The sequence below is a fragment of the Nocardioides sp. T2.26MG-1 genome (assembly GCF_950101795.1).
Classification (GTDB): Bacteria; Actinomycetota; Actinomycetes; order Propionibacteriales; family Nocardioidaceae; genus Nocardioides.
Genome location: NZ_CATNLZ010000009.1, coordinates 1 through 113,578 on the forward strand (window position 1 = coordinate 1; position 113,578 = coordinate 113,578).

General features: G+C 72.3%; 100 protein-coding genes, 2 tRNA genes and 3 rRNA genes. 36 read left to right on the forward strand and 69 right to left on the reverse strand.

Going from position 1 to position 113,578, the window contains the following annotated elements:
* Positions 1-2: 2 nt before the first annotated feature.
* From rrf to tyrS, 5 genes are all read right to left on the reverse strand, one after another.
* Positions 3-119, reverse strand: a 5S ribosomal RNA gene (gene rrf, locus QQZ14_RS08620).
* Between the two features lie 178 nt (positions 120-297).
* A 23S ribosomal RNA gene (locus tag QQZ14_RS08625) occupies positions 298-3,409 on the reverse strand.
* A gap of 466 nt (positions 3,410-3,875) precedes the next feature.
* Positions 3,876-5,408: ribosomal RNA gene (locus QQZ14_RS08630) — 16S ribosomal RNA — on the reverse strand.
* The 16S, 23S and 5S rRNA genes sit together here, the layout of an rRNA operon.
* 544 nt (positions 5,409-5,952) lie before the next feature.
* A complete protein-coding gene (locus QQZ14_RS08635) occupies positions 5,953-7,011 on the reverse strand; it encodes an alpha-hydroxy acid oxidase (protein WP_284533847.1) in 1,059 nt (352 codons plus the stop codon).
* 2 nt (positions 7,012-7,013) lie between these two features.
* Positions 7,014-8,285 carry a tyrosine--tRNA ligase gene (gene tyrS / locus QQZ14_RS08640; RefSeq protein WP_284533848.1) on the reverse strand — a complete coding sequence of 424 codons (1,272 nt, stop codon included), beginning with the start codon at positions 8,283-8,285 and terminating at the stop codon, positions 7,014-7,016.
* Between the two features lie 146 nt (positions 8,286-8,431).
* Between tyrS and QQZ14_RS08645 the strand changes: the two genes are divergently transcribed.
* The 3 genes from QQZ14_RS08645 to QQZ14_RS08655 all read left to right on the forward strand — a co-directional run bounded on the left by QQZ14_RS08645 (position 8,432) and on the right by QQZ14_RS08655 (position 13,415).
* Positions 8,432-9,862, forward strand: coding sequence for a serine/threonine-protein kinase (locus QQZ14_RS08645; RefSeq protein ID WP_284533849.1), 1,431 nt, complete (start codon positions 8,432-8,434; stop codon positions 9,860-9,862).
* A gap of 45 nt (positions 9,863-9,907) precedes the next feature.
* A complete protein-coding gene (locus tag QQZ14_RS08650) occupies positions 9,908-13,120 on the forward strand; it encodes a response regulator (RefSeq protein ID WP_284533850.1) in 3,213 nt (1,070 codons plus the stop codon).
* A gap of 85 nt (positions 13,121-13,205) precedes the next feature.
* A complete protein-coding gene (locus tag QQZ14_RS08655) occupies positions 13,206-13,415 on the forward strand; it encodes a hypothetical protein (RefSeq protein WP_284533851.1) in 210 nt (69 codons plus the stop codon).
* 10 nt (positions 13,416-13,425) lie between these two features.
* Here QQZ14_RS08655 and QQZ14_RS08660 read toward each other — a convergent pair whose 3' ends face one another.
* The 11 genes from QQZ14_RS08660 to QQZ14_RS08710 all read right to left on the reverse strand — a co-directional run bounded on the left by QQZ14_RS08660 (position 13,426) and on the right by QQZ14_RS08710 (position 28,724).
* On the reverse strand, positions 13,426-13,644 hold the full coding sequence (locus tag QQZ14_RS08660) for a DUF3099 domain-containing protein (RefSeq protein ID WP_284533852.1): 219 nt from the start codon (positions 13,642-13,644) through the stop codon (positions 13,426-13,428).
* 37 nt (positions 13,645-13,681) lie between these two features.
* Complete coding sequence (locus QQZ14_RS08665) at positions 13,682-15,355, reverse strand: helix-turn-helix domain-containing protein (RefSeq protein ID WP_284533853.1); 1,674 nt, start codon at positions 15,353-15,355, stop codon at positions 13,682-13,684.
* Positions 15,356-15,568: 213 nt separating this feature from the next.
* Positions 15,569-16,675 carry an o-succinylbenzoate synthase gene (gene menC, locus QQZ14_RS08670; RefSeq protein WP_284533854.1) on the reverse strand — a complete coding sequence of 369 codons (1,107 nt, stop codon included), beginning with the start codon at positions 16,673-16,675 and terminating at the stop codon, positions 15,569-15,571.
* Complete coding sequence (locus tag QQZ14_RS08675; RefSeq protein ID WP_284533855.1) at positions 16,672-17,559, reverse strand: GNAT family N-acetyltransferase; 888 nt, start codon at positions 17,557-17,559, stop codon at positions 16,672-16,674. The genes menC and QQZ14_RS08675 overlap by 4 nt, the downstream gene beginning before the upstream one ends.
* 23 nt (positions 17,560-17,582) lie before the next feature.
* Positions 17,583-18,713: a M20/M25/M40 family metallo-hydrolase gene (locus tag QQZ14_RS08680; RefSeq protein WP_284533856.1), complete on the reverse strand. Its 1,131-nt coding sequence runs from the start codon at positions 18,711-18,713 to the stop codon at positions 17,583-17,585.
* Positions 18,713-22,048 (reverse strand): serine hydrolase, encoded by a 3,336-nt coding sequence (locus QQZ14_RS08685; RefSeq protein WP_284533857.1) that lies wholly within the window; start codon positions 22,046-22,048, stop codon positions 18,713-18,715. Before QQZ14_RS08685 ends, QQZ14_RS08680 begins: the two co-directional genes overlap by 1 nt.
* Positions 22,045-22,800, reverse strand: a complete 756-nt coding sequence (locus QQZ14_RS08690; RefSeq protein WP_284533858.1) for an ABC transporter ATP-binding protein — start codon at positions 22,798-22,800, stop codon at positions 22,045-22,047. Before QQZ14_RS08690 ends, QQZ14_RS08685 begins: the two co-directional genes overlap by 4 nt.
* Complete coding sequence (locus QQZ14_RS08695) at positions 22,797-24,716, reverse strand: dipeptide/oligopeptide/nickel ABC transporter permease/ATP-binding protein (RefSeq protein WP_284533859.1); 1,920 nt, start codon at positions 24,714-24,716, stop codon at positions 22,797-22,799. The genes QQZ14_RS08690 and QQZ14_RS08695 overlap by 4 nt, the downstream gene beginning before the upstream one ends.
* The gene (locus QQZ14_RS08700; RefSeq protein WP_284533860.1) at positions 24,716-25,711 is read right to left on the reverse strand and encodes an ABC transporter permease; all 996 of its coding nucleotides are present in this window, start codon (positions 25,709-25,711) and stop codon (positions 24,716-24,718) included. The genes QQZ14_RS08695 and QQZ14_RS08700 overlap by 1 nt, the downstream gene beginning before the upstream one ends.
* 8 nt (positions 25,712-25,719) lie before the next feature.
* Positions 25,720-27,279: an ABC transporter substrate-binding protein gene (locus QQZ14_RS08705; protein WP_284533862.1), complete on the reverse strand. Its 1,560-nt coding sequence runs from the start codon at positions 27,277-27,279 to the stop codon at positions 25,720-25,722.
* A gap of 56 nt (positions 27,280-27,335) precedes the next feature.
* Complete coding sequence (locus tag QQZ14_RS08710; protein WP_284533863.1) at positions 27,336-28,724, reverse strand: serine hydrolase domain-containing protein; 1,389 nt, start codon at positions 28,722-28,724, stop codon at positions 27,336-27,338.
* 184 nt (positions 28,725-28,908) lie between these two features.
* Between QQZ14_RS08710 and QQZ14_RS08715 the strand changes: the two genes are divergently transcribed.
* Positions 28,909-30,483, forward strand: a complete 1,575-nt coding sequence (locus tag QQZ14_RS08715; RefSeq protein ID WP_284533864.1) for a methyl-accepting chemotaxis protein — start codon at positions 28,909-28,911, stop codon at positions 30,481-30,483.
* Positions 30,484-30,541: 58 nt separating this feature from the next.
* Here the strand turns inward: QQZ14_RS08715 and QQZ14_RS08720 are convergent, their stop codons facing one another.
* Positions 30,542-31,018, reverse strand: a complete 477-nt coding sequence (locus QQZ14_RS08720; protein WP_284533865.1) for a nitroreductase/quinone reductase family protein — start codon at positions 31,016-31,018, stop codon at positions 30,542-30,544.
* Between the two features lie 98 nt (positions 31,019-31,116).
* Here QQZ14_RS08720 and QQZ14_RS08725 point away from each other — a divergent pair, with 98 nt between their 5' ends.
* On the forward strand, positions 31,117-31,320 hold the full coding sequence (locus QQZ14_RS08725) for a CopG family transcriptional regulator (RefSeq protein WP_284533866.1): 204 nt from the start codon (positions 31,117-31,119) through the stop codon (positions 31,318-31,320).
* On the forward strand, positions 31,317-31,679 hold the full coding sequence (locus QQZ14_RS08730) for a type II toxin-antitoxin system death-on-curing family toxin (RefSeq protein ID WP_284533867.1): 363 nt from the start codon (positions 31,317-31,319) through the stop codon (positions 31,677-31,679). Before QQZ14_RS08725 ends, QQZ14_RS08730 begins: the two co-directional genes overlap by 4 nt.
* Before the next feature lie 41 nt (positions 31,680-31,720).
* On the opposite strand, the gene QQZ14_RS08735 is transcribed toward QQZ14_RS08730, so the two are convergent.
* Positions 31,721-31,794 (reverse strand) — tRNA-Ile (locus QQZ14_RS08735).
* Between the two features lie 151 nt (positions 31,795-31,945).
* Between QQZ14_RS08735 and QQZ14_RS08740 the strand changes: the two genes are divergently transcribed.
* Together QQZ14_RS08740 and QQZ14_RS08745 are read left to right on the forward strand one after the other, a co-directional pair.
* Positions 31,946-33,340 (forward strand): pyridoxal phosphate-dependent decarboxylase family protein, encoded by a 1,395-nt coding sequence (locus tag QQZ14_RS08740; RefSeq protein WP_284533868.1) that lies wholly within the window; start codon positions 31,946-31,948, stop codon positions 33,338-33,340.
* Entirely contained in the window at positions 33,337-34,896 is a 1,560-nt protein-coding gene (locus QQZ14_RS08745; RefSeq protein WP_284533869.1) for a xylulokinase, read from the forward strand. Before QQZ14_RS08740 ends, QQZ14_RS08745 begins: the two co-directional genes overlap by 4 nt.
* Here the strand turns inward: QQZ14_RS08745 and QQZ14_RS08750 are convergent.
* From QQZ14_RS08750 to QQZ14_RS08765, 4 genes are read right to left on the reverse strand one after another with little or no spacing between them, the layout of a single operon-like run.
* A complete protein-coding gene (locus tag QQZ14_RS08750; protein WP_284533870.1) occupies positions 34,886-35,719 on the reverse strand; it encodes a DUF72 domain-containing protein in 834 nt (277 codons plus the stop codon). The two genes, QQZ14_RS08745 and QQZ14_RS08750, sit on opposite strands and share 11 nt — an antisense overlap.
* Positions 35,720-35,743: 24 nt before the next feature.
* Positions 35,744-36,088 carry a hypothetical protein gene (locus tag QQZ14_RS08755; RefSeq protein ID WP_284533871.1) on the reverse strand — a complete coding sequence of 115 codons (345 nt, stop codon included), beginning with the start codon at positions 36,086-36,088 and terminating at the stop codon, positions 35,744-35,746.
* 55 nt (positions 36,089-36,143) lie between these two features.
* Positions 36,144-36,950: an ArsR/SmtB family transcription factor gene (locus tag QQZ14_RS08760; RefSeq protein ID WP_284533872.1), complete on the reverse strand. Its 807-nt coding sequence runs from the start codon at positions 36,948-36,950 to the stop codon at positions 36,144-36,146.
* A gap of 32 nt (positions 36,951-36,982) precedes the next feature.
* Positions 36,983-38,014 (reverse strand): aminoglycoside phosphotransferase family protein, encoded by a 1,032-nt coding sequence (locus QQZ14_RS08765; protein WP_284533873.1) that lies wholly within the window; start codon positions 38,012-38,014, stop codon positions 36,983-36,985.
* Between the two features lie 43 nt (positions 38,015-38,057).
* Between QQZ14_RS08765 and QQZ14_RS08770 the strand changes: the two genes are divergently transcribed.
* Positions 38,058-38,813 carry a PIG-L deacetylase family protein gene (locus tag QQZ14_RS08770; protein ID WP_284533874.1) on the forward strand — a complete coding sequence of 252 codons (756 nt, stop codon included), beginning with the start codon at positions 38,058-38,060 and terminating at the stop codon, positions 38,811-38,813.
* A 48-nt stretch (positions 38,814-38,861) separates the two neighbouring features.
* Here the strand turns inward: QQZ14_RS08770 and QQZ14_RS08775 are convergent, their stop codons facing one another.
* The 4 genes from QQZ14_RS08775 to dnaG form a co-directional block, all read right to left on the reverse strand.
* Positions 38,862-39,593 carry a haloacid dehalogenase type II gene (locus QQZ14_RS08775; protein ID WP_284533875.1) on the reverse strand — a complete coding sequence of 244 codons (732 nt, stop codon included), beginning with the start codon at positions 39,591-39,593 and terminating at the stop codon, positions 38,862-38,864.
* A 311-nt stretch (positions 39,594-39,904) separates the two neighbouring features.
* Positions 39,905-39,977: transfer RNA gene (locus QQZ14_RS08780), tRNA-Asn, on the reverse strand.
* Positions 39,978-40,227: 250 nt separating this feature from the next.
* Positions 40,228-40,749 carry a hypothetical protein gene (locus QQZ14_RS08785; protein WP_284533876.1) on the reverse strand — a complete coding sequence of 174 codons (522 nt, stop codon included), beginning with the start codon at positions 40,747-40,749 and terminating at the stop codon, positions 40,228-40,230.
* On the reverse strand, positions 40,746-42,620 hold the full coding sequence (dnaG, locus tag QQZ14_RS08790) for a DNA primase (protein ID WP_284533877.1): 1,875 nt from the start codon (positions 42,618-42,620) through the stop codon (positions 40,746-40,748). The genes QQZ14_RS08785 and dnaG overlap by 4 nt, the downstream gene beginning before the upstream one ends.
* 84 nt (positions 42,621-42,704) lie before the next feature.
* Here dnaG and QQZ14_RS08795 point away from each other — a divergent pair, with 84 nt between their 5' ends.
* Complete coding sequence (locus tag QQZ14_RS08795) at positions 42,705-43,046, forward strand: hypothetical protein (RefSeq protein ID WP_284533878.1); 342 nt, start codon at positions 42,705-42,707, stop codon at positions 43,044-43,046.
* On the opposite strand, the gene QQZ14_RS08800 is transcribed toward QQZ14_RS08795, so the two are convergent.
* Positions 43,040-43,954 (reverse strand): 2-hydroxyacid dehydrogenase, encoded by a 915-nt coding sequence (locus QQZ14_RS08800; protein WP_284533879.1) that lies wholly within the window; start codon positions 43,952-43,954, stop codon positions 43,040-43,042. The two genes, QQZ14_RS08795 and QQZ14_RS08800, sit on opposite strands and share 7 nt — an antisense overlap.
* Positions 43,955-44,000: 46 nt before the next feature.
* Here QQZ14_RS08800 and QQZ14_RS08805 point away from each other — a divergent pair, with 46 nt between their 5' ends.
* The 3 genes from QQZ14_RS08805 (at position 44,001) to QQZ14_RS08815 (ending at position 47,428) form a co-directional block, all read left to right on the forward strand.
* Complete coding sequence (locus QQZ14_RS08805; RefSeq protein WP_284533880.1) at positions 44,001-44,552, forward strand: AAA family ATPase; 552 nt, start codon at positions 44,001-44,003, stop codon at positions 44,550-44,552.
* A gap of 518 nt (positions 44,553-45,070) precedes the next feature.
* Positions 45,071-46,315: an HNH endonuclease signature motif containing protein gene (locus QQZ14_RS08810; RefSeq protein ID WP_284533881.1), complete on the forward strand. Its 1,245-nt coding sequence runs from the start codon at positions 45,071-45,073 to the stop codon at positions 46,313-46,315.
* Positions 46,316-46,552: 237 nt separating this feature from the next.
* On the forward strand, positions 46,553-47,428 hold the full coding sequence (locus QQZ14_RS08815) for a GNAT family N-acetyltransferase (protein ID WP_284533882.1): 876 nt from the start codon (positions 46,553-46,555) through the stop codon (positions 47,426-47,428).
* Positions 47,429-47,443: 15 nt separating this feature from the next.
* Here the strand turns inward: QQZ14_RS08815 and QQZ14_RS08820 are convergent, their stop codons facing one another.
* Positions 47,444-47,995 (reverse strand): chloramphenicol phosphotransferase CPT family protein, encoded by a 552-nt coding sequence (locus QQZ14_RS08820; RefSeq protein ID WP_284533883.1) that lies wholly within the window; start codon positions 47,993-47,995, stop codon positions 47,444-47,446.
* Positions 47,992-49,263 (reverse strand): deoxyguanosinetriphosphate triphosphohydrolase, encoded by a 1,272-nt coding sequence (locus QQZ14_RS08825; RefSeq protein WP_284533884.1) that lies wholly within the window; start codon positions 49,261-49,263, stop codon positions 47,992-47,994. Before QQZ14_RS08825 ends, QQZ14_RS08820 begins: the two co-directional genes overlap by 4 nt.
* A gap of 106 nt (positions 49,264-49,369) precedes the next feature.
* On the opposite strand from QQZ14_RS08825, the gene QQZ14_RS08830 reads away from it, so the two are divergent.
* Entirely contained in the window at positions 49,370-49,999 is a 630-nt protein-coding gene (locus QQZ14_RS08830; RefSeq protein WP_284533885.1) for a RibD family protein, read from the forward strand.
* On the forward strand, positions 49,996-50,682 hold the full coding sequence (locus QQZ14_RS08835) for a HEAT repeat domain-containing protein (protein WP_284533886.1): 687 nt from the start codon (positions 49,996-49,998) through the stop codon (positions 50,680-50,682). The genes QQZ14_RS08830 and QQZ14_RS08835 overlap by 4 nt, the downstream gene beginning before the upstream one ends.
* A gap of 14 nt (positions 50,683-50,696) precedes the next feature.
* Here the strand turns inward: QQZ14_RS08835 and QQZ14_RS08840 are convergent, their stop codons facing one another.
* The 5 genes from QQZ14_RS08840 to QQZ14_RS08860 all read right to left on the reverse strand — a co-directional run bounded on the left by QQZ14_RS08840 (position 50,697) and on the right by QQZ14_RS08860 (position 55,561).
* Positions 50,697-51,572: a mucin-2 protein gene (locus QQZ14_RS08840; RefSeq protein WP_284533887.1), complete on the reverse strand. Its 876-nt coding sequence runs from the start codon at positions 51,570-51,572 to the stop codon at positions 50,697-50,699.
* 157 nt (positions 51,573-51,729) lie between these two features.
* On the reverse strand, positions 51,730-52,878 hold the full coding sequence (dusB, locus tag QQZ14_RS08845; protein WP_284533888.1) for a tRNA dihydrouridine synthase DusB: 1,149 nt from the start codon (positions 52,876-52,878) through the stop codon (positions 51,730-51,732).
* 52 nt (positions 52,879-52,930) lie between these two features.
* Positions 52,931-53,680, reverse strand: a complete 750-nt coding sequence (locus QQZ14_RS08850) for a hypothetical protein (protein WP_284533889.1) — start codon at positions 53,678-53,680, stop codon at positions 52,931-52,933.
* A gap of 25 nt (positions 53,681-53,705) precedes the next feature.
* Entirely contained in the window at positions 53,706-55,118 is a 1,413-nt protein-coding gene (locus QQZ14_RS08855; RefSeq protein ID WP_284533890.1) for a glycine--tRNA ligase, read from the reverse strand.
* A gap of 125 nt (positions 55,119-55,243) precedes the next feature.
* Positions 55,244-55,561, reverse strand: coding sequence for an antibiotic biosynthesis monooxygenase family protein (locus QQZ14_RS08860; protein WP_284533891.1), 318 nt, complete (start codon positions 55,559-55,561; stop codon positions 55,244-55,246).
* 61 nt (positions 55,562-55,622) lie between these two features.
* On the opposite strand from QQZ14_RS08860, the gene QQZ14_RS08865 reads away from it, so the two are divergent.
* Genes QQZ14_RS08865 through QQZ14_RS08880 form a run of 4 tightly spaced genes read left to right on the forward strand, consistent with a single transcriptional unit; the run spans position 55,623 to position 58,807 of the window.
* Entirely contained in the window at positions 55,623-56,537 is a 915-nt protein-coding gene (locus QQZ14_RS08865) for a metal ABC transporter substrate-binding protein (protein WP_284533892.1), read from the forward strand.
* A complete protein-coding gene (locus QQZ14_RS08870; RefSeq protein WP_284533893.1) occupies positions 56,534-57,406 on the forward strand; it encodes a metal ABC transporter ATP-binding protein in 873 nt (290 codons plus the stop codon). The genes QQZ14_RS08865 and QQZ14_RS08870 overlap by 4 nt, the downstream gene beginning before the upstream one ends.
* On the forward strand, positions 57,403-58,410 hold the full coding sequence (locus QQZ14_RS08875) for a metal ABC transporter permease (protein ID WP_284533894.1): 1,008 nt from the start codon (positions 57,403-57,405) through the stop codon (positions 58,408-58,410). Before QQZ14_RS08870 ends, QQZ14_RS08875 begins: the two co-directional genes overlap by 4 nt.
* Entirely contained in the window at positions 58,397-58,807 is a 411-nt protein-coding gene (locus tag QQZ14_RS08880; protein ID WP_284533895.1) for a Fur family transcriptional regulator, read from the forward strand. Before QQZ14_RS08875 ends, QQZ14_RS08880 begins: the two co-directional genes overlap by 14 nt.
* On the opposite strand, the gene QQZ14_RS08885 is transcribed toward QQZ14_RS08880, so the two are convergent.
* Genes QQZ14_RS08885 through QQZ14_RS08900 form a run of 4 tightly spaced genes read right to left on the reverse strand, consistent with a single transcriptional unit; the run spans position 58,804 to position 62,909 of the window.
* Complete coding sequence (locus QQZ14_RS08885) at positions 58,804-60,432, reverse strand: sensor histidine kinase (RefSeq protein WP_284533896.1); 1,629 nt, start codon at positions 60,430-60,432, stop codon at positions 58,804-58,806. The two genes, QQZ14_RS08880 and QQZ14_RS08885, sit on opposite strands and share 4 nt — an antisense overlap.
* Before the next feature lie 10 nt (positions 60,433-60,442).
* Positions 60,443-61,234, reverse strand: coding sequence for an isoprenyl transferase (locus tag QQZ14_RS08890; RefSeq protein ID WP_284533897.1), 792 nt, complete (start codon positions 61,232-61,234; stop codon positions 60,443-60,445).
* Between the two features lie 50 nt (positions 61,235-61,284).
* Positions 61,285-62,022, reverse strand: coding sequence for a DNA repair protein RecO (recO, locus tag QQZ14_RS08895; protein ID WP_284533898.1), 738 nt, complete (start codon positions 62,020-62,022; stop codon positions 61,285-61,287).
* A gap of 29 nt (positions 62,023-62,051) precedes the next feature.
* Complete coding sequence (locus QQZ14_RS08900; RefSeq protein ID WP_284533899.1) at positions 62,052-62,909, reverse strand: alpha/beta fold hydrolase; 858 nt, start codon at positions 62,907-62,909, stop codon at positions 62,052-62,054.
* Positions 62,910-62,996: 87 nt separating this feature from the next.
* On the opposite strand from QQZ14_RS08900, the gene QQZ14_RS08905 reads away from it, so the two are divergent.
* Positions 62,997-65,756, forward strand: a complete 2,760-nt coding sequence (locus QQZ14_RS08905; RefSeq protein ID WP_284533900.1) for an ATP-binding protein — start codon at positions 62,997-62,999, stop codon at positions 65,754-65,756.
* Between the two features lie 5 nt (positions 65,757-65,761).
* Here the strand turns inward: QQZ14_RS08905 and leuA are convergent, their stop codons facing one another.
* Positions 65,762-67,471 (reverse strand): 2-isopropylmalate synthase, encoded by a 1,710-nt coding sequence (gene leuA / locus QQZ14_RS08910; RefSeq protein WP_284533901.1) that lies wholly within the window; start codon positions 67,469-67,471, stop codon positions 65,762-65,764.
* A gap of 195 nt (positions 67,472-67,666) precedes the next feature.
* The gene (locus QQZ14_RS08915) at positions 67,667-68,848 is read right to left on the reverse strand and encodes a zinc-dependent alcohol dehydrogenase (protein ID WP_284533902.1); all 1,182 of its coding nucleotides are present in this window, start codon (positions 68,846-68,848) and stop codon (positions 67,667-67,669) included.
* Between the two features lie 180 nt (positions 68,849-69,028).
* On the opposite strand from QQZ14_RS08915, the gene QQZ14_RS08920 reads away from it, so the two are divergent.
* Positions 69,029-69,856 carry a sigma-70 family RNA polymerase sigma factor gene (locus QQZ14_RS08920; protein ID WP_284533903.1) on the forward strand — a complete coding sequence of 276 codons (828 nt, stop codon included), beginning with the start codon at positions 69,029-69,031 and terminating at the stop codon, positions 69,854-69,856.
* A 3-nt stretch (positions 69,857-69,859) separates the two neighbouring features.
* Here the strand turns inward: QQZ14_RS08920 and QQZ14_RS08925 are convergent, their stop codons facing one another.
* Positions 69,860-71,086 (reverse strand): glucose-1-phosphate adenylyltransferase family protein, encoded by a 1,227-nt coding sequence (locus tag QQZ14_RS08925; RefSeq protein WP_284533904.1) that lies wholly within the window; start codon positions 71,084-71,086, stop codon positions 69,860-69,862.
* A gap of 110 nt (positions 71,087-71,196) precedes the next feature.
* On the opposite strand from QQZ14_RS08925, the gene QQZ14_RS08930 reads away from it, so the two are divergent.
* A complete protein-coding gene (locus QQZ14_RS08930) occupies positions 71,197-72,036 on the forward strand; it encodes a septum formation family protein (protein ID WP_284533905.1) in 840 nt (279 codons plus the stop codon).
* Positions 72,033-72,875, forward strand: coding sequence for a septum formation family protein (locus tag QQZ14_RS08935; protein WP_284533906.1), 843 nt, complete (start codon positions 72,033-72,035; stop codon positions 72,873-72,875). The genes QQZ14_RS08930 and QQZ14_RS08935 overlap by 4 nt, the downstream gene beginning before the upstream one ends.
* Here the strand turns inward: QQZ14_RS08935 and QQZ14_RS08940 are convergent.
* From QQZ14_RS08940 to QQZ14_RS08980, 9 genes are read right to left on the reverse strand one after another with little or no spacing between them, the layout of a single operon-like run.
* Positions 72,848-73,255: a nuclear transport factor 2 family protein gene (locus QQZ14_RS08940; RefSeq protein WP_284533907.1), complete on the reverse strand. Its 408-nt coding sequence runs from the start codon at positions 73,253-73,255 to the stop codon at positions 72,848-72,850. The two genes, QQZ14_RS08935 and QQZ14_RS08940, sit on opposite strands and share 28 nt — an antisense overlap.
* On the reverse strand, positions 73,255-74,172 hold the full coding sequence (gene era, locus QQZ14_RS08945; RefSeq protein ID WP_284533908.1) for a GTPase Era: 918 nt from the start codon (positions 74,170-74,172) through the stop codon (positions 73,255-73,257). Before era ends, QQZ14_RS08940 begins: the two co-directional genes overlap by 1 nt.
* Positions 74,169-74,990, reverse strand: a complete 822-nt coding sequence (locus QQZ14_RS08950; protein WP_284533909.1) for a siderophore-interacting protein — start codon at positions 74,988-74,990, stop codon at positions 74,169-74,171. Before QQZ14_RS08950 ends, era begins: the two co-directional genes overlap by 4 nt.
* Before the next feature lie 48 nt (positions 74,991-75,038).
* On the reverse strand, positions 75,039-76,310 hold the full coding sequence (locus tag QQZ14_RS08955) for an SAM-dependent methyltransferase (protein ID WP_284533910.1): 1,272 nt from the start codon (positions 76,308-76,310) through the stop codon (positions 75,039-75,041).
* Complete coding sequence (locus QQZ14_RS08960; RefSeq protein WP_284533911.1) at positions 76,307-77,692, reverse strand: FAD-binding oxidoreductase; 1,386 nt, start codon at positions 77,690-77,692, stop codon at positions 76,307-76,309. Before QQZ14_RS08960 ends, QQZ14_RS08955 begins: the two co-directional genes overlap by 4 nt.
* Before the next feature lie 60 nt (positions 77,693-77,752).
* The gene (locus tag QQZ14_RS08965; protein ID WP_284533912.1) at positions 77,753-78,103 is read right to left on the reverse strand and encodes a cytidine deaminase; all 351 of its coding nucleotides are present in this window, start codon (positions 78,101-78,103) and stop codon (positions 77,753-77,755) included.
* Positions 78,096-79,397 (reverse strand): hemolysin family protein, encoded by a 1,302-nt coding sequence (locus tag QQZ14_RS08970; protein WP_284533913.1) that lies wholly within the window; start codon positions 79,395-79,397, stop codon positions 78,096-78,098. The genes QQZ14_RS08965 and QQZ14_RS08970 overlap by 8 nt, the downstream gene beginning before the upstream one ends.
* Positions 79,398-79,426: 29 nt before the next feature.
* On the reverse strand, positions 79,427-79,876 hold the full coding sequence (gene ybeY, locus QQZ14_RS08975; protein WP_284533914.1) for an rRNA maturation RNase YbeY: 450 nt from the start codon (positions 79,874-79,876) through the stop codon (positions 79,427-79,429).
* Between the two features lie 7 nt (positions 79,877-79,883).
* Complete coding sequence (locus QQZ14_RS08980; protein WP_284533915.1) at positions 79,884-80,909, reverse strand: PhoH family protein; 1,026 nt, start codon at positions 80,907-80,909, stop codon at positions 79,884-79,886.
* 101 nt (positions 80,910-81,010) lie between these two features.
* Between QQZ14_RS08980 and QQZ14_RS08985 the strand changes: the two genes are divergently transcribed.
* A complete protein-coding gene (locus tag QQZ14_RS08985) occupies positions 81,011-81,307 on the forward strand; it encodes a hypothetical protein (RefSeq protein ID WP_284533916.1) in 297 nt (98 codons plus the stop codon).
* A gap of 14 nt (positions 81,308-81,321) precedes the next feature.
* Positions 81,322-82,005, forward strand: a complete 684-nt coding sequence (locus tag QQZ14_RS08990; RefSeq protein WP_284533917.1) for a class II aldolase/adducin family protein — start codon at positions 81,322-81,324, stop codon at positions 82,003-82,005.
* A gap of 9 nt (positions 82,006-82,014) precedes the next feature.
* Here QQZ14_RS08990 and QQZ14_RS08995 read toward each other — a convergent pair whose 3' ends face one another.
* Positions 82,015-83,208, reverse strand: a complete 1,194-nt coding sequence (locus QQZ14_RS08995) for a hypothetical protein (RefSeq protein ID WP_284533918.1) — start codon at positions 83,206-83,208, stop codon at positions 82,015-82,017.
* Entirely contained in the window at positions 83,205-83,543 is a 339-nt protein-coding gene (locus QQZ14_RS09000) for an HIT domain-containing protein (protein ID WP_284533919.1), read from the reverse strand. Before QQZ14_RS09000 ends, QQZ14_RS08995 begins: the two co-directional genes overlap by 4 nt.
* 71 nt (positions 83,544-83,614) lie before the next feature.
* Here QQZ14_RS09000 and QQZ14_RS09005 point away from each other — a divergent pair, with 71 nt between their 5' ends.
* The 4 genes from QQZ14_RS09005 to QQZ14_RS09020 are packed head-to-tail and all read left to right on the forward strand — an operon-like array spanning position 83,615 to position 86,953.
* On the forward strand, positions 83,615-84,142 hold the full coding sequence (locus tag QQZ14_RS09005; RefSeq protein ID WP_446740484.1) for a SigE family RNA polymerase sigma factor: 528 nt from the start codon (positions 83,615-83,617) through the stop codon (positions 84,140-84,142).
* A complete protein-coding gene (locus QQZ14_RS09010) occupies positions 84,139-85,128 on the forward strand; it encodes a Gmad2 immunoglobulin-like domain-containing protein (RefSeq protein WP_284533921.1) in 990 nt (329 codons plus the stop codon). Before QQZ14_RS09005 ends, QQZ14_RS09010 begins: the two co-directional genes overlap by 4 nt.
* Positions 85,129-85,154: 26 nt before the next feature.
* Positions 85,155-86,051 (forward strand): Gmad2 immunoglobulin-like domain-containing protein, encoded by an 897-nt coding sequence (locus tag QQZ14_RS09015; RefSeq protein ID WP_284533922.1) that lies wholly within the window; start codon positions 85,155-85,157, stop codon positions 86,049-86,051.
* Complete coding sequence (locus QQZ14_RS09020; RefSeq protein ID WP_284533923.1) at positions 86,048-86,953, forward strand: winged helix DNA-binding domain-containing protein; 906 nt, start codon at positions 86,048-86,050, stop codon at positions 86,951-86,953. Before QQZ14_RS09015 ends, QQZ14_RS09020 begins: the two co-directional genes overlap by 4 nt.
* A gap of 43 nt (positions 86,954-86,996) precedes the next feature.
* Here QQZ14_RS09020 and QQZ14_RS09025 read toward each other — a convergent pair whose 3' ends face one another.
* From QQZ14_RS09025 to hrcA, 3 genes are read right to left on the reverse strand one after another with little or no spacing between them, the layout of a single operon-like run.
* Positions 86,997-87,737 carry a 16S rRNA (uracil(1498)-N(3))-methyltransferase gene (locus QQZ14_RS09025; RefSeq protein WP_284533924.1) on the reverse strand — a complete coding sequence of 247 codons (741 nt, stop codon included), beginning with the start codon at positions 87,735-87,737 and terminating at the stop codon, positions 86,997-86,999.
* Positions 87,737-88,918 (reverse strand): molecular chaperone DnaJ, encoded by a 1,182-nt coding sequence (gene dnaJ, locus QQZ14_RS09030; protein WP_284533925.1) that lies wholly within the window; start codon positions 88,916-88,918, stop codon positions 87,737-87,739. Before dnaJ ends, QQZ14_RS09025 begins: the two co-directional genes overlap by 1 nt.
* A gap of 36 nt (positions 88,919-88,954) precedes the next feature.
* Entirely contained in the window at positions 88,955-89,971 is a 1,017-nt protein-coding gene (gene hrcA / locus QQZ14_RS09035) for a heat-inducible transcriptional repressor HrcA (protein ID WP_284533926.1), read from the reverse strand.
* 132 nt (positions 89,972-90,103) lie between these two features.
* Here hrcA and QQZ14_RS09040 point away from each other — a divergent pair, with 132 nt between their 5' ends.
* The 3 genes from QQZ14_RS09040 to QQZ14_RS09050 are packed head-to-tail and all read left to right on the forward strand — an operon-like array spanning position 90,104 to position 92,107.
* Positions 90,104-90,964, forward strand: a complete 861-nt coding sequence (locus QQZ14_RS09040; RefSeq protein WP_284533927.1) for an MBL fold metallo-hydrolase — start codon at positions 90,104-90,106, stop codon at positions 90,962-90,964.
* A gap of 17 nt (positions 90,965-90,981) precedes the next feature.
* Positions 90,982-91,215, forward strand: a complete 234-nt coding sequence (locus QQZ14_RS09045; protein ID WP_284533928.1) for a hypothetical protein — start codon at positions 90,982-90,984, stop codon at positions 91,213-91,215.
* A 49-nt stretch (positions 91,216-91,264) separates the two neighbouring features.
* The gene (locus QQZ14_RS09050) at positions 91,265-92,107 is read left to right on the forward strand and encodes a DUF3097 domain-containing protein (protein ID WP_284533929.1); all 843 of its coding nucleotides are present in this window, start codon (positions 91,265-91,267) and stop codon (positions 92,105-92,107) included.
* Positions 92,108-92,111: 4 nt separating this feature from the next.
* Here the strand turns inward: QQZ14_RS09050 and QQZ14_RS09055 are convergent, their stop codons facing one another.
* From QQZ14_RS09055 to QQZ14_RS09090, 8 genes are all read right to left on the reverse strand, one after another.
* On the reverse strand, positions 92,112-92,591 hold the full coding sequence (locus QQZ14_RS09055) for a TM2 domain-containing protein (protein WP_284533930.1): 480 nt from the start codon (positions 92,589-92,591) through the stop codon (positions 92,112-92,114).
* Positions 92,592-92,632: 41 nt separating this feature from the next.
* Positions 92,633-93,862 carry a radical SAM family heme chaperone HemW gene (gene hemW, locus QQZ14_RS09060; RefSeq protein WP_284533931.1) on the reverse strand — a complete coding sequence of 410 codons (1,230 nt, stop codon included), beginning with the start codon at positions 93,860-93,862 and terminating at the stop codon, positions 92,633-92,635.
* A 165-nt stretch (positions 93,863-94,027) separates the two neighbouring features.
* Entirely contained in the window at positions 94,028-97,435 is a 3,408-nt protein-coding gene (locus QQZ14_RS09065; protein WP_284533933.1) for an error-prone DNA polymerase, read from the reverse strand.
* Positions 97,436-97,456: 21 nt separating this feature from the next.
* Positions 97,457-99,010, reverse strand: coding sequence for a DNA polymerase Y family protein (locus QQZ14_RS09070; RefSeq protein ID WP_284533934.1), 1,554 nt, complete (start codon positions 99,008-99,010; stop codon positions 97,457-97,459).
* Positions 99,011-99,013: 3 nt separating this feature from the next.
* Positions 99,014-99,712: a hypothetical protein gene (locus QQZ14_RS09075; RefSeq protein ID WP_284533936.1), complete on the reverse strand. Its 699-nt coding sequence runs from the start codon at positions 99,710-99,712 to the stop codon at positions 99,014-99,016.
* Between the two features lie 96 nt (positions 99,713-99,808).
* Complete coding sequence (locus tag QQZ14_RS09080; protein ID WP_284533937.1) at positions 99,809-101,650, reverse strand: AMP-dependent synthetase/ligase; 1,842 nt, start codon at positions 101,648-101,650, stop codon at positions 99,809-99,811.
* A gap of 107 nt (positions 101,651-101,757) precedes the next feature.
* Positions 101,758-102,411: an MOSC domain-containing protein gene (locus tag QQZ14_RS09085; protein WP_284533938.1), complete on the reverse strand. Its 654-nt coding sequence runs from the start codon at positions 102,409-102,411 to the stop codon at positions 101,758-101,760.
* Positions 102,412-102,428: 17 nt separating this feature from the next.
* On the reverse strand, positions 102,429-103,319 hold the full coding sequence (locus QQZ14_RS09090; RefSeq protein ID WP_284533939.1) for an aminoglycoside phosphotransferase family protein: 891 nt from the start codon (positions 103,317-103,319) through the stop codon (positions 102,429-102,431).
* A gap of 79 nt (positions 103,320-103,398) precedes the next feature.
* Here QQZ14_RS09090 and QQZ14_RS09095 point away from each other — a divergent pair, with 79 nt between their 5' ends.
* Both QQZ14_RS09095 and QQZ14_RS09100 read left to right on the forward strand, forming a co-directional pair.
* Entirely contained in the window at positions 103,399-103,848 is a 450-nt protein-coding gene (locus tag QQZ14_RS09095) for a hypothetical protein (RefSeq protein ID WP_284533940.1), read from the forward strand.
* Complete coding sequence (locus tag QQZ14_RS09100) at positions 103,845-104,159, forward strand: transcriptional regulator (protein ID WP_284533941.1); 315 nt, start codon at positions 103,845-103,847, stop codon at positions 104,157-104,159. Before QQZ14_RS09095 ends, QQZ14_RS09100 begins: the two co-directional genes overlap by 4 nt.
* Here QQZ14_RS09100 and QQZ14_RS09105 read toward each other — a convergent pair.
* Genes QQZ14_RS09105 through QQZ14_RS09120 form a run of 4 tightly spaced genes read right to left on the reverse strand, consistent with a single transcriptional unit; the run spans position 104,149 to position 108,764 of the window.
* Entirely contained in the window at positions 104,149-104,658 is a 510-nt protein-coding gene (locus QQZ14_RS09105; RefSeq protein WP_284533942.1) for a GNAT family N-acetyltransferase, read from the reverse strand. The two genes, QQZ14_RS09100 and QQZ14_RS09105, sit on opposite strands and share 11 nt — an antisense overlap.
* On the reverse strand, positions 104,655-106,562 hold the full coding sequence (gene lepA / locus QQZ14_RS09110) for a translation elongation factor 4 (RefSeq protein WP_284533943.1): 1,908 nt from the start codon (positions 106,560-106,562) through the stop codon (positions 104,655-104,657). The genes QQZ14_RS09105 and lepA overlap by 4 nt, the downstream gene beginning before the upstream one ends.
* Positions 106,563-106,587: 25 nt before the next feature.
* On the reverse strand, positions 106,588-107,016 hold the full coding sequence (locus tag QQZ14_RS09115; protein ID WP_284533944.1) for a VOC family protein: 429 nt from the start codon (positions 107,014-107,016) through the stop codon (positions 106,588-106,590).
* A gap of 23 nt (positions 107,017-107,039) precedes the next feature.
* The gene (locus tag QQZ14_RS09120) at positions 107,040-108,764 is read right to left on the reverse strand and encodes a thiamine pyrophosphate-dependent enzyme (protein WP_284533945.1); all 1,725 of its coding nucleotides are present in this window, start codon (positions 108,762-108,764) and stop codon (positions 107,040-107,042) included.
* 73 nt (positions 108,765-108,837) lie between these two features.
* On the opposite strand from QQZ14_RS09120, the gene QQZ14_RS09125 reads away from it, so the two are divergent.
* On the forward strand, positions 108,838-109,794 hold the full coding sequence (locus QQZ14_RS09125; RefSeq protein WP_284533946.1) for a phosphotransferase family protein: 957 nt from the start codon (positions 108,838-108,840) through the stop codon (positions 109,792-109,794).
* A 101-nt stretch (positions 109,795-109,895) separates the two neighbouring features.
* Positions 109,896-110,156 carry a 30S ribosomal protein S20 gene (gene rpsT / locus QQZ14_RS09130; RefSeq protein ID WP_284533947.1) on the forward strand — a complete coding sequence of 87 codons (261 nt, stop codon included), beginning with the start codon at positions 109,896-109,898 and terminating at the stop codon, positions 110,154-110,156.
* Positions 110,157-110,223: 67 nt separating this feature from the next.
* Here rpsT and holA read toward each other — a convergent pair whose 3' ends face one another.
* Together holA and QQZ14_RS09140 are read right to left on the reverse strand one after the other, a co-directional pair.
* Positions 110,224-111,216: a DNA polymerase III subunit delta gene (gene holA, locus QQZ14_RS09135; RefSeq protein WP_284533948.1), complete on the reverse strand. Its 993-nt coding sequence runs from the start codon at positions 111,214-111,216 to the stop codon at positions 110,224-110,226.
* Between the two features lie 44 nt (positions 111,217-111,260).
* Positions 111,261-113,528, reverse strand: a complete 2,268-nt coding sequence (locus tag QQZ14_RS09140) for a ComEC/Rec2 family competence protein (protein WP_284533949.1) — start codon at positions 113,526-113,528, stop codon at positions 111,261-111,263.
* Positions 113,529-113,578 lie beyond the last annotated feature (50 nt).

Consider the following 113,578-nt stretch of genomic DNA (forward strand, 5'->3'; position numbering starts at 1 on the left):
ATGTCCGGCGGCGTCCTACTCTCCCACAGCCTCTCGGTTGCAGTACCATCGGCGCTGAAAGGCTTAACTTCCGGGTTCGGGATGGGACCGGGTGTTTCCCTTTCGCTATGGCCGCCGTAACTCTTGCGGCTCCAGTTCCTCGCGGGTGTGTTCACCGTGAGGGGGTGCTGGGGCCAAGCCATTATTCAGATATGTCGTGCGTTGCCCGGTCACGGTGGCGCCCGGTGGGCGTGCCCGTGCGGGCTGTGAACTGGATTCGTGGACGCGAGGTGTTTTGTAGGTTTGGTTGAGGGTTTGTGGGACAAGCCCTCGGCCTATTAGTACCGGTCGGCTGGGCATTGCTGCTGTACACCTCCGGCCTATCAACCCAGTGTTCTGCTGGGGGCCTTACCCCCTCGAGGGGGTGGGAAACCTCATCTTGAAACGTGCTTCCCGCTTAGATGCATTCAGCGGTTATCACTTCCGAACGTAGCTAACCAGCCGTGCCCCTGGCGGGACAACTGGCACACCAGAGGTTCGTCCATCCCGGTCCTCTCGTACTAGGGACAGCCTTTCTCAAGTTTCCTGCGCGCGCGGCGGATAGGGACCGAACTGTCTCACGACGTTCTAAACCCAGCTCGCGTGCCGCTTTAATGGGCGAACAGCCCAACCCTTGGGACCTACTCCAGCCCCAGGATGCGACGAGCCGACATCGAGGTGCCAAACCATCCCGTCGATATGGACTCTTGGGGAAGATCAGCCTGTTATCCCCGGGGTACCTTTTATCCGTTGAGCGACGTCGCTTCCACATGCCGACGCCGGATCACTAGTTCCGACTTTCGTCCCTGCTCGACATGTCTGTCTCACAGTCAAGCTCCCTTGTGCACTTACACTCGCCACCTGATTGCCAACCAGGCTGAGGGAACCTTTGAGCGCCTCCGTTACATTTTAGGAGGCAACCGCCCCAGTTAAACTACCCATCAGGCACTGTCCCTGATCCAGATAATGGACCTAGGTTAGACATCTAGTACGACCAGAGTGGTATTTCAACGTTGACTCCACACTCACTGGCGTGAATGCTTCACAGTCTCCCACCTATCCTACACAAGCCGAACCAAACACCAATACCAAACTATAGTAAAGGTCCCGGGGTCTTTCCGTCCTGCCGCGCGTAACGAGCATCTTTACTCGTAGTGCAATTTCGCCGAGTCCACGGTTGAGACAGCGCCCAAGTCGTTACTCCATTCGTGCAGGTCGGAACTTACCCGACAAGGAATTTCGCTACCTTAGGATGGTTATAGTTACCACCGCCGTTTACTGGGGCTTAAGTTCTCAGCTTCGACACTTACGTGTCTAACCGGTCCCCTTAACCTTCCAGCACCGGGCAGGAGTCAGTCCGTATACATCGTCTTACAACTTCGCACGGACCTGTGTTTTTAGTAAACAGTCGCTTGGGCCTGGTCTCTGCGGCCATCACCGCTTCCACACGCAAGGTGTGTCACGGATCCGGCCCCCCTTCTCCCGAAGTTACGGGGGCATTTTGCCGAGTTCCTTAACCATGGTTCGCTCGATCGCCTTGGTATTCTCTACCTGATCACCTGAGTCGGTTTGGGGTACGGGCGGCGCGCAGCTCGCTAGAGGTTTTTCTCGACAGCATAGGATCACCCACTACTCCATTAAGGATCGGCATCGGATCTCAGGGCCGGCATCCAAGCCAGTGGTCCGGATTTACCTGGACCACCCCCTACATCCTTACCCGTGGACAACCATCGCCACGGTTGGGCTACCTTCCTGCGTCACCCCATCGCTTGACTACTACCAGATCGGGTCCCGCGCTCCCCTCACCCGCCTCACCCCGAAGGGATCGGTCAGATGAGCTTCGGGCGGTTAGCATCACCGGGTTCGTCATGGGCGCTGCTTTGCCGGTACGGGAATATCAACCCGTTGTCCATCGACTACGCCTGTCGGCCTCGCCTTAGGTCCCGACTTACCCAGGGCAGATTAGCTTGACCCTGGAACCCTTGATCATTCGGCGCAGGAGTTTCTCACTCCTGATTCGCTACTCATGCCTGCATTCTCACTCGTGTCGCGTCCACCCCTGGATCACTCCGGAGCTTCACTCGCGACACGACGCTCCCCTACCCATCCACACACCCGTTAGGGCTATACGCGTGAATGCCATAGCTTCGGCGGATGACTTGAGCCCCGCTACATTGTCGGCGCGGAATCACTTGACCAGTGAGCTATTACGCACTCTTTCAAGGGTGGCTGCTTCCAAGCCAACCTCCTGGTTGTCAATGCGACTCCACATCCTTTTCCACTTAGTCACCGCTTAGGGGCCTTAGCTGATGGTCTGGGCTGTTTCCCTCTCGACAATGGAGCTTATCCCCCACTGTCTCACTGCTGCGCTCTCACTTACCGGCATTCGGAGTTTGGCTAACGTCAGTAACCTGGTAGGGCCCATTAGCTATCCAGTGCTCTACCTCCGGCAAGAAACACGCAACGCTGCACCTAAATGCATTTCGGGGAGAACCAGCTATCACGAAGTTTGATTGGCCTTTCACCCCTATCCACAGGTCATCCCCTCAGTTTTCAACCTAAGTGGGTTCGGTCCTCCACGCGGTCTTACCCGCGCTTCAACCTGCCCATGGATAGATCACTTCGCTTCGGGTCTTGATCGTGCTACTGGACCGCCCTATTAGGACTCGCTTTCGCTACGGCTCCCCCACACGGGTTAACCTCGCAACACAACGCAAACTCGCAGGCTCATTCTTCAAAAGGCACGCCGTCACAAGAGCAAGCTCTCGCTCCGACGGATTGTAGGCACACGGTTTCAGGTACTATTTCACTCCCCGCCAGGGGTACTTTTCACCTTTCCCTCACGGTACTTGTCCGCTATCGGTCATCAAGGAGTATTTAGGCTTAACGGGTGGTCCCGCCAGATTCACACGGAATTTCAGGGGTTCCGTGTTACTTGGGATACCACTCGACAGACTCACACTTACACTTACGGGGCTATCACCCTCTACGGCGCCACTTTCCAATGGACTTCAACTTCGAGTGAGTTTTCTTACTGCCTCACGGACCGGCAGATCCGTATGAATGGTCCCACAACCCCCCATGCGCAACCCCTGCCGGGTATCACACGCATAAGGTTTAGCCTGATCCGATTTCGCTCGCCACTACTCTCGGAATCACTATTGTTTTCTCTTCCTACCGGTACTGAGATGTTTCACTTCCCGGCGTTCCCTCCACACACCCTATATATTCAGGTGCAGGTAACACGACATGACTCGTGCTGGGTTCCCCCATTCGGACACCCCCGGATCACAGCTCGGTTGCCAACTCCCCAGGGCTTATCGCAGGCTCCTACGTCCTTCATCGGCTCTTGATGCCAAGGCATCCACCATGTGCCCTTCATAGCTTGTCTCACAAACACTCAACAAAAACTACAAAGACTCCGACACCACCACCACCCACCCAGGCCAACCCCAACAGGGCCAACCCACGTGCGTCACGGCGGCGTCGAAAAGTGACCGGACAGATACTGTCCAGCCACAGATGCTCGCGTCCACTATCCAATTCACAAGATCCACACCCACCAACAGGCCCACCCCCACCACACGGCGAAGACAGGTCCTGGGAGGCATCAAGTCACCAGCAGGCCCCGACCCCCTCACAGAGGCCGACAACCCAGTCTGATTCCTCAAAGCTCAACAGCGTGTCAAAGCCCCCACCAGACCGGCACCCCCAGGTTCCACACCCACCAGCAAGCTGACAGATAGTACTGAGAAGGACACCGACCCAACCAAGGGCCGTTCATCGACGATTCCACTAGTGAACACCACCAATGCCACCCGGACAGATGCCGGGCGCGCGGGGTATGTGCTCCTTAGAAAGGAGGTGATCCAGCCGCACCTTCCGGTACGGCTACCTTGTTACGACTTCGTCCCAATCGCCAGCCCCACCTTCGACGGCTCCCCCCACAAGGGTTAGGCCACCGGCTTCGGGTGTTGCCGACTTTCGTGACGTGACGGGCGGTGTGTACAAGGCCCGGGAACGTATTCACCGCAGCGTTGCTGATCTGCGATTACTAGCGACTCCGACTTCATGGGGTCGAGTTGCAGACCCCAATCCGAACTGAGACCGGCTTTTTGGGATTCGCTCCGCCTTACAGCATCGCAGCCCTTTGTACCGGCCATTGTAGCATGCGTGAAGCCCTGGACATAAGGGGCATGATGACTTGACGTCATCCCCACCTTCCTCCGAGTTGACCCCGGCAGTCTCCTATGAGTCCCCAACACCTAAAAGGCTTGCTGGCAACATAGGACGAGGGTTGCGCTCGTTGCGGGACTTAACCCAACATCTCACGACACGAGCTGACGACAGCCATGCACCACCTGTACACCGACTAAAAGGGGCACCATCTCTGGCGCTTTCCGGCGTATGTCAAACCCAGGTAAGGTTCTTCGCGTTGCATCGAATTAATCCGCATGCTCCGCCGCTTGTGCGGGCCCCCGTCAATTCCTTTGAGTTTTAGCCTTGCGGCCGTACTCCCCAGGCGGGGCGCTTAATGCGTTAGCTGCGGCACGGAACCCATGGAATAGGCCCCACACCTAGCGCCCAACGTTTACGGTGTGGACTACCAGGGTATCTAATCCTGTTCGCTCCCCACACTTTCGCTCCTCAGCGTCAGGACATGCCCAGAGAACCGCCTTCGCCACCGGTGTTCCTCCTGATATCTGCGCATTTCACCGCTACACCAGGAATTCCGTTCTCCCCTGCATGCCTCTAGTCTGCCCGTATCGAAAGCAAGCACCGAGTTAAGCCCGGCGTTTTCACTCCCGACGCGACAAACCGCCTACGAGCCCTTTACGCCCAATAATTCCGGACAACGCTCGCACCCTACGTATTACCGCGGCTGCTGGCACGTAGTTGGCCGGTGCTTCTTCTGTACCTACCGTCACCACCATTACCGGCGCTTCGTCGGTACTGAAAGAGGTTTACAACCCGAAGGCCGTCATCCCTCACGCGGCGTTGCTGGATCAGGCTTCCGCCCATTGTCCAATATTCCCCACTGCTGCCTCCCGTAGGAGTCTGGGCCGTGTCTCAGTCCCAGTGTGGCCGGTCACCCTCTCAGGCCGGCTACCCGTCGAAGCCTTGGTAGGCCATTACCCCACCAACAAGCTGATAGGCCGCGAGCACATCCCCCACCGAAAAAACTTTCCACACCCACCCCATGCGAGGAGATGTCGTATCCGGTATTAGCCACCGTTTCCGGTAGTTATCCCAAAGTGAAGGGCAGATTACTCACGTGTTACTCACCCGTTCGCCGCTCGAGTACCCCCGAAAGGGCCTTTCCGCTCGACTTGCATGTGTTAAGCACGCCGCCAGCGTTCGTCCTGAGCCAGGATCAAACTCTCCGTTGAAAACAACACCCAACCACCCCACCCAAAGGCAGAACAGCCAGGAAAAAGAGACGCCCTGACAGGAGATCACTGACAAAAAATTGCCAGAATCATTGTCAAAGAAACCATCAACCAACACCCCCACCCACCAACCCCAAAAGGCCACCAGGCAGAAACATCAGTCAACGGGGCATTACAAACTAATTCGTCGACTATGACACACTGTTGAGTTCTCAAGAATCAGACGCACACCGCTTCGCACACTTTCGTGTGTTTCGCTCGGGGCGACTCGTAAAACTTAGCGGCTCGTATTCCGCGGCGCAAATCCGCGTGAATTCTTGCCTCCGCTCGCACGCCACTAGACCTCGATGACGTCCCAGGCCGCTAGTGCGCGCACTGACACATCCGTGAGGATGGTGTGAGAGAGGTGGCCACCGGGGCCGGACGCCCGACCTCGCGGTCTTGCCTCCCGCCGCTCCCTGGCGACCCGGAGAACATTAGGGGACGCTCCCCAGGAGTTCAAATCGGGGTGACGTGAGCCGGGCCACAGTCGCGTTTGTGCAGGTCAGAGCGGGGTAGGCCGCGGCGCGGCGGCGAGTCCAGGCGCCTCGGAGGCGGTGCGGCACCCGGCCAGCCGGAGCGCCTCGACCGTCTGCACGCGGAGCTCCCGGTGCAACCGGGCCACGCCGTCCGCCCCGTCGAGGAGCGCGAGGAGGGGCGAGCGGCCCAGGAAGACGGCCCTCGCACCGAGGGCCAGGGCCGCCAGGACGTCGAGCCCGTGGCGCAGCCCGCCGTCGACGTACACCTCGGCCCGCTCCCCCACGGCCCCGACGACCTCCGGGAGGCACGAGGACGTGGCGGCGGTGCGGTCGAGCTGCCGGCCGCCGTGGTTGGACACCCAGACCGCACCTGCGCCGGCCTGGACGCAGCGCACGGCGTCCTCGGCGCGGAGGACCCCCTTCACGACCACGGGCAGGCCGGTGCGCGCGGCCACCCAGCCGATGTCGTGCGGCCCCAGGTCGAGGGCCTTCTCCGCACCGGGCTGCTCGTCGTACCCCGCATCGAAGTTGACCCGCAGCATCGCCGGGTCGACGGTGTCCCAGACGGCCGGGATGCCCGGGCTGGCGTACTTGGTGGCGACCACTGGGGTGTCGACGGTCAAGACGACCGCCCTGGCCCCGGCGGCGACCGCCCTCTCGAGCATCGGCTCGGCCAGGGTGCGGTCGGCCGGCAGATAGGCCTGCACCCACCAGTCCACGCCGGTCGCACCGATCTCGGCGAACGGCGTCCCCGCGTTGCTGGACACCACCATGAGGGACCCGGCCTCCGCGCAGGCGCGGGCCATGGCGAGCTCGCCCTCGGGGTGGACGGCGCGCTGCAGGGTGCTCGGCGCCACGCCCCACGGGACGGCGACGGGCTGGCCCAGCAAGCTCACCCCGGTCTCGACGTGGGTGACGTCGTGCAGCACCCGTGGGCGGAAGCGGACCGCCCGCCACCCCGCCGTCGCCTCCCCCGCGGTCACGGACTCGCGCGCCCCCTGGAGGACGTACTCGAGCACCGAGGCCGGGAGCACCTCCCGGGCCCGCTGCTCCAGCTCGTCCAGCCAGCGCGCGTCCGTGTCCACGATCAGCGGACCTCGACGCCGGCGAAGTTCTTCTTGCCCCGCCGCAGCACCAGCCAGGTCCCGTCGATGAGCTCGTCGGGAGTCGGCACGTGGTCGGGGTCCTCGACGCGCACGTTGTTCAGGTAGGCACCGCCCTCGGCGACCGTGCGCCTCGCCTCGCCCTTGCTCTTGGCCAGGCCCGTGGCGACCATCAGTTCCACGATCGGCGGCAGGTCCTCGTCACCGTCGACGGCCGCGCTGCCCGCCTCACGGAGAGCCGCGCCCAGGGTGGCGGCACTGAGCGACGCCAGGTCCCCGCCCCCGAACAACGCCGCCGAGGCGGCCTTGATCCGCTCGGTCTCCTCCGCGCCGTGGACCAGGGACGTCACGTGCTCGGCGAGGGCCCGCTGCGCGCCGCGCAGGAACGGCTTCTCGGCGTGCTGCGCCTCGATGTCCTCGATCTCGGCTCGTGACAGGAACGTGAAGATGCGCAGCAGCTCGCCGACCTTCTCGTCCTCGACGTTGAGCCAGAACTGGTAGAAGGCGTACGGCGACATCATCTCGGGGTCGAGCCACAGCGCCCCGCCCTCGGTCTTGCCGTACTTCGTGCCGTCGGCCTTGGTGACCAGCGGTGTCGCGAACGCGTGGGCCTTGCCGCCGTCGGAGCGCCGGATCAGCTCGACGCCGCCGGTGAGGTTGCCCCACTGGTCGGAGCCGCCGAACTGCAGCACCACGCCGTGGTCGCGGTAGAGGTTGAGGAAGTCCATCGACTGGAGCAGCACGTAGCTGAACTCGGTGTAGCTGATGCCGGCGTCGAGGCGGCTGCGCACCACGTCGCGCGAGAGCATCCGGTTGACCGGGAAGTGCTTGCCGATGTCGCGCAGGAAGTCGATCGTCGACAGGCTCGCGGTCCAGTCGTAGTTGTTCACCATCGTCGCGGCGTTGACGCCCTCGAACGACAGGAACGGCTCGATCTGGCGGCGCACCCGCTCGACCCACTCCTTCACGGTGTCGAGCGAGTTGAGCGTGCGCTCGCCCGACTCCTTCGGGTCGCCGATCATGCCGGTGGCGCCGCCGACCAGGGCGTACGGCGTGTGCCCGGCGTCCTGGAGCCGCTTCGCGGTCAGGATCTGCACGAGGTTTCCCATGTGCAGGCTCGGCGCCGTGGGGTCGAACCCGACATAGAACCGGACGCTCCCCCCGCCCAGGGCCTCGCGCAAGGCGTCGAGGTCCGTCGAGTGCGCGATGAGTCCGCGCCACTCGAGGTCGTCGAGGAGGGTCGGGTCGATGGACACGGTGGACCTTTCGGGCTGAGTGGATCTTCTGGTGGGTACGGCCGGGTCAAGCCTGCCCCATCGGCCCGGCCGACGCCCACCCGGTTGTCCAACGGCTCGTCCAGGGGCGCTGGCTAGGCTGGCGCGGATCCGGGAAGGGACGGCACGTGATCGCTGGTAGGTACACGCTCGAGCGCGAGGTGGGGCGCGGCGGCACGGGCGCCGTGTGGCTCGGCATCGACGAGGTGCTCGGCCGACAGGTCGCCCTCAAGCGGGTCGGGATGGCGCCCGGCATCGGGACGCCCGACCTGGAGCGCGCCGAGCGCGAGGCCCGCCTGGCGGCCCGGCTCAACCACCCGCACGTGGTCGCGGTCTACGACCTCGTCACCGACGGTCACGAGCAGTGGCTGGTCATGGAGTACATCGAGGGCTCGACGCTCGCGGAGCTGGTCCGGCAGCGCGGCCCGCTCCCTTCCGACGGCGCCGCGGAGGTCGTCGGCCAGGCCGCCGACGCACTCGCCGCCGCCCACGCGGCGGGGATCGTGCACCGCGACGTGAAGCCGTCGAACATCCTGGTCACCCCCGACGGACAGGTGAAGCTCTCGGACTTCGGGATCGCCCGCGCCGAGGCGGACGCGTCGCTCACCCAGACCGGACTCGTGACCGGCTCCCCGGCGTACCTCTCCCCCGAGGTCGCCTCCGGCCAGGTCGCGACCGACGCCAGCGACGTGTGGTCGCTGGGCGCCACGCTCTTCCACGCACTCGCCGGCCACCCGCCGTACGAGATCGGCGACAACGTGCTCGGCGCCCTCTACCGCATCGTGCACGAGGAGCCCCCGCGGCTGCCGGACGCCGGCTGGCTTGCACCGCTGCTGGACGCGACCATGTGCCGCGAGCCCGCGGACCGCTGGTCGATGGCGCGGGTCCGCGACTTCCTGGTCGCGGGGCCGTCGGCGACCGTCCTGGCCGGCATCCCGGCCCCGGCCGCCAGCGGTCCGAGCGATGCGGAGCCCACGCGGTTGCTGTCGCGCGCCGTGCCCCCCGTGGCACCCGCACCGGCGCCGACGGAGCCGGCGCCCACGCCGGATCCCCGTCCACGGCGCCGCGGCCGGCTGCTTCCCGCCGTCGCGGCGGCCCTGCTGGTGCTGGCGATCGCGGTGGTCGGCTGGGTGGCGTACGACGCCAGCCACGACGGCGGCAGCGGTGACGAGCCGCGGGCCGGCCGGACCGGCAAGGCGACGGGCGGCGCCGGCCAGACCTCCGGGAGCCCGACCGGCACCGCAGACCCGCAGGTGACGCAGGACGGCATGGAGACCTTCATCGAGGACTACCTCTCGACGGTGACCTCCGACCCGAAGGCCGCCTTCGAGATGCTCACCCCCGCCTTCCAGGACGCCAGCGGCGGGTTCGGCGGCTACAAGTCGTTCTGGAGGACCATCGAGAGCGCGGACCTGCTCTCCGCCGAGGCGGATCCGGCGACCCGGCGGATCACCTACACCGTGGAGTACCTGCGCCGCGACGGCACCACGTCGACCGACGACGTCACGCTCGGTCTCGAGGGCACCGACGGGGACTACCTGATCTCCGCCGAGTCCTGACCCGCGGGCCCTATCCTGCGTGCGGGAGGTGTGATGGAGCGTGCGGTGCTGTACCGGGACGTCGTGGAGACGTCACCGGACGGGATCTGGGTCTTCGATCTCGACGGTCGGACGCTCTACGCCAACCCCGCGCTGCGGTCGCTCTTCGGCGTCAGCGAGGAGGAGGCGCTCGGGCTGACGGTGTTCGACTCCCTCGACGAGGTCGGCAAGGAGCAGTTCGCCGACCACCTCGAACACCTGCGTGCCGGGCATGCCAACGACCACGACGTCGAGTGCCGGTTCGTGCGCCGTGACGGCAGCACCCTGTGGGTGACGGTCACCGAGAGCCTGCTGCACGACCCGGACGGCTCGGTCGCCGTCCTCCACCGGCTCACCGACTGCAGCGACCGCAGGCGCGCCGTCGACGAGCTGACCACGAGCCGGCGCCGGCTCGCGGAGGCCCAGCGGATCGCCCGGATCGGGAGCTGGGAGTGGGACGTCCGCGCCGGCGAGATCTGGGGCTCGGACGAGCTCTGCGCGCTCTACGGCCTCGACCCCGAGACGTTCCCGGCGACGTACGACGACTTCCTCGAGATCGTGCACGAGGACGACCGCGCCGCCGTCGACGAGGCGGTCCAGGCCGCGCTGCACGCACCGTCCGACTTCGTGTTCGTCGCCCGGGTGCGCACCGCCGACGACGACTGGGTGTGGACCCGGGGACGCGGTGTCTCCCAGGCCGACGACCGGGGACGGGTGGTGTCGATGCACGGCACCCACCAGGACATCACCGAGACCAAGCTCGCCGAGCTCGCGCTCGAGGACCAGGTCAACCAGAACATCCTCATGCAGGCGGTGGCCACCGCCGCCAACGAGGCCGCGTCCCTCACGGACGTCCTCGTGCAGGCGCGCCAGCTGGTGCTGCTGCACGACGACTGGGTGCGCGGGCGGGCGTTCGTGCTGAACGAGGACCGCGACGCCGTCGTCCCGCTGTACGTCACCGACCAGGACCGGGAGGACGACCTCGCGACCCCCGAGGTCACGGCGACGGAGCTCGAGCTGGCCAACCGGGCCTACCGCGAGCAGCGCTCGGTCTGGGACGACGACCGGCTGACGATCGCGTTCACGGTCTCCTACGCCGACGAGGCCGTGGCGGTGCTCGCGATCACCTCGGCGCCGCCGCTGTACCGGTTCGAGCTGATCGAGTCGATGGCCGAGCAGGTGGCCGTCCAGCTCGCCCGGGTCGCCGAGCGGGAGCGCGGGCAGCGCGAGCTCGCCGACGCCCGGGACGCCGCGGAGGCGGCGTCGCGTCAGAAGTCGGAGTTCCTGGCGACGATGAGCCACGAGATCCGGACCCCGCTCAACGGGGTGATCGGCCTCAACGACCTGCTGCTGCGGACCCGGCTCGACCCCGACCAGGTCCGGCTCGCCTCCGGGGTGCAGGTGGCGAGCCGGGCGCTGCTGAGCGTCATCAACGACATCCTCGACTTCTCCAAGATCGAGGCCGGCAAGCTGGAGCTGGAGCGCCTCGACTTCGAGGTCCGCGACGTCTTCGACCAGGTCGCCAGCCTGCTGGGCGAGGCCGCCCGGGCCAAGGGGCTCGAGCTGATCGTGTCCTGCCATCCCGACGTGCCCGAGATGCTCTCCGGCGACCCGACGCGCCTGGCCCAGGTGGTGACCAACCTCGGCTCGAACGCCGTGAAGTTCACCGAGCGCGGCGAGGTGTTCGTCCGCGCGACCGCCACCCCCCGGGCGGACGGGGGCACCCGCCTGCACGTCAGCGTCGCCGACACCGGCCTCGGCGTGCCCGAGGAGCACGCCGACGGGCTGTTCGACGCTTTCACGCAGGCCGACGCGTCGACGACCCGCCGGTTCGGCGGCACGGGTCTCGGGCTGGCGATCTCGCGCGAGATCGTGCACGCGCTCGGTGGCGAGATCGGCGTCGCCCCCAACCCGGGCGGCGGCAGCGTCTTCTGGTTCACCGCCGACTTCGGCGCCCCGGGCCGGGCCACGGTCGACGCGGACGACGAGTACGCCCGCCGCTGGCTCACCGGGCACCACGCGCTGGTCGTCGACGACAACGAGCACAACCGGCTCATCCTCGAGGAGCAGCTGGCCCGCTGGGGCCTGCGCACCGCCTCCGCCGGCACGGCCGACGAGGCCGAACGCGCGATCGCCCGGGCGTACGCCGCGGGCGACCCGTTCGAGGCGGTCCTGCTGGACATGTCGATGCCCGACCGCGACGGGCTCGACCTGGCGCGCGCGCTGCGCGCGGAGCCGTCGTACGACCTGCGCACGATCATGCTGACGTCGGGAACCTCGCCGTCGGCCTGGGACCTGCGCACCGCCGGCATCCTGGACTGCCTGACCAAGCCGCTGCTCGGCGGCGAGCTGCGCGCCGCGCTGCTGCGCCACGTGGCCGGCGTCGGCCCCCGTCCTGAGCCGGAGTCGCCCGACGGCGTCGCCCCGGCGGGCCCCGCCCGCCGGGTGCTGGTGGTCGAGGACAACGTCGTGAACCAGCTGGTGGCGGCCGGGCTGCTCGAGGCGCTCGGCTACGGCGCACGCGTGGTGGAGCACGGGGCGGCGGCCCTGACGGCGCTCGCCGAGGAGAGCTTCGACGCCGTGCTCATGGACGTGCAGATGCCGATCATGGACGGCTACGCCGCCACCCGGGCGATCCGCGCCGGCGAGACCGGCGGCAGAAGGCTGCCGATCATCGCGATGACGGCGGCCGCGGTGGAGGGCGAGCGGGAGCGGTGCCTGGCGAGCGGGATGGACGACTTCCTGACCAAGCCCGTGGACGCGAATGCCCTGGCGCGCGCGCTCGATCAGTGGGTCGGTGTCGTCGGACCGCCCGCACCGCGTAGCGTGCGGCACGTGACCGAGGAGGAGAACGCCCCCACGCCCGCCGTACCGGAAGGCCTCGACGGGCTGACGCTCGACCGCCTCGACGAGCTGCGCGACCTCGACCCCGGCAACACCACCTACCTCGACCGGGCGATCGGCAACTTCGTCACCAACACGCCGGGCACGCTCGCGACCATCCGTGAGGCGCTGGCGGCCGACGACGCCACGACGCTCAAGCAGGTCTCCCACAAGCTCGCCGGCGGGGCCCTCAACCTCGGGGTCACCCCGGCCGGCCGGACCGCCCAGCAGATCGAGCTGGTCGCCGACACCGGCTCGACCGCGGCGGCCGCCGCGCTCGTCGACCAGCTGGCCGAGGAGCTCGAGCTCGGGCGCGCCGCCCTGCTCGCCTACCAGGCGCGGTACACCCGGGGCTGAGCGTCGGGCCGCCCCCCGAGGTTCACGATGCGGCGCGCGGGGGTACGTCACCCGCGGCGGGGGGACATCGACGCAGGGAGCAACCATGAAGAGCCTCATCGGGATCATCGTCATCGTCTGGCTGGTGATCGGCGCGGCCGCCGCCTGGCAGCGCGGGTACTTCGGCGACGACCAGGACGTCAACTGCAAGACCGCCGGCGACACGTCGCTGACGATCGTGGCCGGCCCTCTGAACTACCTCGGCGCCAACCCGAAGGTCGACTGCAACGTCGAGGTCCCGCAGCCGTCCGAGTGACCCCGTCCGGTCAGCGCTGCTCGTCGTCGAGCGTCGGCGGCCGGGTGCCGTCCAACGCACCCTGGTTGGCCACGAACGCCGCGACCGGCGGCAGCAGCGCGGCGACCACGCTCATCACCACGGCCGCGGCGGTCGACCAGAGCCGTACGACGTTCCAGGCGAGCAGGATCAGCAGCACGCAGGCGCCCATGAGCACGAAGTAGGTGCGGCGCCTGCGGCTGCGTTCCACGCCTCGACGGTAGTCCGGGCCGGTGGGGCCCGGGGTGCTACACCGGGTCGCCACCGCTGCGCGCTGCCAGCACCCGCAGCTGGAGCATGGCCACGAACCGGGCCTCGGGGTCCGTGAGGTCGATCTCGCCGACCTCGGACACCCGGCGCAGCCGGTAGCGGAACGTGTTCGGGTGGACGTAGAGGGCGTCCGCAGCCGCGGCCACGTCGCCGAACGCGTCCAGCCAGGCACGCAGGGTCTCGACCAGGAAGCTCCGGTGAGCCTGGTCGTAGTCGATCAGCCGCGCCAGCGGGCCGGTCGGTCGGTCGCCTCGGGCCGTCGCCAGGTCCCGCAGCTCCAGCATCAGCGCCTCCACCTGGATGTCGGCGAGCCGAGCGACCCGGCGTCCGCCACGGCCGCCACGGAGCACCCGCACGGCACGGTCGGTGCTGGCCCGGGCGTGCACGAGGCCGGCGAGGTCCTGAGCCACCGGGCCGATGCCGACGACCGGGCGCATCCGCTCCCCCACCCGGTCGAGGAAGTCGTGTGCGATCCGCACCGCGCGCTCCTCGCCGTCCTCCATGCCGCCGGGCATCGGCACCAGGCCGTAGGTGACGTCGCCGACCAGGGCCGCGGCCGAGCGCGGGTGCACCGCGCTGAGGTGCATCGCGAAGGCGTCGCTGAGCCGCTGCCGCTCGTGGGCGGCGGCGGCTCCGTCGGTGGACGCCGCCGGGTCGTCGTCCGCGTCGGCCTTGGAGACCGCCACCGCCAGCACCATCAGCGACTGGCCGGCCAGGCCGAGCCGTTCCAGCGCTTCCCGGGCACCCGCTCCGCCCTCGAGGGCGGAGCTGAGCAGGTCGGCGCGCAGCCGCCGCTGGACGTCCGCACCGGCCCGGACGCGCAGCAGATGGAGGGCGACCAGCTTCGCGGACTCACGTAGTGCGTCGGTGCGCTCCTCGCTCAGCGGTCCGGGCACCGCGGCCCAGATCGAGCCCAGCACCTCGTCGCCGGCCCGGACCGCAACGGCCACCCGCGGCATCGAGAACGCCTCCTCGCTCTCGGCGGGCTCGATGAAGATCGGCCGGTCGCTGCGGTGGAGCTCCCGGAACACCCCGCGGTCGCTGAGGATCCGTGCGTAGCGCTCCGGGACCTGGCGGCCCAGGATCGTCTCGACGCGGGACGGGTCAGCCTCGTCCTGCCGGCCGGAGAACGCGAGCACCCTCGAGCTGCGGTCCTCGATGGTGATCGGAGCGTCCAGCAGGGACGCGATCGCGTTCGCGACCGCGAACAGGTCGCCGGACGGCAGCCCGCCCAGCGACTCGGGCTCCGCGACCCCCACGTCGCCCTCCGCCAGCAGCGAGCGGAGCATCGCGGCGAGGTGCGCCCACGGGGCGCCGCGGCTCAGCGCGAGCAGCGCGACACCCGAGGTGTCGGCGGCGTCGCGCAGCCGGTCGGTGAGGCGGACCGGAGCGCGCAGCACCAGACCCGAGGCACCCTGCCGGCCCAGGTCGGCGAGCAGCCCGGCGACGTGGTCGGGATCGTCGAGCCCGACCCCGAGCACCAGCGCGTGCGGCGGCAGCACCGGCGCGTCGACCGGGTCGTGGATGACCACGCCCCCGATGTCGTGGCCGGCGTCCGGGTCGCCGTGCACCAGGTCGAGCAGCGTGGCGCCGAGGTCGTCGAGGACCCGGCCCAGGCTGGCCCGCGGCCGGGAGCTGGGGGCAGTGGTCATCGCGGTCAGCACCCTTCGACCGTAGGCGTCAGTGGGGTGAGCCTACTTCGTGCTCACGTACCAGATCGATGGTCTTGTTGGTCCATGCGGACCAACGGCCTCGTCGAGGGTTTCGGCTGCTGGCAGCCGATCCCCGCACGACACGCCGGTGGTCGTCGGCGTGTCGTGCGGGTTTGGGCTGCCAGCAGCCGAGCCCCGCAAGGCCCGCCCCGCTCAGACCGGCACCCACTCGGTGGCGGTGGTGACCTCGGCGAGGGCGTCGGGAAGCGGCGCGACACCGAGGCCGGGGCCGGTGGGGACGGTGAGGTGGCCGTCGTCGAGGACGAAGGGGTCGGTGACGTCCGCGCGGTAGTAGCGACCCGACCCCGACGTATCGCCGGGCAGGGTGAACCCGGGCAGCGCCGCGAGCGCGACGTTGGCGGCCCGGCCGAGACCGGTCTCGAGCATGCCGCCGCACCAGACCGCGACCCCCGCCTCCACGCAGGCGTCGTGGATGCGCACCGCCTCGAGGTAGCCGCCGACGCGGCCGGGCTTGATGTTCACGATCGCGCACGCGCCGAGGCGGATGGCCGCGACCGCGGACTGGGCCGAGGTGATCGACTCGTCCAGGCACACCGGCGTGCCGATCAGCTTCGCCAGGTCGGCATGGCCGAGCACGTCCTCCTCCTCGAGCGGCTGCTCGATCAGCAGCAGGTCGAAGGGGTCGAGGCGGGCGAGGTGCTCCGCGTCGGCGAGCGTGTACGCCGTGTTCGCGTCGACCTGCAGCAGCACCTCGTCGCCGAACCGCTCCCGGACGGCCCGCACCGGCTCGACGTCCCAGCCGGGCTCGATCTTGAGCTTGATCCGGACGTACCCCTCGTCGAGGTAGCCGCCGACGGCGTCGAGCAGTGCCGGGACGCTGTCCATGATGCCGACCGACACCCCGCACGGGACCCGGTCGCGGGTGGCCCCCAGCTCCTGGCCGAACGACCGGCCGGCGGCCCGCAGCTCGGCGTCGAGGACCCCCATCTCGAGCGCGGCCTTGGCCATCCGGTGCCCCTTGAACGGCAGCAGCGTGCCCGCGACGGCGTGCGCGTCGAGCGGGCCGGCCGCCGCCAGCGCCGGGATCAGGAAGCGGCGGAGCACGTCCATGCAGCCCTCGACGTACTCCGACGAGTAGAGCGGGTCGGGCATCGCCACGCACTCGCCCCAGCCCTCCCCCTCGTCGGTCACCACCCGCAGCAGGACGAGCTCGCGGACGGTCTGGGTGCCGAACGACGTGCGGAACGGCGCGACCAGCGGCATCGAGATGTGCCGCAGCTCGACGCCCTCGAGCCTCACCGGGTCCTCCGCACGACGTACCAGCCGTCGCGGTCGAAGCCGGTCACCCGGGCGCCGTCGGCCACCAGCGCCGAGAGCGCCTCGCGGACCGCGCTCCGCCACTGCTGCGCGAGCGCCGGGTCGCGCAGGCGCAGCGCGGCGATGTCGTGCGGCACGGCCACCAGGGAGGTCTGTGCGTCGAGACGGCCCGGGACCGGCGTGCCGGTGTCGGAGACCCCGAGCGCGACGGCCGCACCGGCCGCGAGCTCCTCGGAGATCACGGCGGAGACGCCTCCGCCCGAGCACGCCGCGACCACTGCCGGGTCGCGCAGCCGCCAGCGGACCAGCAGCCGGTCGGAGTCGTCGAGCCCGTTGATGCTGTCGGCCATCGCGCCGTAGAAGTTGGGGAGGTACTCGACCGGCTCGGCGGCGAGCTTGACCAGGTTGAAGTAGGCGTTGCGGCTCACCAGCGGGTCGAACGTCCACGCGATCTCGGAGATCCCGCGCAGCAGCGCCCAGGCCCGCTGGTGCAGCTTGAGCGCGAACCCGACGCTGCGCCCGGCGGTCTCGGGGGCGACGCCGGCGATGTGGCTGTGCAGCGCGTCCTCGGCGGGGGCGTGGAAGAACCCGACGCACGCACCGACCAGCTCGGTGCCCTCGAACGCGCCACCGACGTAGTTGCCCGCCTTCGTGAAGGCGCGCAGCAGCTCCAGCGTCATCGGCGGGTTGGTGTCGCGGCCCCAGATCCGTGCGTAGAGGGCGACCACCCGCTCGAGGTCGGCGAGCTCGGTCAGCTCACGGACCGCGACGCGCGCGACCTGCGCGGCCGCATCGGCTGCCTGCACGGCGCGGTCCAGGTCGGTGTCGACGGGCCCGAGAGAGGTCAGGTTGGTCACGGCACCCATGCTGCTCAGGTTCTCGGGCGTCGTCATGGTCGTGCCGCACCAGTCGGCTGGAGCTGGTTCGTCGGCTGCGCCAGCAGGTCGCCGACCAGCCCGCGCAGCAGCGCGGTACGCCCCGGCAGCTCGCTGACCAGCACGTGCTCGTCGTCGGCATGGGCCCCGCCGCCGGCGGCGCCCAGCCCGTCGAGGGTCGGCGTGCCGACGCCCGCGGTGAAGTTGCCGTCGGACGCACCGCCGACGGCGGCGGCGGTGGGCTCCGCCAGCCCGAGGCGTATGGCGACCCCACGGGCCCGGGCGAGCAGCGCGGCGGACGAGGCCGCCTCGAGCGGTGGCCGGTTGGGCCCGCCGCGCACGCTGACGACGGCCTCGTCGAGCACGGGCCGCAGCGCCCGCATCGCCTCCTCGACCCGCTCCTGCTCGGCGAGCGAGCGGACCCGCACGTCGACGGCGAAGGAGCCACCGGCCGGGACGGTGTTCGTGGTCGTGCCCGCCCGCGCCAGGGTGGGCGTCACGGTCGTGCCGGCGGCGACGTCACCGAGCGCGGCCACCGCGAGCGCCTGGTGGGCGAGCTCGAGCGTGGCGTTGACCCCGGCCTCGGGCTCCAGTCCCGCGTGCGCCGCCCGGCCGCGCACGACGACCTCGTAGAGCGACACCCCCTTGCGCTCGGTCTTCAGCGCCCCGTCGGCCGAGGCCTCCAGCACCAGGGCGGCGTCCAGGCCCCGCGCCTCGTCCTCGACCAGCTCGCGCGACGACGGCGAGCCGAGCTCCTCGTCGCCGGTGACCAGCAGCGTCACTCCCCCGGCGAGCTCGAGCCCGGCGAGCGCGTGGAACGCCATCGCCAGCCCGGCCAGCATGTCGAAGCATCCCGGCCCGCGCAGCACGTCGCCCTCGATCGTGAACGGGTGGGTCGCGAGCGTGCCGACCGGCCACACCGTGTCGTGGTGGCCGAGCACGAGGACCCGGGCCGGGCCCTGCCCCAGCCGCCAGCGCAGGTGGGTGCGGCCGTCCAGGACGATCCGCTCCGGGGACGCGCCGAGCCGCTCGGTGCCGATCCGGGCCACCACGTCGGCCGAGCGCGCGACCGCCGCGAGGTCGGTCGACGGCGACTCGCACTCGATGAGCTCCCGCAGGTCGGCGAGCAGCAGGGACAGGTCCATCAGCCGGCCCTCGGGGTGGCGCGCGCGCCGAAGTGGAGGTAGCGCTCGCCGGTCGGCAGCTCGTAGAACGTCACCGGGAACCACGTCTCCGCCTCCGGCGGCTTGGTGAGGAACAGCGCCGGCGCGTACGGCACCAGCGCGTGCTCGTCGACCGGGTCGGGCACCATCTCGGCCAGCGGGCCGGTCAGCGTGGTGCGCAGCATCGGCCCGTCGTCCCCGACGTACACCTCCATGGTCACGCCGGCCCGCTGGTAGGAGCCGACGTACGCCGAGATCGCGCCGGCCGGATCGTCCAGCGGCGGCTCGGGCGGGGTCAGCGGCCGCGGCATCTCGACGCCCGCGAGCTCGGCGAAGATCTCGCGGTAGAGCTCCTCGTAGAGGTCGCGGCTGCCGTCGTTGTTGGTCAGCAGGGTGACCGCGAGCCCGCCGCCGGCGCCGTCGGGCAGCACCCGCAGGAACGCGGCTTGGCCGATGGTGTTGCCGTCGTGGCCGTAGACCCGCCGGCCGTCCCAGCCGAACCGGATCCAGCCCAGCCCCCACGAGTCGCCGAGGGAGTACTTGTCGGGCAGGTCGGCCTGGTGGGCGGCCATCGCCTCGGCCGACTCGGCGCTCAGGACGCGGGTGCCGTCGGGGGCGAGCCCGCCGGTGAGGTGCAGCCGGGCGAACGCGAGCACGTCGGCGGCGTTGGCGGTGACCAGGCCGGCCGGCCCGATCGAGCGCGGCAGCTGCCAGATCGGGGCGACGGACTTCACCCCGTCCTGGGTGACGTGGCCGACGGCCGCCGCGTGGAGCAGCGCCTCCTCCGGCAGCGTCAGTGCGTGCTGCATCTGCAACGGCGTGAAGACCCGCTCGCGCAGCGCCTCGTCCCAGGTGTTGCCGGTCAGCTTCTCGATCACCCGTCCGAGCACGGAGAACCCGGCGTTGCAGTAGGACCAGGTGGCCCCCAGCGGGTGGTTCTGGGTCTGCTCGCCGAGCAGCTCGACGTACTTCTCCAGGCAGTCGTCGCCGCGGCCGGTGTCGGTGAACACGTCGCCGTCGATGCCGCTGGTGTGGTTGAGCAGGTGCCGCAGCGTCACGTGCTTGGTGACGTCGGGGTCGGCCAGCCGCAGCTCGGGCAGCACCTCCACCACGGGGGCGTCGAGGTCGGCGAGACCCTCGTCGACCAGCTGCATCACGACGGTCGCGGTCCACACCTTGGTGACCGAGCCGATCTGGAAGACCGAGTCGGGGGTCACCGGTGCCCGGGTGTCGAGGTTGAGGACGCCGTACGTCGCGACCTCGACCTCGTCGGTGGCGTGGGCGCCCTCGGAGTGGCGCAGGATGCCCAGCTGGGCGCCGGGGACGCCGTGCCGCTCGGCGAGCCGGGCGAGCCGGCGCTGCCAGTGGGCGATGTCGAGACGGGGACGGCCCGCGTGCACCGTGTACCGCTCGACCCAGTCGACCACCCGGTGGGCGTAGTCGAGCCGCTGCGACGGCGGCCCGAGCAGGATGAACGCGTGGGAGGCGTCGGGGTAGACGACCAGCTCGGTCGGGACGCCGCGACCGCGCAGCGAGGTGTGCCACTGCTGGGCCTGGCCCAGCGGACAGGTGAGGTCGGCGGCGCCGTGCAGGACCAGGGTGGGTGTCTCGACGCGGTGCACCCGGGTGAGCGGTGACATCGCGGCATACGCCTCCGGCTGCTCCCACGGGGTGCCGCCGAGCTCGAAGGAGCTCATGCACACGCCGTCGTCGCAGGTGCCGTACATGCTGGTCATGTCGCTGACGACGCCGCCGGCGGCGCCGGCCTTGAACCGGTCGTCGTGGCCGGTGAGCCAGCAGGTCATGAACCCGCCGTAGCTGTAGCCGGTGACCGCGAGCCGGTCGGCGTCGACGAGGCCCTCGGCGACCAGCGCGTCGATCGGCTCGAGGAAGTCGCGGTGGTCGGCGACGCCCCACGCGCCGTTGACCCCGTCGTAGAACGCCTCGCCGTAGCCGTCGCTGCCGCGCGGGTTGACCAGCAGCACCGCCCAGCCGCGGGCGGCGAGCTCCTGGTGGTAGGGGTGCATCTCGTCGGCGGCGGCGTTCCAGGCGTTGTGCGGGCCGCCGTGGACGTCGAGCAGCAGCGGCCGCGGCCCCTCGCGCTCCACGTCGATCGCCGGGTCGCGGACCAGCCAGGCCTGCACCTCGGTGCCGTCGGAGATCGTGAACGTCCGCTCCTCGGGCTCGAACAGCTCGATCCTGTTCTCAGCGTCGCCCAGCCCGGCGCCGTGGCCGGTCAGCACGGTCTCGGTGCCGGTCGCGAGGTCGAGCGCCACGATCTCGCCGTACGACGTGGGCGTGGTGAGCACGACGACGGCCGTGCCGCCGACGACCGAGAGGCCGGACACGACCCTGCCGGCGCCGGACAGGACCGGCCCGTCGGCATCCCACAGGTGCGTGCAGCCACGGTCGCGCAGGCAGAACAGCAGCCGGCCGTCGCCGTCCTCCTGCGGGCGGCCGCCGGGGTAGGCCGGTCCGCCGGCCATCACGTTGCGGTCGAGGTGCCCGGTGAGGCTGACCGGCTCACCGCCGTCGAGCGGCACTCGCAGCAGGTGCTGGTGACCGACGGGGTCGCCGGGGTAGCCGACGACGAGCAGGCCGGCGCCGTCGCGGGCGAAGGACACGGTGCCGGCGACGCCGTCGGCGAGCGCGACCTCCCGCGCCAGCGCCTTGCGGTCGTCCACGTCGAGCAGGTGGACCGCGGTGCGGAACGTGAGGTCGCTGTCGGCGCCGACCTTGCGGGTGAACGCCAGCGTCCGGCCGTCCGGCGACCAGGCCGGCTGGCCGGCGTGCTCGGTCTCGTGGGTGAGCACCCGGCAGGCCCGGGTGGCGACGTCGACCACGTGCAGCTGGCTGCGGACCGCGCCGAACATGCCCGCGCCGTCGGCCTGGTAGTCGAGCCGCGACGCCACCAGAGGGCCGGGTCCGTCGCCGGGGTCGACGGACGCCGTGAACGCGATGCGGGCGCCGTCGGGGCTCCACACGGGCGCGCCGGCGCCGAGCGGCAGGTCGGTGACCTGCTCGGGGTCGCCCGCGTCGACTCCCCCGGCAGGGAGCACGTGCACCTGCCCCGCTCGGAGGAACGCGAGCCGGGTGCCGTCCGGCGACCACGCCGGGGCGGTGTCGCTCGGCCCGGACGTGAGCCGGCGCGGGGTGCCGCCGGCGGCGGGCACGGTCCAGAGCTGGTCGACGTTGCGGTCCCCCTCGCGGTCGAGGGTGCGGAGCACGTAGACCACGCGCTCCCCGTCCGGTGACAGCACCGGCTGGGAGGGCACCGCGAGGTCGGTGAGGTCGTCGATGCGCATCCGTCGGGTCACGGGGTCCTCCTGGGACGGGAGCTGGGGGTGGAGCCGGGCACCGCGGCGAGCAGCTCGCGGGTGTAGTCGTGGCCGGGGTCGGCGAGCACCCGGTCGGTCGGGCCCTCCTCGACGATCACGCCGCCGCGCATGACCGCGACGTGGCTGGCGACGTACCGCACGACCGCCAGGTTGTGGGAGATGAACAGCAGGGACAGACCGAGCTCGCGCTGGAGCTCGCGCACCAGGTTGAGCACCGCCCCCTGGATCGAGACGTCGAGCGCGGAGGTGATCTCGTCGGCGATCACGACCTGCGGGTCGCCGGCGAGCGCGCGGGCCAGCGCGACCCGCTGCCGCTGCCCGCCGGAGAGGAGCGCCGGGCGCACGGCCGCCTTGCCCGGGTCGAGGTGCACGAGCTCGAGCAGCCGGTACACCTCCGCGCGCCGCTCGTCACGCGACCGTCCGGGCGGCAGCGCCTCGGCGACGCTCTCGCCGATGCTCATCCGCGGGTCGAGGGAGGAGTAGGGGTCCTGGAACACCATCTGCAGCGGGCGTCGGCGGCCCCGGGTGGGCACCGGCCGGCCGTCGAGCAGGATCCGGCCGCCGCTCACCGGTGCCAGACCGACTGCGGCCCGCGCCAGGGTGGACTTGCCGGATCCAGACTCCCCCACCAGCCCGACGACCTGGCCCGCGGGCACGGTGAGGCTGACCCGGTCGACCGCGGTGAGGTGGCCGTAGCGGACGGTGACGTCGTCGAAGCGGAGCTCGCTCACGGGACCCGCACCTCCTCGCGGTCGGCGATCTCGATGTCGATCGGCTCGCCCGCGTGCCAGCACGCCACCCGGTGACCGGGGCCGGCCGGGACCAGTGCCGGGTCCTCGACACGGCAGCGCTCGCTCGCGAGCGGGCACCGGGCGGCGTACGCGCAGCCGGGCGGTACGTCGGCGGGGTCGACCGGCCGGCCGGGGATCACCGCCAGGGGCTGGTCGAGGTCGGTGTCCATGTCGGGCACGGCGGCCACCAGCGCCCGGGTGTAGGGGTGCAGCGCCTCGCCGGAGAGCGCGGCGGCCGGCAGGTCCTCGACGATCCGTCCGGCGTACATCACCAGCACCCGGTCGCAGACCTCGCCGACCACGGTGACGTCGTGGCTGATCAGCACCAGCGCGACGCCGTCGGCCTCGCGGATCGCCTGGAGCAGGTCGAGCACCTGCAGCTGGACGGTGACGTCGAGCGCCGTCGTGGGCTCGTCGGCGATGATCAGCGCCGGGTTGCCCATCAGGCCCATGCCGATCATCGCCCGCTGGCGCATGCCGCCGGAGAACTCGTGGGGGTACTGGCGCGCCCGCCGCTCGGGCTCGGAGATGCGCACGGACCGCAGCCGGTCCACGGCCCGGGCCAGCGCCGAGCGGCGCTCCAGACCCTGGTGGTGGCGGGCCACCTCGGCGAGCTGGCCGCCCATCCGTCGGGTGGGGTTGAACGACGTCATCGGGTCCTGGAACACCATCGCCAGCGAGGTGCCGAGCAGCTGGCGCTGCGCGCGGGAGTCCCGCGCCCGCAGGTCGGTGCCGAGCAGGTCGAGGCGGGACGCGTCGACGCGGCCGGGCTCGCCGACCAGGCGGGAGACCGCGAGCGCGGTCAGGGACTTGCCGGAGCCGGACTCCCCCACCACGCCGACGGCCTCCCCGCGGCGTACGGCGAAGCTCACGCCGCGCACCGGACGGATCGGTCCGCGTGCGCCCGGGAAGGTCACCTCGAGGTCACGCACGTCGAGCACCAGGTCGGTGCCGGCCTGGTGGGACTCCTCGATCAGGGGCTCGTCGGTCACCAGCGTCGGGACGACCGGGGGAAGCGCCGGGATGCCGCCGACGACCCCGACCCCGAGGCCCTTGGCCACGGACTCACCGAAGAGGTTGAACGCGAGTCCGGCGATCAGGACGGCGGCGCCCGGGGCGAGCGCGGACGCGGGGTTGACGTAGATCGAGCTGATGCCGTCGAACAGCAGCCGGCCCCAGTCGTAGCGGGGCTGCTGGACGCCCAGGCCGAGGAAGGACAGCCCGGCGAAGGAGAGCAGCGCGCCGCCGGCGCCGATCGTGGCGTTGACGACCAGCGGCTCGGAGATGTTCGGGAGCACGTGGCGCACCAGGATCCGCAGGCGCCCGACTCCCGCGATCCGGGCGGCGGAGATGAAGTCGCGAGACTCGATGCCGGCGACCAGGGTCTGGGTGAGCCGTCCGAAGGCCGGGGCCCCGGCGAACCCGATCGCGAGCACCGCACCGGTCGCGCCGACGCCGAAGACGACCGCGAAGAACAGCGCGAGGAGGATGCCCGGGAACGCCACCGCGATGTTGATGGCGGCGCTGACCAGGCGGCCCGGTCGGCGGCCGAGGACGAACCCGGCCGTGCCGAGGACCAGTCCGGCGACCACCGCGATCGCGGTCGCCGCGAGGGCCAGCTCGACCGAGAGGCGGGTGGCGACCAGCGTGCGGAAGAGGATGTCGCGGCCGAGGTTGTCGGTGCCCGCCCAGTGGTCGCCCGACGGACCGGCGAGGATGTTGCCGGTGTCGACGGCGTTGGCGTCGTCGGTCCAGAGGATCGGCGCGACCACCGCCAGCACCAGCACGGCGACGGTCAGTGCGGTGGCCGCGATCCCCAGCGGGGTGCGGAGCACGCTCCTCCAGCGGCGGATCATCAGTCCTCCCGGATCGTGGAGCGGGGGTCGATCAGCGCGAGCGCCACGTCGACGAGGGTGTTGACGACCAGCACGCCGACGCCGTACACGAGCACGATGGCCTGCACGACCTGGTAGTCCTTGTTGAGGATCGAGGAGACGATCGTGCTGCCGAGGCCGGGCCAGGCGAAGACGTTCTCGACCAGCACGGTGCCGGCGACCATGCCGCTGAGGAGCAGGCCGCCGAGCGTGAGCGACGCGGTGAGCGCGTTGGGCAGCGCGTGGCCCAGGTAGATCGTGCGCGCCGGCAGCCGCTTGGCCCGGGCGGTGCGCACGAAGTCGGCCTCGAGGACCGAGACCATCTCGACCCGGACGATGCGGGCCAGGATCGCCGCCGGCCCGATCGCGAGGGACAGCACCGGCAGCACGTAGGCGTCCGGGGTGTCGTTGCCGGCCACGGGCAGCCAGCCCAGGTTGACGCCGAAGACGTAGACGAGCGCGACGCCGACCAGGAAGTCCGGGACGATTCCCACCACCACGCTGCTGGTCGTGAACGCCAGCTCGGTGCGCCGCCCGTGGCCGCGCCGGGTCAGCACCCCCATCGAGACCCCCAGCGGAACCGCGACCGCGATCGCGACGACGAACGCGAGCAGCGCGAGCTGGAGCGTGGCGGGCAGGCGCTGCGAGACGATCTGCGAGACCGGCAGCTGGGAGATCATCGACGTCCCGAGGTCGCCGGTGAGGAGGTGCTGGACGTAGTGCCAGTACTGCACCAGCAGCGGGTCGTCGAGCCCCATGTCCGCCCGCCGCGCGGCGACCAGCGACGCCGGTGCGGTCGGCCCCAGGGCCGCCCGCACCGGGTCGCCCGGGATCAGGTGGATCATCAGGAACGACGCCGTCACCAGCACCCACAGGGAGACCAGCAGCCGCCCGAGGCGCCGTACGGCGAAGCGCAGCCAGGGGCGGGCGGGCGCTCCGACGCGCGGAGCCGGGGCGACCGAGCTCGCCAACGACATGGGCTACCTCACTCGGCCAGCATGCGGATGCTGGTGGGCATGAACGTGCCGGGGTAGTCGAACTCGGCGCCGTTGCCGAAGGTCTTCACCTCGTTGTTGGCGAACGGGACGATGTCGGCCGCGGCGACCAGCGCCGACTCCGCCTCGAGCCAGGAGTCGCAGCCCTCGGTGCCGTTGGTCTTGGTGGCGGCGGCGACCCCGTCGGCGTACTCCTTGTTGTCGATCCCGGAGAAGTTCGTGCCGCCGTCCGCCAGGCCCGGGCCGGACAGGAACGGGACGAGCTGGTCGGGGCTGTTGACGTTGAGCGGCACCCACGCGATGTCCCAGTCGCCGGTGCCGAAGATCGCACCCTGGAGGGCGGTCTCGTCGACCCCCTTGGCCGTCACGGTGGCGCCGGCGGCCTCCCACTGCTGGACGGCGAGCTCGGCTGCCGCCGCCAGGGCGCTGCCGGCGGCGCTGGAGTAGAGGAACGTGAGCTTCTTGCCGGCGAGGGCGGCCTTGGCGGCGTCGACGTCCTGCGCCGGCAGAGCCGGGCCGATGGAGTCGCCCGGGCAGGCGACGGGCTCGAGGGCCGCGAACGTCGTGGCCGGACCGCCCGCGTCGGCCGTCGCCACCGAGGCGAGCTGCCCGAAGTCGATGGCCTGGGTGAGCGCCATCCGGACGTCGGCGTCGGCGGTCGCGCGGCCCTCGTTGTGGTTGTACCACTGCTCGCCGGCCATCGCCGGGGTGCTGGTGTGGAACAGGTCCTGGGCCTCGAGGCGCTTGACGTCGGGGCCCTGGATCGTGGCCGCGTTGATCTCCCCGGAGACCAGGAGGTTCGCAGCGGTGCCCTCGTTCTGGATCACCTTCATGACGACGGTGTCGGGCAGGCCCTGCTCGTCGGTCGTCGCGCCGTCGGGCCCCCAGGTGTAGCCGTCCCGGATCTGGTACGAGTAGTGGTCGCCCGGCACGGCCTCGGTGAGCTCGTACGGGCCGGTGCCGAACGTCTTGTTCGCGAGCGCCTTGCGGTCCTTCAGTCCCGACTCGCACACCATCGGGAGGCTGCCGAACCCGTTGAGCACGAACGGCGCCGGCTGGGCGAGCGTCACGGTCACGGTGCCGGCCGCGTCGTCGGCCTTCGCGGTCGCGCCCGCCGGGAGGAAGGTGCCGAGGTAGGGGCTCTTGTTCTTGGGGTCGGCCACGTAGGCGATGTTGTCGGCCACGGTCGACGCCGTGAACTCGCTGCCGTCGGCGCAGGTGATGCCGTCGTTGAGGGTGAAGGTGACGGTGGTGCCGTCCACCGACCACTCCTGGGCGAGCTGGGACTCGATCTCGCCGCTCTCCCCGTCGACGGAGACCAGGTTGTCGTAGGCGAGCTGGTTGACGGCGAACAGCTGGCTGCTGGCCGACGAGTGCGGGTCGAGCTTGCCCGGGTCGCCCGCGATCGCCATCGTGAACGTGCCGCCGTCGGCGTACTCGCTGTCACCTCCCCCGCTCTTCGAGGTTCCTGGGTCGTCGCTGCCGCCGCCGCAGCCGGCGAGCAGAGCAGTGGTCACGCACAGTCCGAGAGCGGTCGCGGTCAGCTTCATTGACGGTTCCTCAGGTTCGCGCGGGTGGGATTCGCGGGGCTGGATCTTGGGGTGGGTCAGGCTCCGGCGCGCCGGATGGCGCGGCCGACGTGGAGGTAGAGCGCGTGGCCCGCGCCGTCGTCGCCGACGAAGGCGTGGGGCATGTGCATGCCGCGGTCCGCCTCGAGCGGGATCAGGCTGTCCTCGCCGAACGGCACGAACTCGGTGAGCTCACGCTGGGCGCCCATCTCGGCGATCTCGCCCTTGGGGATCAGCTCGATCCAGATCCGCCGCTCGTCGTCCTGGGTGACGACCAGGTCCATGACGTCGGCCGAGTAGGTGCCGACGTATCGGGTCGCGTCGATCCGTTCGGGGTCGACCGGCGGGGTGGGCAGGGCGGGCAGCGTGGTCTCGGTGAGCTGGTCGATCACGTGGCCGATGACCTCGTGGTAGAGCGACATCGCGTCGCCGCCGTTGGTGAGCAGAGCGACCGCGACGCCGGCCTCGGGCACCATCCGCATGAAGGCGTACTGGCCGATGGTGCTGCCGTCGTGGCCGATCACGTCGCCCTCGGGGACGTCGAAGCGCTCGAAGCCGAGGCCCCACGACGTGCCCATGATGCCGAGGTAGGGCAGGTCGACCTCGCGGGCCTGCATCCGGGCCGGCGTGCCCGGTGCGAGCACCTGGGTGCCGTCGGCGGCGCGGCCGTCCTCGAGGTGCATGCGAGCGAACGTCAGCAGGTCGCGCGGCCGCATCGCGAGCATGGATCCGGCCGGGGAGTTGGAGCGGGCCATCGCCCAGATCGGCGCGGGCACGCTGGCGGCGCCCGGCTCGGGCTCGATGTGGCCCATCGCGGCGCGGAACGTGATCGCCTCGTAGACGCTGGCGGCCGCGTGGGTCAGGCCCAGCGGCGCGAACAGGTGCTCGCGCAGGCAATCGTCGTACGTCTTCCCGCGCAGCACCTCGACGAGGCGACCGAGCACCACGAAGCCGGCGTTGTTGTAGGAGAACCGCTCGCCGGGCGGGAACAGCTGCGGCACGTCGTGGAGGACGCCGAGGTACTTCTCCACGCAGTCGTCGCCGACGCCGGTGTCGGTGAAGATGTCGCCCTCGAAGCCGGCGGTGTGGTTGAGCAGCTGGTGGACCGTGATCGCCGCGGCGGCGTCCTTGTCCCCGATCTCGAACTCCGGCAGGTAGGTGCGCACCGGCTGGTCGAGCTCGACCTTGCCCTCGTCGACGAGCTGCATCACGAGCGTGGCGGTCCACAGCTTGGTGATGGACCCGATCTGGAAGACCGAGTCGGCGGTCGCGTCCACCCCGGTCGCCTTGCTCAGGACGCCGGCGGCGCCGTCGACCACCTCGCCGGCGGCGACGACAGCCCACGCCGCACCGGGGACCTGGTGCTTCTCGATCAGGCCGGGCAGCTGGTCGGCGATCCAGGCCTCGACCTCGCGCAGTGTGCTCATGGCGCTCACCGTAAGGACCCGCCCTCCTCGCTGTGTTCGTCGTCTTCCACAAGCCCGGGCGGGGACTTCCGTCGTCGTCAACAGGTTCAGGGTCACCCGAACGCGAACGGACGAGAGCCGTCGGGAATGTGATCCAGTTCACTGAACTCCTTGAGTCGGTGTCGCCGCGTCCGATAGACCTCCCATGAACCGTCCCTCGCTACGAGCCGCCTCGATCCAGACGCGGCTGATCGTCATCGTGCTGCTCTTCGCCATCGGCATCGCCGCCCTGGCTGCCCTGGCCTCCGCTCGCATGGAGGGCCGGATCCTCACCGAGCGCAAGAACGCGACCCGGTCGGTCGTCGAGACCGCGCTCGGCATCGTCACCTACTACGGCGGCGAGGCCGAGGCCGGGCGCCTGACCGAGAAGGATGCCCAGGCGGCAGCGCTCGCCGCGGTCCAGCAGCTGCGCTACTCCGGCACGGAGTACTTCTGGATCAACGACATGACCCCGGCGATGATCATGCACCCGGTGAAGCCCGAGCTCGACGGCACCGACCTGTCGGCCAGCGAGGACCCCGACGGCAAGAAGCTGTTCGTGGAGATGGTCAAGGTCGTGCAGGACAAGGGCGCGGGCTTCGTGGAGTACCAGTGGCCCAAGCCGGGCTCGGACGCACCGCAGCCCAAGGTCTCGTACGTCGCGGGCTACGAGCCCTGGGGCTGGGTGATCGGCTCGGGCATCTATGTCGACGACGTCAGCTCCGTGGCCTGGGGCGAGACCGTCGCCCTGCTGCTCAGCGGCCTCCTGGTGATCGTGGTGGTGGGCGCGGCGGCGTTCGTGATCGGCCGCACCATCGTCCGGCCGCTGCGCTCGGCCACCGACCTGCTCGCCAGCGGCGACCTGTCGACCCGCCTGCCCGAGGGCACCGGGCGCAACGAGCTGGAGAAGCTCGCGGTGGCCCTCAACGGCACGCTCGACCGCTCGGCGGCCGTGGCGGCCGGCGTCAGCGCGGCCGCCCACGAGCTCGACGCGGCCGTGACCAGCCTGGTCGAGACGAGCGACGGGATCACCGACAGCGCCGACCGCACCGCAGCGCAGACCGCCGCGGCGGCCAGCTCGGCGCAGGAGGTCAGCTCCGGGATCGAGCACGTGGCCGCGGGCACCCAGCAGATGGGGGCCTCGATCAGCGAGATCGCGCAGAACACCTCCTCGCTCGCGCGGATCGCCGGCGAGGCGGTCGAGATCGCCGACAGCACCAACCAGGTGGTCTCCGCGCTCGGGGACTCCTCGGCCGAGATCGGCAACGTCGTCAAGGTGATCACCGCGATCGCCGAGCAGACCAACCTGCTCGCGCTCAACGCGACCATCGAGGCCGCCCGGGCCGGCGACGCCGGCAAGGGCTTCGCGGTCGTCGCCGGCGAGGTCAAGGAGCTCGCCCAGGAGACCAGCCGCGCCACCGGGGACATCTCGACCCGGGTCGAGTCGATCCAGAACGCGGTGGCCGAGGCCGCCACGGAGATCAACAAGATCCAGGAGATCATCGGCCGGATCAGCGACTTCCAGAACTCCATCGCCGGTGCCGTCGAGGAGCAGACTGCTACGACCGCGGCGATCGCGGGCAGCATCGGCGAGGCCGCCGACCGCGGCCGCGACATCGCCGCCACGCTCGAACTGGTCGACGAGGCGTCCCGGGCCACCCGCTCCGAGCTCGAGGGCATCCGGGCCGCCGCCCACGACCTGGCCGCCACCTCCCAGCGGCTCCAGGAGACCGTCGGCTAGCGCCGATATCGACAGACCGGTCCGGGTCGATCCTCGTGTGGGGCGGGGATCGGCCCGGTCAGTCCTGGTCCTCGCCGACGGTCTCGAGCACGACGACCGCGGTCTCGGTGGGCCGCCGTGCGGCGTACGCGTCCAGGTTCTTGTCCAGCTCGGCCCACCGTGCCCACAGCCGCTCACGCTCGGCGCCCTCGGCCCGACGGGCCCGCACCAGCCGGGTGCCGTCCTTGGTCTGCACCTCCGCGTGCGGCTCCTCCTGCAGGTTGAGCCACCAGGCGGGCTCGGCCGCGCCCCAGCCGTTCATCGCCATCGTCACCAGGTCGGGCCCGTCCTCGAAGTAGCCGACCACGACCTGCCGCGGCTGGCCCGTGCGCCGGCCGGTGGTGGTGAGCCACAGTGCGCCCCACCCGTCCTCCTGGGGCAGCCAGAGCCCCCGGCGGCCGTCGGTACGCCGGACCAGCGCCCGGTGGGCGTGCCAGAACGCCTTGATGAACCACCGCGGCGGGAGCCACGCCCGCCGTCCACGGGTCTTGGTCATGCCTCGAGCCTCCCCTCCGGCACCTTCCAGGCACAGGGCAGAAGGTCACGCGAGCCCGAGACCGCTCACCACTGATACCACTTCGGTATCATGACCGCATGGCCATGACGCTGCGACTCACGCCCGAGGACGAGCGGCTGCTCGCCGCCCTTGCCGAGTCCGAGGGGGTGAGCAAGCACGAGGCCACCCTGCGTGCGATCCGCGAGGCGGCCGCGCGGCACGGTCACGAGGCCCGGGTCGCCGAGCTCTCCGCGCGGGCGCGTGAGCGGTACGCCGACCTGCTTGACCGGCTGGGCCGTTGACCGTCCCCCTTGGGACCGAGGACCTGCTCAGGCTCGTCGCGGACCTGGCCGTGGGACCAGTTCGCGACCTGGGGCTGCTCGACTCGGCGGCGCACCGCCCCGGCGCCGTCCTGTACGGCCGCGAGGCCTATCCCGGCCTGGACCAGAAGGCGGCGGCCCTCCTCGACTCCCTCGTCGGCAACCACGCACTCGTCGACGGGAACAAGCGGCTGGGCTGGCTGGCGGTGGTCGTCTTCTACGGTCTCAACGACGTCGACCTGGACGCGCCGGACGACCCGGCGTACGAGCTGGTCATGTCCGTGGCCCGCCGAGAGCTGTCCGTCGACGAGATCGCCGCTGCGCTTGCACGGTGGCTCTGACCGCCGAGCACGGCGGACGTCACTGCAGCAGTCGACCGCGGTGGGGCGGGTGGGGCTCGAACCCACGACCCAAGGATTATGAGTCCTCTGCTCTGACCGACTGAGCTACCGCCCCGTGCGGTCGGGAGCCTAGTCGGCGTGACCCGCGGGACGTCATGCGGTCAGAGCAACCTGTTGCTCCAGCCGCATGACGTCCGGCCGGGGCACTAGCATCCGACCCGGAGGGGCCCGGCCGCCCGGAGCGGGAGACACCGAGCCACGCGCAGATGAGCGACTTCCCGTACGCCGACCGCTTCCCCGTCAACAGAGCGCTGCCCGACCACGGGCGCCCGCGCGAGGAGATCCTCGCCGAGCTGCGCACGATGGCGACCGAGGAGGACGCCTTCTGGGAGACCGGACGCTGCTCGGGGACGATGTACTGCGGCGACCACGACCACTACCGGTTCCTCACCGAGGCCTTCGGGCTGTTCGCACACGTCAACGTCCTGCAGCGCGACATGTGCCCCAGCGCCACCAAGATGGAGGGCGAGATCATCGCGATGGCCCTCGACCTCATGCACGCCGAGGCGGTCCAGGACGCGACCCCGGCCGGCATGGTCACCAGCGGTGGTACCGGGAGCATCCTGCACGCGGTGCTGGCCTACCGCGAGCACGCCGCCCAGCGCCGCGGCATCGACCGGCCCAACTTCGTCAAGCCCGAGACCGGCCACCCGGCGTTCGACAAGGCCTGCCACCTGCTCGGCGTCGAGCTGCGCAGCGTCGCCGTCGACCCCCACACCACGCTGGTCGACCCGGCCGAGGTCGCGGCCCGCGTCGACGCCAACACGGTCGCGATCCTGGGCTCGGCCTGCAACTACGGCTACGGCACGATCGACCCGATCGCCGAGCTCGGCCAGGTCGCGCTCGAGCACGGCACCGGGCTGCACGTCGACGGCTGCCTGGGTGGCTTCATCCTGCCGTTCGGCGAGCAGCTGGGCTACGACGTACCGCCGTTCGACTTCCGGGTGCCCGGGGTCACCAGCATCTCCGCGGACACCCACAAGTACGGCTACGCGTTCAAGGGGACCTCGACGCTGGTGTTCCGCGACAAGGCCTACCGCAACGCGCAGTACTTCCACCTCGCGGGCTGGAGCGGCGGCAAGTACATGTCCCCCGGCATCGACGGCTCCCGGTCCGGCGGCCTGCTCGCGGCGACCTGGGCCTCGATGGTGCACCACGGGCGGGACGGCTACCTCCACCACGCCCGGGAGATCTTCGCGACCGCGGACCGCATGAAGGCGGCGGTGCGCAGCCATCCGGAGCTGCGGATCATGGGGCAGCCGACGTTCTGCTTCAGCTTCACCTCCGACGAGTTCGACATCTACCACGTCAACGACTTCCTGCGGGAGCGCGGCTGGCGGCTCAACGGGCAGCAGTACCCCAACGCGATCCACATGGCCGTGACCCGCCCGCAGACCCAGCCGGGCGTGGCCGAGGCGTGGGAGACCGACCTCGCCGACGCCGTCGAGCACGCGCACCGCCAGCACGCGGCCGGGGCCGAGGCGTTCAGCAGCGCGTTGTACGGCGGCGTCGCCGGCGGGCTCACCACCGAGGTCGAGGAGTTCATCGTCGCGGTGATGACCGACATGCTCGACGCCCAGCAGAGCGTCCCGCCGGCATGAGCGGCGGCCGCCGGCTGGTGCTCGCGGTGGACCTCGGCACGAGCGGGGTCAAGGTCGGCCTGGTCTCGAGCCACGGCGACCTGGTGCGCTGGGAGCAGCACGCGCTCACCACGGCGTACGCCGAGCACGGGTCGGCGACCCAGGACCCCGACCACTGGTGGCACCTGATCGCCGACGCGTCCCGCCGGGTGCTCGCCTCCGCGGGCGCGGCCGCCGACGAGGTGGTCGCCGTCGGCATCACGGGCCAGTGGGGCAGCACGGTGCCGGTCGACGAGCACGGCCGGGCGGTCGGACCGTGCCTGCTGTGGACCGACACCCAGGGCGCCCCGCACTCCCGGGCGCTGGTGGGCGGGCGGATCCAGGGCTACCGCGCCCGTCCCCTGGCCACCTGGATCCGGCGTACCGGCGGGGTGCCGTCGACGTCGGGGGCCGACCCGCTCGGCCACATCCTGCACCTCGAGCGCGACCGCCCCGCCGTCGCGGCGCGGACCCGGTGGTACCTCGAGCCCGTCGACCACCTGGCGATGCGCTTCACCCTGGTCGCCGCCGCGTCGCCCATGTCGATGACCGCGGCCTGGCTCACCGACAACCGCCGCCCCGAGGTCGTGGCGTACGACGACGTGCTGGTCGCCCGCGCCGGGGTCCCGCGCGACAAGCTGCCGCCGCTCCAGGCGTCCGGGTCGGTCGTGGGGACCGTGCACGCCGAGGTCGCCGCCGACCTCGGGATCTCGCCGGCCGCGCGGGTCGTCACCGGGCTGCCCGACCTGCACGCGGCGGCGGTCGGCTCGGGATGCCTGGAGCTGCACGAGGCCCACGTCTCGATCGGGACCTCGGGCTGGGTCACCTGCCCGCTCGACACCAAGAAGACCGACCTGGTCCGCCAGTGCGCGACCGTCCCCGGCATCGGCCCCCACCCCTACCTGCTCGGCGACAACCAGGACAGCGCCGGCCGCTGCCTGCAGTGGTACCGCGGCACGCTCGCCGGTCAGCCGGGGCGGGGCCGCACCGCGCCGTCGTACGACGACATCACCGACCTCGCGGCCACCGCCGCCCCGGGCTCGGGTGGGGTCGTGTTCACCCCCTGGCTCACCGGCGAGCGCAGCCCGGTGGACGACCGCGCGGCGCGGGCGGGCTTCCACAACATCGGTGTCGGGACGACCGGGGCCGAGCTGGCGCGCGCCGTGCTGGAGGGCGTCGCCCTCAACACGCGGTGGCTGCTCGAGGCGGCCGACCACTTCACGGGCCGGCGGCTCGGGCCGCTGCGGATCATCGGCGGCGGTGCGCAGTCCGAGCTCTGGTGCCAGATCGTGGCCGACGTCTGCGACCGGCCCGTCGAGCGGGCCACCGAGCCGCTGCTCACCGGTCTGCGCGGCGTGGGGCTCGCCGCGGGGGTGGCGCTCGGCGACCTCGGGTGGGCGAACGTCCGCGCGCTGGTGCCCGTCGACCGCACCTTCGAGCCGGCGTCCGCGCACCGGGAGGTCTACGACCGGCTGTTCGCGGAGTTCCCGCGGCTGCACAAGGCCCAGAAGGGGATGTTCGCCCGGCTCAACGGGTGAGTGGGTCCAGGCGCTCGATCAGCCGCAGCGCGTCGTGGGGCGCGAAGCCCAAGGCATCGTTGTCGAAGTACACGACCACGTCAGCCTCCTCCGCCCACCCCCGGCACTTGTCGGCCCACCGGTCGAGCGCCGCGTCGCCGTACCCGCTGGTGTAGAGCTCCTGGTCGCCGTGCAGGCGGACGTAGACGAGGTCGGAGGTGACCGCCTCGGCCATCGGGAAGCGGCCCGCGGTGTCGGCCACCACGCAGGCGACGTCGTGCTCGCGGAGCAGCGCGAACGCCTCGTCGGTGCAGAACGACGGGCTGCGGAACTCCAGCGCGTGCCGCACTCGGCGCGACGCGAGCCCGCGCGGTGCGGTGGTCAGGGCGCGCTCGTCGGGGACCTTCGCGTCGTGCCGGCGCGCGAGCGCGGCCAGCTCGCCGATCGTCCGCGGGAGCTGGCCGAAGAACGCCGCGAGCACGTCGGGGTCGTACTCCAGTCGCTCGGGGAGCTGCCACAGCACCGGCCCTAGCTTGGGTCCGAGCGCGAGCAGCCCCGAGGCGAAGAAGTTCGCCAGCGGGGTCTCGACGTCGCGCAACCGCAACATGTGCGTGACGAACCGGCCGCCCTTGACGGCGAACACGAAGTCGTCGGGCGTCTGCTCGCGCCAGGAGGCGTACGACGTGGGCCGCTGGAGGCTGTAGAACGACCCGTTGATCTCCACCGACCCCATCCGCTCGGCCGCGTAGGCGAGCTCCTGCCGCTGCGGCAGTCCCGACGGATAGAAGTCACCGCGCCACCCGGCGTAGGTCCAGCCGGAGATGCCGACCCGGATCTCGCCCACGGCTGCTCCAGTCTCACCAGGGTCTCAGCCGTCGCGGGCCGAGTCGACCGCGAGCGCCAGCGCGTTGAGCCCGGCCCAGCCGAGCGTGATCCCCAGGATCTTGCGGCGCACGTCCGCGTCGTCGGTGCGCGCCGAGAGCAGCGCGCCGTCGCCGAGGTCCATGGCGATGCGCAGCAGCATCGCGGTCCGGATCGTGCGCGGCGAGCGCCCGAGCAGCGCCGCGCCGCCGATCGCGAGGTCGCGCACGCCGTACGTCCGCGCGAGCAGCTCGAGGCCGGGACGTTCCTGGCGGCTCGCCTGCAGCGCCTGCCACAGGTGGGCTGGCCGGGCCAGGGCGTAGCCGGCGTACGCGGTGGTGGCGGTCGACATGAGGCGGCTCAACGGGTAGGTCACAGACGACGGGTACCCGCCGGGCCGCCCCTCCTCACCTCGTCGCGAGCGGCTCGCCCGTCTCGAGCAGCGACTTCAGGCTGGCGAGGATCTCCGGCCAGCCCTCGCTGACGCCCGGCAGGAGGACGCTGCCCTCGGCGAACCCGCCATGGGTGACCCGCAGCCGGACGGTCTCGCCCACCGGCTCGAGCTCGAAGGTCGCCAGCGACAGCGGCTCGGCCCGGGCCGCGGCCCACTCCTCGGACTCGCCGCCGACGGCCGCGACGAACTCCGGGGTGATCGCGTGCCAGTAGTACGACAGTCGGCGCGGCGGGTCGGACTCGACGACGACCTGGCGCTCGTCGGCCATCGTGGCACCGGCGTACCGCCAGGTGACGGGCGAGCCCACCAGCCAGTCCGAGCTCAGCTCGACGCCCCAGTAGCGCTTCGTGAACGCCGGGTCGGTGAGCGCCTGCCAGAGCCGCTCGGGGGTGGTACGGATGTAGGTGGTGTGGACGAACTCGTGCTTGCTCTCGGTCACGGTCATGGTGGGCGCCTCCAGGGCGGTCTTGAGGTCCGCGAGCGCCTCGGCGCGGTCGCGGTCGTAGCGGCTCAGCCAGCGGTCGGCGACGGCGTTGATCGGGGCGGCGTCGAGGTGGTGGACCTTCTCCCGGCCCCGCCACTGCGTGGTCACCACCCCCGCCTCCTCGAGCACCGCGAGGTGCTTGCTGACCGACTGGCGGGCCATGTCCAGCCCGGCGCACAGCTCGCCGAGCGTCTGGCCGTTGCGGTCCCGGAGCCGGTCCAGGAGCGCACGCCGGGTCGGGTCGGCGAGCGCCTTGAACACGGCGTCCATGGTCATGGCCCCATTTCATGCAGCCATTTGGCTGCATGTCAAGGGCGGTACGGCGACGGGTCCGTCAACGAGCCGAGCCAGTACGCCGCGCGGTCGCCCCACTCGGCCAGCTCGGCGTCGGTCGCGGCCGCGGTGCAGCGGATCCAGGACTCCGCGCGCGCCAGCCGGGCCAGCTGCAGGGCGGCCGGCAGCGCCGCGCGCAGCTCGGCCATCGGGGCGTACTCGCTCCACACCTCCAGGCCCGCGTCGGCGATCCGAGCCAGCCGCGGGTCGTCGGGCGCGAGCGCGAGCCGGTGGGCCAGCACGTTGAGCGGCACCAGCAGCGCGGCCAGCGGCTCGGTGACCATCGCGTCGGCGAAGTCGAAGAAGCGCAGCTCGCCGCCGACGTCGAACACGTTGTGGCCGTGCAGGTCGTTGTGGCACAGCGTCAGCGGCAGCCGCAGCGCCGCGACCTGGTCGGCCCACTCCGCCACCTGGGGCAGGGCGGCCCGGACGGCGGCCTGCTGCTCGGCGGGCATCGCCCGCGGGTCGTCCGCGGCCAGCGACGCGAAGGACGCGAGCTGGTCCTCGACATAGCCCACGCAGTCGCCCGGGGCGAGCGTGGTCAGCCCCACGCTGACGAGCCGCCCGACGTAGCGCGCCACCTCGAGCTGCAGGTGCGCGCCGGCCTCCACCACGCGGCACCACACGTCCACCTGCTTGTCGGGGTCGTCGTCCGCCTCACGGTCCGCGTCGCCCAGCGGCGTGCCCAGGTCGGGCGTGAGGAAGAGCCCGCGCGTGGTGTCGACCGCGGCCAGCGGCACGACGTGCCGCGCGGCGAGGTCGTTGAGCGCCAGGACCAGCGCGGCCTCGTAGGACTGGGTCGAGCAGTTCTGCTTGGCGTAGAAGCGCCCCGTCGGCGTCTCGACCCGCCACACGGTCGCCCAGGGCCGCAGCTTGACCCGCTCCAGCGAGGTCGGCTCACCGACCGCCGACGACACCCAGGAGGCGAGCTCGGCACGGAACCGCTCCCCCGCCCAACGCTCGCTGGCCGACGGCAGCCGCAGCGCGATGTCGGCGTACTGCTTCATGCTGGGAGCCTGTCACGTCCCCGACCTGGAGGTAGGTAGCCGCATGAACGCCAAGGACGAGCCGCTCGAGCCGCTGGCCGCACTGCCGGAGGACTGGGAGCGTGCATTGTGCGTGGTGGCGCACCCCGACGACATGGAGTTCGGCGCCGCCGCCGCGGTCGCGCGCTGGACCGCGCAGGGCAAGGACGTCACCTACTGCATGGTGACCAGCGGCGAGGCCGGCATCGACGCGATGCACCCCGACGAGTGCCGGGTGGTGCGCGAGGCCGAGCAGGTCGAGTCCGCGCGCATCGTCGGGGTCTCGGCGGTGGAGTTCCTCCACCAGCCCGACGGGGTGCTCGAGTACGGCGTCCCGCTGCGCCGCGAGATCGCCGGCGTCGTACGCCGCTTCCGGCCCGACATCGTGGTCACCGGCAACTTCCGCGACACCTGGGGCGGGGTCAACCTCAACCAGGCCGACCACATCGCGACCGGCCGGGCGGTGGTCGACGCGGTCCGCGACGCCGGCAACCGCTGGGTGTTCCCCGAGCAGCTCACCGACGGTCTGGAGCCCTGGGGCGGGGTCCGCGCCGTGTGGGCCTTCGGGTCGCCGTCGGCGACGCACGCGGTGGACACCACCGACACCTTCGACGCCGGCGTCGCCTCGCTCGAGGCGCACCGGGCCTACATCGACGGACTGGGCTGGGAGCACTTCGACGCCCGTGAGTTCCTCGAGGGGTTCGGGCGGCAGACCGGGCAGCGGCTCGGCACGGCCTTCGCCGCCGGGTTCGAGGTGTTCCCGATGGGCTGGGGCGAGTAGTCGCCGCTCAGTCCGGCCACCGATTCGCAGCCGGCGCGGGTCGGTGCCTCAGCCCTCGGTCCGGGCCAGCCGATCGGCCAGATCGTCCAGCGACGAGGCCTCGAGGTCCGGTGCCTGGAAGTAGCCCGGGAAGCCACCTCCGGCGCGGTTGACCCACGCGGTCGCGAGCCCGGCTCGACCCGCTCCGTCGGTGTCCCACGGGTGCGCCGCCACGAGCATCGCGTCGGCGGCATCCACGGCGCAGGTCCGGAGCGCGAAGGCATACGCCTCCCGCGCCGGCTTCCACAGCCCGGCGTCCGCCACGGACAGGAACGCCTCGAAGGCGTCGTCGACGCCGGCGTCGGCCAGGAGCCCGCGCGCGATCGATGCCGAGCCGTTGCTCAGGGTGACCAGCCGGATGCCCAGGTCGGCGAGCGCCCGGACGCCGCTCGGGACGTCGGGATGGACCCCCAGGGCCGCGAAACCGTCCATCACGTGCTGGACGGCTTCGTCGACGGTGCGGTCCAGCGGCACGCCGCCCAGGACCGTCCTCAGCCCCTCGGCGGCCACCTCGGCGAACGGCGGGTTCTCCCCGACCACCGTCAGCGCGAAGCCGTCGCGCAGCAGCCCGCCGAACCAGGCGCGCGCCAGCGAGGGGTCGGCCCCCACCGACTCGAACCTCCCGGCGAGCGGGGACATGTCCGACAGCGTCTCGTTGACGTCGAAGACGATGACGTTCGGTCTGCGCCGGCCTCCGGCTGCCGCCGCCTCGGCGGACACCGCCTGTCGCGACTCGTCCATGGTCGGTCCTCCTCTCGATCCGGACCACCCCGGTCGGCGCATCCCCGTCCGGGCCGGTCGGCGGCACGTCCGCCGGGCCCGGTACCCGGCACAACGTGTATCGATCCCCTCGGTCTTCCCGACCGCTGAGAAGGGCCGCGGGCGACCGGCGGCTCCGGCGCCGGAATCGGATCGCCGTTTGCGGGAGCCCGCTCACCGACCGGACCCGCCCGCCAGGGGCGTCGGGACTACTGCCGCACGCTCGGCCGAGGCCACCATGCAGAGGGCCCCTGACCTGGACGTAGCGCCCAGGTCAGGGGCCCTTCTCTCTGCTCCCCCGGTTGGACTCGAACCAACAACCCTCCGGTTAACAGCCGAATGCTCTGCCAGTTGAGCTACAGGGGATCGGTGCAGCCCGCACAGGTTAGCAATCCGGCTGCGCGAGGGAAAATCCGCCTCGCAGCTCGGTCCGGGCGGAGCCCGGGACGAGCGTCAGCGAGGCTGGTCGAGGAGGCTCGGCTGCGATCAGCGCGTCAGCGCGGAGCGCAGCGAGCCGTCTCGAAACCACCCCGCCGGTCCCCTCGAGACACCTGGAATGGCTGCTCGGGGGGCCGGACCGCAGCCACTTCTGGTGCCTCGACGGGGAGGCGGACCCTCAGACGGGCCCGACCTCCTGCTGCGCCGCCGCGAGCGCCTCGGCGGCGAGCCGGCGCACCTCGGGGTCGTCGGGGTCGACGCCCTCGTCGAACTCGTAGACCCACTGCACGGGCCGGTCGCCGCGCGGCGCCCGCCGGGCGATGACCCGCAGACCGCGCCGGCCGTCGATGCGCACGTGCCGCTGCAGCACGATGCTGGCGGTGACCCGCTCGCGGACCAGCTCGAGCAGGCGGGCGGGCTCCTCGATGGTGAACCGGTGCTCGGGGCGCACCTCGCCCCAGCTGCCGACCTCGGTCACCCGCAGCACCGAGGACTCCTGGTCCCAGTCGGCGGCCTCGACGTCCTCCCAGGGGATCCGGACGGTCTCGCTGAGCTCGAACGACCGGCCCGCGCGGGACCGCACCAGGTAGAGCGCGTCGCGGGTGCCGCCCAGGTGCCCCTCGACGGCGGCCGTGTCGGCGAGCAGCCGCTCGCCGCGCTCGACCCGGATCGGCGGCCGCTCGCGGCGGCGGAGCCTCACGACGCGCCCCCGGCGAGGCGGTCGCGCAGGGCCCGGCGGTGCGCCTCGAGGGCGGCGAGCTCCCCGAACATCTTGTTGAACTCCTCGGCGTGCTCGACGGGGTTGGTGCGCTGCAGCTTGGACTTGATCTCGGCGATCCGGCGGGCCGCGGTGAGCTCGAGCAGCCGGAAGACGTGCTGGCCGACGTACGCCGCGTCCGGCTCCTTCTTGAGCGGCTCGACCGCGAGGGCGCTGATCACCGACGACACGGCCGGGTCGGTGGCGGCATCGCGCAGCCGGCTCGCCCAGCCGGCGTCGCCCGCGCCGGCGCCGGGACCGCCGGCCGCGGCGACCAGCTCCCAGACCGCGCGGTAGGTCGGGTGGGTGAAGTCGTTGACGCCGATGTCGCCGGTGCTGCGGCCGATCGTCATCGGGTGCTGGATGACCAGCTGCAGCGTCTCGCGCTCGGTGGCGAACCGCGGGTCGCGCAGGTCGGGTACGGCGGACCGGGGCGGCGGCTCGGTCTGCGTGGTGGCAGTGGCGCCGGCGCGCTGGTCCTGGCTGGGGCGCCGGTGGGCGGCGCGGCGTACCTCGGCGCGCGCCTCCTCGGGGTCGAGCCCGATCATCCCGCCGAGCTCGCGCGCGAACGCGTCGACCTTGGACTTGTCGCGGATGCTCGACACGAGCCGGGCGCCCTCGCGCAGGGCGTCGATGCGCCCGTCGGCGCGGTCGAGGTCGTACTTGCCGACCACGTTGGCGAGCACGAAGCGGTACAGCGGCACCCGGCGGGCGACCAGCTCGCGGACCGCGGCGTCGCCCTTCTGGATGCGCAGGTCGCAGGGGTCGAGCCCGTCCGGCTCGACGGCGACGTACGTCTGGGAGACGAAGTTCTGGTCGCCGCCGAACGCGCGGAGTGCGGCCTTCTGGCCGGCGGCGTCGCCGTCGAAGGTGAAGATCACCTCGCCGCGGAACTCCTCGTGGTCGTTGAGGAACCGGCGCAGCACGCGGGAGTGGTCCTCGCCGAACGCCGTGCCGCAGGTCGCGACCGCGGTGGTGACCCCGGCCAGGTGACAGGCCATCACGTCGGTGTAGCCCTCGACGATCACCGCCCGGGACTGTCGGCCGATCTCGCGGCGGGCCAGGTCGATGCCGTAGAGCACCTGGCTCTTCTTGTAGATCGGGGTCTCGGAGGTGTTGAGGTACTTGGCGTCGATCCGGTCGTCGTCGAAGATCCGGCGGGCGCCGAAGCCGATCGTGTCGCCGCTCGCGTCGCGGATCGGCCACAGCAGCCGGCCGCGGAAGCGGTCGTAGCCCGAGGGGCCGACCAGCCCGCCGACGGTCATCTCCTCGTTGGTGAAGCCCTTCTGGCGCAACAGGTTCTTCAGCGCGTCGCCCGAGCGCGGGGCGAAGCCGACGCCGAAGTGCTCGGCCGCCCCCTGGTCGAAGCCGCGCTCCCCCAGGAACTGCCGGGCGACCAGCGCGTCGGCGGTGGCCAACTGCTCGGCGTAGAACGTCTGCGCGACCTGGTGCGCCTCGATGAGCCGGCGCCGCGGCGGGCCCTTGGGGCGGTCCTCACGGATGTCGCCCTCCTCGCGGCGCAGCTGGACGCCGTACTTGTCCGCGAGCCGCTCGACCGCCTCGCCGAACGTCAGGCCGTCGATCTTCATCAGGAACGTGATGACGTCCCCGCCCTCGGAGCAGCCGAAGCAATGGAAGAATCCACGGGCCGGGTTGACGTTGAACGACGGCGACTTCTCGTCGTGGAAGGGGCAGAGTCCCTTCTGGGAGCCGCCGCCGGCGTTGCGGAGCGTGACGTACTGACCGATGACCTCGTCGATGCGCGCCTTCTCCCGCACCAAGGAGATGTCGTCCTCGCGGATCCGGCCTGCCACGTGGCGGAGTCTACGGGGGCGGCGACCGCCTTCCCCCACTGCTCCACAGCCCCGCGGAGCGGCCGGCCCCGCGATACTGGGACGGTGACCGCGGACCCCGGACTCGCCGAGCGCGCCGCCGCGCTGCGCGCCGACGCCGAGGCCCAGCTCACCGCCCTCGCGGGCGGCGCGTCCTTGTGCAGCATCGCCCGCTCGGGGGCCGCCTTCCCGGGCGGGAAGTACCAGGAGGGACGTGCGTCCGCCGCGGCGACGCTGCTGCGAGAGCTGCGGCGCGGACTCGAGGAGGCCGAGGCCCTCGACGCTGCACGCAGTCGCTGGCTCGCCGTGGCGCCGGAGCGGCTGCGGGCCGCGCCCGACTGGCGGGCGTACGGCGAGGGCGGCGACGACGCCCTGGCCGAGCTCGCCGGCCCCGACGCGGCTCAGTAGGCGCCGGACGTCACGTTCGCCAGCGGCTCGCCCGCGGCGTACCGGTGGAGCTGGTCGCGGACCAGGCGGTGCGCCCGCGGCCACATCGCGCTGCTCGCCCCGCCGACGTGCGGGGAGATCAGCAGGTTCGGCGCGTCCCAGAGGGCATGGTCCTCGGGCAGCGGCTCGGGGTCGGTGACGTCGAGGGCGGCGTGGATCCTCCCCTGGTCCAGCGCCTCGAGGAGCGCCGGCGTGTCGAGGACCGCGCCGCGGGCGACGTTGACGAGGAGCGCGCCGTCTTTCATCGCGGCCAGGAAGCCCGCGTCGACCAGGCCCCGGGTCTCGTCGGTGAGGGGTACGACGAGCACCACGACGTCGGCGTCCGGCAGCAGCACGGGCAGCTCGTCGATGCCGTGCACCCCGTCGCGGGCGGTGCGGGCGACCTTGACGACCTCGACCTCGAACGGCAGCAGGCGGCGTTCGATCGCCGCACCGATCGCGCCGTACCCCACCAGCAGGACGCGCCTGTCGGCGAGCGCGGGCCGCCAGGCGGGTGCCCACGTGTGGCGGTCCTGGGCCCGGACGAAGTCCGGCACGCCACGCAGGCTGCTCAGGATCAGCGTCAGTGCGAGCTCGGCGGTGGAGGTGTCGTGGATGCCGCGGCCGTTGCAGAGCGTCACGCCCGCGGGGACGCTGCCGCGCAGGTTGTCGACGCCGGCGGTCAGCGTCTGCACGACCTCGAGGCTCCTCATCAGGGGCAGCACCTCGGCCACCCGACTGCCGACCTGGTACGGCGGCACGTAGAACCGCACCTGGCCCACCGAGTCCGGCACGCGCTCGGTGGGGTCGACCACCTCGTAGCGCAACCCACCCGGCGGATCGCCGAGGTCGGCGGGGTCGAACGGCAGCCACACCAGTCGATCGCTCACGACTGCCGAGCCTACGGCGCACTGCGGATCGGTAACCTCGCTCCCCATGGCACGCCTGATCCACCTCAACGGCCCGCCTGGCATCGGGAAGTCGACGCTCGCCCGGCGATACGTCGAGGAGCACCACGGCGTCCTCAACTGCGACATCGACGTGCTGCGCACGCTGATCGGCGGGTGGGCCGACGACTTCGGAATGGCCGGCGAGCTCATCCGGCCGGCCGCGCTCGCGATGATCGGGGCCTACCTCCGCTCGGGCCACGACGTGGTCCTCCCCCAGATGCTGCATGACCCTCACGAGGTTGACCGCTTCCACCGCGCCGCCCACGACGCCGGTGCTGAGGTGGCCGAGCTGTTCCTGATGGACGACCTGGATGCGTGCCTCGAGAGGTTCACCCGCCGCGGCGCCGACGGCCCGGCCGACCCCTGGCACCAGCAGGTGCGGGCGATCGTCGCCAGCCTCGGTGGGGACGACGAGCTCGCTCGCTGCCACGCCGCGCTCCACGAGCTGCTCGCCACCCGTCCGGGCGCGCAGGTCATCCGCAGCGTGGAGGGCGATGCCGACGGCAGCTACCGGGAGCTGCTCGCGGCGCTCGCGTAGGCACGTGCCGGTGGTTGAGGTGCGAGCACAGCGAGCCCCGAACGCACCCGGCGGTTGAGGTGCGAGCGGAGCGAGCCTCGAAACCACCGGAACCCAGTGACACTCGACCTCCAGGCCCGCGGCGGTTGCGGTCCCTGGCAGCGAAGACGGGTACGGCGCGCTTCTGGTCGCCGTCGACGGCCGGCCTTCAGGCCCGCTCGGGGTTGCGGTCCTTGGCAGCGAAGCGGTGCAGGTCCGCCACGGGTCGCCCGCCGCTGCCGGCTCCCCGACCGCCACCTCCGCCGGTGGTTGAGGTGCGAGCGCAGCGAGCCTCGAAACCACCGGGCCGGTGATCCTCGGCATTCAGGTCCGCTGGGGTTGCGGTCCCTTGGCAGCAAAACGGTGAAGGTCCGCCACGGGTCGCCCGCCGCTGCCGGCTTCCCGACCGCCGCCCCGAAAACTCAGCCCCACCAACATATTGACATCTCGAACACCTGTTCGATAGACTGTCGCCACGACCTTGCAACTCGGGAGTGGCGATGACCGCACAAGCGAACCCCCACCACCAGGTCACGCACGCCGTCACCCAGATCCACACCCTCCTCGACCAGGTCACCGACTCCTCGCTGTGGTCCATGGACACCACCGAGACCGCCCACACCCTGACCGAGCTCACCCGCGCCGCCGCGCGGCTCGCCGAGGTCGAGGCCCGCGTCGCCGCCCACGCCGACACCGTGGGGGTCGCCGAGCAGGTCGGCGCCACGTCGGTGGCGAACTGGTGGGCCCATGAGACCCGGATGACCCGCACCGAGGCCCACCGCAAGACCCGCCTCGCCACCGGCCTCGAAACCCACCAGCCCGTCCACCACGCCCTCGCCGCCGGGGACCTGCTCGTCGACCAGGCCCGGGTGATCATCCGCGCCGTCGAGGACCTCCCCGACCACCTCGACCCCGAGCTCGTCGCCCAGGCCGAACAGCACCTGGTCGACCAAGCCGCGCACTTCGACGCCGTCGCCCTGCGCCACCTCGGCAAAGGACTCCTGCACGTCATCGACCCCGAAGCCGCCGACGCACACGAAGCTAAGCTCCTCGAACGCGAAGAACGCGAAGCGGCCATGGCCACCCGGGTCACGATGCGCGAGGACGAGGACGGCACGCTGCGCGGCACGTTCACCCTCCCCGCCGCCCAAGGCCAGATGTTCAAGAAGCAACTTCTGGCCCTGGCCGCCCCCAAGCACCGCGCTGCGGTCGAAGGCCACCTCGGGGAACGCCGGCCCGGCCCGCAGCGGATGGGACAGGCGTTCGTCGAGTGGATCGAGCGCTACCCCACCGACCGGCTCCCTGAGGCCGGCGGCGTCAACGCCACCGTCGTGGTCACCATCCCGGTCGAGACGTTGCAGGGCGGCCTGAAGCCCGGCACCCTCGACACCGGCGCCGTCATCTCCCCCGGCCAGGCCCGACGGATGGCCTGTGAGGCCGGGATCCTCCCCCTCGTCCTCGGCGGCACCTCCGAAGTCCTCGACCTCGGCCGCACCCGCCGCTTCCACACCAAAGCCCAGCGCATCGCCATCGCCCACCGCGACCGCGGCTGCACCGCCGAAGGCTGCGACGCCCCACCCGGCATGTGCCACACCCACCACGACCCCACCTGGGCCACCGGCGGCAACACCAACACCAAACACGGCCGACTGCTCTGCCCAAAACACCACGCCAGAGCCCACGACCCCCACTACACGACCACCCACCTCCCCAACGGCAAGGTCGCCTTCACCCGGCGCACATAGACCGAACCAATCCTCGGCCCCCACCACCACGGACGACCCCCACCCACCCGCAGCCCAACCAACGGCCGCAACCACACTCCCTCGAGAACCAGGAAGCGGGACCACACACCTGCCCACACGCCTGCCCGCAAGCCGCCCGGCCTCCGCCACCCCGCGCAGGCCGTCAGGCGCACCCCGGGCACAATCCGGTTGCCCGGGAATGCGCGCCATGACTTGATCGACCTCGTGAGGATCGTGATGGTGACACCGGACGTCGCCGGTCTGAGCCGCGCGGCGGAGTCGCTCCGCGAGTGGCAAGTCGACCGCGCGCCGATGCAGCTGCACCCCGGCGACCTGGGGTTCCACTGGCGCGACGGCGCCGAACGCACGGCTGCCGACCTGCGCGTGTGGTCCCGCGGCGAACGGGTCGTGGCGATCGGGCTGTTGGACGCACCGCAGCTGCTGCGGATGGCCGTCGCCCCCGACCTCCAGAGCGACGACGAGATCATCGAGCGCGTCCTCACCGACATCGAGGCGCCCGAGCGCGGAGTGCTGGACGCCGGCACGGCAGTCGTCGAGGCACGCTGCGGTCCGCTGCTCGCGCAGGGCCTCCTCGAACGGGGGTGGGAGTACGACGAGCCCTGGACGCCGCTCCACCTCGACCTCACCGACCCCGTGCCGCGCTGCGGCCCGCGCGTCGAGACGACCGGGCCCGACGGCGCCGCCTTGTGGACCGAGATCCACTGGTCGGCGTTCCGCGGCACGACGATGACCGACGCGGACCGCCGCACGGCGGTCGAGCGCTGGCAGAACATGGCCGCGAGCCCGCCGTACGCCGACGCCCGCTGCCTGACGGCCTTCGGCGAGGACGGAGAGGCGGTGGCGGTGGCCGGTGTGTGGTCGTCCGGTCGCGGGCGGCCGGGGCTGCTCGAGCCGATCGGCGTGCGTCCCGAGCACCGCGGACGGGGTCACGGCCGGGCGATCACCCTCGCGGCGGCGGCTGCGCTCAGAGAGATGGGCGCATCTAGCGCGACCGTGTGCACGCCGAGCGCCAACGTCGGCGCCGTCGCGGCGTACGCCTCAGCGGGCTTCGAGCGTTCCCCGGACGCACGCGACCTCCGGCGGGCTGAGTGAGACGACCGAAGCTCATCAGCTGCGGGCACGGAGGCGGTCGAACGCCTTCGGCGCGGGGAGCGAGTCGAGTGCTGCCGCGATGACCGCGGCACACGACTCCGCCGACGTGCTCGTCGTGTCGACCACGATGTCGGCATCTCCGTTCACCAGCGTCTGCGACCGTGCGAGCCCGATCGGGCGGTCAGCTCGGGCCCGCTCCCGCCGGTCCAGCTCGTCGGGCGAGCAGCGCACGTCGACCAGCGTCACGTCGTACCCGTCGAGGACGTCGAGCAGGTCGTCCAGCCGCCACGGCTCGCTGAGCGGGTAGTCCATGACCACGTCGTTGCCCACCGACGCGAGCGCCGCCACCGCTCGGTGGTAGCCGAGCCGGGTCCGGCGCAGCACGGCGTCGGTCTCGGCGTCGTCGAGGGCGCGGGTGTGGTCGGTCGAGCGCATCGCGCCCAGGGCGTCGACCGGGAAGTGGAACCACGGGTCCGGGAGCAGGCCGAGCAGCGCTCGCGCGATGCTGCCCTTGCCCGAGCTCGACGCCCCGGTCAGCAGGACGACCCGCCCCCGTCTCGCGGTCATCGCGAGCGCAGCGCGTGGTGCCAGGCGTACGCGCTGGCGTCGGTGAGCGAGGCGACCTGGTCGATCACCACGCGCAGCCGGGCGGCATCGTCGGCGGCGGCCCCCCAGTCGTCGGCGAACGGCCGCTCGAGGCCGTCCGGCCCGCGGTGGGCGAGGACGGCGACCAGCTCGGCGAGCAGCTCGCGCTGGCGGACCATCGTGGCGACCCGGTCGTCGGCGCGCATGACGTAGTGGGCGGCGATGCCCTTGAGCACGGCCATCTCGAGGCGGGTCTGCTCGGGCACGACCAGGTCGGCGGCGTAGCGGACGAACGGCCCGTCGCTGGCGGCGAACGTCGCGTGCTGGACCGCGCCGCAGAAGCGACCGATCAGGTCGCTGGTGAGGTTCTTCAGCGCGGCGAGCGAGCGTCGGGAGCCGTCGTACGGCGTCTCCGGCCAGCTGCCCACCCCGCGCAGCCCGGCGAGGGTCGCGGAGAGGACGTCGTCGGTGGCGGTGGGGAGGTACCAGTCGCGGACCGTCTCCCAGACCTCAGCCTCGTCGATCACGGTGAGGTCGACCCGCTGGGCGACGACGCCGTCCTCGATGTCGTGCACGGAGTAGGCGACGTCGTCGGCGAGGTCCATGACCTGCGCCTCGAGGCACTGCCGGAGGCCGACGGCGCCCTGGCGCATCCAGTCGAAGACGGGGCGGTCGTCGTCGTAGACGCCGAACTTCAGCACCAGCCTCGGCGACCCGTCGGCGTGCACGCCCTGGGGCGCGTCGGCCGCCGAGCGCGGCCAGGGGTACTTCGTGCACGCGTCGAGCGTGGCGCGGGTGAGGTTGAGCCCGACCGAGCGGCCGGAGGCGTCGACGGTCTTGGCCTCAAGCCGGGTGAGCAGCCGCAGCGTCTGGGCGTTGCCCTCGAAGCCGCCGCAGGACTCCCCCAGCTCGGCCAGCACCCGCTCGCCGTTGTGGCCGAACGGCGGGTGCCCCAGGTCGTGGGCGAGCGCGGCGGTCTCGGCGATGTCGGGCTGGCTGCCCAGCGCCCGGGAGAGGTCCCGGGCGACCTGGGCCACCTCGAGGCTGTGGGTGAGCCGGTTGCGCACGAAGTCGTCGCTCTGCGGGCCGACCACCTGCGTCTTGGCCGCCAGCCGGCGCGACGCCGCAGCGTGCACCAGCCGGGCGCGGTCGCGCTCGAACGGCGTGCGCACGGGCGCATCGACGCGCTTGGGGGGTTCTTCGACGAGGCGCTCGCGCGCGGCGGCGTCGTACAGCTCCAGGTGATCCATCGCCCCAGACTCTAGGGGCCCCCAGGACCGGGCGGGTCCAAGGTCCTGGCCAGGAGGTGCAGGGAGCCCCTGCCACACCGCCGGCGCCGGGCCCTAGCGTCGGGGCATGCCAGCCGGCCGGCCGTACGTCGTCGCGCACCTCGCCGTCTCCCTCGACGGCGCGACGGCGGGCTTCCCGGTCGACGTGGGCGCCTACTACGCCATCGTCCCGACCTGGAAGGAGGACGTGACCCTCACGGGGGCGGACACGATCCTCGCCCAGGAGGGCGCGGTGGACGAGGCCGGCCCGGGACCCTCCCGACACGGCCCGCTCCTCGTGGTCGTCGACTCCGGCTGCCGGGTGCACTCCTGGGCACGCCTGCGGGACTGCGGCCGGTGGCGCGCCGTCGTCGCCGCCCGCACCGAGCAGTCGCCGCCCGACCCGGACGTCGTCTCGATGGTCGCCGGCCACGACCGCGTCGACCTCGCGGCGATCCTGGACCTCCTCGGCGACGAGGGCGCCGCGACCGTTCGGGTCGACAGCGGCGGGCAGCTGGTGCGGGCCCTGCTGGACCAGGGCCTCGTCGACGAGCTCAGCCTGCTCGTCCACCCCTGCCTGGCCGGGACGCCCGGGTCGTGGTCCGAGGGCGTCGTGACCGGCCTCGAGCTCACCGACCAGCAGCAGCACGCCGACGGCCTCGTCTGGCTGCGCTACCACGTGCCCAGCGAGGTGCGGAGCGAAGGAGAACGCGCGTGAACCGGATCGACGAGTACCGTGCCGACCTCGGTCGGATCGACCGCTCCGCCTGGCCGGCGTACCTCGACCGGCACTCCGACCTGCCCGGTCCACGCGGCAACATCGAGCTCGCGCTCGCCCTCGCCGACGTCGCCGATACCGCACTGGACGACGAGCTGATCGCCAGCGGCGACGAGTACCGGACGTTCTGCGGCGTCCTCGGGCTCGGCGCCACCGCCACCGATCCCGCGGTGCTGGACCGGCTCCGCGAGCTCGCGACCGACGAGCGCTGGCGTGTCCGGGAGGCCGTGGCGATGGCCCTGCAGCGGCTCGGTGACCTGAACCTCCCGGCGCTCGAGATGATCGTGCTCGACTGGGCCGCCGACCCGCACCCGCTCGTCCAGCGGGCCGCCGCCGCGGCCATCTGCGAGCCCCGGCTGCTCGTCGGCCCGGCCGCCGCCGCGGTCGCGATCGAGGTGTGCCGGCGTACGACGTCGTCGCTGGCCGCCCGGCCGGCCGAGACCCGCCGCGACACCGACGTGCGGACGCTGCGGCAGGGCCTCGGCTACTGCTGGAGCGTGGCGGTCGCCGCGGACCCCGCGCAGGGGCTGCCTGCGTTCTGGGCGCTCGACGACTCCGACCCGGACGTGGCCTGGATCGTGCGTGAGAACCTCAAGAAGACCCGGCTCACGCGCCTGCTCTGAGAGCGGCTCGAGGCTCAGCCGTTGGTCGCGACGTGCACGTGGTCGTAGTGGTCGGCCGTCGCCGAGCCGCGTGACGGCAGCGAGCGCCAGCCCTCGCTCGCCCGCACCGGCGTCCAGATCCGCTGGCGCCACAGGATGTCGTAGAGGTTGAGCTCGGCGGCGTGCTCCTGCAGGAACTCCGCGATCGCGTCGCCGAGCGCGACGTCGCTGGTCATGATGTCCAGCGCCCGCCCGGACGAGTGCTCCCCATGGCCGTCCCAGCCGCCGTACGACGTGATCTGCGGGAACGCGTGGCACACCGAGCGGTAGACGTACACGGCGTCGGAGGTGAGCCCGCTCTCCACGCCGGGGTCGGGGCACGGGGCCATCGAGAGGCCGGCAGCCGCGGTGAGCGGCTTGTCCTCGGAGAGGTAGCCCGCGGTCACCCAGCGCGACTTGCCCTGCCAGACGATCTCGACCCGGTCCCCGGCCTTGCGGCCGGTGACGAGCACGCGCTTGCCGGCCTCGACCTCGCCGACCTGGGTGGCGTCCGCGCCGGAGTCCGACCACAGGTTGAGCGTGGTCGTGGTCCACAGCCTGGTGTCCGCGCGCGCCACGGCCCGCTGGGTCGCGGCGCGCTCGCGCGCGGCCACGACCGACTTGCGCAGCTCGACCGGCTCGGTCCGGGACCCGGCACGCGAGAGAATCGGCGGGCGGTCGGCGGCAGCTGCCTCGGCGCCGAGGCCGGCGGTGCTCTCCTGCGCGACGAGGTTACGCGCCTCGGGGCTGCTCGCGAGCACCCCCAGCGTCACGGCCGAGGCGGTCGCCAGGAGGGCGAGGGGTCCGGCAACTGCTGCTGCTCGGGGCATGCGGCGGGCAGTGGTCTCCCGCTTGTGGCGATGCTCTGCCACAGCGCTGATCCTTTGCTGTTGCGTACGGGGGATGTCCGCCCTCCCCGACCCCCCGAAAGGTCACGAAAAGGCAACGACGGCCCGAGTCAACCACAGGCGCGCAGCCCTGTCCCAATCTCCCCCCGACCGGCCGGGGGTGTTCCCGGTCACGACGGGCTCAGCCGCCGGTGGTCTCGTCCGCGTCCTCCTGGACGTGGCAGCCGCTGCCGTCCGCGTCGTCGAGCCAGCCCTCGGGCAGCGCGACCCGGTCCCGCGGCGAGCCCTGCCGCCCACGCGGGGCGCCCAGCTCCCGCACCGGGAACGGCTCGTCGGGGTCGAGATCCGCGAGCAACCGGTCGAGGGCCGCCAGGCTGTCGACCAGACCCAGCGAGCGGCGCATCTCCCCGCCCGCGGCGAAGCCCTTGAGGTACCAGGTGACGTGCTTGCGGAACTCCTTGCAGCCGCGCTCCTCGCCCAGGTGGTGGCACAGCAGCTCGGCGTGCCGGCGCATCATCGCGGTCACCTCGCCGAGCCGCGGCAGCGTCGCGACCCGCTCGCCGGCGAACGCCGCGGCCAGGTCGCGGAAGAGCCAGGGCCGGCCCAGGCAGCCCCGGCCGACCACGACGCCCGCGGCACCGGTCTCCTCGACCATCCGGACCGCGTCCGCGGCCTCCCAGATGTCGCCGTTTCCGAGCACCGGGATGTCGACATGGTCGACCAGCGCCGCGATCGCGTCCCAGTCGGCCGCGCCGGAGTAGGCCTGGGCGACGGTCCGCCCGTGCAGCGCGATCGCCGCGCAGCCCGCCTCCTGGGCGATCCGGCCGGCGTCGAGGTAGGTCAGGTGGTCGTCGTCGATGCCCTTGCGGGTCTTCATCGTGACCGGCACGTCGTACGGCGTGGCCGCGGCGACGGCCGCCTCCAGGATCTCGGCGAGCAGCCCCCGCTTCCACGGCAGCGCACCGCCGCCGCCCTTGCGGGTCACCTTGGGGACCGGGCAGCCGAAGTTGAGGTCGATGTGCGCGACGCCGTACTCGGCGCAGAGGATCTCGGCGGCCTTGCCGACGTAGACGGGGTCGCTGCCGTAGAGCTGGACCGAGCGGATCGTCTCCAGGTCGTCGAAGACCAGCATGTCCTTGGTGTGCTGGTCGCCCTCGACCAGCCCGCGGCTGGTGATCATCTCGCACACGTACAGCCCGGCGCCCTGCTCGGCGCACAGGCGGCGATAGGCCGCGTTGGTGATGCCCGCCATCGGCGCGAGCACCACGGGGGTGTCGACGTGCAGCGACCCGAGCGTCAGCCCCGGGAGAGGCGCGGCGGTCGAGGACATGGGCCCATTGTCCGGGTGGGGCACGGGGCCTCCCAAATCCGAGCCCAGGGACTCAGCCGCCCCGCGTGCCGCCCTTGCCGCCCCGGGTGCCGCCCTTGCCGCCGCGGGTGCCGCCCTTGCCGGCCTTGCCTCCACCGGTCTTGGAGTCGCCCGCCGGCTTCGGTGCGACGTACTTCTCGACGTCCCCGGTCCAGGTGATCGGGTTGAACGTCTCCTCGGGCCGGAAGCTCACCGCCACGAGGTCGCCGTGGTTGGGGGCGAGGTAGACCAGGCACACCCGGGCGATGTCGCCCGGCCCGAACTTCTCAGGCAGCGGCGTGCTCGGGCACGGCTTGAAGGAGCTCGCGAACGGTGTCGGCTCGAGGAGCACGTTGGCGTCGTTGACCACGTAGAGCGGCACCGGGCGGCCGCCGAGGTCGGTGTCGCCGACGTTCTCGATCCGGGCCCGCACGTAGTAGGGCGTGGAGGCCTGCTGGGCGTCGCTGAGCTGCCAGGCCGAGAAGTCCTTGATCGACGTCGTCTCGAGCCGGTTGACCGCGATGTCGAGCGCGGCGACCTGGTCCTGGCGCGGCTCGTAGGCGACCACCGCGTGGTCCCCGACCGCCAGCTGGCTGCCCTGCTCGGTCAGCGTCACCCCGTCGGGCACCGGGAGGTACGGCGTGGCAGCGGCGCTCGACCCGCCGGTCGACTGCGGCGTACCACCGTCGTCCGGCGTGGCGCCGCCGTCATCGGAGGACGAGCAGCCGGCGAGCGCGAGCGCCCCGGCAACCGCCGCGGCGACCAGCGTGGGGACCCGGATCATGCGGTCATTCTGCATGGGCGGGCGGTCAGCAGCCGACGAAACGCTCGGCGAAGTAGGCGCTGATCCGATCGAGACCCACCCGCTCCTGCTGCATGCTGTCGCGCTCGCGCACGGTCACCGCCAGGTCGTCGAGGGTCTCGAAGTCGACGGTCACGCAGTACGGCGTGCCGATCTCGTCCTGGCGGCGGTAGCGGCGGCCGATCGCGCCGGAGTCGTCGAAGTCGACGTTCCAGCCCGCGCGGCGCAGCTCCATCGCGAGGTCCTTGGCCTTGGGCGACAGGTCGGCGTTGCGCGACAGCGGCAGCACGGCGACCTTGACCGGAGCCAGGCGCGGGTCGAGGCGCAGCACGGTGCGCTTGTCGACGCCGCCCTTGGTGTTGGGTGCCTCGTCCTCGGTGTAGGCGTCGACCAGGAACGTCATCAGGCTGCGCGAGAGACCCGCGGCCGGCTCGATGACGTAGGGCACGTAGCGCTCGTTGTTGGCCTGGTCGAAGTAGGACAGGTCCTGCCCGGAGTGCTTGGAGTGCGTGGTCAGGTCGAAGTCGGTGCGGTTGGCGATGCCCTCGAGCTCGCCCCACTCCGAGCCCGCGAACCGGAAGCGGTACTCGATGTCGACGGTGCGGGTGGAGTAGTGGCTGAGCTTCTCCTGCGGGTGCTCGAAGTGGCGCAGGTTGTCGGGGTCGATGCCGAGGTCGACGTACCAGCGGGTGCGCTCGTCGATCCAGTACTGGTGCCACTCCTGGTCCTCGCCCGGCTTGACGAAGAACTCCATCTCCATCTGCTCGAACTCGCGGGTGCGGAAGATGAAGTTGCCCGGGGTGATCTCGTTGCGGAAGCTCTTGCCGATCTGGGCGATGCCGAACGGCGGCTTCTGGCGGCTGGAGGTCACGACGTTGGCGAAGTTGATGAAGATGCCCTGAGCGGTCTCGGGCCGCAGGTAGTGCAGGCCCGACTCGTCCTCGAGGACGCCGAGGTAGGTCTTGAGCAGGCCGGAGAACTGGCGCGGCTCGGTCCACGCGCCGCGGGTGCCGCAGTTGGGGCAGGCGACGGTCTTGAGGTCGACGTCGTCGGGGTCCACGGTCACGCCGTCCTTGGACTTCTTCTCCGCGACCTCCTCCTGGAGGTGGTCGGCGCGGAACCGCTTGTGGCACGACTGGCACTCGGTCAGCGGGTCCATGAACGTGTCGACGTGGCCGCTGGCCTCCCACACGGGGCGCGGCAGGATGATGCTGGAGTCCAGGCCCACCATGTCGTCGCGCATGGTGACCATCGACTTCCACCACTGGCGCTTGATGTTCTCCTTGAGCTCCACGCCGAGCGGCCCGTAGTCCCAGGCCGACTTGGTGCCGCCGTAGATCTCACCGCACGGGTAGACGAAACCCCGACGCTTGGCGAGGGAGACGACGTGATCGACGGTGGACGGCGGCGGCTTGGCCACGGTGGCTCTCCTGGGTTGTTGGCCGGCTGGCTGCCGGTCAGACGCTGGCTGGTGGGACCGACGGGAGGAACGAGTCGGAAAGGTCAGCCTAACGACCCCTTCGAGACGGTCGCTGCACGACCTCCTCAGGAACCACGCGGCGAGGCGACATTGAGGGTGGTGCCCGGCTCCGCGGCCTCGTAGGCGGAAGGCTCGTCGAGCGCGCGGCTCAGCACGGCGACCGCGTGCAGCTTCACGTCGTAGGTCGACAGCGCCCGCCGATAGCTGCCCACGTCGGCCCACCGGGTGGTCAGCACCCACAGCTCGGGGTCGTCGACGTTGCGGCCGATCTCGCCGCCGGCGTACCCCCGACACGCGGCGAGCGTGCGGTGCGCCGTCGCCAGGTCCTCTCGGAACGCCTCGCCGTCCGACAGCGGCACCCGGAACCTGTTCACGACCAGCACGCGCCGATCCTACGCGCCACCGAGTTGACAACGGTTCTCAACTAGACTGAGAATGATTCTCATGAAGAGCCACGTCGCCGCGACCCTCGCCGTCCTGTCGGCGAGCGTCCTGTCCCTGAGCGGCTGCGCCGCGTTCACCGACGACGGCGCCGACCCCGCCTCCTCCGCCGGCGGGGTCGAGGTCGCCGCGGCGTTCTACCCCCTCGCGTACGTCGCCGAGCGGGTCGGCGGCGACCACGTGGACGTCACCAACCTGACCGCCCCGGGCGGTGAGCCGCACGACCTCGAGCCGTCGGTCGAGGTCACCGCCGAGATCACCGAGGCCAACCTCGTCGTCTACGAGCGCGGCTTCCAGCCGGCCGTCGACGCCGCCGTCGGGGAGAACGCCCGCGGTGACGTCCTCGACGCCGCCGACGCGGTCGACCTGGTGCCGTTCCGCGAGCACGGCGTCGACTCCGACGAGCTCGACCCGCACTTCTGGCTGGACCCGCTGCTGCTCGCCGACGTCGGCGACGCGGTCGCCGAGCAGCTGGCCGACGTCGACCCCGACCACGCCCCGGACTACCGCACCGGCGCCGCCGAGCTGCGCGACGACCTGGAGCAGCTCGACCAGGACTACACCGAGGGCCTCGCGCAGTGCGACCGGACCACCGTGGTCGTCAGCCACGACGCGTTCGGCTACCTGCAGCGCTACGGCGTCGACATGGAGGCGATCCTCGGCCTCTCCCCCGACTCCGAGCCGACGCCGGCAGACCTCGCCCGGCTGCAGGACCTGATCCGCGAGGACGGGGTGACCACGGTGTTCTCCGAGTCGATCGTCAGCGCCAAGAGCGCGGACGCGCTCGCCGAGGCCACCGGGGCACGGAGCGAGGTGCTCGACCCCATCGAGGGGTTGACCGACCGCACCGAGGACGAGGACTACCTTTCCCTCATGCGCGCCAACCTCTCTGCGCTCGAGGAGGCGAACGGCTGTTGAGCGAGTCCCCCGAGGTGCACGCCGGGCCCGTGATCGCGCTGACCGGTGGCGCGGTCGCGATCGCCGGGCGCCCGATCCTGCGCGGCATCGACCTGGCCGTCCGGTCCGGTGAGTTCGTCGCGCTGATGGGCGCCAACGGCTCGGGCAAGTCCACGCTGGTCCGTGCGCTCACCGGCCTGCACCCGCTCGCCGCGGGCAGCCTGCGGCTGTTCGGGACGCCGTACGACGACTTCCACGACTGGCGCCGGGTCGGCTACGTGCCCCAGCGCGGCAGCGCGGCGTCCGGGATCCCCGCGTCGGTGTGGGAGGTCGTGGCGTCCGGGCGGTTGACCCACCGGCCGCTGTTCCGACCGCTGGGTCGGCGCGACCGTGCCGCGATCACCGACGCGCTGGAGGTCGTCGGGCTGGCGGACCGGGCCGGCGACGGGGTCTCGACCCTGTCCGGGGGCCAGCAGCAGCGGGTGCTCATCGCCCGCGCACTGGCCGGGGAGCCCGACCTGTTCTTCCTCGACGAGCCGACCGCCGGGGTCGACCTGCCCAGCCAGCAGGTGCTCGCCGACAGCCTCCGGACGCTGTCGGCCCGCGGCGCGACGATCGTGCTGGTCGCCCACGAGCTCGGCCCGATGGCGCCGCTGATCGACCGGGCCGTGGTGATGCGCGACGGTCGCGTCAGCTACGACGGCCCGCCGCTCACTCACGACCAGGTGCACCACCCCGACCTGGCTCACGACCTGGCCCAGGACCTGGCGATGGTGCACCTCGACCACGTCGACCAGGGCCACGGCCACCACCACGACGACCCGGCCCGCCACGACCACGCACCGCACGTGGCCGGGCCGCTCGACGGCTCCGGGGAGGTCGGCCGGTGAGCGACTACCTGCACCTGCTGAGCCTGCCGTTCATGCAGCGCGCGATCATCGCGGCGCTGTTCACCGGCCTGGCCGCACCCGTCGTCGGCACCTACCTCGTGCAGCGCCGCCTCGCGCTGATGGGCGACGGCATCGGCCACGTCGCGGTCACCGGAGTCGCGCTCGGCCTGCTCACCGGCGTCTCGCCGGTGTGGACCGCGGTGCTGGTGTCGGTGCTCGGAGCGATCCTCATCGAGGTGATCCGCGAGCGCGGCCACGCCAACGGCGACGTCGCGCTCGCCCTGCTGTTCTACGGCGGGCTCGCGGGCGGCGTGCTGATCACCGGGCTCGCCGGCCAGAGCGGCGCCCGGCTGCAGACCTACCTGTTCGGGTCGATCACCACGATGTCGGTCGGCGACGTGCTGGTGACGATGGGGCTCGCCGGTGCAGTGGTCCTCCTCGGGATCGGGCTCGCCCCGCAGCTCTTCGCGGTCGCGCAGGACCAGGAGTTCGCCCAGGTCGCCGGGCTCAACATCCGCGTCTACAACGTGCTGGTCGCCGTGCTCGCCGCCGTGAGCGTCAGCGTCGCGATGCGCACGGTCGGGCTGCTGCTGGTGTCGGCGCTGATGGTGGTCCCGGTGGCGACGGCCCAGCAGCTGACCCGCTCGTTCCGCGGCACGCTGCTCGCCGCGATGGCGCTCGGCATGCTCGCAGCCGTCGGCGGGCTGCTGATCTCGGCTGCGGCCCCGGACGGTACGACGGTCCAGCCCGGGCCCACGATCGTGCTCCTGGCCCTCGCCTGCTTCACGGTGTCGTGGCCGGTCGGCGTGTGGCTGCGCTCGCGCCAGCGGATGCGGCGCCCGTTCCCGGTGGTCGCGGCTGCCGCCCACCAGACCATCGACGAGCACCCGCACGACCACGGGGACGACTGCGGCCACGTCGCCGTACCCCACGGCGACCACGTGGACTACGTCCACGACGGGCACCGGCACGCCCCGCACGGGAGGCACTATGACGAGCACTGACGACCCCGGACCCGGCCCGGCGCTGCGGCCGACCCGGCAGCGCCGCGCGGTCACCGAGGCCCTGGACTCCTTCGCCGACTTCCGCTCGGCCCAGGAGATCCACGAGCTGCTCGGCGAGCGGGGCGAGCCGGTCGGTCTGGCCACGGTCTACCGCACGCTGCAGCGGCTGGCCGAAGCCGGCGACGTCGACGTGCTGCGCACCGAGGACGGCGAGGCCATCTACCGGCGCTGCTCCGACAGCCACCACCACCACCTGGTGTGCCGCTCCTGCGGCGCGACCGTCGAGGTCGAGGGTCCGACGGTGGAGCGCTGGACGCGCGCCATCGCCGCCGAGCACGGGTACGCCGACGTCAGCCACACACTGGAGATCTTCGGCACCTGCCGCAGCTGCGGCTAACGCTCGTCACGACGGGGCTCGGGCCCGAGCGGCAGCCGCACCCGGAACACGCTGCCGGCGTCGAGCTCGCTCTCGACCTCGATCCGGCCGCCGTGGCTCTCCACGATCGACTTGGTGATGCTCAGCCCGAGCCCGACGCCCTGGATGGAGCGCTGCTCGGCCTGCCGGGTGCGGAAGAACCGCGTGAACAGCCGGTCCCGGTCGGCGGCGGAGATCCCGATGCCGGTGTCGGCGACGCTGAGCTCGGCGCGGGTGGCATCGATCCTCAGCGACACGCTGACCCGGCCGCCGGCGTGGGTGTACTTCACGGCGTTCGAGACCAGGTTGTCGACCACCTGGCCGATCCGCTCCTCGTCGGCCAGCACGATCAGTGACTCGGGGGTGTCCATCTCGATGGTGATGCCGTTGCGCGCCGCCGCCGGTGCCGCCGCCTTCACGCAGTCGCGCACGATCGCGGCGAGGTCGGTGGGGATCCGGACCACCGGCATCGGGCCCTGGTCGGTGCGGGCGGTGTGCAGCAGGTCCGCGACCAGCCGGTGCAGCCGGACCGTGTTGCGAGAGACGACCTCGAGCTGGGCGACGACGTCCGGTGGCAGGTCGTCGCGCTCGAGCACGATGTTCACGTAGCCGACGATCGAGGTCAGCGGCGTCCGCAGCTCGTGGGACACCGACGCGACGAAGTCGTCCTTGACCTTCAGTGCCCGCATGTAGTCGGTGACGTCCTTGTACGCGAGCGAGGCGCCGGCGAACCGGCCGGCGTCGTCCTCGACTCGGCGCGCGGAGACCGACACCGCTCGGCGGGTCAACGGGTCCGCCCCGATCCAGATCCGGACGTCGTCGAACTCCTCGCCCTGGCTGGCCCGGTGCGTCGGCATGTCCTTCTTCTCGACCAGGTGTCTGCCCCACGAGTCGTAGACCTCACCGGCCTGTCCGGCGCGCCCGTCGTGCCCGGACGGGAAGGCGAGCCGCATGAACTCCAGGTGCCGGCGGTTCACCCCCTCGTAGCCGCCGTCGCGATCGAGCAGGAGCAGGCCGACGTCGACGGTGTCGAAGATCGCCTGCGACACCCGCCGCTGGTGCTCGATGACCTGGAGGCTCGCGCGAACCCGCCCGAGCGCCGCCGACATCGCGAGCGCCGCCCACCCCGCGACCACCGGGATGACCACGGTGCGGGTGAGGTTCGCACCCGAGACGCCCACATAGAGCAGACCCGGCACCGCCAGCAGGAAGACCGTCCCCAGGAACGCCACGAGGGCGCCGCGCATCCCGAACTGACGACCCAGCCACAACGCCGGCACGACCGCGAGCGTGCCGGTCGCGCCGCCGGCGTGATCCATCCGCGAGAACCCGAGCGCCGCGATGTCGAGCACGGGCAGCAGCCCGACGGACCAGCCGGGGAGCCGGTCCCACGGGACCAGGACGGCGGCCGCGCACCCGGCGACGATCACGACCAGACCGACGACCGGCCAGGATCGGAGCCCGAGCGACGACCCGCCCGCGGCTCGGAGGGCCAGGTCGAAGCCGAACAGCAGCGCGAAGACGCCCTGCAGCACCCCGGCGTCGGGCTCGTCGGTGAAGAGCAGCCGGCGGCGCAGGGCGTCCAGCCGCGAACCGAGACCGCTCATGCCGGCGGGCTCAATCCTCGACCGGGACCGGGTTGGGCGCCGCGCCGCCGTACCGCCGGTCGCGGCTCGCGTAGAGCTCGATCGCGTGCCACAGGTGACGGCGGTCGACGTCGGGCCAGAGCACGTCGGTGAAGACCAGCTCGGAGTAGGCCGCCTGCCAGAGCATGAAGTTCGAGAGCCGCTGCTCTCCCGACGTCCGCCAGACGAGGTCGGCGTCGGACTGCTCTGGGACGTAGAGGTGCTTGGCGAAGGTCTTCTCGTCGATCCTCGAAGGGTCGAGCCGGCCGGCGGCGACCTCGCGGGCGATGCTGCGGGCGGTGTCGGCGAGCTCCGCTCGGCCGCCGTAGTTGACGCACATCGTCAGCGTCAGCACGTCGTTGTGCCGGGTCAGCTCCTCGGCGACCTGCAGCTCACGGACCACCGACTTCCACAGCCGCGGCGCACGGCCCGCCCACCGGACCCGGACGCCCAGCTCGTGCATCTCGTCGCGACGGCGCCGGATCACGTCGCGGTTGAAGCCCATCAGGAAGCGGACCTCGTCGGGCGAGCGGGTCCAGTTCTCGGTCGAGAAGGCGTACGCCGAGATCGCCTTCACCCCGATCTCGATCGCGCCCTCGACCACGTCGAACAGCGAGTGCTCGCCGCGCTCGTGCCCCTTGGTCCGCGGCAGCCCGCGCTGCTTGGCCCAGCGCCCGTTGCCGTCCATGACGATCGCGACGTGCCGGGGCACCAGCTCCGGCGGAAGGGCCGGCGGGCGCGCCCCCGACGGGTGCGGGGTGGGCTGGCGCACAGCTCGTCTCACGTCCGCGAGCCTAGTGCCGAGGCGGGATCGTGCCGGCCGGAACCCGCGGGTCAGCGCTCGACGTACGCCAGCGACTTGAGGCCGCGCTCGAGGTGCCAGGCGAGGTAGGCGGACACCAGCGTGCTCGCCTCCTTGAGGTTGCGGGCAAGAGCGGGGTCGACCACGGCCCAGTCGCCGGCGAGGAGGGCACCGAGCAGCGCCACGGTCTCCGGGGCGGGTGACGCGGAGCCCGGGACCCGGCAGGTCGCGCAGAGCATGCCGCCCATCGAGGGGTTGAACCAGCGGTGCGTCGCACCCTCGGACGGCAGGGTGCCGCAGCGCGCGCAGTGGTCGAACGACGGCGCGTAGCCGGCCACGGACAGCGACCGCAGCAGGTAGGAGTCCAGCACCTGCCCGGGTGCGTGCTCCCCCGCCACCATCGCGCGCAGCCCGCCGACGAGGAGCAGGAACTGCTGCACCGACGGCTCGCGCTCCTCGGCCACCAGCCGGTCGGCGGTCTCGAGCATCACCGTGCCGGCGGTGTAGCGGTCGTAGTCGAGCCCGAGGCCCTTGGAGAACGGCGTCAGCGTCTCGGCCTGCGTGATCGTGTCGAGACTGCGGCCCTCGGCGAGCTGCAGGTCCACATGGGTGAACGGCTCGAGCCGGGACCCGAAGCGCGAGGTGGTGCGGCGTACGCCCTTGGCGACCGCCCGCACCCGGCCGCGCTGCCGGGTCAGGAGCGTGACGATGCGGTCGGCCTCACCCAGCTTGTGGGTGCGCAGCACGATCGCCTCGTCGCGGTAGAGCACTGGGCCATTCTGCCCTCTGCCCGGTGAAATCAGGCGGGGGCGCGGCGTCCGCGACGGGGTGTCTTCCAGCAGCCGGTCGCCAGGCCCACTGCGGCCCGGTCCAGCCGCTCGGGCCGGAGACGCCACTCGGCGACCGAGCGCGCCTTGACGAACGTGCCGCGGGGCAGCTCGTCGGCGAGCATCGCGGCGTCGGCCATCGAGTGCATGAGGTCGCCCCGGTGGCCGACCACCAGCGCGGGGACTGCGATCGCCCGGCGCTCCCGGGCCGACGGCGCGGCCCGGCCGAAGAACAGGCCGTGCAGCAGCGCGGCCATCGACGCGGGGCGCTGGTCGCAGGTGTCGAGCACGATGCCGGCCCAGAACGGCACGATGCCGCGCGGCACCGGGCGGGTCAGGCGGCGCAGCGCGCTCACCGAGAACGGCGCGAAGCGGGCGGCGAGGAGCAGCGGCCCGAGCGCGAGGATGCCGGCCTCCACGCCGTTGTCGAGGATCGGCGCGTCGAGGATCAGCCCACGCACCCGGGGCCGGGCCAGCACGGCCGTCTCCAGCGCGACGTTGGCGCCGAGCCCGCTGCCGCCCACGACCGCCTGGGCGGCGCCCAGGTGGTCGAGGAGCGCGACCACCTGCTCGGCGAACGCGGTCACCGAGTAGGCGTGCGGGTCCGCGGGCCGGTCGGACCGGCCGTGGCCGAGCGGGTCGAGCGTCACCACGTGCAGGCCCTCGCCGGCGAGCACCCGCGCCAACGGCTGCTGCATCCGGCGCGGCATCAGCTCGCCGGGCAGGAGCACTACCCAGGCGTCGCCGGCGCCGTACTCGGTGTACTCGAGACGGTCGCGGCCCGCGTCGGTCTCCACGAAGAACTGCCCGATCCGCTCCGACACCAGCATGCGCCCAACATAGGGCAGGGCCCGGCGTGCACCGGTGATCTGCGTCAGAAGCGTGCACTCCGTCGGCGCGTGGAACACACTGCATCCATGTCCCCCCGCCGCGACCAGCTCTCGTGGCCGGTCCTGCTGGCGCTGCTGGCCGCGGTCTACGGCGCGAGCACCGTGGCCGTGACGTTCGCCCCCGAGCACGGCGCGGTCGCCGCGTGGTGGCCCGGCGCCGGCCTGGCGGTGGTGCTGGTGGCGTTCACGCCGCGCCGGCACTGGGCTCCCTTGATCGTCGCGATCACGGTGGTCTGCACGCTCGCGAACCTCACCGGTGGGCGCGACCTGGACGTGTCGGCGGTCTTCGGCGCCGGCGACGCCGCCGAGGCGCTGCTCGCCGGGGCCCTGCTGCGGCGTGGTGACCGGCCCCCTCAGCTGTCGTCGTTCGAGGACCTCGGGCGGGTGGCCGTCGCGGCCCTGATCGGCGCGCTCGCGATCGCGGTCATCGCCCCCCTCGCCGTGGGGGTGCTCGCCGAGGGCAGCGTCTGGCGGACCGCGCGCACCGTCTACACCTCCCACGCAACCTCGACGCTGGTGATCGTCCCCGCCGCGCTCGCCGCGATGAACCGCACCCGCTCCCGGCTCACCGGGGAGGCCGTGGCGCAGGCCGCGACCCTGGTTGCGGTGACCGCCGTGGTCTTCGCCCCCGGTCAGACCCTCGCGCTGTCGATCCTGCCGCTGCCGCTGCTGGCGTGGGCGGCGCTGCGGCTCGACCTGCGCACGGTGACCTGGGAGGTCGTCGGCTTCGCGGTGGTGGTCACCTACCTCAGCTCGCTCGGCGGCGGCCCGCTCGGGTCGGACTTCGAGTCCGGGGACATCGGCGCCAGTGCGATGGCCACGCTGGTCCAGGCGTACCTGCTGTGCACCGCGGTCGTCGCCACCCCGCTCGCGCTCGCCATGGACCTGCGGCACCGCCTGCTCGAGCGGCTGACCGCGAGCGAGAGGCTGTTCCGCCGCAACTTCACCGAGTCGATGATCGGGATGGTGCTGCTGCGCACCGGCCGGAGCCCCCTCGAGATCGTCGACGTCAACGACGCCGCCGCCCGGATCATCGGCGGGGCCCGGACGCCGATCGGGCGCAGCCTGTCCGAGGTGCTCGACACGACCGAGCCGCTCGACCTGATCGCGACGCAGATGCTCGGCGGCAACACCGACGGCTGGCGGGCGCAGACCGGGCTGCGGGACCGGCCCGGCGCCCGCGTCAACATCGCGGTCTCCCTGCTCACCACCGACCCGGAGCCGACGTACTCCGCACAGCTGCTGGACGTCACGACCGAGTACGACGCCCGCCGTCAGCTGGAGGCGGCCGAGAAGCTGACCGTGGCCGCCCTGGACACCACCGCGGCGATGATCCTCGTGACCGATCTCGCGGGGGTGGTCGTGCGGGTCAACAGGGCGACGACGACCGTGACCGGGTTCGCCGAGGACGACCTGGTCGGCGCCGAGATCTGGGACATGCCGTTCGCCGCGGCCGGCTCGAGCGGCTACCCGGCCGGCCTGCCCGACGAGCCCGCCGGGCAGGTGAGCCGCGAGACCGACGTCGTCACCCGGCCAGGCGGCCGGCGCCGGGTGCTGTGGAACACCGGCTACGTGTGCGACGAGCGGGACCGCCCGACGTACGTCGTGATCACCGGCACCGACGTGACCGCCGAGCGCACCGCGGCCGGCCTCAACCAGCACCTCCTGGACGCGGCCACCGCGGTCGCACTGATCGGCATCGACCCGCGAGGCCGGATCACCCTGTTCAACACGGGCGCGGTCGCCCTGCTCGGGCACGACCCGCAGGACATGGTCGGTGTCGCGTTCACCGACCTGCTCGACCCCGACGAGCTGGCCGAGCGGTGCGGGGGCGCAGCGGGCGAGGATGCGTTCGCGAAGCTCGTCGCGGGCATCGCGGCCGGCGGCGAGACGAAAGCGCACGACTGGACGTGGGTCGGCGCCGACGGCCGCCGGCACACCGTGGCGATGACGCTCAGCGTCGCCGCCGACGCCTTCGCCGCCCGGGTCGGCTACCTGTGCGTGGGCCGTGACGTCACCGAGGCCCGGGCCAGCCAGGAGCTGCTGATCGCCGCCCTGGAGAAGGAGCGGCTCGCCGTGGAGCGGCTGCGCCAGCTCGACGAGGCCAAGAACGAGTTCGTCTCCACGGTCAGCCACGAGCTGCGCACCCCGGTGACCAGCATCGTCGGCTACACCGAGCTGCTCGAGGACGGCTCGGTCGGCGACCCGACCCCGGAGCAGCGCCCGATGCTGGACAGCATCGCGCGCAACGGCCAGCGGCTGATCCTGCTCTGCGACGACCTGCTGACGCTCAGCGGTCTCGACTCCGGCGCCGCCGGCTGGGAGCACGAGACGATCGACCTGGGCTCGCTGCTCCCGTCGGCCGAGGAGTCGGTGCGGCCGCTGCTGTCCGGACGCGACCTCGAGCTGGTGATGCTCGCCCACCCCGACCCCGTGCTCGTCCTCGGCGACCGGCTCCAGCTCGAGCGGGTGTTCACCAACCTGCTCGGCAACGCGGTGAAGTTCACCGAGGACGGCGGCCGCATCGAGTGCCGCGTCGCGCGGCACGACGACGAGGCGTGGTTGACGGTCAGCGACACCGGCCTCGGGATCCCGGCCGAGGAGCAGTCCGGCCTGTTCCAGCGGTTCTTCCGCTCCTCGACCGCCCAGGACCGCGCGATCCAGGGCACCGGACTCGGCCTGTCGATCGTGGCCGCCACCGTCGCCGCCCACGGCGGCCGGATCGACGTCGAGTCCGCCCACCTGGAGGGCACGACGTTCACCGTGCGGCTGCCCCTCGCGCGGTAGCGGGGCTAGGCCGTCCTGTTCACCGCGCTGATCACGGCCTTGAGGGAGGCGGTGACGATGTTCGCGTCGACCCCCACGCCCCAGTAGACCTGGTCGCGGACCAGGCACTCGACGTACGCCGCGGCGAGTGCGTCGCCGCCGGCGGAGAGCGCGTGCTCGGCGTAGTCCAGCACCCGCACGTCCCAGTCATGGGGCAGCTCGTTGATCGCGTTGACGAACGCCGCGATCGGGCCGTTGCCGACACCGTGGAGCGTGCGGATCTCGCCGTCGACGTACACGTTGACGGCGAGGGCGTCCTTCTCCCCCGCCGCCGAGGAGGTGTGCACGGAGTTGAGCTTCAGCGGCGTCTCGCGGTCGAGGTACTCGGCACTGAAGATCGCCCAGATCTCGTCGGCGGTGAGCTCGCCGCCCTCCGCATCGGTGCGCTCCTGCACGACCCGGCTGAACTCGATCTGCGCCCGGCGCGGGAGGTCGAGCTTGTGCTCGGCCTTGAGGATGTAGGCCACCCCGCCCTTGCCCGACTGGCTGTTGACCCGGATCACGGCCTCGTAGGTGCGGCCCACGTCCTTGGGGTCGATCGGCAGGTACGGCGCCTCCCAGGGCAGGTCGCGCACGGACACGCCCTGCTCCTCGGCCTGCCGGTCGAGGTCCTCCAGGCCCTTCTTGATCGCGTCCTGGTGGGAGCCGGAGAACGCCGTGTAGACCAGGTCGCCGGCGTACGGGTGCCGCGGGTGGACGGGCAGCTGCGTGCAGTACTCGACCGTGCGGCGGATCTCGTCGATGTCGGACAGGTCGACCTGCGGGTCGACGCCCTGGCTGAACAGGTTGAGCGCCAGCGTCACCAGGTCGACGTTGCCGGTGCGCTCGCCGTGGCCGAACAGGCAGCCCTCGACCCGGTCGGCGCCGGCCATCACGGCCAGCTCGGTGGCGGCGACGGCCGTCCCGCGGTCGTTGTGGGGGTGCAGTGAGATCACGGTGTTCTCGCGGCGGGTCAGCTGGCGGGAGAACCACTCGATCTGGTCGGCGTACACGTTCGGGGTCGCGACCTCGATCGTCGCGGGCAAGTTGAGGATGATCTCGCGGCCGTCGTCGGGCTGCCACACGTCCGAGACCGCCTCGCACACCTCGACCGAGAACGGCAGCTCGGTGGAGGTGAAGATCTCGGGGCTGTACTCGTAGCCGATCACGGTCGTGTCGAGGTAGCTCTCGGCGTGCTTCATCACCATCTGGGTGCCGCGGACGGCGATGTCCTTGACCTCGTCCCTGCTGGCCCGGAACACCACGCGGCGGAACAGCGGCGCCAGCGCGTTGTAGAGGTGGATGTTGGCGCGGGGTACGCCGATCAGCGACTGCACGCTGCGCTCGATGAGGTCCTCACGGGCCTGGGTCAGCACCGAGATCGTCACGTCGTCGGGGATGTGGTCGCTCTCGATGAGCTGGCGCACGAAGCTGAAGTCGGTCTCACTGGCCGACGGGAAGCCGACCTCGATCTCCTTGTAGCCCATCGTGACGAGGAGGTCGAACATCTTCATCTTGCGCGCGGGCGACATCGGGTCGATCAGCGCCTGGTTGCCGTCGCGCAGGTCGGTGGAGAGCCAGCGGGGCGCCTGGGTGATCGTCCGTCCGGGCCAGGTGCGGTCCGGCAGGTCGATCGGCGGGAACGCGCGGTAGCGCCGGAACGGCATGCCGCTGGGCTGCTGCTGGGGAATGGTCATGAGGTCCTCGCAAGGGTGTGAGCTGGTGCTCGGGGCGGGGCCGGCGCGCACACTCACCCGCAGCGAGGGGGTCCGGCTCTGGCTCAGACCTCGCTGCGGCAGCGAAGGAGGAGGTTGCGCGTCATGACCCGGACACCATAACGCACCCGACCGCCCGCCGTCGTCGAGACGGCGAGCGGTCCGGAGGATGGACGGTCAGGGCTTGAAGAGGACCTTGACCATCCCGTCCTCCTTGGCCTGGAACGTCGCGTAGGCCTCGGGCGCCGCGTCCAGCGGGAGGCGGTGGGTCGGGAAGCCCTCGACGCCGAGATGGTCCTCGTCCTGCTGGAGCAGCGCGAGGAGCTCGTCGGTCCATGCCCGGACGTTGGCCTGGCCCATGCGCAGCTGCAGCTGCTTGTCGAACAGCTGCATCATCGGCATCGGGTCGGAGGAGCCGCCGTACACCCCCGAGATCGACACGGTGCCACCGCGCCGGACCGCCTCGAAGGCGAGGTAGAGCGCCGCGAGCCGCTCGACGCTCATGTTCGTCATCATCAGCTGCTGGAGCCTCTTCGGCAGCAGCCGCATCGACTTCTGCACCGCCTCGGCCACCGGCGAGCCGTGCGCCTCCATGCCCACCGCCTCCAGGACGCTGTCGGCGCCACGCCCTCCGGTCAGCTCACGCACCCGGTCCGCCACGTCGTCGATCGCGTCGAGGTCGATCGTCTCCGCACCGCGGGCCGCCACCCGGTGCAGGCGCTCGGGCACCCGGTCGACCACGATCACGCGGATGCCACGGTGCATCGCGATCCGCGACGCCATGTCGCCGATCGGGCCGGCGCCGAGCACGAGCAGCGTGCCGCCCTCGGGGACGGCGGCGTACTCCACGCCCTGCCAGGCGGTCGGCAGCACGTCGGAGAGGTAGACGAAGCGGTCGTCCGGCGGGCCCTCGGGCACCTTGACCGGCAGGAAGTTCGCGAACGGGACCCGCAGCAGCTCGGCCTGCCCGCCCGGCACAGCGCCGTACAGCAAGCTGTAGCCGAACAGGCTGGCGCCGGTGCCGGTGTCGCGGTTCTGCGTGGTCTCGCACTGGCTGTAGAGGTGCCGCTCGCACATCCAGCACGAGCCGCAGCTGATGTTGAACGGCACGACGACCCGGTCGCCGACCGCCAGCTCGGTCACGCCCGAGCCGACGGCCTCGACGATGCCCATGGGCTCGTGACCCACGATGTCGCCCGGCGTCATGAACGGGGTCAGGGGGTCGTAGAGGTGCAGGTCGGACCCGCAGAGCCCGGTCGTCGTCACCCGGACGATCGCGTCCGTGGGCTCCTCGATGCGCGGATCCGGCACCTCCTCGACGCGGATGTCCTTGCGGCCCTGCCAGGTCACTGCCCTCATGGCGTGTCCCTCTCGCTCGACGGATCGGTCCTCCGCCGGGTACCCACGTCGCGCACCGCGACACCGCGGTGGTCTCACCCTTTCGGGCGTTTCTGGTCCGGCGGCGTTTGCCGGCCGATTTCGGTCGGGTATGGGCCGGGCGTAGCCACCACCACCATCACTCGGCAAGGAGGTCGCCTCATGGTCACGGCAACGCCCACCGCCACGCTCACCCCCGTCGAGGCCGCGGAGCGGCCCGAAGGCGGCCTCAGCCGGTCGGAGCGCGCCGAGCTCACCACGCGGCTCCTCGAGGTCGCGGCCGCGACGAGGGACGCCGCGGAGCGCGACGAGGTGCTGGGCCGGGTGGTGCTGGTCAACCGCGGGGTGGCCGACGCGGTCGCCGCCCGCTTCCGCAACCGGGGCGTCGCCCAGGAGGACCTCCGGCAGGTCGCCTACGAAGGCCTCACCAAGGCGGTACGCCGCTTCGACCCCACCTTGCGCCACGACCTGCTCACCTACGCCGTACCGACGATCCGCGGCGAGCTGCAGCGCTACTTCCGCGACCAGGGCTGGACCGTGCGGCCGCCGCGCCGCATCCAGGAGCTGCAGTGGCGGGTCAACCAGGTGGTCGAGCGGCTCACCCAGGACCTCGGGCACGAGCCCTCCGAGCAGGAGATCGCCGACGAGCTGGGGACCAGCGTCGAGGACTACCGCGACGCCGCCGCGGCCTTCGGCTGCTTCCAGCCGACGTCGCTCGACCAGCCGCTCGCGCACGAGACGGCGACCGCGATGGGCGACCTGATCACCGACGAGGAGGACGCCAGCTCCCCGGCCGAGGCCCGCCTCATGCTGGCACCAGTCGTACGCCGCCTCCCCGAGCGGCACCGCCGGATCCTCTACCTGCGCTTCTTCGAGGACCTCACCCAGGAGGAGATCGGGCAGGACCTCGGGGTGACCCAGATGCAGGTCTCCCGGCTGCTCAGCCGGATCCTCGGCGACCTGCGCGACGAGCTGCGCCAGGCCGGGTAGCGGTCAGGCCGTGGTGCCCGGCTCCAGCCGCGAGCCCGCGCCGAGGGCCACGCCCGGTCCGATGGTCGAGCCGCGCCCGACGAGCACGATGGCGTCCGGGTCGTCCGGGTCGGTGTCGGGCTCGCCGACCTCGGCGGCGTGGCCGACCACGCAGTCCCGGTCGATGATCGACCAGTCCAGCCGGGCGCCCTCGGCGACCACCGTGTCCTGGAAGACCACGCTGTCGCGGACCAGCGCGCCCTCCTCGACGACCACCCCGGGCCCGAGCACGCTGCGCAGGACCGTTCCCCGGACGACCGAGCCGGGGCTGAGCAGGCTGTCGGCCACCCGGCCGCCGTCGAGCACCCGCGCGGGGGGCCGCTGCAGCTGGTGGCCGATGATCGGCCAGCCGGGCTCGCCGAGCACGCCGCGGTCGTCGACGAGCACGTCACGGTGGGCGGCGAGGTACTTGTGCGGCTGCCCGAGGTCCCTCCAGTAGCCCGGCATCGCGTGGGCGAAGACCCGGCCCCGGTCGACGAGGCGCGGCAGCAGGTGGTCGCCGAAGTCCCCGAGCCCGCTGTCCCCCTCGTCCGCGTCCATGCCGAGCTCGCGGTGCAGCTGCTCGAGCACCGGCACGAGGACGGCCGGGTCGTACACGAAGATCTCGGCCGCGATCGTGCCCGTGCGCGGCCGGTCGGGCTTGTAGGCGAAGCCGGTCACCCGTCCGTCCGCGTCGGTCTCGACCGTCGCGTGATCGCCGGCCTCCTCGACCGGCACGGTGGTGGTGACGACGGTGCACTCGGCGCCCGTGCGCCGGTGGGTCCGCACCGCGTCCATGAGGTCGAACCGGTAGACGTGGTCGGCGCTGAGCACCACCAGCAGGTCGGGGTCCTCCTCGGTGACCTGGTCGCGGATCCGGTACAGCTCGTCGGCGTTGCCGTGGGCGAAGCCGTCCTCGTCGGCGCTGCCGTTGCCCTCCTCGGGCATCAGCAGCCGCAACCCGCCCCGGTTGCGGTCCAGGTCCCAGGGGCGGCCGTTGCGCACCTGCTCACCCAGGCTCGCGCCGAGGAACTGCACGGAGAGCCACACGTCGGTGATGCCGCTGTGGGCGAGGTTGGAGAGCGGGAAGTCGACCAGCTGGAACACGCCCGCGAACGGCAGCGCCGGCTTCGCCCGCTCCCGGGTCAGCACGTCCATGCGGCCACCGGTCCCGCCGGCCTGGATCACGGCGAGGATGTGGTCGCGAGGCATGAGGGCACCGTGCCCCGGCGGGCACCCGGGCACACCTGCCCGGCGGTACGATCACGCGGACCGTGGGCCCGCCGTACGACGGGGCCGTCCCGAACGCGCGAGGAGGAGCAGTGCCGCTGGCCGCACGTCGCCGCTCGCGCGCCGCCGCTCCCGCACCGCGCCTCGCACCGCGCCTCGCTCTGGGCCTCGCTCTGGGCCTCGCTCTCGCCGCCGTCCTCACCGCGTGCGGGGACAAGAGCGGATCCCCGTCGAGCTCCGACCAGCCGCCGACGCTGGGCGACTGCCGGGTGCTCGCCCCCGAGGACGTGGCGGAGCCGAGCAACGCGACCGAGCCCGTCGACTGCGCCGAGCCGCACACGGCCGAGACGTTCGCGGTCGGGCAGCTGCCGGGCACCTTCGACGACGTCGACTACGACGACGAGGAGCTCGGCGCCTGGGCCTACGAGACCTGCTCGAAGGCGTTCATGGCCTTTCTCGGCGCCGACGAGAGCCTGGTGATGCGCACGGTCGTGAGCTGGGCCTGGTTCCGGCCGTCCGAGGAGGCGTGGCAGGACGGCGCCCGCTGGTACCGCTGCGACATCGTCGGCGGCGGCGAGCAGAGCAAGGAGTACGTCGACCTGCCGACCACCGCCAAGGGCCTGCTGCTGGGCCGGCCCGAGGACCGCTGGATGGTCTGCGCCGACGGCCCGACCGTCGCGGGCTCGGTCAAGGTGCCCTGCACCGAGCCGCACCTGTGGCGCGCGGTGACGACGATCTCGCTCAAGAAGCTGGGCAACGACTACCCCGGCGACCGGCTGGTCGAGGTGACCACCCGCGACTACTGCTCCAACTCGGTCGGCGCCTGGCTGAACTACCCCGTCGACTACGACTTCGGCTACACGTGGTTCCACCAGGCCGAGTGGGACGCCGGCAACCGCCGGTCGGTGTGCTGGGCGAAGACCGAGCAGTGAACCGGCTGGTCGGCGGCCTGCTGGTCGCCTCGCTCACCGCCTCGCTCAGCGGGGCGCTCGCCGCGTGCAGCGGCGGCGACGAGCCGTCCACCGACCCGCGGCCGACGCCTTCGAGCAGCGCGCCGCCACCACCGCCCACCGCGACGCCGGCACCGGTGCCCGCCACCCGGTCGTGCTACCGGCTGTCGTACGACGAGGCCGTGGCCCCGACCACCGACCGGGAGCCGGTCGACTGCTCGGCCCGGCACACGTCGGTCACGTTCTCCGTCGGCCGCCTCGACACCCTCGCCGACGGTCACCTGCTCGCGGTCGACTCCGAGCGCGTGCAGGCCCAGATCGCCGCCGCCTGCCCGGCACGGCTCGCGTCGTTCCTCGGCGGGACCGCCGCGGACCGGCGGCTGAGCATGCTGCGGGCGGTGTGGTTCACCCCCGACGTCGAGGCGTCCGACGCCGGCGCCTCGTGGTTCCGCTGCGACGTGGTCGCGCTCGCCGCCGACGGTGAGCTCGCGCCGCTGACCGGTCGGCTCGAGGGCGTGCTCGACCGCCCCGACCAGCGCGACCGCTACGCGATGTGCGGCACGGCGGAGCCCGGAACCCGCGCGTTCGACCGGGTGATCTGCTCGTCGAGGCACTCCTGGCGGGCGGTCTCGGTCGTGCCGCTCGCCGAGGGCGACTACCCCGGGGAGAAGCAGGTGCGCGCGGCCGGCGAGGGGCCGTGCCGTGACGCCGGCGCCGCAGCCGCCGAGGACACCCTCGACTACCAGTGGGGCTACGAGTGGCCCACGGCCGAGCAGTGGGCCGCCGGCCAGCACTACGGGCGCTGCTGGGCGCCCGACTGACCGGTGAGCTCGGCCGCCATCCTCTCGATCACCTTCTGCAGGCCCGAGAACGGCCGCACCATCACGGTGAAGTCGGTGAGCCGCCCGTCCTCGCCCCAGGTCAGCATGTCGACGCCGTGGATCGTCAGCCCGTCCAGCTCCGCGCGGAACTCCAGCACGGCCGAGGTGTCGTCGTACCACTCGCGCACGTAGTGCAGCGTCGGACCGAGCACGGCGATCGCCGCGGAGAGGTACGCCGTGGTGAGCGCCCGGCCCTCCTGCGGTCTGTGCACGGCCGGCGAGCGGAACACGCAGTCGTCGGCGAGCAGGTCGGCGAGGCCGGCGGCGTCGTGCGCCTCGGCGATCGCGTGCCAGCGCACCAGCGGGTCGGGGCGGCCCATCAGAACCCCAGCTTGCGGAGCTGGCGCGGGTCGCGCTGCCAGTCCTTGGCGATCTTGACGTGGAGGTCGAGGTAGACCGGCGTGCCGAGCAGCGCCTCGATCTGCTGGCGAGCGCGGGTGCCGATGTCGCGGAGCCGGGCGCCCTTGGGGCCGATCATGATGCCCTTCTGGGAGTCGCGCTCGACGTACAGGTTGGCGTGGATGTCGAGGAGCGGCTTGCCCTCGGGACGCCCCTCGCGCAGGCCCATCTCCTCGACCACGACCGCGACCGAGTGCGGCAGCTCGTCGCGCAGGCCCTCCAGCGCGGCCTCGCGGACCAGCTCGGCGACCAGGATCTGCTCCGGCGCGTCGCTGAGGTCGCCGTCGGGGTAGAGCTGGGGACCCTCGGGCAGCAGCCCGACCAGCAGGTCCTCGAGCAGCTTGACCTGGTCGCCGGACCTGGCCGACACCGGGACGATCTCCGCCCACTCGGTTCCGGTCTCGACGCCGAGCCGCTGGATGTCGAGGAGGTGCTCGGCGATCCGCTCCGGGCTCGCGAGGTCGGTCTTGGTGGCGACCGCGACCTTGGTGGTGCGCTTGACCTTGGCCATCTCGTTGACGATGAACCGGTCGCCCGGCCCGACCTTCTCGTTGGCCGGCAGACAGACCGCGACCACGTCGACCTCGGCGAGCGTGGTCTTCACCAGGTCGTTGAGCCGCTCGCCCAGCAGCGTGCGCGGGCGGTGCAGACCGGGGGTGTCGACGAGCACCAGCTGGGCGTCGTCACGGTGCACGATGCCGCGGACCACCGTGCGCGTGGTCTGCGGCTTGTCGGAGGTGATCACGACCTTGCTGCCGACCAGCGCGTTGGTCAGCGTCGACTTCCCGGCGTTGGGGCGCCCGACGAAGGACACGAACCCGCTCTTGTGCTCGCTCATCGGTGGTCCCTCGCGGTGTGGTCCTGCTGGTGGTCGTGCTGGGCGTCATGCTGGGCGTCGTAGTCGGCCCAGATCTGCTCGTCGGTCTTGCCCTGCGCCTTGCCGGCCCGGTAGACCGGGCCCGGGTCGACTGCGCGCGGCTGACGCTGGGCACCGGCGCGCCAGTAGCCCATCACGTCGTACGCCGTGCTGGGCAGCCGGCGCTCCCGCATCAGGTGCTTGCGGATCGCGCGCATCTGCCCGGACTCGCCGGCCATCCAGAAGTAGCCCTCCCCCGCCGGCCAGTCGATGCCCTCGACCACCTCCGCGAGCCGGCTCTCGCCCTCGCCGGGCGGGTCCAGCCAGGTGACGGCGCTGCCGTCGGGCAGGTAGCCGGCCAGGTCGTCGGGCACCTCGGCCCAGATCCGCACCGGCAGTGGCGTCGCGCCCATCGTCTCGGTGATCCGCGCCATCGCGGGCAGCGCGGTCAGGTCGCCGACCAGCAGCAGCCAGGCGGCGCCCTCCGGCAGCGCGAACGACCCCTTGGCCTCGGTGACCGTCACCGTGTCGCCCGCGCAGTCACGGGCGGCCCACTCGGTGACCAGCCCGGTCTCGTGGACCACCACGTCGACGGTCAGCTCGCCACCCGTCCACGATCGCACCGTGTAGTAGCGGCTCTGGAACTGCCCGGGCACCACGAGCCCCACCCACTCGTCGGGGATCCCGGTGCTCTCGAACGCCGCCAGCCCGGGACCGCCGAGCGTCAGCCGGACCAGGTGCGCCGAGAGCTGCTCACGGCGCAGCACCTGCGCGTCGTACTGCCGGGCCCTGGTGCTCACGCGCCCAACCTAGACGTTGACCCGCCCGAAAGTTCCGGGCGGGTCAACTCAGAAGGTGTGGCGTAGCGGGTAGCCGCTCTCGCCGTTCCGGTCGGTCTTGGTGGCGAGCACGTGGTGGAGCTGGATCTCGTTGCGCTCGAAGGCCAGCCGCGAGCCGGCCATGTAGAGGCCCCAGACCCGGGCGGTCGGCTCGCCGACCTCCTCGACCGCGGCGTCCCAGTTCTCCTCCAGGTTGCGGCACCAGGCGGCGAGCGTCTTGGCGTAGTGCACCCGGAAGTTCTCCTCGTGCTGCACCTCGAGGCCCGCGTCCTGGGCCGCCGCGATGATCGTGCCCGAGCCGATCAGCTCGCCGTCGGGGAACACGTAGCGGTCGATGAACGCGCCGGTCTCGCGCGGCCGGTTGTCGTGGCGGGTGATGCAGTGGTTGAGCAGCCGGCCCTGCGGCCGCAGGTGGTCGCGGATCCAGCCGAAGTACGCCGGGTAGTTCTTCACGCCGATGTGCTCGGTGAGGCCGATCGAGGAGATGGCGTCGAAGCCGGACTCCTGGACCTGGCGGTAGTCCATGAACCGGACCTCGGCGAGGTGGTCGAGGCGCTCCTCCTTGATCGCCTGCTGGGCCCAGCTGGCCTGCTCGCGCGACAGCGTGACGCCGAGCGCCTTGACGCCGTACTCCCGCGCGGCGTGGCGCACCATGCTGCCCCAGCCGCAGCCGATGTCGAGGAGGCGCTGGCCCTCCTGCAGGTCGAGCTTGCGGGCGACCAGGTCGTACTTGGCGAACTGCGCCTCCTCGAGCGTCGCGTCCGCCGTCGGGTAGACCGCGCAGGTGTAGGTCATCGACGGGCCGAGGACGTACTCGTAGAAGGCGTTGGAGACGTCGTAGTGGTGGTGGATCACCTCGGCGTCGCGGTGCAGCGAGTGGCGCAGGCCCTCGACCGAGCGGCGCCAGCGCGGCAGGTGCTCCTCCGGGGGCGGCGGCGGGGGCTTGAGGTGCGAGACGCCCAGGCTGCGCAGGATCGCGATCGCCTGGCCGGGCGTGGGCGGGCGGAACTTGGTGTGGTTCTGCAGGAGCTTGAGCGCGTCGTAGGGGTCGCCGGGGTGGACGCCGTGGAGCACGAGGTCGCCCGAGACGTAGGCGCGCGCGAATCCGAGGTCGCCCGGCGCGGTCATCAGGTAGGACAGCCCGCGCTCGCTCACCAGCTCGAGCCCGAGCTCGGAGTCGGCGGGCCCGGTCGCGCTCCCGTCGTACGCCGTGAACCGCAACGGCATCCCGTCGCGCAGCAGCGAGCCGACCGCGTCACCGATGCTGATCTGCTGGCTCATCTCTTCTTCACCGCCTTGTCGTAGAGGCTGGTCAGCCTGTCCTGCGGGTCGTAGCGACCCTTCACCGTGGCGAGGTTGTCGCCGTCGTAGAGCCTGTCGAACGTCTGCTGGTCGTAGAAAGCCTCGCTGTAGAGCGATTTATGCCCGCCGAGCTCGTGCACGCGCCGCTCGATCGCGCGGTTGCGCGGCCCCTCGGGCGCCTCGGGACCGACGTGCACCGTGCCCCAGAACCCGACGTTGACGTAGACCTCGCCGGGCGCGAGGGGGTACGTCGGCCAGGCCCGTTTCGCGACCAGCGGGCACAGCCAGACCGGCCGCATGCCGACCTCGTCGTCGAACCAGTCCAGGAAGTCGGGCAGCCGGTCCACCGGCACCTCGACGTCCTGGATCACCCGCTCGCGCAGCGGGCGGCCGGCCCGGCGGTCGAGGCGGTCGGCGATGGAGAAGCGCCGGTCCAGGCCGAGGAGCTTGTGGTAGACGTCCGAGCGCCGCCAGCGCCGCGGCCAGAGCCGCCGGACCACGGGGTGCTGCGCGCCGAACGCGCCCGAGCACCAGAACCAGTCGGTGTCCCAGCGCCACAGGTAGTCGTACATGGTCAGCAGGTCTTCCCCAGATCCAGCGGAGCCGCGCTGTTGGATGGACCTGTAGAACACCTGCTGGCCCGCGTAGTCGCTCGTCGGGCCGCCGTCGTCGGTCCAGGTGGCGAGCGTGAGGTAGTACTCCCCCGGAGCGAACGCGACGCCGTCGAGGCCGTCGACGCGCACGCCGTCGTAGGTGCCGGACCCGACGATCTGCGCGACCGACTTCGCGAGCAGCCCGGCGTCGTCGAAGCGCACGTGGCGCAGCGCGACGTACGCCGGCACCGCCTCCAGCTCGATCCGCAGCCGAGTGGCGTAGCCGAGCGAGCCGTAGGAGTTGGGGAACGCGTCGAACAGGTCGGCGTGCTCGCCGTCGGGGCCGGGCCGGCAGGTCACGACCTCGCCCGCGCCGGTGAAGACGTCCATCTCCAGCACCGACTCGTGCGGGAGACCACTGCGGAAGCTCGTGGACTCGATGCCCAGTCCGGTCACCGCGCCGCCGAGGGTGATCGTGCGCAGCTGCGGCACGACCTTGGGGATCAGCCCGTGCGGCAGGGTCGCGTCGACCAGGTGCTCGTAGGTGCACATGCCCTGCACGTCCGCGGTCCGCGCGAGCACGTCGACGGAGATCACCCCGTCGAGGCCGGAGACGTCCAGACCGGGGGCGCTGGTGGCCGCGCGCGGGCGGAACAGGTTGGAGGTGCGCTTGGCCAGCCGCACCGGTGCGCCCTCGGGTATCGCGGCGTAGGAGGACCGGAGACGCTCGACGGCGGCGTCGTGTGCCGCCCAGCCACGCAGACTCACGGAGGTAAAACCTACTCCACCCGTGTGTGGCGTGGGTTTCGGACGCTTAAAGTCCAGAGGTCAGGTCGTGACGGTCTCGGTCACCGCGCCCCGCGGGTCGCCGCGGTGCACGACCACGCCGGCGCCGCCGAGGTCGCGCAGCGCGTCCAGGTCGGCCGGTGCGAGAGCGCCCGCCTCGGTGAGCACGACCGCGGCCTCGAGGCCCTTCGCGCCGCTCGCGACCGCCATCGCGACGCACACGCCGGCCGCCGAGACCCGCAGCGACGGCAGGTCGACCGTGGCGGCGGCGTAGGTGCGTCCGTCGGCGTCGCGTACGGCGGCGCCCTCCGCGGCACCCGTCCGCGCGCGGGTCGCGCGGGCCAGCGTCACGAGCTTGTGGTCCTCCGCCGAGAGCGTGTCCCGGTCAGTCATCGCCGTTCTCCTCCCCTGTCGTGTCGTGTCCGCCGCCGTCGACCCGGCCGATCAGTACGGTGCCGATCTTGTTGCGGCGGCCCGAGACACCCTCCGCCTCGAACCGCAGGCCGTGTGCCTCGACCGTGGAGCCCGCGATCGGCACCCGGCCCAGGTGCTTGGCCATCAGGCCGCCCACGCTGTCGATGTCCTCCTCCTCGACCTCGAAGCCGAACAGCTCGTCGAGGTCGTCGATCGGGTAGCGCGACGAGACCCGCACCGACCCGTCCTTGAGGGTCTCGACCTCCACGCCCGCCTCGTCGTACTCGTCGGTGATCTCGCCGACGATCTCCTCGAGCACGTCCTCGATCGTGACCAGGCCGGCGGTGCCGCCGTACTCGTCGACCACGACCGCGATGTGCTGGCGCATCGCCTGCATCTCCGAGAGCAGCGCGTCCACGGGCTTGGACTCGGGCACGAAGTGGGCCGGGCGCATCACCTCGTCGATGCGCTGGGTGAACTCCACGTCGGGGGCCTCGAAGTCGCGGCGCACGATGTCCTTGAGGTAGGCGATGCCCACGACGTCGTCGAGGTTCTCGCCGATCACCGGCACCCGGGAGAACCCGCTGCGCAGGAACAGCGAGAGCGTCTGGCGCAGGTTCTTGTAGCGCTCGATGTAGACCACGTCGGTGCGCGGCACCATCACCTCGCGGGCGATGGTGTCGCCGAGCTCGAAGACCGAGTGGATCATCCGCCGCTCGCCGGACTCGATCACCGCGGACGCCTCGGCGAGGTCGACCAGCTCCCGCAGCTCGGTCTCGGTGGAGAACGGACCCTCGCGGAAGCCCTTGCCCGGCGTGAGCGCGTTGCCGACCAGGATCAGCAGCCGCGGCAGCGGCCCGAGCACGGCGGTGACCGTGCCGAGCGGCGCCGCCGACAGCAGGGCGATCCGCTCGGAGTGCTGCCGGCCCAGGGTGCGCGGGGCGACGCCGATCGCGACGAACGAGACCACCAGCATCACGCCGATCGTGGTCAGCGCGCTGGGCCACCAGGAGCCGTCGTACGCGTGGTCGGTCTCGAGCGCGACCAGCGTGATCGCCGCGATCTCGCACAGCAGCCGCAGCAGCAGCGCGGTGTTGAGGTAGCGCGGCAGGTCGTCGAGCAGCGCGACGAGCCGGCGCGCGCCCGGACGTCCCTCGTCGAGCAGCTCCTCGGCACGCGCCCGCGAGAAGCTCGACAGCGCGGCGTCGGCGGCCGAGAACAGGCCGGCGAGGACGACGAGCAGGGCCGCGGCGACCAGCAGCCAGACGCTCACGGGGCCATCACGGGGTCATCACTGGGTCATCACTGGGTCCGCCAGGCCGCCAGGAGCTCGTCCTGCAACCCGAACATCTCCCGGTGCTCCTCCGGCTCGGCGTGGTCGTAGCCGAGCAGGTGCAGGATGCCGTGCACGGTCAGCAGCTCGATCTCCGCGCCGGTGCCGTGCCCGGCGGCCTCACCCTGGCGGGCGGCCACGTCGGGGCAGAGCACGAGGTCGCCGAGGACACCCTCCTCGGGGTCCTCGTTGACCAGGCCGGGTCGCAGCTCGTCCATCGGGAAGGCGAGCACGTCGGTCGGCCCCTCCTTCTCCATCCACTGCTGGTTGAGCTGCGCGATGGTCGGCTCGTCGACGGCCTTGATGCACAGCTCGGCGAGCGGGTGCACGCGCATCCGGTCCATGACGAACCGGCTGAGCTCGGCCAGCCGCTTGACGTCGAGCTCCCGGCCCGACTCGTTGAGGATCTCGATGCTCATCGGGGGCTCAACTGCGCGCCTGCTTGAGGTCCTGCGAGCGTCCCGAGCGGGCGTCGTGCTCGTCGTACGCCGCGACGATCCGCCCGACCAGCTTGTGGCGTACGACGTCGTGGCTGGTGAGCCGGTTGAAGCTGATGTCCTCGACCTCGTCGAGGATCTCCTCGACCGCCCGCAGCCCGGACTTCTGCCCGATGGGCAGGTCGGTCTGGGTGACGTCGCCGGTGACCACGATCTTGGAGCCGAAGCCGAGCCGGGTCAGGAACATCTTCATCTGCTCGGGCGTGGTGTTCTGCGCCTCGTCGAGGATGATGAAGGAGTCGTTGAGGGAGCGGCCGCGGAGGAACGCCAGCGGCGCGACCTCGATGGTGCCGGCCGCGAGCAGCTTGGGGATCGTCTCGGGGTCGATCATGTCGTGCAGGGCGTCGTAGAGCGGCCGCAGGTAGGGGTCGATCTTCTCGCTCAGCGTGCCGGGCAGGAAGCCGAGCCGCTCGCCGGCCTCGACCGCCGGGCGGCTGAGGATGATCCGGTTGACGTTCTTGGACTGCAGCGCCTGCACGGCCTTGGCCACCGCGAGGTAGGTCTTGCCGGTGCCGGCCGGGCCGATGCCGAACGTGATCGTGTGCTTGTCGATCGAGTCGACGTAGCGCTTCTGGTTCAGCGTCTTGGGCCGGATCGACCGTCCGCGGTTGCTGAGGATGTTGAGGCTGAGCACGTCGGCCGGGCGCTCGGTCGTCTCGGTGCGCAGCATCGAGATCACCCGCTCGACGGTCTCGCTGGTCACGCCCTGGCCGGTGCGGATGATCGCCACGAGCTCGTCGATGAGCCGCTCCGCGAGCGCGACCTCGCCGGGCTCGCCGTACAGCGCGACGCGGTTGCCGCGGACGTGGATGTCCGCGTCGAAGGCGCCCTCGATGATGCCGAGGAACTCGTCGCCGGGGCCGAGCACGCTGACCATGTTGATGCTGTTGGGGACCACGACCGTGTGCCGCGTCGCGGTCGCGGGACGGTCCCCCGTGTGGTTGCTGTCAGTCATGGAAGCCCCGGGCTGGGGCACCTCTCCGGTAGGCGATCGAGCCTCTCCATCGTACGGGCTGGCCCACGGCCGGCCCAGTGAGTTGCGAGTAGCGTGGCCGCATGTACCGGGGAGGGCATGGGGACGATGCGTACGGCGACGACCCGTACGCCGAGGACCGGGAGCCCGACGACGACCCCGACCACCCCGCGCCGCCGTACTGGTTCGCCGGCCAGCACCTGCCGCCGGACGCGCGCCGGATGGGCCTGACCCACCACGTGCCCGACGGGGCGATCCTCGACTTCGCCGGCCGCCTGGACTCCGCCAAGCTCGGGCACCGGGTCACCGCCTGGGCGCTGCTGGCGCTGTTCGGGCTGCCGGTCGTGCTCTCGGCGCTGCGCGTCGTCTACGTCTGGTGAGTGACGATACGTCCATGACCGCGCCCCCCTCCGACGACTCCCGCAGCCGCGCGTGCCACGACGTCGCCGAGACCGGACGGCGGCTGGCCGCCGCCGGCCTGGTGATCGGCACCGCCGGCAACGTCAGCCTCCGCTTCGACGGCCCCAGCGGCCCGGAGGTCGCCATCACCGCGACCGGGGTCGTGCTCGCCGACCTCGACCCGGCCGGGGTGAGCGTCCTGGACCTCGACGGCCGTCGGCTCGCGGGCGACCTCGCCCCCACCTCGGAGCTCGAGCTCCACCTCGACGCCCTGCGCGAGCGCGGCGGCGCCGTGGTGCACACGCACTCACCGGCGGCCACCGCGGTGTCCCTCGTGGTCGACGAGCTGCCCTGCGTGCACTACCAGCAGCTGGCCATCGGCGGCGCGATCCGGGTGGCGCCGTTCGAGGTCTTCGGCTCCCCCGAGCTCGCCGCCGCCGTGCGTGCCGCGCTGGCCGGCAAGCAGGCGGCGATCCTCGCCAACCACGGGACCGTCGCCCTCGGCTCCGACCTGCGCAAGGCCGCGGACAACGCGCTGCTACTGGAGTGGGCGGCCGACCTCTACGCGCGGGCGGCAGCGATCGGCACGCCGCGTGCGCTCAGCGAGGCCCAGCAGGTCTCGGTCATCGAGGTCGCGCTCGCGACCGGGTACGGAGCGCCCCGGGCCGCTGGGCCCTGATCGACCGACTCAGTCGTCGAACGCGACCTGCAGCATCCCCAGGCACATCTCGTCGGTGGAGCCCTCGGCCCAGATCACGTAGCGGTCCGGGATGCCCTCGAACGCGGGCAGCACGTCGCGCAGCCACTGCACGTGGTGGCAGGTGATCCGCACGGTGTCGTAGGGCGCCAGGCGCACCGGCTTGATCGGCCTCGTGCCCTGGTCGTCGAAGTCCCAGACCGGGATGTCGAGGATGGTCCGGGCGTCGGGGGTGTCCGGGTCGACCTCGATCTTCAGCGACCGGCCGAGCAGGTGCATGTGGCCGGCGACGCCCAGGATCGTCATCGGCCGCCCGACCGTGCGCGTGCAGGTGGTCGTGGTCGAGGCCTTCGCCTGCGTGCCGCAGAGCAGGTGCAGCAGGCTGTTGGTGCTGCCGGCGGCACCGAAGCGGGCCATCACGTCGGCGACGGCCGCGTCGCGGTCGCACAGCGGCGAGTCGTCGTGGGCGGGGCGGCACGGCATCTCCACGGGCGCCGGCGTGAGGTAGGTGTGCAACGGGGTCAGGTCGCGGTCGGCCGCCATCCAGCGCAGCTGGGTGCTCGAGGTGTCGGGCGCGGCGCCCTGGAGCAGGTTGTAGTGCACCTGCATCACGATGCGCGAGCCCGCGTCGAGGCGGACGCCGTACCCGTCGCGGACCTTGGTCTCGTCGCCGCCCGGAGCCCAGGCGGCCAGCCAGGAGGCGTCGTCGATGTTGGAGAAGTCGCCGGCGATGCCGGTGCCGCCGAAGCAGGTCCAGCCCTCGCCGGGGGCGCTCGCGTCGAGCGACTCGGCCTCGGCGACCTTGTCCGGCGGGATGCGGAACAGGATCACGTGGTGCACGACCTGCGGGTTGCCGGGCAGCACGTCGCTGCCCGTGAGCCAGACGTCCCGGTCGAGACCCGGGTCGAGCAGGAAGCAGCGGTAGTCGTCGGTGCCGACCCCCGTCGGCGCCGAGGGCGTGTAGGCCTCGGGCATGGCGAGCGTCATCCGGTGCTCGCCCGGGCGCAGCGGCAGCCGCTTGCCCCGGGGTACGGCGGCCAGCTGGTCGGCCTCGGCCTGCGGCGGGTCCGCCGGCTGGAGCAGGTCCTGCGGCGAGCCGGTCCTGCGGTCGTCGCCCTCCGAGACGCACGCACCCAGCGCGACGACCAGCAGCCCGGCGAGCAGCCCGGCGGCGGCGCGTCTCATCCAGGCGGCCAGGTCATCGCCCGACCCGCGAGCACGTGCAGGTGGGTGTGGAACACGCTCTGCCCGACGCCGGGACCGGTGTTGAACACGATCCGGTAGTCGTCGTGCCCCTCGGCGGCCGCGACGGCCGCCGCCGTGGTCACCAGCTCCGCCGAGGCCTGCGGGTCGGCCGCGGCCAGCTCGGCGGCGTTCGCGTGGTGGTCCCGGGGGACGACCAGGACGTGCATCGGCGCCTGCGGGTTGAGGTCGCGGAACGCCACCGTGCGCTCGGTCTGGTGCACGACGTCGGCGGGGATCTCCCCGGCCACGATCTTGCAGAACAGGCAGTCCTCCACGAAATACCTCCTGGTGATGAGGTCCCGAGCGTAAACCGGATGGCGGCCCCAGGCGTGCCACTAGCGTGACGATGGTGACGGACCGGCCCGTATGGACCGCGGACGAGGCGCTCGAGCAGCTGTACGCCGCACACTGGCGCCGGCTCGTGCGCCTCTCGGTGCTGCTCGTGCACGACCAGGGTCTTGCCGAGGAGATCGTGCAGGACGCCTTCGTGGCCGTCCACGGCCGCTGGGGGCGGCTGCGCGACCCCGACCGCGCCCTGGCCTACCTGCGTCAGGCGGTCGTGAACCGGTCGCGCTCGGCCCTGCGCCACCGCGGCGTCGAGGCGAGGTACGCCGCCCGGGAGATGAACTCGCCCGACCGGCGCGCCGTACCCGGCGCTGACGAGCCCGCGCTCGTCGACGCCCGCCGGGACAGCGTGCTCGGCGCGATGCGCGCCCTGCCGCAGCGCCAGCGCGAGGTGCTCGCGCTCCGCTACTACCTCGACCTGTCCGAGTCCGAGATCGCCGACACGCTCGGCATCAGCCGCGGTGCGGTGAAGAGCCACGCATCTCGTGGCGCCGCCACGCTGCGGTCCCTGCTCCAGGAGGACCTGTGAACACTCCCCGGTCTGACGACCAGCTCACCGAGCTGCTGCGCGACGCCGTGGCCGGCATCGAGCCGACCGACCGGCTCGTCGCGATCCGAGCCCGCACCGCTGCGCCCCAGCGCGCTGCCGCACGGCCCTGGTTCTACGCCGCCGCCGCGACCGCACTCGCCACGGCAGCGACCGTCGGGGCGTTCGCGCTGCTGGACGGCGACGACGCCCCCGAGCCCGGACCCAGCCACCACAGCCACGCGGTCGACCCGACGCCCACGCCGTCCGCGCACTCGGTGCCGGCGTACTTCGTCGGCGAGACGCCGCGCGGGCTGCGACTGTTCCGCGAGTACGACGTCCGCACGGGAACCGCCGGCCTCGACGACGCGATCGCCGAGCTGCAGGAGACCCCGGACGACCCCGACTACCGCACGCTGTGGCCGGCCGGTTCGCTCACGTCCGTCGGCCAGCGCGGCGACGTCTACACCGTCCAGATCGGGGACGCCTCGCTGCACGACCGCCCGGCCGGCATGAGCCCGGAGGAGGCCGGTCTGGCCATCGAGCAGGTCGTCTACACGGTGCAGGCCAATGCCCACGGCCGAGTGCCGGTGCAGTTCCTGCTCGACGGCAACCCGATCAACGAGGTGTACGGCGTCCCGACGTCCGAGCCGCTCGGGAACGCGCCGCAGCTCGAGGTGCTGAGCCTGGTGCAGGTCAACGACCCGGTCGAGGGCCTCGAGGTCTCCGGCTCGTTCACGGCCCGGGGTGCCGCGAGCTCGTTCGAGGCGACCGTGCCCTGGCAGATCCTGGACGGTGGGACCGTCGTCAAGGAGGGCTTCGCCACCGCCAGCGGTTACGAGGGGCGGCTCTACCCGTGGGAGACGACCATCGACGTCTCCGACCTGGCGCCCGGCGAGTACACGTTCGCCGCGATGACCGACGATCCCTCGGGCGGCGCGGAAGGCGCCGAGCCGTTCGTCGACACGCGCACGATCACCGTCCGTTGAGGACCGGGAGCCGAGAGGATTGAGCCATGAGCACCCGCAGCCGCCTCGTCGCCCTGCTGTCCGCCGCCGTCGTCGGCCTCGGGGCCCTCGCCGGCTGCGGGAGCGACGACACCAAGGCCGAGGACCCGACCCCCGCCAGCGGCTCGACCAAGGACGCCGGCGGCACCGGGACCACGGAGCCGTCGGAATCCTCCGAACCGTCGGCCGAGACCGTCGCCGTACCGGTCTACTTCGTCGGCGACACCCCGCAGGGCCCGCGGCTCTACCGCGAGTTCCGGCAGGTCCCGGCCGCCGACCCGGCGGCCGAGGCGCTCGCGCTGATGACGTCAGGTGACGCTCTCGACCCCGACTACCGCACGCTCTACCCGGGCGGATCGTTCGCCGGCGTGCAGATCGACGCCGACCCGATCGTGGTGAGCCTGCCCGACGAGAGCTGGACCACCATGCCGGACGGCATGTCGGAGGACGACGCGCGGCTCGCCGCCCAGCAGCTCGTCTACACGCTGCAGGGCGTCGCCCAGGCCCGCTCCTCGGTCGAGATCCAGCTCGACGGCGCCCCCGCCGACCTGTTCGGCCTCGGCGGCGAGCTGTCCAACGAGCCGGAGATCGACGTCCGCGCCCTGGTCAACGTCACCACCCCCGAGCAGGGCGGAGTCGTCAGCGGCACGTTCGCCGCGAGCGGGGTGTCGAGCTCGTTCGAGGCGACCACGCCGTGGGAGATCCAGGCGGCCGGCGGCAAGGTCGTCAAGAAGGGCTTCGCCACCGCCGAGGGCTGGATGGACAAGCTCTACCCCTGGGAGACCGAGGTGGACGTCTCCGACCTCGCGCCCGGCGACTACACGTTCGTCGCGATGACCGACGACCCCTCCGGGGGCGAGGGCAAGGGCCCGACCCAGGACTCCAAGACCATCACGGTGCAGTGAGACTCACCCCTCGTCTGCTCAACCGCACCCTGCTGCGCCGCCAGCACCTGCTGGAGCGCAGCGACCTCGGCCCGCACGCGATGGTCGCGCACCTGCTCGGGCTGCAGGCGCAGGAGTCGATGTCGCCGTACCTCTCGCTGCACGCGCGGCTGACGCCGTTCGACCCGTACGCCGTCAGCCGGGCGCTCGAGGACCGCTCGCTGGTGCGGCTGCTGTCCATGCGCGGCACCATCCACCTGCTCACCCCCGATGACGCGCTGACGCTGCGGCCGTGGACGCAGGTGGTGATGGACCGGGGACAGCGCAACCACGACGAGGAGGTGCCGCAGCTCTCCCGGGCCCTGGTCCAGCGGCCGCCGCGCGGCACCTGGAAGGGCGGCGGGGGCGTCGACTACGCCGACCTCGTCGAGTGGGTGGGCGCGCCGCTGCGCGAGCCGGACGTGCCGGAGATCGTGCGCCGCTACCTGCGGGCCTTCGGGCCGGCGACCGCCGCGGACGTCACCGCCTGGTCGGGCGTGACCCGGCTCGGTCCGGTGGTCAACGCGATGACGGACCTGGTCCGCCACGAGGACGGTGCCGGCAAGGCGCTCCTCGACGTGCCCGACGGGTTGCTCGCGGAGGCCGACGAGCCGGCACCGGTGCGGCTGCTCGGCACCTACGACAACCTCTGGCTCTCCCACGCGGCGCGCGACCGGGTCGCCACCCCCGAGAACCGGCGCCGCTGGATGGGGCCGAACGGCGGCACGGGCATGGTCGTGCTCGTCGACGGGATGATCGAGGGCCTGTGGCGGCGGCGCGACGACTTGGTCGAGGCGGTCGAGACGTTCCGCGAGCTCACCCGCCGCGAGCGCGCCGAGCTCGACGAGGAGGTCGGCCGGGTCGAGGAGCTGCTCGGCGTCTGACCGACGTTGACCCGCCCGAAAGTTCCGGGCGGGACAACGTCGGTCAGCCCCAGCGCGACGTCCGCGACAGCAGCGCTGCGACCGCGGCGACACCGGCGGTGGAGGTGCGCAGCACCTCGGCGCCGAGCCGCACCGGCACGGCGCCGGCAGCGGTGAACGCCTCGACCTCCTCGGGGGTCAGACCGCCCTCGGGACCGACGACGACCACGATCCGGCCGGTGTTCGTGATCTCCACGGACGCCAGCGGGAGCGACGCCTCCTCGTGGAGCACGACCGCGAGGTCGGCGCCTGCGACCAGCTCCACGACGTCCGCCGTGGCCGCCAGGTCGGACACCTCGGGGAACCACCACCGGCGCGCCTGCTTGGCCGCCTCGCGCGCCGTGGCCCGCCAGCGGGCCAGCGACTTGGTGGCGCGCTCGCCCTTCCACACCGCGACGCTCCGCGACGCCGCCCACGGCACGATCTCGGCGACGCCCACCTCGGTGAGGACCTCGACCGCGAGCTCGCCGCGGTCGCCCTTCGGGATCGCCTGGACGACGACCACGGCCGGCGCGGGGGCGTCGTCGGTGCGGACCCACTCGACCGTCACCACGAAGACCCGCTTGCCGGTCGAGGCGACCGGGCCCTGCACCGCCGTACCGGCACCGTCGGTGAGCACGACCTGCTCGCCCACCCGCAGCCGGCGGACGGCGACCGCGTGGTGCGCCTCGTCCCCCTCGACCGTCACCTCGGTCCCGGCGACGATCCCGGCAAGGTCGGGGACCAGGTGGACGGGCAGCGTCATCAGTGGGCGTTGAACGCGTCGCGGAGCCGGCCGAAGACCGACTTGGAGCTCGGGCGCACCTGGCCGGTGGGGGTCTCCTCGCCGCGCACCGCGGCGAGCTCGCGCAGCAGCGCCTCCTGCTGGGCGTCGAGCCGGGTCGGCGTCTCGACCAGCACGGTGACGACCAGGTCGCCGCGCCCGCCGCGCAGACCGGGTACGCCGCGTCCGCGCAGCACCTGCTCGGTGCCCGACTGGGTGCCGGGGCGCACGTCCAGCTCGAAGGACGTCTCCAGGCCGGAGCCGGTGTCGCTGTCAGACTCCAGGCCGGCCTGCACGTCGGCCTCCAGCGTCGGCAGCGTCAGCGTGGTGCCGAGCGCCGCGGCGGTCATCGGCAGCGTGACCGTGCAGTGCAGGTCGTTGCCGTGCCGGGTGAACGTCTCGTGCTGGGCGGTGTGGATCTCGACGTACAGGTCGCCGGCCGGGCCGCCGCCGGGTCCGACCTCGCCCTCACCGGACAGCTGCACGCGGGTGCCGTTGTCGACGCCCGGGGGGATCCGCACGGTGAGGTTGCGGCGCGAGCGCACCCGGCCGTCACCGGAGCACTCCCGGCAGGGCTCGGGGATGATCGTGCCGAACCCGCGGCACGCGGGGCACGGGCGCAGGGTGCGGATCTCGCCGAGGAACGACCGCTGCACGTGGGCCACCTCACCGGCGCCGTGGCAGGTCTCGCACGGGATCGGGTGGGTGCCCGCCGCCGTACCCTCGCCGCCGCAGGTGCTGCAGCGCACCGCGGTGTCGACCTTGATCTCCTTGGTCACGCCGAACGCTGCCTCCGCGAGCTCGACCTCCAGCCGGATCAGCGCGTCCTGGCCGCGCCGCTCCCGCGGCCGCGGTCCCCGGCCGGCGCCCGCGGCGCCGCCGCCGAAGAACGCGTCCATGATGTCGGTGAACGAGAACCCCGCGCCCTGGCCGAAGCCGCCGGCGCCGCCGAACGGGTCGCCGCCGCGGTCGTACGACGCGCGCTTCTGCGGGTCCGAGAGCACCTCGTAGGCCAGGGAGACCTCCTTGAAGCGCTCCTGGGCGTCCGGGTCGGGGTTGACGTCGGGGTGGTACTGGCGGGCCAGTCGCCGGTAGGCCTTCTTGATGGCGTCGGCGTCCGCGTCGCGGCCGACACCGAGAAGCTCGTACAGGTCCTGACTCAACGTGTGTTCCTTCGGGGGGTTGCTTGGGTCGGGGGCTCAGGCCTCGTCGAGGATCCGCGAGACGTAGCGCGCTACGGCGCGGACCGCGGCCATCGAGCCTGGGTAGTCCATGCGGGTGGGGCCGACGATGCCGAGGCGCGCGAACGCCTCCTCGCCGGGCCCGTAGCCGGTCGCCACCACGCTGGTGGAGGAGAGCTCCTGGTAGGGGCCCTCGTGGCCGATCCGGACGGTGAGGAGCTCGCCGGAGTGGGCCTCGCCGAGGAGCTTGAGCAGCACCACGTGCTCCTCCAGCGCCTCGAGCAACGGGCGGACGGCCGAGTCGAAGCTGTCGCCGAACCTGGCCAGGTTGGCGGCGCCGCCGACCGCGATCCGCTCGTCGGAGCGGTGGTCGGACATCGCCTCCACGAGCACGTCGACCACGGCCCGCGTCACGGTGGTGCCGCCGTCGTCGGGCACCAGGGCCCGCAGGGCGGTGGCGGCGTCGGCGATGATCTCGCCGATCGCGGTCCGGTTGACGAGGTTGCGCAGGTCGACGAGCTCGTCGTCGCCGATCTCCGCACCGAGCTCCACGAGGCGCTGCTCGACCCGGCCGGTGCTGAGGATCAGCACCACGAGCAGCCGGGTGGGCGCGAGCGCCACGAGCTCGATGTGCCGCACGGTCGAGCGGGACAGCGTGGGGTACTGCACGACCGCGACCTGCCGGGTCAGCTGCGCCAGCAGCCGGACCGAGCGCTGCACCACGTCGTCGAGGTCGATCGCCCCGTCGAGGATGGTCGCGATCGCCCGCTTCTCCGCCGAGCTCATCGGCTTGATCGTCGTCAGCCGGTCGACGAAGAGCCGGTAGCCCTTGTCGGTCGGCACCCGGCCGGCGCTCGTGTGCGGCTGGGTGATGTAGCCCTCGTCCTCGAGGGCGGCCATGTCGTTGCGGACGGTCGCCGGGGAGACCCCGAGCCCGTGCCGCTCGACCAGCGCCTTGGAGCCGACGGGCTCCTCGGTCGCGACGTAGTCCTCCACGATCGCGCGGAGTACGGCGAGCCTGCGCTCCTCCTGCACCCGCCCCACCTCCTCACGTCCCGCCGCCCGCCTGGGTGACCCGGCGGGCTGGCACTCGAAAGTCCTGAGTGCCAAGACTACTAGGCGGGCCACCGTCGTACACCGCGACGCGGGGCCGCCTAGGCTGACCGGGTGGCATTCACAGAGGTCGCCGATCGGGTCTGGGTCGCGCGCTACGAATGGTTCGACGTCAACGTGACCCTGGTGGGGGGCGGGCGCGGGCTGCTCGTGGTCGACACCAACGCCTCGGCGACCGCCGCCCGGGCCGTGGTCGAGGACATCCGGCGGCTCGGTGCCGGGGAGGTCGTCGCGGCCGTGAACACCCACGAGCACTTCGACCACACCTTCGGCAACGGCGAGCTGCGCTCGGCGTACGGCCCGATCCCGATCCACGCCCACGAGGTCGCCGCCGAGCGCACGGTCCCGGCCGGCGAGCGGATCAAGGCGCGGTACGACGCGGAGCCCGACGACCCGCACCGCGAGGAGGTGCAGGCGACCGAGCTCGTCCCGGCCGACACGACGTTCTCCTCCGCCGTCGCCCTCGACCTTGGCGACCGGATGGTCGAGCTCGTGCACCCGGGGCGTGGGCACACCGCCGGCGACCTGATCGTCCGCATCCCGGACGCCGACGCGCTGCTGGCCGGCGACCTCGTGGAGGAGTCGGCGCTGCGCGGCTCGGTCCCCGGCTTCGGTGGCGACTGCTACCCGTTCGACTGGCCGTTGAGCCTCGACGTGGTCCTGGCCCTCACCGGCCCCGGCTCCGTGGTCGTCCCCGGCCACGGCGCGCCCGTGGACCGCGACTTCGTCGAGGAGCAGCGCGACCGGATCGGCGTCGTCGCCGAGACCATCCGCGACCTCGCGAGCCGCGGCGTCCCGCTCGCGCAGGCGCTCGAGGTGGGCGAGTGGCCGTTCCCGCGCGAGGACCTCGAGGACGCCGTACGCCGTGGCTACGAGCAGCTGCCGCGCAGCCAGAAGCGCTTGCCGCTGGTGTGAGCGGGTACGTCGCGGCTATGAGCAGTCACGACGACGAACCCGTGGGCGGCATCTCCGACGAGCAGCTGCCCGAGGACCTCCGGCCGACCGAGGACAACCCGCTGGCCCAGCCGCTCAGCGGCGACGAGGCGAAGTCGCCCGAGGAGCTGGACATGCAGGGCGGCAAGACGCCCGAGGAGTCCGGCGACCGGCCCGAGGACGACGAGGACGACGAGGACGACGAGGCCGACGAGGCCGAGTCCGAGGGCTGACGGCGTGCCCTCCCCCGCGTTGTCGGCGCCCGCGCCTAACCTGGCGCGGGTGAACGACCGCTACGGATCCGACGTCCTGGCCACCGACTGGCGCGCCCCCAAGCGCGGCCGCGCCGTGGAGACGCCCGCCGCGCTCGGCGCCGTGGTCGAGGAGGTCACCACCGACTGGTGCGGCGAGATCGTCGCGGTCGACCGCGACCTCGACACGCTGACGCTGGAGGACCGGCGCGGCAAGCGGCGTACGTTCCCGCTCGGTCCGGGCTTCCTGCTCGAGGGGCGCCCGGTGATCCTGGTGCCGCCGCCGCGGGCCGGCGCGCCGGCCAAGCCGACCCGCACCGCGTCGGGGTCGGTGGCGGTCCACGGCGCCCAGGCGCGGGTCGCCCGGGCCAGCCGGATCTTCGTCGAGGGTCGTCACGACGCCGAGCTGGTCGAGAAGGTCTGGGGCGACGACCTGCGCATCGAGGGCGTCGTGGTCGAGTACCTCGACGGCGTCGACGACCTCGGCGACCAGCTCCGCGCCTTCGGGCCGGGTCCCGACCGCAAGGTCGGGGTCCTGGTCGACCACCTCGTGCGCGGGTCCAAGGAGAGCCGGATCGCCCAGGCCGTCGCGGCGTCGCCGGTCGGCAAGCACGTGCTGATCGTCGGCCACCCCTTCATCGACATCTGGGCCGCGGTCAAGCCCGACCGGCTCGGGCTGACCCGCTGGCCCGACGTGCCGCGCACCATCGAGTGGAAGAAGGGCGTGTGCCAGCACCTGGGCTGGCCGCACCGCGACCAGGCCGACATCGCCCGCGCCTGGAAGCACATCCTCGGCAAGGTCTCGTCCTACAACGACCTCGACCCGGCCCTGCTGGGCCGGGTCGAGGAGCTGATCGACTTCGTGACGGTCTGACGGATCAGCTGCGCAGCGGCCTGCCCTGCACGTCGACGCTGTCGGTGGCCAGGATGATGATGCCGTCGATGAACGGCCACAGGCCGCCGATGCCGCAGGTGAAGATCGTCACCAGCAGCTGCCAGACGCCGGTCTTGGTGTCGCCGATGTAGAACCGCCCGATGCCGAGCGGGATCAGGATCTGCAGCAGGCCGGCGACCAGCTTGGACTTGTCGGAGTAGGGGATGCCGGTCACCGGGTGCACGCCGTACGGCGCGGCCGCGCTGGCGCCGTACGGGACGCCGCCGGCGGGCGGCGGGTAGCCGCTGGGCTGGCTGTAGGGCGGCGGCGCGGCCTGGCCGTAGGGAGGCGGAGCCGGCTCGCCGTAGGGCGGCGGCGGAGGCGTCTGACCGGGTGGTGGTGGGGCTTGCTCGCCGTAGGGCGGCGGGGTCGGCTGTCCCTCGGACTGCTGGGAGGGATCCGGGTTCTCTGGGCCAGTGCTCATGCTCGACACCCTAGGACCCGGCGGCCCTCGGGCGTCGCAGATCAGGGGAGGAGATCGCGCACAACCGCGTCGGCGAGCAGCCGCCCGCGGCGGGTCGGCACCAGCCGCTCCCCGACCTGGTCGACCAGGCCCTGCGCGACCAGGCCCGGGACCGCAGACCGGCCGGTGGCCTCGAGCACCTCCACGGGCAGTCCCGCGCTCAGGCGGAGCTCGAGCAGGACCCGCTCCACCCGGCGGCTCTCCTCGTCAAGCACCTCGCGCGCGTGGGCCGGGGTCACCCCGGAGGCGACGCGGTCGGCGTACGCCGCCGGATGCTTGACGTTCCACCAGCGCACCCCGCCGACGTGGGAGTGGGCGCCCGGCCCGACACCCCACCAGTCGCCGCCGGTCCAGTAGAGCAGGTTGTGCCGGCAGCGGCTGGCCTCATCGCGCGCCCAGTTGGAGACCTCGTACCAGCTCAGGCCCGCCGCGACGAACCGCTCGTCGGCCACCAGGTACTTGTCGGCCAGGTCGTCCTCGTCGGGCATCGGCAGCTCGCCGCGCTTGACCCGACGGGCGAGCGCGGTGCCGTCCTCGACGATGAGCGAGTACGCCGACACGTGGTCGGGCCGGCAGGCGAGCGCGGCCTCGACGCTGGTCTCCCAGTCCGCGAGGGACTCCCCCGGCGTGCCGTAGATCAGGTCCAGGCTGATCTGCTCGAAGCCGGCCTGCCGGGCCCAGTCGACGACCGCGGGCACCCGCAGCGGGTCGTGGGTGCGGTCGAGGACCTTCAGCACGTGGTCGACGGCGGACTGCATGCCGAAGGAGATGCGGTTGAACCCGGCGCCGCGCAGCTCCTCGAGGTCCCAGAGCGCGACGCTGTCGGGGTTGGCCTCGGTGGTGACCTCCGCGCCGTCGGCGAGCCCGAACTCCGCGGCGATCGCGGCGACCACCGACCCGAGGTCGCCGGGGCTGAGCAGGGTGGGCGTGCCGCCGCCGAAGAACACCGTGTCGACCGGGAGGTCGGCGTCGCCCAGCACCCGGCGGGCGCGGCGTACCTCCGCGATCGCGGCCTCGGCGTACGTCGCCCGGCTGGCGCCGGGCGCACCGCCGGCCGGGCCGAGCTCCTCGGCGGTGTAGGTGTTGAAGTCGCAGTAGCCGCATCGCACCGTGCAGAACGGCACGTGCACGTAGAACCCGAACCCGCGCTCCCCCACGTGCTCCAGCGCCCCCTCCGGCAGCGACCCGTCCTCGGGCACGGGATCACCAGGGGGCAGCGCGGACGGGGGCACCGCCCCATCCTCCCACCCCGTTGACTCGTGACTTCCGACGGTTGAGTCGTGAGTTGTGACGGTCGAGTCGGGAGTTGTCGCCAGCCGGCCCGCCGGAACTCCCGACTCGACGCGCGGAAGTCCCGACTCGACGTGCAGAACTCCCGACTCGACGTTGGGGGTGGATCAGTGGAAGTCGCGGGAGCGGTGGCGGGCGCGGAGGGCCTGGCCGGCCTCGGGATAGACGTCCTCGATCGGGGCGAGCCGGTCCGCGACCAGGTTGGTCACGCCGTCCTGGCGCTCGAGGATGCCGCGGATCACCATGCCGGCGGCACTGGAGGCGGTGGCGCGGTAGCGGCGCCACACCCCGACCGTGCAGACCACGTTGAGCATGCCGGTCTCGTCCTCGAGGTTGAGGAACGTGACCCCGCCGGCGGTGCCCGGCCGCTGACGGTGGGTGACCAGCCCGGCGACGTGGACCCGGCGGTTCGGCTCGCCGGCAAAGCAGTCGGCCACCGACCTGATCCCTCCGGTGCGCAGCAGGTCGCGCAGGTGCTCGAACGGGTGCCCGCCAGGCGTGATCCCGGTGGCCCAGAGGTCCGCCATGGTGACCTCGACGTCCGCCATCTCGGGCAGCATCGGCGCCGGGCCGGCGACCCGGATGCCCTCGAGGTGCTCCTCGCTCTCGGTCCAGCCGGCGTTCCACAGCGCCTGGCGCCGGGTGAGGCCGGTCCCCTCGAACACCCCGGCGGTGGCCAGCGCCTCCAGCTGCCGCGCGTCCAGCCCGGCCCGCCGGGACAGGTCGACCTGGTCGGCGAACGGCCGCTCCGCGCGCGCGGCGACGATCCGCCCGGCCACCTCGGAGCTGATGCCGTGCACCGCGTCCAGCCCGAGTCGTACGGCGTAGCGCGCGTCCCGCCGGTGTGCCGGGGTCGGGTCGGGGGTGCCGTCGACCCACTCGACCCGTTCGGGGTGGTCGGCCAGGCACGCGTCGAGCCCACCCGGCCCACCGGCGTCCCCCGAGAGCTCGAGGTCGGCGGTCGCCGCGGAGCGCGCCAGGTCGGGGCGCAGCACCTCGACGCCGTGCCGGCGGGCGTCGTGGACCAGCGACTGCGGGGAGTAGAACCCCATCGGCTGGGCACGCAGCAGCGCCGCGAGGAACGCCCCGGGGTAGTGCAGCTTGCACCACGAGCTGGCGTAGACGAGCTTGGCGAACGACAGCGCGTGGCTCTCGGCGAAGCCGAAGTTCGCGAACGACAGGATCTTCAGGTAGATCGCGTCGGCCTCCTCGCCGACCAGTCCCTTGCGGGCCATGCCGGCGTAGAGCTTGTCCTTGATGCTCTCGATCCGCTCGATGCCGCGCTTGGAGCCCATCGCCCGGCGCAGCAGGTCGGCCTCGTCGCGGGTGCAGTCGCCGAGCACCCGCGCCATGTCCATCAGCTGCTCCTGGAACAGCGGCACCCCCTTGGTGCGCTCGAGCACCGGCACCAGCGACGGGTGGGCGTAGTCGACCTCCTCACGGCCGGTGGCGCGGCGGATGTAGGGGTGCACCGCACCGCCCTGGATCGGGCCGGGCCGGATCAGCGCGATCTCGATCGCCAGGTCGTAGAACTCCCGGGGCCGCAGCCGCGGCAGCGTGCCGATCTGGGCGCGGCTCTCGACCTGGAAGACGCCGACCGAGTCGGCCCGGCAGAGCATGTCGTAGACCGCCGGCTCCTCCTTGGGGATCGTGCTCAGCTCCCAGTGCTCGCCGAGGTGCTGCTCGACGATCCGCATCATGTGGTCGAGCGCGCTGAGCATCCCCAGCCCGAGCAGGTCGAACTTCACCAGCCCCATGAACTCGCAGCCGTCCTTGTCCCACTGCAGCACGGTCCGCTTGTCCATCCGGGCCCGCTCGATCGGCACCACCTCGCCGATCGGCCGCTCGGTGAGCACCATCCCGCCGGAGTGGATGCCGAGGTGCCGCGGGGCGCCGAGGAAGCCGTTGGCGAGCTCGACGACGGCGGCCGGTACGTCGTGCTCGCCGCCGTCACGCGACGCCACGGTCGTCCACGACGTGACCTGCTTTGACCAGGCGTCCTGCTGGCCCGGCGAGTGCCCGAGCGCCTTGGCCGCGTCGCGGACCGCCATCTTGGGGCGGTAGCCGACGACGTTGGCGACCTGCGCGGCGTTGTGCCGGCCGTAGCGGTCGTAGACCCACTGGATCACCTCCTCGCGCCGGTCGGAGTCGAAGTCGACGTCGATGTCGGGCTCCTCGTCGCGATGCTGGGAGATGAAACGCTCGAATGGCAGCCGGTAGAAGACCGGGTCGATCGCGGTGATGCCGAGCGCGTAGCAGACCGCCGAGCTCGCGGCCGAGCCGCGACCCTGGCAGAGGATCCCCTGCGAGCGGGCGAACGCCACGATGTCGTGGACGATCACGAAGTAGCCGGCGAAGTCCTTCTCCTCGATGACCGTCAGCTCGTGCTCGACGGTCTGGCGAGCCTGCTCCTCGAGCGGCCCGCCGGCGTAGCGCAGGGCGAACCCCTGCTCGGTCAGCTCGCGCAGCCAGCTGGCGGGCGTGTGCCCGGCGGGGATGCCGTCCTTGGGTAGCCGCGGGGTGGCCTTCTGCAGGTCGAAGGCGATCTCGTCGGCGATCTCGACGCTGCGCGCGACGGCGCCCGGATAGCGCGCGAACCGGCGCGCCATCTCCTCCCCCGACCGCAGGCAGGCCATCCCGGACGCCGGCAGCCAGCCGTCCATCTCGGCGAGGCTGCGCCGGGCGCGCACCGCCGCCATCGCGTCGGCGAGGCGGTGCTGCTCGGGGCGCGCGTGGTGGACGTTGTTGGTCGCGACCACCGGCAGTCCGTGGTCGGCGGCCAGCCGCGCGAGCAGGTCGTTGTGGGCGGAGTCGGTGGGGAAACCGTGGTCGGTGAGCTCCACCACGACGTGCTCGTGGCCGAACAGCGCGGTCAGCCGGTCGAGCTCGGCCGCGGCCGCGGCCGGACCACGCTCCAGCAAAGCGCGGCGTACGGCGCCCTTGCGGCAGCCGGTCAGCACCAGCCAGTGTCCGCGTCCGCGCTCGGCGAGCTCGGCCATGTCGTAGACCGGGCGGCCCTTCTCGTCCCCGCGCAGCTGGGCGTCGGTGATCGCAGCGGCCAGCCGGTGGTAGCCCTCCACGCCGCGGGCCAGCACCAGCAGGTGGCTGCCCTCGGGGTCGGCGACGCCGTTCTGCGGCTTGGTCAGGCCCAGGGAGAGCTCGGCGCCGTAGATCGTCTGCAGCCCCGCGGCCGCGTGCAGCTGGGCGGTCTCGGCGAACAGTGGCGCGCCGTAGAACCCGTCGTGGTCGGTGATCGCCAGCCCGTGCAGGCCGAGCCGGATCGCTTCGAGCACCAGGTGGTCGGGCCCGCTGGCCCCGTCGAGGAAGCTGAAGTTGGAGTGCGCGTGCAGCTCGGCGTACGGCGTCACCGGGCCGGCCGGCCGCTCCACGTCGACACGGGTGCGCTTGCGCTTGCGGGTCGAGATCGGCGCCTCGGGGTCCTGGGGCGTGTTGACCCGCCCGGAGAGCCGCTTCTCCAGCTCGCCCCAGGAGATCGGGGGGTTGCTCCAGCCCATCAGCGGGCCCCGCTCGCGACGTCAGTCATAGACGGCCTCGGTCCACCACACGCCCTCGTCGCAGGTCAGCAGCCAGGCGCGGCCGTCGACGCCGACGACCTGGAAGCGGGCGACTCGGCGGGGCCGCTCCTCCCACCACAGCTCCTCGACCGGCCACGGGCCGGCCCAGGCGGCGACCGGCTGCCACCCGGAGCCGGGGTCGGAGCGGAACCGCTCCGGCGCACAGGTGACCGCGCCCCGCTCGTCGACGGCGACCGGGCGACCGGCGGCCCCGATGACCTCGGCGGACCACGGGGTCGACAGCACCCGCGACGGCGCGGGCGGCGGGATGCTCCCCGGCCAGGGGGGACCCACCGGACGCAGCCCCGCCGGCCGCTCCCCCCACGGCACCAGCGCCTGGCGAGCGGCGGGACTCCGACCGCCCTGGAGCACCGGGCGCACCACGGCCTCGTGGCCGAGCATCCCCTGCACCCGGGCGATGCCACGCTCGACGCGCTCGTCGGTGTTGCCCCACAGCGCGTCGGCGTGCACGGCGTCGGGCACCACGGTCACCGGCTCGAGAACCACCCGGTCGACCGGCGCGCGCACCTCGCCCGCCCGGCTCGGCCCATTTCTCATGGCACCTTGGAGCTGCCAGTGCAGCCGGTCGACCAGGTCGGCGGCGCTGAACCACCGCGGATGGAGCCAGACCCGCGAGCTGGCCGGCTCGGTCTGCCCCTCGCACCGGGCCGCGATCCGCACCTCGGTGCACACCAGCTGCTGGCGGGCGAGCCCGGCCACGAACCGGTCGGCGGTCTGCCGGACGCTGAAGCTGATCGTCTCGGCGGAGTCGAGCGGCGGCTCGAAGTCGACGTGGCAGGCGAGCTCGGGCGGCGGGGTGCGGGTCGCGAGCAGCACCCCGCCGTCGCCGCCGACCACGCGGTGCACCCACGCCACCTGCGCACCGAACCGGTCGCGGACGTCGCTCGCGCGCAGGTCGGCCAGGTCCGCGAGCGTGCGCAGCCCGAGGCGGCGCATCAGGCTCACCGCGTCGCGGCCGTCGGGGAGGTCCTCGATCGCCTCGACGGGCAGCCCGCGCAGGAACGGCACCGACTCCCCCGGCTCGATGACGTGGCAGTCCTGGGGCTCGGCCCGCCGGGCGGCCTGCTCGGCGGTGAACAGCTCGTCGGCGACCCCGATCCGGCAGTCCCACACCCCGAGGCCGACCAGCCGCTCGGCGAGCAGTGCCGCGGCGGCCGGCTCCCCGCCGTAGAACCGGCCCGGCGCCCGCAGCGCCAGCAGCCCGGGCCGCAGCGGGGCGACCCCGGGGCGGAGCTCCTCGACCGCGGCCAGCACCGGCTCGAACGCCCGGGTGTCGCGGTCGGGGACCGCGGCGCAGACCTTGAGCTCGGGGCAGCGCGACTGCGCGTCGCGGCGGCGCATCCCGCGGCGTACGCCGAAGGCCCGGGCGCCGGCGTTGCACGCCTGCACGATGTTGGCGGAGAACACCGCCGCCGGCAGGTGGGTCGGCAGCCCCTCGTCGGCCAGCGCGGCGACCACCGGCCAGTCCGGGCACCACACGACCATCACGCGCATGCCCTAGCTCGCCTCCTCCACGACGCGCGCGGGAGCGACCGCCGGCTCGGCCCGGCAGTAGGTCTGGTCCTCGGCGGGGAACCACAGGGCGCCCCGGCGCGGCGGTGCGGTCCCGCGCTGTGCCTCGACCAGCAGCCGCCGCGACCGTAGGTGACCGTCGCCGCGGCCGACCCCGGTCCAGGCCGGCTCGCGGGTGGTCAGCCGTACCTCGCAGCGCGGCCAGTCACCCGGGGTCGCCTCCTGGGCGACCAGCGCGACCGAGCGCTTGCGGAGCCGGGCGGCCAGCTTGCCGGCGACCTGCTCGGGGACCCGGCCGGGCGGGCGGACCACCACCAGCGTGACGACGTCGACGAGCGCGGCGGTGACCTCGATCCACTGGTCCCCGGGCTCGGGCACCAGCACGGTGCGGTCCAGGTCGATGCCGAGCGCGCTCGCCGCCTCCGCCCCGAAGTCGCCCACCCCCACGACCGCGCACCAGCTGCCCGTCGCGGACGGGCCGGCCATCAGCGCGAGCGCCAGGCTCGCGCTGTCGACGGCATAGCTGCTCCCGGCCCGCAGCTGGACCAGCCCGGCCAGCGCCGGGTGGGTCTCCAGCGCCCGCCCGGGCACCCCGTCGTGCATGCGCGCCATCCGGCTGCGCAGCTGCGCGATCGTGTCAGCGGCGGTGTCCGCCGTGCTCGCGGTGCTGGTCGGGGTGCCCACACCCCATCATCGAACATGTGTTCGAGCGAGTCAATCGGCGGGTTTGCGGGTTTCGGCTGCCAACAGCCGAAACCCTCACGACACCCACCCGCAGCGTCAGCCGCCGTACAGCGAGTCGATGAGCTCCTTGTTGTTCTTCTCCACGATGTTGCGCTTGACCTTCATCGAGGGGGTCAGCTCGCCGGACTCGATGGTGAGGTCGTGGTCGAGCAGCTGCCACTTCTTGATGGTCTCCCAGCGGTTGAGGCGGGAGTTGAGCTCGTCGACGTACTCCCCGACCATCTTGTGCACCGCGTCGGAGCTGACGATCTCGGTGTACGACGCGCCCACCATGCCGTTCTCCTCCGCCCAGCCGGCCATCGCGTCGGGGTCGAGGGTGATCAGCGCGACCACGTAGTTGCGCTCGTTGCCGAACACCAGGAACTGGCTCGCGTAGGGGCAGACCGCCTTGAACTTCGACTCGATCGCGGACGGCGCGACGTACTTGCCGCCGGAGGTCTTGAACAGGTCCTTGATCCGGCCGGTGATCGTGAGGAAGCCGTCGGCGTCGAGGCTGCCCTTGTCGCCGGTGTGCAGCCAGCCGTCCTCGGTGAGCGTCGCCGCGGTCTCCTCGGGGAGGTTGTGGTAGCCGGCCATGATGTGCGGGCCGCGCAGCATGACCTCGTCGTTCTCCCCGATCTTGACCTCGGCGCCCGGCAGCGCGGGACCGACGGTGCCGATCTTGTAGCTGGCCGGGTGGTTGACCGTGGCGCCGGCGGCGTTCTCGGTCATGCCGTAGCCCTCGAGGATGAGGATGCCGGCGGCGTGGAACCACTCGGCGATCTCGGCGTTGAGCGCCGCGGAGCCCGAGATGAAGAACCGGACCCGGCCACCGAAGCGCTCGCGGACCTTGCTGAACACCAGCTTGTCGAACAGCCCGTGCTGGAGCTTGAGCGGCAGCGGGACCGACTTGCCCTCGCGCTTGAGCCGGTCGACCTTGAGCCCGACGTCGAAGGCCTTCTTGAAGATCTTCTCCTTGACCCCGCCCTCGGCGGCCTGCATGGTGACGATCCGGCCGTGCGCCTTCTCGAAGATGCGGGGCGCGGCGCCCATGAACGTCGGCTTCACGACGCCGAGGTTGTCGACGATCCTCTCGACCCGGCCGTCGATCGCGGTGGCGAACCCGCACGCGAGCTGCGCCGAGAGCAGCACCTTGCCGAACGAGTGCGCCATCGGCAGCCACAGGAACTGCAGGTCGTCCTCGTGGAGGATGTCCTGCACCTGGATCGCGGTGCCCTCGTAGACCCACGCCTTGTGCAGCAGCCGGACGCCCTTGGGCCGGCCGGTGGTGCCGGACGTGTAGATCAGGGTCGCGAGCTGGTCGGGCGCGATCGCGCGGGCGGTCTCCTCGACGATCCCCGGGTGCTCGGCGAGGTAGTCCTCGCCCAGCTTGGCCAGGTCGTCGAGCCCGATGATCCAGTCGCCGTCGGTCGTGCCGTCGAAGGTGACGATCTTGGCCAGGTGCGGCAGCTCGTTGCGGTGCTCCTTGAGCTTGGCGATCTGCTCGTCGTCCTCGGCGAAGACGACGCGGCACTCGGAGTCGCTGAGGATGTACGCCGTGTCCTCGGCGTTGGTCGACGGGTAGACCGTGGTCGTGGCGCCGCCGGCGCACATCACCGCCAGGTCGGCGAGGATCCACTCGTAGCGGGTGCCGGCGGCGATGCCGACCCGCTGCTCGGACTGGATCCCGAGTGCGAGCAGGCCGGCCGCGAGCTTCTCCACCAGGTCGCCCGCCTGCCGCCAGGTGACCGACTCCCATGCCTCCCCCCGGGGGTAGCGGAACGCCTCACGCTCCGCGGAGGCGGCGACGCGGTCGAGGAACTGGAGCGCGAAGTTCTGGGTCAGGTCGTCGACGAAGCCGGCGTCGTAGTGGGGGGCGCTGCTGGCCTGGGCGGTCATGGAACACTCCTGCGGTACGGCCGAGGGAACGGGGTTGCGGAGTAACCTAGATCACTTGTCGAACTGGCGGGTAGCAAGCCCCCCATCGTGGACTCCCCGGATGGCCGTCAGGCCCGCGTGGCGTGCTTCTCGACCTTCGCGCGCGCCTCGGCCACGAGGCCCTCGACCCGCAGCAGCTCGGGCAGCAGATCCGCCTCCGTGGTCAGCGCGCGGTACATGGTCGTGACCGTCACGCCGTGACCGGGCCGGTGGACCACGGCGATCTCGTCGCCGGCGCCGATCTCGCCCTCGACGAGCACCCGCAGGTAGGGCCCCGGCCGGCCGATCGCGCCGAATCGCTTCACCCAGGCCCGGTTGTCGTAGCCGCCCACCCGCATCCAGCCCTTGAAGTCGTTGCACGGGATGCGCACGCTCGCGACCTCGAACACCGCGGACCCGATGGCCCAGCGCTCGCCCACCTCGGCCTCGTTGACGTCGATGCCGCGGGTGGTGAGGTTCTCGGCGAACATGCCGTCGCGGATCTCCCGGCCGAGCTCGTCGGCCCACCAGTCGAGGTCCTCGCGCGCGAAGACGTAGACCGCCTGGTCGACACCGCCGTGGTGCTTGACGTCGCCGACCTGGTCGCCGTCGAGGCCGAGCGTGCGCACGGCTACCCGGCCGGCGACCGGCCGCTTGTCCATGCCCGAGTGCCCGAGGTTGGCGTACGGCGCGTCGCGGTCGAGACCGACGTTGACGGAGTGCAAGGTGGCCACGGGCGCCATCCTCCCAGTCCCGAGGCCTATTCCTGAACCGATTTCGCGACCGTCACGCACCGGGTGGCCCAGGCGGGGTCGCCGGGCCGCCACATCGCGTTGACGACCATCCGGAACACCACCCAGTCGCGGGCGCGGTCCTCGTCGAGCCCGGCGACGTCGACCAGCGTGTGGAACCGCAGCCGGATCCCGTCGCGCACGCTGCGGGGGGCGGCGACCAGCTCGTCCCACCGGTTCCAGAGCATGGGAGCGACCTCGTAGTGCGGGTCCCCACTGAGCGGCTTGGGGTCGATCGCCAGCCACGGCCCCCGGTCGGCGGCGAGCACGTTCGCGTAGTGCAGGTCGGTGTGCAGCAGCCGCCCGTCGGTGGCGGCGTCGGTCGCGAACGCGCGCCCGAGCGAGACGGCCTGCTCGACGAGCCGGCGCGGGACCGGCGCCTCCCGGGGCAGCGCCGCGAGCTCGTCGCTCCAGCGGGCCACGCACGACGACAGGGTCACCAGCTGGGGCGGCGCCGGCACGTGCAGCCGCCCGTACAGCGCGCCGACCACCTCGCACGCGTCGACGTCCCAGAGGTCGCCGAGGTCCTCGGGGTGCAGCCGCTCCAGCAGCAGCGCGTACCGGTGCGGGTCGGCGCGGAGCAGCTCGACGGCGCCCGCACCGTGCCAGCGCTGGAGCGCGACGTGCTCGAGCTCGGCCTCCCAGTGCGGCCAGCTCACCTTCAGCACCGCGGGACGGCCTCCGGCGGTGCGCACCGGCAGCACCAGCGCGCACTCGCCGTGCGTCGGTGCTCCGTCGGCGGTGAGCCGCCACTCGTCGAGCAGCTCTCGCGCCATCACCGGCAGCCGGTCGAGGAACGCCGTCCACTCCGGCCCGCGCGCGGCGTACGCCGAGAACGTCTCGGGGACCTGGACCCTCACTCCCCCATCCCACCAGACGGGCGATGCGGCCCGGTCCAGATCACTTGCCGACCTGGAAAGCATTCGATAGGTTTCCATCATGGAAAGTGAAGAGATCCGGCGGGCCCTGCACGAGGCCGACCGGGCAGAGGCGGCCGCCTGGACCGACTACCCGCCGACCCCGCGCTGGTACCCGCCCGCGACGGGACTGTGGGCCGCGGGACTGACCCTGGTGTTCGGAGGTCTCGACGGCAGTGCCCGCGCCCTCGCGCTGCTCGCCCTGGTCGTCGTGGAGGTCGGGTTCATCCGGTGGTACACCGGCTACCGGGGCGGGATGTGGCCGACCGGGCGGCCGCCGCGCGAGTTCCGGCCCGCGATCGCCTGGCTCCTCGGAGCCCTGGCGGTCGTCGTCGCCGCCGCGCTCGCGTCGGCGACGGTCAGCCTCGGAGCCGCCGCGCTCCTCGTCGCCGTCGCGGTCACGCTGCTGGTCGCGCGCTACGAGCGGGCCTACGCCGACGCTGCGCGGCGGGCCCGCGAGCGCCTGTCGTGACCGAGTCCGCGTCGGTGCCGGCCTCCGCACTCGAGGGCCTCGACCCGGTGCTCACGGCCCCGAAGCGGCTCGCGGCCATGGCGCTGCTGAGCCGCTCCGCGGCCGCCGACTTCGCGGCGCTGCGCGAGCACCTCGGCGTCAGCGAGTCCGATCTGTCCAAGCAGATGTCCGCGCTGGCCGCCGCCGGCTACGTCAGCGCCCGCAAGAGCGGGCACGGACGCGGCAGCACCACGACCTACCAGTCGACCCGCGAGGGCCGGAGGGCCTACGCCCGGCACCGTGCCGCGCTGGAGGCGATCCTCAAGGGCTGAGCGTGCTGCGGATCCAGTGGTCCGGAGCCAGGTCGGGCTTGCCCGGCACCGGCTCCTCGGTCTCCACCCAGGCGTCGTCCCACAGCTCGGCGGCCACCCGGCGCCAGAACGCCGCGGCTGCGTGGTTGTCGTGCTGGAACGGCACCGTCCAGGTGCCGGGGTGGCGTGCGACCACGGCGCGGGCGAACCACCGGCCCACGCCGCCCCGCCGGGCCGCGGGCACCACGAAGAACGCCTGCATGGTGCAGGTGCCGGTCCCGACGCCGCGGACCGTCGCGAACGCGACCGGGGCGTCCTCGCCGGTGTTGGGGTGCGGCTGCCACACGAGGTAGCCGGCGCCGTCGGGTCGCGGGTACTCGTCGAGCCAGGCGTGCTGGTAGCGGCCGTCAGCGTACGGGAACCCGCCCACGACCGTCCCGAGGTCGTGGCGGAAGTCCTGCCACAGCCAGGCGACGATCCCCCACTCGTCGTCGGCGACCGGCCGGACGGCGGGGCTCACTTCTTGGACTTCTCCCCGGTGGGCGCGTTGGAGAGCGCGGCGATGAAGGCCTCCGGCGGCACCTCGACGGTGCCGATGTTCTTCATCCGCTTCTTGCCGGCCTTCTGCTTCTCCAGCAGCTTGCGCTTGCGGCTGATGTCGCCGCCGTAGCACTTGGCGAGCACGTCCTTGCGGATCGCCCGGATGTTCTCGCGGGCGATCACCCGGGCGCCGATGGCGGCCTGGATCGGCACCTCGAACTGCTGCCGCGGGATCAGCTCCTTGAGCTTGCCGGCCATCATCACGCCGTAGGAGTACGCCGCCTCGCGGTGCACGATCGCGGAGAACGCGTCCACCGGCTCGCCCTGCAGCAGGACGTCGACCTTGACCAGGTCGGCGGCCTGCTCGCCGGAGCGCTCGTAGTCGAGCGAGGCGTAGCCCTTGGTGCGCGACTTGAGCTGGTCGAAGAAGTCGAAGACGATCTCGCCCATCGGCAGCGTGTAGCGCATCTCCACGCGGTCCTCGGAGAGGTAGTCCATGCCGCCGAGCGTGCCGCGCTTGGTCTGGCACAGCTCCATGATCGTGCCGATGTAGTCGCTGGGGCTCAGGATCGTGGCCTTGACGACGGGCTCGCGGATCTCGGCGATCTTGCCGTCGGGGAACTCGCTGGGGTTCGTCACCTCGATCTCGGAGCCGTCCTCCATCACCACGTGGTAGACGACGTTGGGCGCGGTCGAGATCAGGTCGAGGCCGAACTCGCGCTCGAGCCGGTCGCGGGTGATCTCCATGTGCAGCAGCCCGAGGAAGCCACAGCGGAAGCCGAAGCCCAGCGCGCCGGAGGTCTCCGGCTCGTAGGTGAGCGCAGCGTCGTTGAGCTGGAGCTTCTCCAGCGCCTCGCGCAGGTCGCCGAACTGGTCGCCGTCGATCGGGTAGAGCCCGGCGTAGACCATCGGGTTGGGGTGCTTGTAGCCGCCGAGCGCCTCGGTGGCGCCGTGGTGGAGGGTCGTGACGGTGTCGCCGACCCGCGACTGGCGCACGTCCTTCACGCCGGTGATCAGGTAGCCGACCTCGCCCACCCCGAGCTCGCCGGCCTTGACCTGCTCGGGGCTGATCACGCCGACCTCGAGCATCTCGTGGGTGGCGCCGGTGGACATCATCTTGATCCGGTCGCGGTGGTTGAGCTTGCCGTCGACGACCCGGACGTAGGTGATCACGCCGCGGTAGGTGTCGTAGACCGAGTCGAAGATCAGCGCGCGGGCGGGCTTGTCGGCGTCCCCCACGGGGGCGGGCGTCTGCTTGACGATCTCGTTGAGCAGCCCGGCGACGCCGTCGCCGGTCTTGGCGCTGACCCGCAGCACGTCCTCGGGCTCGCAGCCGACCAGGCCGGCGAGCTCGGCGGCGTACTTCTCGGGGTTGGCGCCCGGCAGGTCGATCTTGTTCAGCACCGGCACGATGTGGAGGTCGGCGCCCATCGCGAGGTAGAGGTTGGCCAGCGTCTGCGCCTCGATGCCCTGGGCGGCGTCGACCAGCAGCACCGCGGCCTCGCAGGCCTCCAGCGACCGGGAGACCTCGTAGGTGAAGTCGACGTGTCCGGGCGTGTCGATCATGTTGAGCACGTAGGTGCCCGGCTCGGCGCCCTCGGCGTTGTCGGCCGGCACGGTCCACGGCATCCGGACCGCCTGGCTCTTGATCGTGATGCCGCGCTCGCGCTCGATGTCCATCCGGTCGAGGTACTGCGCCCGGGCGCTGCGCTCGTCGACCACACCGGTCAGCTGGAGCATCCGGTCGGCGAGCGTCGACTTGCCGTGGTCGATGTGCGCGATGATGCAGAAGTTCCGGATGATCGCGGGATCGGTGTAGCCGGGAGGCGGAGCGGGGTTCGCGGACACAGGTGACTCTCGTCGAGCGGGCGGGGACGCCGCCATTGTTCCATTCGGCGCCCCGATTCCCTCACTCCGCGCTCGCTGCGCCCTCCACGTCCTCCGCCTCGAACCCGATGAGCCAGTGCAGACCGTGCCGGTCGACGACCTGGCCGTCCGAGGCTCCCCACGGCCGGGTCTGCAGGTCGTCCACGACCCGACCGCCGGCCGAGAGCCGCGCGAACCAGTCGCGCATCGTGGCGGGCGCCGTCGTGCCGAGCAGGGAGAGCATCAGGCCCTCGCACCGGACCGGCTGCTCGTCCCCGGCCACGTCCGCGCCCGAGATCGCGACCGGGCCGCCGACCACCATGCCGTGGGCGACGGCGTCACCGGGGCCGTCGTCCCGGCCGAACTCCGCGAAGGTGTTCAGCTGGGCGGTTCCTCCGAACACCTCGGCGTAGAAGGCGAGAGCCTCGCGCGCCGTGCCCGGGAAGTGGATGTAGGGAGTCGGGGCGGTCATGGGCCCATGCTAGGACCCGGCCGTCACTCCACGCTCTCGACGAACTCCTTGGTCTTGGCGATCGCGAAGCCCCAGCCCTGCTCCAGCGTCGGCTTGGGCGGTACGGCGATCTCCGAGGGGTTGGTGAGCACGTCGAGCAGCACCGGCCCCGGGTGGGCGAGCGCCTCGCGGACGGCGTCGTCGACCGCGCGCGGGTCGTCCACCCGGATGCCGCGCAGCCCGATCGCCCCCGCCACGCGCGCGAAGTCGGGGTTGTCCAGCGTGGTGCCGTAGGCCGGGAGCCCCACCTGCTCCATCTCGAGGCGCACCATGCCGAGGCTGCCGTTGTCGAAGACCACGAGCTTGACCGGCAGGTCGTGGGTGACCGCGGTGATCAGGTCACCGAGCAGCATCGAGACCCCGCCGTCGCCGCAGAACGCGACGACCTGCCGCGACCGGTCCAGCGCCTGGGCGCCCAGGGCCTGGGGCATCGCGTTGGCCATCGAGCCGAGGTTGTAGGAGCCGAGCAGCCGGCGGCCGCCGGACATCCGCACGAACCGGGCCAGCCAGGTGGTGGCCATCCCGGTGTCGGAGGTGAAGACCGCGTCGGCGGCCGCGTGCCGGTCGAGGGCAGCCGCCAGCAGCTCCGGTCGCACCCGGCCGTCGGGGTTCTCGACCTTGCGGCGCAGCAGCCCGCGCGGCTTGCTCTCGTAGCCGGGGTCCGTCAGGTGGGCCTGCCGCTCGCACCACGCGTCGTACGACGAGCGTGCCTCCTCCAGCAGCGACCGGTCGGCCTTGGCCTCGAGCAGCGGCAGCAGCGCGTCCAGGGCGAGCCCGGCGTCGCCGACCACCGCGTGGTCGACCGGATGGCGGCGCCCGATGTGGGACCCGTCGGCGTCGACCTGCACCACGACCTTGCCGTCGGGGTAGAACGCCTTGTAGGGGAAGTCGGTGCCGAGCATGAGCAGCAGGTCGCAGCCGTCGAACGCGACCGCGCTGGCGTGGTTGCCGAGCAGGCCGGACTGGCCGACCTCGAACGGGTTGTCGCCGTCGAAGGCCTCCTTGCCCTTGAGCGTGACGACCATCGGCGCCCCCAGCCGGTCCGCCAGCTCCAGCACCTGCGCCCGGGCCCGCCCCGCGCCGTGGCCGACGAGCAGTGCGACCCGGCCCGCGGCGTTGATCGCGGCGGCGGCCGCGGCCACCGACTCCGCCGCGGGCGCGGTGGATGGCTGGTCGGTCACGAACCTCGGCACCGGCGTGTGCTTGGGCAGCTCCAGGTCCCCGACGTCGCCGGGGAGGGTCAGCACGGCGACCCCACGCTGCTGGAGCGCGGCGTTGCCGGCCTGCTCGAGCAGGGCCGCGAACTGCTCGGCCGTGCTCACGGTCGCGTTGAACACCGCGACGTCGGCGAACAGCACGTCGTTGTCGACCTCCTGGAAGAAGTCGGTGCCGATCTCCTCGCGCGGCACCTGGCCGCAGATCGCGAGCACCGGGGCGTGCGACTTCTTCGCGTCGTACAGGCCGTTGAGCAGGTGGATCGCGCCCGGGCCCACGGTGCCCATGCACACGCCCAGGCGGCCCGTCAGCTGCGCCTGGGCGCCCGCGGCGAACGCACCCGCCTCCTCGTGGCGGACCCCGACCCAGTCGACCCGCTCCTCGCGACGGATCGCATCGGTGACGGGGTTCAGCGCATCGCCCACCACGCCCCACACCTGGGTGACGCCGTGGTCGGCGAGGGAGGCGATCAGCAGCTCGGCAACGGTGGTCATGGGCGAGCGGTACCCGTGCCGGTCCGGGGCAATCGGTGCGTGGGCTGTGTCCGGCGTGGTCGAGAATGGGCGGGTGAGCGCCGTACGCCGTCCGACGACCATCCCGCACGGGCGGACCGCTCGCCGGCTGGAGTGGCCCCACCTGCCGCGGCACGTGCGCGCGCTGGTCGAGGAGCGGTGCGGCTCCCCCGTCGTCGGCGCGGACTCGCAGGGCGCCGGCTTCACCCCGGGCTTCGCGTCCGTGCTGACCTGCGCGGACGGCTCGCGGCACTTCGTGAAGGCCGCCTCGCAGAAGGCGCAGCGGCCGTTCGCCGACGCCTACCGCGAGGAGGCCCGCAAGCTGGCCGCGCTCCCCGAGGACGCGCCCGCACCGCGGCTGCTGTGGGTCCACGACTCCGACGACCCCGACGGCTGGGTGGTGCTCGGCATCGAGCACGTGCCCTCCCGCCAGCCGGGGCGCCCGTGGCGCGAGGACGACCTCGCGGCCTGTCTGGCGATGACCGAGCGGATGGCGGAGGCCCTCACCCCGGTGCCGGCGGACCTGGTGGTCGACGACTTCGCCACCGAGTTCGCCGACTGGCCGGCCTTCTGGGACCACGTGCACCGCGAGCACGCCGACCGGGCCGCGGCGCTCGCCGCGCGGTTCACCGACGTCGCCGCCGGGTCGACGCTCGTGCACACCGACATCCGCGACGACAACCTGATGCTCGCCGAGGACGGCCGGGTGCTCCTGTGCGACTGGAACTGGCCGGTCGCGGGCGCGGCGTGGCTGGACACGCTGCTCCTGCTCATCGGGCCCCGGGGCGACGGCCTGGACGTCGAGGCGGTGCTGGCCGGCTCGGCGCTGACCCGCGACCTCGACCCCGAGGCGGTCGACATCGTGCTGGCGCTGGTCACCGGCTACTTCCTGCGCTCGGCGCAGCTGCCGGCCCCGCCGACCTCGCCGCACATGCGCGAGGCCCAGCGATGGCAGGGCGAGGTGTGCTGGGAGTGGCTGTGCGAGCGGCGCGGGTGGGATTTGGGGCGCTGAGCGCTCCGCTGCTAACCTTGTCCGTCGCGTGTCCGGCTGTCCGCACGCCGATGCGCACTCCTGACATCAGACCCTGACCACACCGACGAGAAGGCTGCTCCGTGGCGAACATCAAGTCCCAGATCAAGCGCAACAAGCAGAACGAGAAGCGCCACGAGCGCAACAAGTCCGTCAAGACGGGCCTGAAGTCTGCTGTGCGCAAGTTCCGCGAGGCCGCCGAGGCCGGCGACAAGGACAACGCCGTCAAGCTCGGCCGCGACGCCGCCCGCAAGCTCGACAAGGCCGCCTCCAAGGGCGTCATCCACAAGAACCAGGCCGCGAACCGCAAGTCCGCGATCGCCAAGAAGGCCGCCTCTCTCTGAGCTCTTCCACGTTGACCCGCCCGAGACTTTCGGGCGGGTCATCGTCGTATTCGGGCTCGCGGGGCGGTCAGCGGGGGTCGCGGAGCGCGGTGACGGTCAGCACCAGCCGCTCGAGCGTGTACGACGGGTCGCTGGCCGCGCCCTTGATGTCGGCGTCGGCCTGGGCGATCGCCCGGATCGCGCGGGCGATGCCGCCGTCGGACCAGCCGCGCGACTGGTCCCGGATCGTGCGCAGCTTCCACGGCGGCACGCCCACCTCGCGGGCCAGGTCGGCCTCGCGCATGCCGCGCGGCGCGGACTTGTAGCGGGCCACCCCGCGGGCCCCGCCGGCGAAGGCCGAGGTCACCAGCACCGGCGCCGTGCCGCCGTCGAGCGCCCAGCGCAGCTCCTCGAGGGCCGCGGTGCGCCGCCCCCAGAAGGCGGCGTCGGCGACCGCGAACGACTTCGCCTCGGCCCGGCCGCCGAAGTACTGCTTGACCTTCTCGATGCTCAGCGGCTGGCCCGGGAAGTCGTTGGTCAATTGGCTGGCCGCCGCCGAGAGCGAGCGGAGGTCCTGGCCGACCGCCTGCACGAGGAAGTCGGCGGCCTCCTGGTCGATGGTCGCCCCGTGGCCGCGCACCTCGTTGACCACGAAGGAGGGATACTCCGAGGGCCGCAGCTCACCGGACTTGGACTCGGTCACGGTCTCGAGCTTGCGGAGCTTGGTGAGGGTGCCGCTGCCCTTGACGCCGCCACCGTGGACCAGCACCAGCGCGACATCCTCGGACGGCGCCCCGGCGTAGGCCAGCAGTCCCTCGACCGACTCGTCGGGGAGGTTCTCGAGGCCGCGGACCACCACGCACCGGATGCTGGAGAACAGCGAGGGCGCGGCGAGCTCGCCGAGCGTGGCCAGCGAGAGGTCACCCGCGGCGCACTCGGAGACCTCGGCCTCGGGATCGTGGGCGCGGACCGCCGCCCGCACCGCGACGACCGTGCGCTCGTTGAGGAACTCCTCCTTGCCGGTCACCAGCGTGACCCGGCCGAGGACGTCTGCCGCGCGCGGCTGGGAGGGACCTGACATGGTGCGGCAAGCCTGCCACAGCCCGGCGACACCGCGACGACCGGTCAGCGGGTCTCGACGAGCAGCTCGCCGCCGCGCTCGACGACCGCGATGTCACCGTCGAGGTCGGTGCGCAGCACCCGGGTGCCCGCCGCCTCCAGAGGCGCCAGGGTCTCGGTCGCGGGGTGCCCGTAGTCGTTGTCGGCGCCGACCGACACCAGCGCCGCCCGAGCGCCGAGCGACAGCAGCCAGTCCTCGTCCTGGTAGCGGCTGCCGTGGTGGGGCACCTTGAGCACGTCGACCCGCAGACCGGGCAGCGCCCGGGCCAGCGCGGCCTGCCCCTCCGGCTCGACGTCGCCGCTGAGCAGCAGCCGCATCCCCCGCACCTCGACCAGCAGCACCACGCTCGCCTCGTTGGCCGTGCTCCCGTCTCCCGGCCCGGTCGTCGGGGAGTCGGCCGGCGGCCACAGCACCTGGAACGTCACCTCGCCGACCTGCCGGGTGGCGGCGTACGGCGCGGGCCCGGGCGTCAGGCCGGCACCGCCGGCCACCGCCGCGACGTCCCGGACACCCTGGGGCGGGTCGAGCAGGCGGGTCGTCTCCACCGCGCCGACGGTGCGGCCGTCGAGCACCCCCGGCAGCCCGTCGACGTGATCGGCGTGGAAGTGGGTGAGCACGACGAGGGGCACGGTCTCGACCTCGAGACGGTCGAGGCACGCGTCGACCAGGCCCGGCTCCGGCCCGGCGTCGATCACCATCGCCGCGTGTGGCCCGGTGTTCAGCACCAGCGCATCACCCTGACCGACGTCGCACGCGACCAGCACCCAGCCCGCCGGGGGCCAGCCCGGGGTCGGCAGCCGCACCAGCACGCTCGTGAGCAGCAGCACGCAGCACCCGAGCCCGGTCGACCGCCGGCGCAGCAGCATCGGGCCGGCCAGCGCGACCGCCGCCACCACCAGGGTCAGCACCACCAGCGCCACCGCGCCGGTGCCCCACCCGACGGCCGCCGCGGGCAGCGCGGCGCCGCGCCGCGCGACCAGCACCAGCCACGCGACGCACCACGCCGCCAGGGTGCCGAGGAGGCGACCCGCGCCCTCCCAGACCAGCCCCACCAGCCCGCCGCCGAGCCCGAGCACCGTCGCCGGGCCGACCACGGGAGCGGCCGCGAGGTTGGCGACGACCGCGACCAGGCTGACCTGCCCGGAGATCGCGGCCACCACGGGCGTGCAGGCGAGCTGCGCGGCCGACGGCACGGCGACCGCCTCGGCCGCCCACCGCGGCAGCCAACGAGCCAGCGCGTCCCGCCAGCCGGGTGCGAGCAGCAGGATGCCGGCGGTGGCGAGCACCGAGAGCGAGAACCCGATCGACGCGGCGAGGCCGGGCTGCACCAGCAGCAGCACCAGCACGGCCACCCCGAGCGCCCGCGAGCCGCGCTCGCGCCCCTCGGGGCCCATCGCGAACAGTGCGACCGCACCCATCACGGCGGCCCTCAGCACGCTCGGCTCGGTGCGCGCCAGCAGCACGAACCCGACGATCCCGAGCGCGCCGACGGCGTAGAGGGCCCGGCCGCGCACCCCGCACCAGCGCGCCAGCAGGAGCAGGAACCCGACGACCAGGGTCAGGTTGGTGCCCGAGACCGCGAGCAGGTGGGTCAGCCCGGTGGTGCGGAAGTCGTCGGCGAGCGCGTCGTCGACGCCGGCGTCGTCGCCGTCGACCAGCGCCGGGACGAGCGCCCGCTGCGTGTCGGGCCGGTGGGCGACAGAGTGCCGGATCGACGCCCGGACCGCCGCGGCGGCGTCCCACCAGAGGTCGGGGTCGTCGACCACGACGGGCGGTCCGCGAGCGCCGAGGACCGCGGCGAGGTCGTCTCCGTCGGCGTCGGAGAGCCGGCCGGACCCGCTCACGGTCGCCCCGAGCGGCAGGCCGGCCCAGTCGTCGTCGCCCATCACCAGCACCGGCGCCGCGAGCGCGTACGTCGTCCCCCGGCCGGTGACCTCCCGCACGTCGAGGCGCACCAGCACCAGGTCGCCGAAGCGGCCCTCGGTGCGCCGCGGGTCCGCGGTCACCGTGCCGACCACCCGCACCGCGGCGCCCTCCGCGGCCAGCCGCGCCACCGGGCTGCGGGCGACCTGCTCGAGCCGGAACGTCGTGACCGCGCCGACCGCGACCAGCACCACGACGACCGCGCCGGTGGTGCGCACCGCACCCCCGCCCCGATGCCGGGCCGGCCGCCAGGCCAGGAGCCCGGCTGCGGCCACGGCGACCAGCACCCACCAGCCGATCGCCCGGGCCGTGAGCGCGCCGCCCCACGCGGCGCCACCCAGCAGCAGCATCCGCAGGTCGGGTGGGCGGGATCGGGACCGGCCGGCCCTCGCTCAGACCG

Excerpts from the sequence above, each read along its gene's own strand:
- QQZ14_RS08655 (WP_284533851.1), top strand. The coding sequence starts at position 13,206 with ATGAAGAGCCTCATCGGGATCATCGTCATCGTCTGGCTGGTGATCGGC.
- QQZ14_RS08665 (WP_284533853.1), bottom strand. The coding sequence starts at position 15,355 with ATGACCACTGCCCCCAGCTCCCGGCCGCGGGCCAGCCTGGGCCGGGTC.
- QQZ14_RS08675 (WP_284533855.1), bottom strand. The coding sequence starts at position 17,559 with ATGGGTGCCGTGACCAACCTGACCTCTCTCGGGCCCGTCGACACCGAC.
- QQZ14_RS08680 (WP_284533856.1), bottom strand. The coding sequence starts at position 18,713 with ATGGACCTGTCCCTGCTGCTCGCCGACCTGCGGGAGCTCATCGAGTGC.
- QQZ14_RS08695 (WP_284533859.1), bottom strand. The coding sequence starts at position 24,716 with ATGATCCGCCGCTGGAGGAGCGTGCTCCGCACCCCGCTGGGGATCGCG.
- QQZ14_RS08700 (WP_284533860.1), bottom strand. The coding sequence starts at position 25,711 with ATGTCGTTGGCGAGCTCGGTCGCCCCGGCTCCGCGCGTCGGAGCGCCC.
- QQZ14_RS08705 (WP_284533862.1), bottom strand. The coding sequence starts at position 27,279 with ATGAAGCTGACCGCGACCGCTCTCGGACTGTGCGTGACCACTGCTCTG.
- QQZ14_RS08710 (WP_284533863.1), bottom strand. The coding sequence starts at position 28,724 with ATGAGCACACTGCGCGAGGTCGAGGCCTGGATCGCCGACCAGCTGCCC.
- QQZ14_RS08715 (WP_284533864.1), top strand. The coding sequence starts at position 28,909 with ATGAACCGTCCCTCGCTACGAGCCGCCTCGATCCAGACGCGGCTGATC.
- QQZ14_RS08720 (WP_284533865.1), bottom strand. The coding sequence starts at position 31,018 with ATGACCAAGACCCGTGGACGGCGGGCGTGGCTCCCGCCGCGGTGGTTC.
- QQZ14_RS08725 (WP_284533866.1), top strand. The coding sequence starts at position 31,117 with ATGGCCATGACGCTGCGACTCACGCCCGAGGACGAGCGGCTGCTCGCC.
- QQZ14_RS08740 (WP_284533868.1), top strand. The coding sequence starts at position 31,946 with ATGAGCGACTTCCCGTACGCCGACCGCTTCCCCGTCAACAGAGCGCTG.
- QQZ14_RS08745 (WP_284533869.1), top strand. The coding sequence starts at position 33,337 with ATGAGCGGCGGCCGCCGGCTGGTGCTCGCGGTGGACCTCGGCACGAGC.
- QQZ14_RS08755 (WP_284533871.1), bottom strand. The coding sequence starts at position 36,088 with ATGTCGACCGCCACCACCGCGTACGCCGGCTACGCCCTGGCCCGGCCA.
- QQZ14_RS08760 (WP_284533872.1), bottom strand. The coding sequence starts at position 36,950 with ATGACCATGGACGCCGTGTTCAAGGCGCTCGCCGACCCGACCCGGCGT.
- QQZ14_RS08765 (WP_284533873.1), bottom strand. The coding sequence starts at position 38,014 with ATGAAGCAGTACGCCGACATCGCGCTGCGGCTGCCGTCGGCCAGCGAG.
- QQZ14_RS08770 (WP_284533874.1), top strand. The coding sequence starts at position 38,058 with ATGAACGCCAAGGACGAGCCGCTCGAGCCGCTGGCCGCACTGCCGGAG.
- QQZ14_RS08775 (WP_284533875.1), bottom strand. The coding sequence starts at position 39,593 with ATGGACGAGTCGCGACAGGCGGTGTCCGCCGAGGCGGCGGCAGCCGGA.
- QQZ14_RS08805 (WP_284533880.1), top strand. The coding sequence starts at position 44,001 with ATGGCACGCCTGATCCACCTCAACGGCCCGCCTGGCATCGGGAAGTCG.
- QQZ14_RS08810 (WP_284533881.1), top strand. The coding sequence starts at position 45,071 with ATGACCGCACAAGCGAACCCCCACCACCAGGTCACGCACGCCGTCACC.
- QQZ14_RS08815 (WP_284533882.1), top strand. The coding sequence starts at position 46,553 with ATGGTGACACCGGACGTCGCCGGTCTGAGCCGCGCGGCGGAGTCGCTC.
- QQZ14_RS08820 (WP_284533883.1), bottom strand. The coding sequence starts at position 47,995 with ATGACCGCGAGACGGGGGCGGGTCGTCCTGCTGACCGGGGCGTCGAGC.
- QQZ14_RS08825 (WP_284533884.1), bottom strand. The coding sequence starts at position 49,263 with ATGGATCACCTGGAGCTGTACGACGCCGCCGCGCGCGAGCGCCTCGTC.
- QQZ14_RS08830 (WP_284533885.1), top strand. The coding sequence starts at position 49,370 with ATGCCAGCCGGCCGGCCGTACGTCGTCGCGCACCTCGCCGTCTCCCTC.
- dusB (WP_284533888.1), bottom strand. The coding sequence starts at position 52,878 with ATGTCCTCGACCGCCGCGCCTCTCCCGGGGCTGACGCTCGGGTCGCTG.
- QQZ14_RS08850 (WP_284533889.1), bottom strand. The coding sequence starts at position 53,680 with ATGATCCGGGTCCCCACGCTGGTCGCCGCGGCGGTTGCCGGGGCGCTC.
- QQZ14_RS08865 (WP_284533892.1), top strand. The coding sequence starts at position 55,623 with ATGAAGAGCCACGTCGCCGCGACCCTCGCCGTCCTGTCGGCGAGCGTC.
- QQZ14_RS08880 (WP_284533895.1), top strand. The coding sequence starts at position 58,397 with ATGACGAGCACTGACGACCCCGGACCCGGCCCGGCGCTGCGGCCGACC.
- QQZ14_RS08885 (WP_284533896.1), bottom strand. The coding sequence starts at position 60,432 with ATGAGCGGTCTCGGTTCGCGGCTGGACGCCCTGCGCCGCCGGCTGCTC.
- QQZ14_RS08900 (WP_284533899.1), bottom strand. The coding sequence starts at position 62,909 with ATGCTGGTGTCGGAGCGGATCGGGCAGTTCTTCGTGGAGACCGACGCG.
- QQZ14_RS08905 (WP_284533900.1), top strand. The coding sequence starts at position 62,997 with ATGTCCCCCCGCCGCGACCAGCTCTCGTGGCCGGTCCTGCTGGCGCTG.
- leuA (WP_284533901.1), bottom strand. The coding sequence starts at position 67,471 with ATGACCATTCCCCAGCAGCAGCCCAGCGGCATGCCGTTCCGGCGCTAC.
- QQZ14_RS08915 (WP_284533902.1), bottom strand. The coding sequence starts at position 68,848 with ATGAGGGCAGTGACCTGGCAGGGCCGCAAGGACATCCGCGTCGAGGAG.
- QQZ14_RS08920 (WP_284533903.1), top strand. The coding sequence starts at position 69,029 with ATGGTCACGGCAACGCCCACCGCCACGCTCACCCCCGTCGAGGCCGCG.
- QQZ14_RS08925 (WP_284533904.1), bottom strand. The coding sequence starts at position 71,086 with ATGCCTCGCGACCACATCCTCGCCGTGATCCAGGCCGGCGGGACCGGT.
- QQZ14_RS08940 (WP_284533907.1), bottom strand. The coding sequence starts at position 73,255 with ATGGGCCGCCCCGACCCGCTGGTGCGCTGGCACGCGATCGCCGAGGCG.
- era (WP_284533908.1), bottom strand. The coding sequence starts at position 74,172 with ATGAGCGAGCACAAGAGCGGGTTCGTGTCCTTCGTCGGGCGCCCCAAC.
- QQZ14_RS08955 (WP_284533910.1), bottom strand. The coding sequence starts at position 76,310 with ATGAGCCAGCAGATCAGCATCGGTGACGCGGTCGGCTCGCTGCTGCGC.
- QQZ14_RS08965 (WP_284533912.1), bottom strand. The coding sequence starts at position 78,103 with ATGACTGACCGGGACACGCTCTCGGCGGAGGACCACAAGCTCGTGACG.
- ybeY (WP_284533914.1), bottom strand. The coding sequence starts at position 79,876 with ATGAGCATCGAGATCCTCAACGAGTCGGGCCGGGAGCTCGACGTCAAG.
- QQZ14_RS08980 (WP_284533915.1), bottom strand. The coding sequence starts at position 80,909 with ATGACTGACAGCAACCACACGGGGGACCGTCCCGCGACCGCGACGCGG.
- QQZ14_RS08985 (WP_284533916.1), top strand. The coding sequence starts at position 81,011 with ATGTACCGGGGAGGGCATGGGGACGATGCGTACGGCGACGACCCGTAC.
- QQZ14_RS08990 (WP_284533917.1), top strand. The coding sequence starts at position 81,322 with ATGACCGCGCCCCCCTCCGACGACTCCCGCAGCCGCGCGTGCCACGAC.
- QQZ14_RS08995 (WP_284533918.1), bottom strand. The coding sequence starts at position 83,208 with ATGAGACGCGCCGCCGCCGGGCTGCTCGCCGGGCTGCTGGTCGTCGCG.
- QQZ14_RS09005 (WP_446740484.1), top strand. The coding sequence starts at position 83,615 with ATGGTGACGGACCGGCCCGTATGGACCGCGGACGAGGCGCTCGAGCAG.
- QQZ14_RS09015 (WP_284533922.1), top strand. The coding sequence starts at position 85,155 with ATGAGCACCCGCAGCCGCCTCGTCGCCCTGCTGTCCGCCGCCGTCGTC.
- QQZ14_RS09025 (WP_284533924.1), bottom strand. The coding sequence starts at position 87,737 with ATGACGCTGCCCGTCCACCTGGTCCCCGACCTTGCCGGGATCGTCGCC.
- QQZ14_RS09045 (WP_284533928.1), top strand. The coding sequence starts at position 90,982 with ATGAGCAGTCACGACGACGAACCCGTGGGCGGCATCTCCGACGAGCAG.
- QQZ14_RS09055 (WP_284533930.1), bottom strand. The coding sequence starts at position 92,591 with ATGAGCACTGGCCCAGAGAACCCGGATCCCTCCCAGCAGTCCGAGGGA.
- QQZ14_RS09065 (WP_284533933.1), bottom strand. The coding sequence starts at position 97,435 with ATGGGCTGGAGCAACCCCCCGATCTCCTGGGGCGAGCTGGAGAAGCGG.
- QQZ14_RS09070 (WP_284533934.1), bottom strand. The coding sequence starts at position 99,010 with ATGCGCGTGATGGTCGTGTGGTGCCCGGACTGGCCGGTGGTCGCCGCG.
- QQZ14_RS09080 (WP_284533937.1), bottom strand. The coding sequence starts at position 101,650 with ATGACCGCCCAGGCCAGCAGCGCCCCCCACTACGACGCCGGCTTCGTC.
- QQZ14_RS09085 (WP_284533938.1), bottom strand. The coding sequence starts at position 102,411 with ATGGCGCCCGTGGCCACCTTGCACTCCGTCAACGTCGGTCTCGACCGC.
- QQZ14_RS09095 (WP_284533940.1), top strand. The coding sequence starts at position 103,399 with ATGGAAAGTGAAGAGATCCGGCGGGCCCTGCACGAGGCCGACCGGGCA.
- lepA (WP_284533943.1), bottom strand. The coding sequence starts at position 106,562 with ATGGCGGCGTCCCCGCCCGCTCGACGAGAGTCACCTGTGTCCGCGAAC.
- QQZ14_RS09115 (WP_284533944.1), bottom strand. The coding sequence starts at position 107,016 with ATGACCGCCCCGACTCCCTACATCCACTTCCCGGGCACGGCGCGCGAG.
- QQZ14_RS09120 (WP_284533945.1), bottom strand. The coding sequence starts at position 108,764 with ATGACCACCGTTGCCGAGCTGCTGATCGCCTCCCTCGCCGACCACGGC.
- holA (WP_284533948.1), bottom strand. The coding sequence starts at position 111,216 with ATGTCAGGTCCCTCCCAGCCGCGCGCGGCAGACGTCCTCGGCCGGGTC.
- QQZ14_RS09140 (WP_284533949.1), bottom strand. The coding sequence starts at position 113,528 with ATGCTGCTGCTGGGTGGCGCCGCGTGGGGCGGCGCGCTCACGGCCCGG.